Annotated in this window: 101 protein-coding genes and 1 pseudogene (1 of these 102 running past the window's edge); 47 read left to right on the forward strand and 55 right to left on the reverse strand. The window is 68.1% G+C overall.

The genetic code is table 11. The features are described 5' to 3' along the window. A pseudogene (locus DIZ26_RS37300) lies at positions 1–212 on the reverse strand (hypothetical protein); the annotation flags it as partial. Between the two features lie 102 nt (positions 213–314). Between DIZ26_RS37300 and DIZ26_RS02400 the strand changes: the two are divergent. Genes DIZ26_RS02400 through DIZ26_RS02415 form a run of 4 tightly spaced genes read left to right on the forward strand, consistent with a single transcriptional unit; the run spans position 315 to position 3,932 of the window. Beyond that, positions 315–1,082 carry a nitroreductase family protein gene (locus DIZ26_RS02400; RefSeq protein ID WP_269815367.1) on the forward strand — a complete coding sequence of 256 codons (768 nt, stop codon included), beginning with the start codon at positions 315–317 and terminating at the stop codon, positions 1,080–1,082. Between the two features lie 2 nt (positions 1,083–1,084). After that, on the forward strand, positions 1,085–1,576 hold the full coding sequence (locus DIZ26_RS02405; RefSeq protein ID WP_112237233.1) for a hypothetical protein: 492 nt from the start codon (positions 1,085–1,087) through the stop codon (positions 1,574–1,576). Further along, positions 1,573–2,952, forward strand: coding sequence for an MBL fold metallo-hydrolase RNA specificity domain-containing protein (locus DIZ26_RS02410; RefSeq protein WP_112237235.1), 1,380 nt, complete (start codon positions 1,573–1,575; stop codon positions 2,950–2,952). Before DIZ26_RS02405 ends, DIZ26_RS02410 begins: the two co-directional genes overlap by 4 nt. Then, positions 2,946–3,932, forward strand: coding sequence for an Acg family FMN-binding oxidoreductase (locus DIZ26_RS02415; RefSeq protein ID WP_112237237.1), 987 nt, complete (start codon positions 2,946–2,948; stop codon positions 3,930–3,932). Before DIZ26_RS02410 ends, DIZ26_RS02415 begins: the two co-directional genes overlap by 7 nt. Positions 3,933–3,989: 57 nt before the next feature. Here DIZ26_RS02415 and DIZ26_RS02420 read toward each other — a convergent pair whose 3' ends face one another. Beyond that, positions 3,990–4,601, reverse strand: a complete 612-nt coding sequence (locus DIZ26_RS02420) for an Rv1733c family protein (protein WP_157979548.1) — start codon at positions 4,599–4,601, stop codon at positions 3,990–3,992. Between the two features lie 265 nt (positions 4,602–4,866). Here DIZ26_RS02420 and DIZ26_RS37730 point away from each other — a divergent pair, with 265 nt between their 5' ends. The 4 genes from DIZ26_RS37730 (at position 4,867) to DIZ26_RS37305 (ending at position 9,355) form a co-directional block, all read left to right on the forward strand. Next, complete coding sequence (locus DIZ26_RS37730; protein ID WP_198675849.1) at positions 4,867–5,625, forward strand: HAD family hydrolase; 759 nt, start codon at positions 4,867–4,869, stop codon at positions 5,623–5,625. After that, on the forward strand, positions 5,622–8,015 hold the full coding sequence (locus DIZ26_RS02425; RefSeq protein ID WP_198675850.1) for a glycoside hydrolase family 65 protein: 2,394 nt from the start codon (positions 5,622–5,624) through the stop codon (positions 8,013–8,015). The genes DIZ26_RS37730 and DIZ26_RS02425 overlap by 4 nt, the downstream gene beginning before the upstream one ends. Positions 8,016–8,102: 87 nt before the next feature. Beyond that, positions 8,103–8,978 carry a universal stress protein gene (locus tag DIZ26_RS02430; RefSeq protein ID WP_112237241.1) on the forward strand — a complete coding sequence of 292 codons (876 nt, stop codon included), beginning with the start codon at positions 8,103–8,105 and terminating at the stop codon, positions 8,976–8,978. Between the two features lie 74 nt (positions 8,979–9,052). Continuing rightward, positions 9,053–9,355, forward strand: coding sequence for a hypothetical protein (locus DIZ26_RS37305; RefSeq protein WP_157979549.1), 303 nt, complete (start codon positions 9,053–9,055; stop codon positions 9,353–9,355). Here the strand turns inward: DIZ26_RS37305 and DIZ26_RS02440 are convergent. Beyond that, a complete protein-coding gene (locus DIZ26_RS02440) occupies positions 9,345–10,406 on the reverse strand; it encodes an alcohol dehydrogenase catalytic domain-containing protein (protein ID WP_112237245.1) in 1,062 nt (353 codons plus the stop codon). The two genes, DIZ26_RS37305 and DIZ26_RS02440, sit on opposite strands and share 11 nt — an antisense overlap. A gap of 195 nt (positions 10,407–10,601) precedes the next feature. Between DIZ26_RS02440 and DIZ26_RS02445 the strand changes: the two genes are divergently transcribed. From DIZ26_RS02445 to DIZ26_RS02470, 6 genes are all read left to right on the forward strand, one after another. Then, on the forward strand, positions 10,602–11,474 hold the full coding sequence (locus DIZ26_RS02445; protein WP_112237246.1) for a universal stress protein: 873 nt from the start codon (positions 10,602–10,604) through the stop codon (positions 11,472–11,474). Further along, entirely contained in the window at positions 11,471–13,999 is a 2,529-nt protein-coding gene (locus DIZ26_RS02450; RefSeq protein WP_112237248.1) for a cation-translocating P-type ATPase, read from the forward strand. Before DIZ26_RS02445 ends, DIZ26_RS02450 begins: the two co-directional genes overlap by 4 nt. A gap of 237 nt (positions 14,000–14,236) precedes the next feature. After that, positions 14,237–15,127 carry an ABC transporter ATP-binding protein gene (locus DIZ26_RS02455; RefSeq protein WP_112237250.1) on the forward strand — a complete coding sequence of 297 codons (891 nt, stop codon included), beginning with the start codon at positions 14,237–14,239 and terminating at the stop codon, positions 15,125–15,127. Between the two features lie 5 nt (positions 15,128–15,132). Further along, positions 15,133–15,930, forward strand: a complete 798-nt coding sequence (locus DIZ26_RS02460) for an ABC transporter permease (protein WP_112237252.1) — start codon at positions 15,133–15,135, stop codon at positions 15,928–15,930. Between the two features lie 15 nt (positions 15,931–15,945). Continuing rightward, complete coding sequence (locus DIZ26_RS02465; protein ID WP_112237254.1) at positions 15,946–16,482, forward strand: DUF1579 family protein; 537 nt, start codon at positions 15,946–15,948, stop codon at positions 16,480–16,482. Between the two features lie 119 nt (positions 16,483–16,601). Further along, complete coding sequence (locus DIZ26_RS02470) at positions 16,602–17,624, forward strand: CHASE3 domain-containing protein (RefSeq protein WP_157979550.1); 1,023 nt, start codon at positions 16,602–16,604, stop codon at positions 17,622–17,624. A gap of 65 nt (positions 17,625–17,689) precedes the next feature. On the opposite strand, the gene DIZ26_RS02475 is transcribed toward DIZ26_RS02470, so the two are convergent. Both DIZ26_RS02475 and DIZ26_RS02480 read right to left on the reverse strand, forming a co-directional pair. Next, positions 17,690–18,409 (reverse strand): VIT1/CCC1 transporter family protein, encoded by a 720-nt coding sequence (locus tag DIZ26_RS02475; RefSeq protein ID WP_112237258.1) that lies wholly within the window; start codon positions 18,407–18,409, stop codon positions 17,690–17,692. 23 nt (positions 18,410–18,432) lie between these two features. Continuing rightward, a complete protein-coding gene (locus DIZ26_RS02480) occupies positions 18,433–21,144 on the reverse strand; it encodes a cation-translocating P-type ATPase (protein ID WP_112237260.1) in 2,712 nt (903 codons plus the stop codon). A gap of 252 nt (positions 21,145–21,396) precedes the next feature. Here DIZ26_RS02480 and DIZ26_RS02485 point away from each other — a divergent pair, with 252 nt between their 5' ends. The 8 genes from DIZ26_RS02485 to DIZ26_RS02520 all read left to right on the forward strand — a co-directional run bounded on the left by DIZ26_RS02485 (position 21,397) and on the right by DIZ26_RS02520 (position 27,445). Further along, complete coding sequence (locus DIZ26_RS02485) at positions 21,397–22,272, forward strand: universal stress protein (protein WP_112237262.1); 876 nt, start codon at positions 21,397–21,399, stop codon at positions 22,270–22,272. 86 nt (positions 22,273–22,358) lie between these two features. Continuing rightward, complete coding sequence (locus DIZ26_RS02490) at positions 22,359–23,186, forward strand: universal stress protein (RefSeq protein WP_112237264.1); 828 nt, start codon at positions 22,359–22,361, stop codon at positions 23,184–23,186. A 5-nt stretch (positions 23,187–23,191) separates the two neighbouring features. Then, positions 23,192–23,617 carry a hypothetical protein gene (locus DIZ26_RS02495; protein WP_157979551.1) on the forward strand — a complete coding sequence of 142 codons (426 nt, stop codon included), beginning with the start codon at positions 23,192–23,194 and terminating at the stop codon, positions 23,615–23,617. Continuing rightward, entirely contained in the window at positions 23,614–24,453 is an 840-nt protein-coding gene (locus tag DIZ26_RS02500) for a 2-oxo acid dehydrogenase subunit E2 (RefSeq protein WP_112237268.1), read from the forward strand. The genes DIZ26_RS02495 and DIZ26_RS02500 overlap by 4 nt, the downstream gene beginning before the upstream one ends. 16 nt (positions 24,454–24,469) lie before the next feature. Further along, positions 24,470–24,658 carry a hypothetical protein gene (locus DIZ26_RS02505; RefSeq protein WP_112237270.1) on the forward strand — a complete coding sequence of 63 codons (189 nt, stop codon included), beginning with the start codon at positions 24,470–24,472 and terminating at the stop codon, positions 24,656–24,658. A 252-nt stretch (positions 24,659–24,910) separates the two neighbouring features. Then, positions 24,911–25,534 carry a CBS domain-containing protein gene (locus DIZ26_RS02510; RefSeq protein WP_112237272.1) on the forward strand — a complete coding sequence of 208 codons (624 nt, stop codon included), beginning with the start codon at positions 24,911–24,913 and terminating at the stop codon, positions 25,532–25,534. A 14-nt stretch (positions 25,535–25,548) separates the two neighbouring features. Beyond that, positions 25,549–26,388 carry a slipin family protein gene (locus tag DIZ26_RS02515; RefSeq protein ID WP_112237274.1) on the forward strand — a complete coding sequence of 280 codons (840 nt, stop codon included), beginning with the start codon at positions 25,549–25,551 and terminating at the stop codon, positions 26,386–26,388. A gap of 1 nt (position 26,389) precedes the next feature. After that, entirely contained in the window at positions 26,390–27,445 is a 1,056-nt protein-coding gene (locus DIZ26_RS02520; protein WP_157979552.1) for a lysylphosphatidylglycerol synthase transmembrane domain-containing protein, read from the forward strand. Positions 27,446–27,454: 9 nt separating this feature from the next. Here the strand turns inward: DIZ26_RS02520 and DIZ26_RS02525 are convergent, their stop codons facing one another. From DIZ26_RS02525 to DIZ26_RS37310, 8 genes are all read right to left on the reverse strand, one after another. Next, complete coding sequence (locus DIZ26_RS02525; RefSeq protein ID WP_198675851.1) at positions 27,455–28,330, reverse strand: universal stress protein; 876 nt, start codon at positions 28,328–28,330, stop codon at positions 27,455–27,457. Positions 28,331–28,380: 50 nt separating this feature from the next. Then, positions 28,381–29,274: a class I fructose-bisphosphate aldolase gene (locus DIZ26_RS02530; protein WP_112237280.1), complete on the reverse strand. Its 894-nt coding sequence runs from the start codon at positions 29,272–29,274 to the stop codon at positions 28,381–28,383. Positions 29,275–29,319: 45 nt separating this feature from the next. After that, a complete protein-coding gene (locus DIZ26_RS02535) occupies positions 29,320–29,835 on the reverse strand; it encodes a DsrE/DsrF/DrsH-like family protein (RefSeq protein ID WP_112237282.1) in 516 nt (171 codons plus the stop codon). A gap of 13 nt (positions 29,836–29,848) precedes the next feature. Then, on the reverse strand, positions 29,849–30,163 hold the full coding sequence (locus tag DIZ26_RS02540) for a TusE/DsrC/DsvC family sulfur relay protein (protein WP_112237284.1): 315 nt from the start codon (positions 30,161–30,163) through the stop codon (positions 29,849–29,851). Between the two features lie 2 nt (positions 30,164–30,165). Then, positions 30,166–31,410, reverse strand: a complete 1,245-nt coding sequence (sqr, locus tag DIZ26_RS02545; RefSeq protein WP_112237286.1) for a type III sulfide quinone reductase, selenoprotein subtype — start codon at positions 31,408–31,410, stop codon at positions 30,166–30,168. Between the two features lie 224 nt (positions 31,411–31,634). Next, a complete protein-coding gene (locus DIZ26_RS02550; RefSeq protein ID WP_112237288.1) occupies positions 31,635–32,165 on the reverse strand; it encodes a PEP/pyruvate-binding domain-containing protein in 531 nt (176 codons plus the stop codon). Between the two features lie 20 nt (positions 32,166–32,185). Further along, positions 32,186–33,193: a type I glyceraldehyde-3-phosphate dehydrogenase gene (gene gap, locus DIZ26_RS02555; protein ID WP_112237290.1), complete on the reverse strand. Its 1,008-nt coding sequence runs from the start codon at positions 33,191–33,193 to the stop codon at positions 32,186–32,188. A gap of 108 nt (positions 33,194–33,301) precedes the next feature. After that, entirely contained in the window at positions 33,302–33,913 is a 612-nt protein-coding gene (locus tag DIZ26_RS37310) for an Rv1733c family protein (protein ID WP_157979553.1), read from the reverse strand. Positions 33,914–34,223: 310 nt separating this feature from the next. On the opposite strand from DIZ26_RS37310, the gene DIZ26_RS02565 reads away from it, so the two are divergent. The 4 genes from DIZ26_RS02565 to DIZ26_RS02580 all read left to right on the forward strand — a co-directional run bounded on the left by DIZ26_RS02565 (position 34,224) and on the right by DIZ26_RS02580 (position 39,006). After that, positions 34,224–35,750, forward strand: a complete 1,527-nt coding sequence (locus DIZ26_RS02565) for a DUF4389 domain-containing protein (RefSeq protein ID WP_232828100.1) — start codon at positions 34,224–34,226, stop codon at positions 35,748–35,750. Between the two features lies 1 nt (position 35,751). Further along, complete coding sequence (locus DIZ26_RS02570; RefSeq protein ID WP_198675852.1) at positions 35,752–35,973, forward strand: flavodoxin domain-containing protein; 222 nt, start codon at positions 35,752–35,754, stop codon at positions 35,971–35,973. Between the two features lie 109 nt (positions 35,974–36,082). After that, entirely contained in the window at positions 36,083–37,612 is a 1,530-nt protein-coding gene (locus tag DIZ26_RS02575) for a long-chain-fatty-acid--CoA ligase (protein WP_112237292.1), read from the forward strand. Continuing rightward, positions 37,600–39,006: a WS/DGAT/MGAT family O-acyltransferase gene (locus DIZ26_RS02580; protein WP_112237294.1), complete on the forward strand. Its 1,407-nt coding sequence runs from the start codon at positions 37,600–37,602 to the stop codon at positions 39,004–39,006. The genes DIZ26_RS02575 and DIZ26_RS02580 overlap by 13 nt, the downstream gene beginning before the upstream one ends. Here DIZ26_RS02580 and DIZ26_RS02585 read toward each other — a convergent pair. Genes DIZ26_RS02585 through DIZ26_RS02600 form a run of 4 tightly spaced genes read right to left on the reverse strand, consistent with a single transcriptional unit; the run spans position 38,999 to position 41,639 of the window. After that, positions 38,999–39,790 carry an esterase/lipase family protein gene (locus DIZ26_RS02585; RefSeq protein WP_198675853.1) on the reverse strand — a complete coding sequence of 264 codons (792 nt, stop codon included), beginning with the start codon at positions 39,788–39,790 and terminating at the stop codon, positions 38,999–39,001. The genes DIZ26_RS02580 and DIZ26_RS02585 overlap by 8 nt on opposite strands. 41 nt (positions 39,791–39,831) lie before the next feature. Continuing rightward, on the reverse strand, positions 39,832–40,815 hold the full coding sequence (locus DIZ26_RS02590; protein ID WP_112237296.1) for an alpha/beta fold hydrolase: 984 nt from the start codon (positions 40,813–40,815) through the stop codon (positions 39,832–39,834). A 12-nt stretch (positions 40,816–40,827) separates the two neighbouring features. Next, positions 40,828–41,067 (reverse strand): SHOCT domain-containing protein, encoded by a 240-nt coding sequence (locus tag DIZ26_RS02595; protein WP_157979554.1) that lies wholly within the window; start codon positions 41,065–41,067, stop codon positions 40,828–40,830. After that, entirely contained in the window at positions 41,064–41,639 is a 576-nt protein-coding gene (locus DIZ26_RS02600) for a flavodoxin family protein (protein ID WP_198675854.1), read from the reverse strand. The genes DIZ26_RS02595 and DIZ26_RS02600 overlap by 4 nt, the downstream gene beginning before the upstream one ends. A 219-nt stretch (positions 41,640–41,858) precedes the next feature. On the opposite strand from DIZ26_RS02600, the gene ppdK reads away from it, so the two are divergent. The 9 genes from ppdK (at position 41,859) to DIZ26_RS02645 (ending at position 51,627) form a co-directional block, all read left to right on the forward strand. Then, entirely contained in the window at positions 41,859–44,567 is a 2,709-nt protein-coding gene (gene ppdK, locus DIZ26_RS02605) for a pyruvate, phosphate dikinase (protein ID WP_112237573.1), read from the forward strand. 115 nt (positions 44,568–44,682) lie between these two features. After that, on the forward strand, positions 44,683–45,390 hold the full coding sequence (locus DIZ26_RS02610; RefSeq protein WP_198675855.1) for an FAD:protein FMN transferase: 708 nt from the start codon (positions 44,683–44,685) through the stop codon (positions 45,388–45,390). Beyond that, positions 45,387–46,046 (forward strand): response regulator transcription factor, encoded by a 660-nt coding sequence (locus tag DIZ26_RS02615; RefSeq protein WP_198675856.1) that lies wholly within the window; start codon positions 45,387–45,389, stop codon positions 46,044–46,046. The genes DIZ26_RS02610 and DIZ26_RS02615 overlap by 4 nt, the downstream gene beginning before the upstream one ends. Beyond that, positions 46,043–47,293 (forward strand): sensor histidine kinase, encoded by a 1,251-nt coding sequence (locus DIZ26_RS02620; RefSeq protein WP_112237300.1) that lies wholly within the window; start codon positions 46,043–46,045, stop codon positions 47,291–47,293. Before DIZ26_RS02615 ends, DIZ26_RS02620 begins: the two co-directional genes overlap by 4 nt. A gap of 50 nt (positions 47,294–47,343) precedes the next feature. Next, positions 47,344–48,756 carry a ferredoxin reductase family protein gene (locus DIZ26_RS02625; protein ID WP_112237302.1) on the forward strand — a complete coding sequence of 471 codons (1,413 nt, stop codon included), beginning with the start codon at positions 47,344–47,346 and terminating at the stop codon, positions 48,754–48,756. 16 nt (positions 48,757–48,772) lie between these two features. Beyond that, positions 48,773–49,312 (forward strand): FMN-binding protein, encoded by a 540-nt coding sequence (locus tag DIZ26_RS38090; protein ID WP_112237304.1) that lies wholly within the window; start codon positions 48,773–48,775, stop codon positions 49,310–49,312. Beyond that, positions 49,309–49,767: an FMN-binding protein gene (locus DIZ26_RS38095; RefSeq protein WP_112237306.1), complete on the forward strand. Its 459-nt coding sequence runs from the start codon at positions 49,309–49,311 to the stop codon at positions 49,765–49,767. The genes DIZ26_RS38090 and DIZ26_RS38095 overlap by 4 nt, the downstream gene beginning before the upstream one ends. A 110-nt stretch (positions 49,768–49,877) precedes the next feature. After that, the gene (locus DIZ26_RS02640) at positions 49,878–50,543 is read left to right on the forward strand and encodes a response regulator transcription factor (RefSeq protein ID WP_112237308.1); all 666 of its coding nucleotides are present in this window, start codon (positions 49,878–49,880) and stop codon (positions 50,541–50,543) included. A 73-nt stretch (positions 50,544–50,616) separates the two neighbouring features. Beyond that, positions 50,617–51,627, forward strand: coding sequence for a sensor histidine kinase (locus DIZ26_RS02645; protein WP_198675857.1), 1,011 nt, complete (start codon positions 50,617–50,619; stop codon positions 51,625–51,627). On the opposite strand, the gene DIZ26_RS02650 is transcribed toward DIZ26_RS02645, so the two are convergent. From DIZ26_RS02650 to DIZ26_RS02710, 12 genes are all read right to left on the reverse strand, one after another. Next, entirely contained in the window at positions 51,617–53,437 is a 1,821-nt protein-coding gene (locus DIZ26_RS02650; protein WP_112237312.1) for a copper resistance CopC/CopD family protein, read from the reverse strand. The genes DIZ26_RS02645 and DIZ26_RS02650 overlap by 11 nt on opposite strands. Then, complete coding sequence (locus tag DIZ26_RS02655) at positions 53,437–53,913, reverse strand: hypothetical protein (protein ID WP_112237314.1); 477 nt, start codon at positions 53,911–53,913, stop codon at positions 53,437–53,439. The genes DIZ26_RS02650 and DIZ26_RS02655 overlap by 1 nt, the downstream gene beginning before the upstream one ends. Positions 53,914–53,977: 64 nt before the next feature. Next, positions 53,978–57,028, reverse strand: a complete 3,051-nt coding sequence (locus tag DIZ26_RS02660; protein WP_198675858.1) for a multicopper oxidase domain-containing protein — start codon at positions 57,026–57,028, stop codon at positions 53,978–53,980. 11 nt (positions 57,029–57,039) lie between these two features. Further along, positions 57,040–58,332 carry a multicopper oxidase domain-containing protein gene (locus tag DIZ26_RS02665; protein ID WP_112237318.1) on the reverse strand — a complete coding sequence of 431 codons (1,293 nt, stop codon included), beginning with the start codon at positions 58,330–58,332 and terminating at the stop codon, positions 57,040–57,042. 16 nt (positions 58,333–58,348) lie between these two features. After that, positions 58,349–59,602 carry a multicopper oxidase domain-containing protein gene (locus DIZ26_RS02670; protein WP_112237320.1) on the reverse strand — a complete coding sequence of 418 codons (1,254 nt, stop codon included), beginning with the start codon at positions 59,600–59,602 and terminating at the stop codon, positions 58,349–58,351. Positions 59,603–59,687: 85 nt separating this feature from the next. Further along, on the reverse strand, positions 59,688–65,108 hold the full coding sequence (locus tag DIZ26_RS02675) for a hypothetical protein (protein WP_112237322.1): 5,421 nt from the start codon (positions 65,106–65,108) through the stop codon (positions 59,688–59,690). A gap of 269 nt (positions 65,109–65,377) precedes the next feature. Further along, on the reverse strand, positions 65,378–65,872 hold the full coding sequence (locus DIZ26_RS02680) for a DUF2231 domain-containing protein (RefSeq protein ID WP_112237324.1): 495 nt from the start codon (positions 65,870–65,872) through the stop codon (positions 65,378–65,380). Positions 65,873–66,648: 776 nt separating this feature from the next. After that, entirely contained in the window at positions 66,649–67,461 is an 813-nt protein-coding gene (locus DIZ26_RS02690; RefSeq protein ID WP_232828101.1) for an alpha/beta fold hydrolase, read from the reverse strand. A 48-nt stretch (positions 67,462–67,509) separates the two neighbouring features. Next, positions 67,510–67,932 (reverse strand): DoxX family protein, encoded by a 423-nt coding sequence (locus tag DIZ26_RS02695; protein WP_112237328.1) that lies wholly within the window; start codon positions 67,930–67,932, stop codon positions 67,510–67,512. A gap of 103 nt (positions 67,933–68,035) precedes the next feature. Beyond that, positions 68,036–68,881, reverse strand: a complete 846-nt coding sequence (locus DIZ26_RS02700; protein WP_112237330.1) for an ABC transporter permease — start codon at positions 68,879–68,881, stop codon at positions 68,036–68,038. Next, a complete protein-coding gene (locus tag DIZ26_RS02705) occupies positions 68,878–69,831 on the reverse strand; it encodes an ATP-binding cassette domain-containing protein (protein ID WP_112237332.1) in 954 nt (317 codons plus the stop codon). The genes DIZ26_RS02700 and DIZ26_RS02705 overlap by 4 nt, the downstream gene beginning before the upstream one ends. 102 nt (positions 69,832–69,933) lie before the next feature. Continuing rightward, on the reverse strand, positions 69,934–70,527 hold the full coding sequence (locus DIZ26_RS02710; RefSeq protein WP_112237334.1) for a PadR family transcriptional regulator: 594 nt from the start codon (positions 70,525–70,527) through the stop codon (positions 69,934–69,936). Between the two features lie 827 nt (positions 70,528–71,354). Here DIZ26_RS02710 and DIZ26_RS37315 point away from each other — a divergent pair. Further along, on the forward strand, positions 71,355–71,753 hold the full coding sequence (locus tag DIZ26_RS37315) for a hypothetical protein (RefSeq protein ID WP_157979555.1): 399 nt from the start codon (positions 71,355–71,357) through the stop codon (positions 71,751–71,753). A gap of 584 nt (positions 71,754–72,337) precedes the next feature. Here DIZ26_RS37315 and DIZ26_RS02725 read toward each other — a convergent pair. From DIZ26_RS02725 to DIZ26_RS38515, 3 genes are all read right to left on the reverse strand, one after another. Further along, complete coding sequence (locus tag DIZ26_RS02725) at positions 72,338–73,552, reverse strand: acyl-CoA dehydrogenase family protein (RefSeq protein ID WP_112237338.1); 1,215 nt, start codon at positions 73,550–73,552, stop codon at positions 72,338–72,340. Continuing rightward, on the reverse strand, positions 73,552–74,904 hold the full coding sequence (locus DIZ26_RS02730; protein ID WP_232828102.1) for an acyl-CoA dehydrogenase family protein: 1,353 nt from the start codon (positions 74,902–74,904) through the stop codon (positions 73,552–73,554). Before DIZ26_RS02730 ends, DIZ26_RS02725 begins: the two co-directional genes overlap by 1 nt. Positions 74,905–74,969: 65 nt before the next feature. Next, entirely contained in the window at positions 74,970–76,193 is a 1,224-nt protein-coding gene (locus DIZ26_RS38515) for an alpha/beta hydrolase fold domain-containing protein (protein ID WP_112237581.1), read from the reverse strand. 120 nt (positions 76,194–76,313) lie between these two features. On the opposite strand from DIZ26_RS38515, the gene DIZ26_RS02740 reads away from it, so the two are divergent. Beyond that, positions 76,314–76,820 (forward strand): alpha/beta hydrolase fold domain-containing protein, encoded by a 507-nt coding sequence (locus DIZ26_RS02740; RefSeq protein WP_112237340.1) that lies wholly within the window; start codon positions 76,314–76,316, stop codon positions 76,818–76,820. Beyond that, positions 76,817–78,241: an MFS transporter gene (locus DIZ26_RS02745; protein ID WP_112237342.1), complete on the forward strand. Its 1,425-nt coding sequence runs from the start codon at positions 76,817–76,819 to the stop codon at positions 78,239–78,241. Before DIZ26_RS02740 ends, DIZ26_RS02745 begins: the two co-directional genes overlap by 4 nt. Before the next feature lie 27 nt (positions 78,242–78,268). Here the strand turns inward: DIZ26_RS02745 and DIZ26_RS02750 are convergent, their stop codons facing one another. The 15 genes from DIZ26_RS02750 to DIZ26_RS02820 form a co-directional block, all read right to left on the reverse strand. Beyond that, positions 78,269–79,510: an RNA polymerase sigma factor gene (locus DIZ26_RS02750; RefSeq protein ID WP_112237344.1), complete on the reverse strand. Its 1,242-nt coding sequence runs from the start codon at positions 79,508–79,510 to the stop codon at positions 78,269–78,271. Between the two features lie 54 nt (positions 79,511–79,564). Next, entirely contained in the window at positions 79,565–81,151 is a 1,587-nt protein-coding gene (locus tag DIZ26_RS02755; protein WP_112237346.1) for a phytoene desaturase family protein, read from the reverse strand. A 47-nt stretch (positions 81,152–81,198) separates the two neighbouring features. Further along, positions 81,199–82,017, reverse strand: coding sequence for an HpcH/HpaI aldolase/citrate lyase family protein (locus DIZ26_RS02760; protein WP_112237348.1), 819 nt, complete (start codon positions 82,015–82,017; stop codon positions 81,199–81,201). After that, complete coding sequence (locus tag DIZ26_RS02765; RefSeq protein WP_112237350.1) at positions 82,018–83,205, reverse strand: CaiB/BaiF CoA transferase family protein; 1,188 nt, start codon at positions 83,203–83,205, stop codon at positions 82,018–82,020. It lies immediately after the preceding gene. Positions 83,206–83,281: 76 nt separating this feature from the next. Then, positions 83,282–85,288 carry an SUMF1/EgtB/PvdO family nonheme iron enzyme gene (locus tag DIZ26_RS38110; protein WP_232828103.1) on the reverse strand — a complete coding sequence of 669 codons (2,007 nt, stop codon included), beginning with the start codon at positions 85,286–85,288 and terminating at the stop codon, positions 83,282–83,284. Continuing rightward, positions 85,266–86,162 carry a ribokinase gene (locus tag DIZ26_RS02775; RefSeq protein ID WP_112237352.1) on the reverse strand — a complete coding sequence of 299 codons (897 nt, stop codon included), beginning with the start codon at positions 86,160–86,162 and terminating at the stop codon, positions 85,266–85,268. The genes DIZ26_RS38110 and DIZ26_RS02775 overlap by 23 nt, the downstream gene beginning before the upstream one ends. Beyond that, positions 86,155–87,564, reverse strand: a complete 1,410-nt coding sequence (locus tag DIZ26_RS02780) for an ADP-ribosylglycohydrolase family protein (protein WP_112237354.1) — start codon at positions 87,562–87,564, stop codon at positions 86,155–86,157. The genes DIZ26_RS02775 and DIZ26_RS02780 overlap by 8 nt, the downstream gene beginning before the upstream one ends. After that, entirely contained in the window at positions 87,561–88,715 is a 1,155-nt protein-coding gene (locus DIZ26_RS02785; protein ID WP_112237356.1) for an ADP-ribosylglycohydrolase family protein, read from the reverse strand. The genes DIZ26_RS02780 and DIZ26_RS02785 overlap by 4 nt, the downstream gene beginning before the upstream one ends. Continuing rightward, positions 88,715–89,995 (reverse strand): ABC transporter substrate-binding protein, encoded by a 1,281-nt coding sequence (locus tag DIZ26_RS02790; RefSeq protein ID WP_112237358.1) that lies wholly within the window; start codon positions 89,993–89,995, stop codon positions 88,715–88,717. The genes DIZ26_RS02785 and DIZ26_RS02790 overlap by 1 nt, the downstream gene beginning before the upstream one ends. A 21-nt stretch (positions 89,996–90,016) precedes the next feature. Beyond that, positions 90,017–90,865: a carbohydrate ABC transporter permease gene (locus DIZ26_RS02795; RefSeq protein WP_232828104.1), complete on the reverse strand. Its 849-nt coding sequence runs from the start codon at positions 90,863–90,865 to the stop codon at positions 90,017–90,019. Continuing rightward, positions 90,862–91,755 carry a carbohydrate ABC transporter permease gene (locus DIZ26_RS02800; protein ID WP_112237360.1) on the reverse strand — a complete coding sequence of 298 codons (894 nt, stop codon included), beginning with the start codon at positions 91,753–91,755 and terminating at the stop codon, positions 90,862–90,864. Before DIZ26_RS02800 ends, DIZ26_RS02795 begins: the two co-directional genes overlap by 4 nt. Beyond that, positions 91,752–92,831 (reverse strand): LacI family DNA-binding transcriptional regulator, encoded by a 1,080-nt coding sequence (locus tag DIZ26_RS02805; protein WP_112237362.1) that lies wholly within the window; start codon positions 92,829–92,831, stop codon positions 91,752–91,754. Before DIZ26_RS02805 ends, DIZ26_RS02800 begins: the two co-directional genes overlap by 4 nt. Before the next feature lie 429 nt (positions 92,832–93,260). Then, positions 93,261–94,211, reverse strand: a complete 951-nt coding sequence (locus DIZ26_RS02810) for a potassium channel family protein (protein WP_232828105.1) — start codon at positions 94,209–94,211, stop codon at positions 93,261–93,263. Further along, on the reverse strand, positions 94,183–95,298 hold the full coding sequence (locus DIZ26_RS02815; protein ID WP_232828106.1) for a GNAT family N-acetyltransferase: 1,116 nt from the start codon (positions 95,296–95,298) through the stop codon (positions 94,183–94,185). Before DIZ26_RS02815 ends, DIZ26_RS02810 begins: the two co-directional genes overlap by 29 nt. Before the next feature lie 104 nt (positions 95,299–95,402). Continuing rightward, entirely contained in the window at positions 95,403–95,804 is a 402-nt protein-coding gene (locus tag DIZ26_RS02820) for a hypothetical protein (protein WP_232828107.1), read from the reverse strand. A gap of 121 nt (positions 95,805–95,925) precedes the next feature. Here DIZ26_RS02820 and DIZ26_RS02825 point away from each other — a divergent pair, with 121 nt between their 5' ends. Then, positions 95,926–96,531 carry a hypothetical protein gene (locus DIZ26_RS02825; RefSeq protein ID WP_112237366.1) on the forward strand — a complete coding sequence of 202 codons (606 nt, stop codon included), beginning with the start codon at positions 95,926–95,928 and terminating at the stop codon, positions 96,529–96,531. A gap of 228 nt (positions 96,532–96,759) precedes the next feature. Here the strand turns inward: DIZ26_RS02825 and DIZ26_RS38115 are convergent, their stop codons facing one another. Continuing rightward, a complete protein-coding gene (locus tag DIZ26_RS38115) occupies positions 96,760–98,700 on the reverse strand; it encodes a glycosyl hydrolase family 8 (protein WP_112237368.1) in 1,941 nt (646 codons plus the stop codon). Between the two features lie 234 nt (positions 98,701–98,934). On the opposite strand from DIZ26_RS38115, the gene DIZ26_RS02835 reads away from it, so the two are divergent. The 4 genes from DIZ26_RS02835 (at position 98,935) to DIZ26_RS02850 (ending at position 105,157) form a co-directional block, all read left to right on the forward strand. Then, on the forward strand, positions 98,935–99,693 hold the full coding sequence (locus DIZ26_RS02835; RefSeq protein ID WP_232828108.1) for an ABC transporter ATP-binding protein: 759 nt from the start codon (positions 98,935–98,937) through the stop codon (positions 99,691–99,693). After that, positions 99,690–102,470, forward strand: a complete 2,781-nt coding sequence (locus DIZ26_RS02840) for an ABC transporter permease (RefSeq protein ID WP_112237370.1) — start codon at positions 99,690–99,692, stop codon at positions 102,468–102,470. The genes DIZ26_RS02835 and DIZ26_RS02840 overlap by 4 nt, the downstream gene beginning before the upstream one ends. A 46-nt stretch (positions 102,471–102,516) precedes the next feature. Further along, a complete protein-coding gene (locus tag DIZ26_RS02845) occupies positions 102,517–103,233 on the forward strand; it encodes a hypothetical protein (RefSeq protein ID WP_112237372.1) in 717 nt (238 codons plus the stop codon). Between the two features lie 124 nt (positions 103,234–103,357). After that, positions 103,358–105,157, forward strand: coding sequence for a glycerophosphodiester phosphodiesterase family protein (locus DIZ26_RS02850; protein ID WP_112237374.1), 1,800 nt, complete (start codon positions 103,358–103,360; stop codon positions 105,155–105,157). Here DIZ26_RS02850 and DIZ26_RS02855 read toward each other — a convergent pair. Continuing rightward, positions 105,154–105,645 carry a hypothetical protein gene (locus DIZ26_RS02855; protein ID WP_112237376.1) on the reverse strand — a complete coding sequence of 164 codons (492 nt, stop codon included), beginning with the start codon at positions 105,643–105,645 and terminating at the stop codon, positions 105,154–105,156. The genes DIZ26_RS02850 and DIZ26_RS02855 overlap by 4 nt on opposite strands. A 9-nt stretch (positions 105,646–105,654) precedes the next feature. After that, positions 105,655–106,716 carry a carboxylate-amine ligase gene (locus DIZ26_RS02860; RefSeq protein WP_232828109.1) on the reverse strand — a complete coding sequence of 354 codons (1,062 nt, stop codon included), beginning with the start codon at positions 106,714–106,716 and terminating at the stop codon, positions 105,655–105,657. 106 nt (positions 106,717–106,822) lie between these two features. Here DIZ26_RS02860 and DIZ26_RS02865 point away from each other — a divergent pair, with 106 nt between their 5' ends. Next, entirely contained in the window at positions 106,823–107,560 is a 738-nt protein-coding gene (locus DIZ26_RS02865) for a HipA family kinase (RefSeq protein ID WP_112237591.1), read from the forward strand. Further along, on the forward strand, positions 107,557–107,937 hold the full coding sequence (locus DIZ26_RS02870) for a DUF3037 domain-containing protein (RefSeq protein ID WP_112237380.1): 381 nt from the start codon (positions 107,557–107,559) through the stop codon (positions 107,935–107,937). The genes DIZ26_RS02865 and DIZ26_RS02870 overlap by 4 nt, the downstream gene beginning before the upstream one ends. On the opposite strand, the gene DIZ26_RS02875 is transcribed toward DIZ26_RS02870, so the two are convergent. Next, entirely contained in the window at positions 107,930–109,051 is a 1,122-nt protein-coding gene (locus DIZ26_RS02875; RefSeq protein ID WP_112237382.1) for an FAD-dependent oxidoreductase, read from the reverse strand. The two genes, DIZ26_RS02870 and DIZ26_RS02875, sit on opposite strands and share 8 nt — an antisense overlap. 84 nt (positions 109,052–109,135) lie before the next feature. Between DIZ26_RS02875 and DIZ26_RS02880 the strand changes: the two genes are divergently transcribed. Continuing rightward, a complete protein-coding gene (locus tag DIZ26_RS02880; protein WP_112237385.1) occupies positions 109,136–109,849 on the forward strand; it encodes a TetR/AcrR family transcriptional regulator in 714 nt (237 codons plus the stop codon). Between the two features lie 225 nt (positions 109,850–110,074). On the opposite strand, the gene pgm is transcribed toward DIZ26_RS02880, so the two are convergent. Both pgm and DIZ26_RS02890 read right to left on the reverse strand, forming a co-directional pair. Continuing rightward, positions 110,075–111,697 (reverse strand): phosphoglucomutase (alpha-D-glucose-1,6-bisphosphate-dependent), encoded by a 1,623-nt coding sequence (gene pgm, locus DIZ26_RS02885; RefSeq protein ID WP_112237593.1) that lies wholly within the window; start codon positions 111,695–111,697, stop codon positions 110,075–110,077. Between the two features lie 84 nt (positions 111,698–111,781). Then, positions 111,782–113,287 carry a fused MFS/spermidine synthase gene (locus DIZ26_RS02890; RefSeq protein ID WP_112237387.1) on the reverse strand — a complete coding sequence of 502 codons (1,506 nt, stop codon included), beginning with the start codon at positions 113,285–113,287 and terminating at the stop codon, positions 111,782–111,784. A 164-nt stretch (positions 113,288–113,451) separates the two neighbouring features. On the opposite strand from DIZ26_RS02890, the gene DIZ26_RS02895 reads away from it, so the two are divergent. Then, positions 113,452–114,711 (forward strand): hypothetical protein, encoded by a 1,260-nt coding sequence (locus DIZ26_RS02895; protein WP_112237389.1) that lies wholly within the window; start codon positions 113,452–113,454, stop codon positions 114,709–114,711. A 20-nt stretch (positions 114,712–114,731) separates the two neighbouring features. Here DIZ26_RS02895 and DIZ26_RS02900 read toward each other — a convergent pair whose 3' ends face one another. Beyond that, the gene (locus DIZ26_RS02900; protein WP_112237391.1) at positions 114,732–115,091 is read right to left on the reverse strand and encodes an MmcQ/YjbR family DNA-binding protein; all 360 of its coding nucleotides are present in this window, start codon (positions 115,089–115,091) and stop codon (positions 114,732–114,734) included. Positions 115,092–115,181: 90 nt separating this feature from the next. After that, a protein-coding gene (locus DIZ26_RS02905) for a response regulator (protein WP_112237393.1) crosses the window boundary here: on the reverse strand, positions 115,182–115,343 show its 3' end. The gene runs 504 nt beyond the window's last position; only the last 162 of its 666 coding nucleotides appear in the window; its start codon lies beyond the right edge, outside the window; its stop codon occupies positions 115,182–115,184.

A 115,343-nucleotide genomic window follows, 5' to 3' on the forward strand; every position in this document is an offset into this window, starting at 1 on the left:
GCGGTCGGGTCGCCGCCGTCGATCCAGCCCTTGCCGGACTTGGTGGCGTAGCCGAGCCCGAAGACCTTGTCGACGAACGCCCACAAGAACGTGAGCCCGTAAACGATCCGCAGTACCGCGAACGCCCGCCCGGCAGCAACCCGGGTAGCAGTGGTCGGTACAGACTCCGTGACAGCTGCGGGGATGGGCCGCCGGTGCGGTGTGGTGGTCATGATCTGTTCCTTTCGGGTTTGTTGTGACAGTTCGATCGTGGCGGTCGCGGGCGCCGGGGCGGCAGAGCACGTGGTCATGGTGGAAGGTGCCGAAGGACCCCACTGCTCGGGACCCATGCCTGCTGTGATGCCGGCCGCACGCGTCCAGGCTGGAAGTGCGGCAGCGGTTGCCGCCCGAGCAGTTCGTGGAGGCCCCTCATGTCCGAAGACCAGCTGTCGATGGAGCAGATCGACGTACTGCTCAGCGCCGCCGTCGCCGCACCCAGCATGCACAACACCCAGCCATGGCGGTTCGAAGTCGACGGCAACGTGATCGACGTCTACCTCGACGGCTCCCGCGCCCTGCCCGCCGAAGACCCCACCGGCCGCGCGATGCGCATCGCCGCCGGCGCCGCGACCTACAACCTGCGCTGCGCGGCCGCGTCGATGGGCTACAACAGCTGGTTCGGCCTGGTGCCGGATCCGGCTGAACCCGACCTGGTCGCCCGGATCGTCGTCGAGCCGACGGACACCCCCGACCGCAACCTCCAGAACCTCTACACCCAGATTCCCCGCCGGCACACCAGCAGGGAGCCGGTCCGACCGGTGCAACTGTCCACGGACACGCGGATTGCGCTGACCTCGGCGGCGATGGACGAAGGCGCCGAACTCACCTGGCTGCCGCCCGACAAGGTCCGCGCGGTCCTCGACCTGCTGGTCGACACCGATCTGCGCGAGATCGGCGACTGGCACCGCCGCGAGGAGCGATCCCACTGGATCGGCGGCGAACGCAACGCGCACATGGTCATCAGGTTCGGTCACAGCACCACCCACGGCAGCACGCCGCGGCGGGCCGTTGCCACCTTCGTCCACGCCGGTTCCGAGGAGTAATGATGAACGACGTCAGAAGTCTGCAGGCCGAGATCGCTCGCTGGGAGACAGATCTGGCCGTGCTCGAGGAAGAGTGCACGGCGGAGGGCTGGTCCGAGCCGGAGAAGTTGCTTTTCACTCTGCACCGGACGGTCGGCACCTACCGACGCCGCGTCCTGCCCCGGATCGTGGCTGACGGCGCGCTGATGCTGCCTGCCATGCCGGACAGTGAGGCACCGGCCGCACTGGCGGCCTACCACGCGATCATCACCGACGAACTCGTCCAGCTCGTCGACCGGATGGAAGAACTGCGACTCGAACTGATCAGATTCGGCCAGACCGCCCAACTCCAGCTCCAAGCGGTCGAGGTCCTGGCCGCTGTCCGCGCCCTGGGCACTGTCGTACTGCGGTTCGGTCAGGACGTCGAGATCCCCAGCCTGTCGGCGCGACTGAGCCCCGAACAGTCCGAGCAGCTCACCACTGCGGTCCACGCCTACGAGAAGGACCTGCGATGACTTCCGGCGTACTGACCTTCCTCGGCGCTGCCGGGACGGTCACGGGCAGCAAGTTCCTCTACGAGGAGGACGGGCAGCGCTATCTGGCCGACTGCGGAGTGTTCCAGGGCGAGCCTGTTTGGCGCCGGCGTAACTGGGACGACTTTTCCGTGGACCCGGCGAGCCTGCGGGCCGTCGTACTGACACATGCCCACCTCGACCACTGTGGCTACCTGCCTGCCCTTGTGCGGCAGGGGTTCAGCGGTCCGGTGATCTGCTCGGAGTCCACGGCGGAAGTCGCGGCGATCGTACTGCGCGATGCCGCCCACCTGCAGGAGGAAGACGCCGAGCAGGCCCGGGCCGGAAACTACTCGCGTCACGATCCGCCGCTGCCACTGTTCGACACAGCCGACGCCGAGCGCGCGATAGCGCTCTTCCAGCCGGTCGGTGATACCCAGACAAACCTTCCCGGCGGTACGGCGGTCACACTGCATCGAGCCGGTCACATCCTCGGTTCGACCTTCGCCGTCCTCGAGCGCCACGGCCATCGCCTGCTGGTCAGTGGAGACCTCGGCAGGCAATCACACCCACTGCTCCGGCCCCCGGCCCCTCCCCCGGCCGTCGACGCGATCGTGATCGAGTCGACGTACGGCAACCGCAAACACACTCCGATGGATCGCGAGCGGCTGGGCAGACTGATCACGGCGACAGCCCACCGCGGCGGCGCCACGTTGATCCCGGCCTTCGCGGTCGACCGTACGGCGATCGTCCTGCACACCTTGGCCGGGCTGGCCCGCGACGGCCTGATTCCGCACCTGCCCGTGTACGTCGACAGCCCGATGGCGCTGTCCGCCCTGAACGCCTACCGGACCGCTATCGAGGAGAAGGCACCCGAACTGCGGGACGACCTGATCGGTCCGAACGACCCGTTCGATCCTGGTGATCTCCGGCTGGTCCACAGCGCCGAGGAATCGCAGCGGCTGAACAACCCCGGCCATCCCTGCATCATCGTGTCCGCCTCCGGTATGGCGACCGGTGGCCGCGTTCTGCACCACTTGCGCTACCAGTTGCCCGATCGGCGCAACACGGTGCTGCTGACAGGCTTCCAGGTCCCAGGCACTCGTGGCCGCAGCCTGCTGGAGGGCGCCACCTCCGTGAAGATCCACGGCCGGTACGTACCGGTCCGCGCCCAGGTCGCCGATTTCCCGGAGTTCTCCGCGCACGCGGACTCCGACGAGCTGATCGCGTGGCTGGCCGCGGCTGCGGAACCACCGCAGACCGTCTATGTCGTCCACGGCGAGCCGGACGCCCGGCAGGCCCTGGTCGATCGCATCAGCAAGGAGCTCGGCTGGCTCGCAGTCGCGCCACAGCACCTGGAAAGGGTCAGATTATGGTGATCCAGCACGACAACCCGCTGCTCAGTCACGACGAGGTCGGCATCCTCCTCAGCGCGGCCGGCGCAGCTCCGTCTATGCACAACACCCAGCCTTGGCGCTTCGAGGTGACCGGTTCGGTGATCGACGTCCTGCTTGACGAGGACCGCACCTTGCCCGCCGAGGATCCGTCCGGGCGGATGACCAGGATCGGCCTCGGTGCGGCTGCTTTCAACCTGCGGGTGGCTGCCGCGACGCTGGGTTACGAGACCACCCTGGCGATCGATCCGGACCCGGACCGCCCCGACATCGCGGTCCGCATCTTTCTCGGTGCCCGGCATCCGTCGCGCAACTCACCCATCGGTGCTCTGTACAGCCAACTGCACCGCCGCCGGACCTATCGCGGCCCGCTGGTGACCACCCAGATCCCCGCCACGGTGCTCGACCAGATCACCGCCGCGGCACGCTGCGAGGGTGGCGAGCTCCGCTGGCTCGACGCAGCGGCCCGGTACAAGTTGGGTAGCACCTTGCAGGCGGCCGACGACCTCGAGCTGCACAACGAGGACCGGTTGACAGAACGCAGCCGCTGGATCGGCGGCGATCGCGCCCACGAGGGCGTCCCGTCCGCCGCACTCGGCCCACTGCCCACCCAGCCCGCCGCGGTTCGTGATCTGTCCGCCGGGTACGACGATCCCGCCCGCGACTCGTCGGCGTTCGAGACGGACCCGCTGATCGCGATCCTCACCACTGGCGCCGACGACCAGGTCGGCTGGACGCGGGCAGGCATGGCACTGCAGCATTCGTTGCTGACAGCAACCTCTTACGACGTGGCGGTCTCGTTCCTCAATCAGGCCATCGAGTACGCCGTCCTGCGGTCCCAGGTCCACGAGCTGGTCGGTCATGGCGCCTGGCCGCAACTGATCCTCCGAGCCGGCTACCCGGCCGGGTCCGCCGCCGAGACCCCCAGGCGTTCCTGGCACGACACGCTGGACATCTGGCAGTAGCAGAAAGTGGAAAGGCCCGGTCCGTCGGCGGACCGGGCCTTCTGTCCACCGGACAGCTCAGGGGTCGCGGCGGGTCCAGTCGGTGGCTACCTGCTCCCACTCGGCCGCCCAGTTCGCCAGTCGTCGCCGGTCCAGCTGACGACGTGCCACGAGCAGGAACAACCACAGGGCAAGCCAGGAGCAGCCGACGATCCCGAACCCGGCCGCCGTGCCGATCGCGGCGCTGTCGCCGGCCGGCCGTGGCGGCTTGGCGACGGCGCCGGATCCGTCGATCCACACGGTCGTCTCGGTGCCGGCCTTCGTGCCCAGTACGACGTCTGTCCGGCCGCGGTGGTCAAGGCCGGTCTCGTCCTGCCAGACCACGGTGACCGGCCAGGTGACCAGGCCGATCTCCTGCCCCGTCAGAGCTGGGGCCTCTTCGACCGTCCGGGCCTGGACCTCGTGCAGCAGCAGGCGCTGCTCGGCGGCTCCGGTCTGGCTCGCATCGCGGACCGACGTACCGGATGCGGCTCCAACGGGAACGACCAGCAGACCGGTCAGCAGGACGATCCAAGTGAGCACGGCCTCGAACCGGTCGGACGGGCGGCGCAGCGGATTGCGGCCGAGACCCAGTCGCCGGGTCTGCATCGCGACCCATGTCTCAGCAGGTCGCGGTCGGTCGGTGCTCATCGCGTCCCCTCGGGGCTTGTGGAGGGGACCCGCCGGCTTCCCGGATCCGGGGGCCGTCCTGATGACGGCGGATCTCGTGGCCTCGGCCACCGCTGTGTGTCCCCGGTCCGGCGAGCCGGTCGGCTCCCCTGTTCCTTCAGCATCGCCGCATCGCCTGGTCGGCGGCAGGGACCAAGGTCCCGAGCTGGAGGGACGGTGGACCGGCCCGGTCGAAGGTGACCTTGGGCCCTGGGAAAGGTCCGCGGAGCAGGCCCAGAGTGTTCTTATGACACCTCTTCCGACCGTTGGTCAGGCAGTCATCGACGCCGCGAGGTACGACGCTGTCGTGTTCGATCTGGACGGCGTGGTGACCGACACCGCGTCGGTGCACTCTCGAGCCTGGCGAAGGCTGTTCGACGAGTTCCTCACAGGCCGCGCCGCGACTGCTGGTGAGGACCACACGGCCTTCACCGACGAGGACTACCTGCGCTACGTCGACGGACGGTCCCGCTACGACGGCGTACGGACGTTCCTGGCCGCCCGCGGCATCGAGGTGGACGAGACCACGGTGCGCGACCTCGGCGACCGTAAGGACCACTACTTCCTTGCCAGCCTCGAACAAGACGGTGCCCAGGCCTTCCCCGGAACGCTGGCGTTGATCGCACAGTTGGCCGGAGCAGGCCTGTCGTACGCCGTCATCTCGGCCAGCCGGAATTGTGCCGACGTGCTCGCCGCCGCCGGGCTGCCCGACGTCTTCGACGTCCGCGTTGACGGGGTGGCAGCCCGCGAGCTGGGGCTCGCCGGCAAACCCGATCCGGCCGTCTTCCTGGTGGCTGCTCACCGGCTCGGCGTGATGCCGTCCCGGACCGTCGTCGTCGAGGACGCCCTGGCCGGTGTGGAGGCCGGCCGGGCCGGTGGTTTCGGCCTGGTGATCGGTGTGGATCGCGACGACCATGCCGCCGAGTTGTCCGCGCACGGAGCCGATCTGGTCGTCGCCGACCTGTCCGAGGTCAGCGTCGTCCCCGAGTACGAGCCGGCCCGATGAACGAGTGGATGCTGCGCTTCGACACCTACGACCCGTCCGACGAGCGTCGCCGCGAGGCACTCTGCACCGTCGGCAACGGGTACTTCGCGACTCGCGGCGCGTGGGCCGGCTCGTCCTCCGGCGGCCGGCACTACCCGGGGACGTATGTCGCCGGCCTCTACAACCGGCTGACGGACGAGATCGAGGGCCGCACGGTCGAGAACGAGAGCCTGGTCAACCTGCCCGACTGGTTGCCGCTGTGCTTCGCGATCGGCGACGGCGACTGGATCGGCCCCGACGACGCCGAGCTGCTGGAACACCAGCAGGAACTCGATCTCCGCCGCGGCATCCTGACCCGCCGGTTCCGCCTTCAAGTTGCCGATGGCAACATCATCTCGGGCACCGAACGCCGCTTCGTCAGCATGGCCGAGACCCACCTGGCCGCCCAGACCCTGGTCATCACGGCCGAGAACTTCTCCGGCGTACTGCGTTTGCGGTCCGGTGTCGACGGCAGCGTGACCAACAGCGGCGTGGATCGCTACCAGAAACTGTCCGGTCAGCACCTCGTCGACCTCGAGCCGAGTCTGCCCGACGACGCCACCGCGCTCGTCGTCGCCCGGACCAGCCAGTCGCAGCTGCGATTGGCGGTGGCGACCCGGACGACGGTGCGCCACAACGGCCTCCCGACCGACGAGCCGAGTTCTGTCGTCGACTCCAGTTCCGCTTACCAGGACTATGTGATCGCGGTTCGGCCCGGCGACGTGGTCCGCGCCGACAAGGCCGCCACCGTCTACACGTCGCGCGACCTCGCCATCTCCGAGCCGGTACTGGCCGCCCTTTCGGCACTGCCCGACCGGCCGGTGTTCGACGAACTGGCGGAACCGCACGCGCTGGCGTGGTCGCAGCTGTGGCAGCAGTTCGCTGTCGAGCTCGAGGAACCCGCCGACGGCACGCCCGCCGCGGTACGGCTGAATCTGTTCCATCTGCTGCAGTCGGTCTCACCGCACAGCTCGGACGCCGATGCCGGGGTACCGGCACGCGGTCTGCACGGCGAGGCGTACCGCGGTCACATCTTCTGGGACGAGTTGTTCGTCTTTCCTGTTCTGACGTTGCGGATGCCGGCCCTCACCCGCACCCTCCTGCACTACCGGCACCGGCGCCTTCCGGCCGCCCGCCGGGCCGCCGCCGAGATCGGCTGCCGCGGCGCGATGTACCCGTGGCAGTCCGGCAGCGACGGCCGCGAGGAAAGTCAGCGCCTGCATCTGAATCCGTTGTCCGGCCGATGGAATCCCGATGCCACCTACCGGCAACGGCACGTCGGTCTGGCCGTGGCCTACACGATGTGGCAATACGTCGAGGCGACCGGCGACGAGGAGTTCCTGGCGGATCATGCCGCCGAGGTGATCGTGGAGGTGGCCAGATTCTTCGCGGACCTGGCCCGGTACGACGAAACCCGCGACCGGTACGTGATCGAGGGCGTGGTCGGTCCGGACGAGTTCCACACCGGCTACCCCGGCCGTCCTGACGCAGGCATCGACAACAACGCCTATACGAACGTGATGGCCGTCTGGCTGTTCCACCGCGCCACTGAAGCACTCAACCGGCTGCCGCACTGGCGACGGGTGGAACTCACCGACAAGATCGGCCTGCGCCCACAGGAGGTGAGCCACTGGGAGGAGTTGACCAGACGGATGTACGTGCCGTTCCACGACGGCGTGATCAGTCAGTTCGAGGGGTACGCCGACCTGGCCGAGCTCGACTGGGACCAGTACCGCCGGCAGTACGGCGACATCCGCCGGCTGGACCGGATCCTGGAGGCCGAGGGGCACCAGGTCTCGGCGTACCAGGTGTCCAAGCAGGCGGACGTCCTGATGCTGCTCTACCTGCTTCCGCGGCACGAGCTGGACAGCCTGCTGGAGCGGCTGGGCTACCCGATCAACACCCAGCTGATCCGTCGCACCGTCCGCTACTACCTCGCTCGCACCTGCCATGGCTCGTCGTTGAGTGCGGTCGTGCACGCGTGGGGGCTGGCGTCGCTCGACCCGGACCAGGCTTTGATGTTCCTGTCGCAGGCGCTGCGTTCCGATTCGGGTGATCCCGCTCAGACCGGCACCACTGCCGAAGGCATCCACCTGGCCGCCATGGCGGGCAGCGTCGACGTGGTCCAGCGGTGTTTCACCGGGCTCACCATGTCCGGCGACGTGCTGCGCTTCGAGCCGCAGTGGCCGACCGGGCTCGGCCGGATGCGGATGACCCTTCGGTACCGCGGTCACCGGCTGACCGTCGAGACCGGGGCGGACGGCCTCCGGGTCGCGGCCGACCAGGGCACCGCGCAGCCGATCAAGGTCCGCTGCCACGGTACGACGCAGTCGCTCGCCGCGGGCGAGACCGTGCAATGGCCTGGGGCCTGAGGGCCCGGCAGGACAGGACCAAGAGCCCTGCCCCACAGGCCCCCGGACGGCGAGAGTCGGAGTAGAGACCAACTCCGAGGAGGAACCATGTCGTCACAGACCGCCCCGGTCGTCGTGGGATACGACGGCTCGCAGGCGAGCAGCGCAGCCATCACCTGGGCCACGACCGAAGCCATGCGCGAGCACACGCCCCTGCGGATCGTCGAGGTGTTCGAACTGGTCGTCGTGGATCGGCCGTCGCCCGGCAAGGTGGTACCGCTGGCCGCACTGCGGGCAGTCCGCGAACGGGGACTCGAGGCGCTGGCCGAATCCGTACGGCTGCGTCACCCTGATCTGCACGTGGAGACCTTGCTGCTCGAAGGCTCGCCGTCGCCGGCGTTGATCGAGGAGACGGCGCAGGCCCGCATGCTCGTCCTCGGCAGCCGCGGCCTCGGCGGCTTCACCGGCATGATCCTCGGCTCGGTCGCAGTACAGGTCAGTGCGCACGCGCACTGCCCGGTCGTCGTCGTTCCGCCCGACACCCTGCCCACCCTGCACAACCGGCGTCGTGTGGTCGTCGGTGTGGACGGCTCCAAGCTGTCGGCCAAGGCCATCGACTTCGCTTTCGAGCAGGCCGAGGCGATCGGCGCCCGCGTGGTCGCCGTACACGCCTGGAACAGTCCCTTCTCGACCTACGAGAACGGGCGCGGCGAGCTGTTGTTCGACAACGAGCAGGTCCGCAAGGCGTCGGAGGTCCTCGTGGCCGAGGCACTGTCCGGACCGCGCGCCGACCACCCCGACATCGAGGTGGACATCGACCTCATCCCGGGCCAGCCGGCTCGCGCCCTGCTGCACGCCGGCGAGGCGGCAGACCTGATGGTCGTCGGATCACGGGGCCGTGGAGGTTTCACCGGACTGCTACTCGGGTCGACCAGCCAGCAGGTCCTGCACCACGCCCGCTGCCCGGTCGCCGTCGTCCGCTGACCGACGCACCGTACGGGTCCGTACTCACTGGGGGCGACTCACCCCATCCGTGCAGCAGCCAGCGCAGGTTTGTCGTGCTCGATCGCCTGGTTGAGCACGAGGTGGCGAGCCCGGCAGCCGTTGCCTCTAGCAACAGTCGTTCCATCGCCTGGCCGGCTCGCCGCCATTCCGCCGGTCCGTCCTGCCTGGTGGCCAGGATGGTCAGTTGGCGGGAGCGCTCGAAGGCCGCCGACGGCCGGGCGGCGTCCATCGGAGTGGCTGCCCTGTCCCGCACCGGCGCCACCGGTCGGTCAGGGCGGGGCCCCAGCGCGCTGGTGGGTTCGACCAGCGCGCTGGTGGGTTCGACCGGTGGGTTCGAGCATCGGCTCAGCCCTTGAGATCCTTGGACTCGTCGCTGAACAGCGCCACCTTCAACGCGCCGGTCTCGCCGGCCCGCGAGAACACGTCGTACGCATCCTGCATCTCGTCCAGGCCGAACCGGTGCGTGATCAGACCCGGCATCGACAACCGGCCCGCGGCCAGCATCGACAACAACCGCGGCGTGGTCCAGGTGTCGACCAGACCCGTGGTGATCGTCACGTCCTTGATCCACAGCTCTTCCAGATGCAGCGTCGCCGGAGCACCGTGAACACCGACGTTCGCGACCCGGCCGCCCGGCCGGATCACCTGCGTGCACAACTCGAACGTCGCCGGTACACCGACCGCCTCGATCGCGACGTCTGCACCGAGACCACCGGTCAGCTCCCTGATCGCCTCGACCACGTCGTCCTCCGGCCCGAACGCCAGGTCGGCGCCGTGATCCAACGCGGCCTTCTGGCGCGCCGGCGCGGAATCGATCACGATCACCCTCGACGGGCTGTACAGCTTGCTGGTGGTCACGGCCGCCAGTCCGATCGGCCCGGCCCCGACGATGACGACGGTGTCACCAGGAGTGACCTGCCCGGCCAACGTGCCGACCTCGTACGACGTGGGCAGGATGTCGGCCAGCAGCAGCGCCGACTCGTTACTGACGTTGTCCGGCAGCTTGTACACCGACCGGTCCGCGAACGGAACCCGGACCATCTCGGCCTGCGTGCCGTCGATCAGATGGCCCAGGATCCAGCCGCCACCACCCAGACACTGCCCGTACCGGCCCTTACGGCAGTACTCACAACGCCCGCAAGAACTGATGCACGAGATCAGCACCCGATCCCCCACCACGACACCGCGAACACCGTCACCGACAGACAAGATCGTCCCGACCGCCTCGTGCCCCAGAATCCGGCCACGCTCGACGGTCGGAACGTCACCCTTCAAGATGTGCAGATCGGTGCCACAAATCGTGACGGCATCCACCCGTACGATCGCATCCTCAGGGTCCTGGATCACCGGGTCCGGCACCTCGTGCCAACTGCGTTGCCCAGGTCCGTTGTAAACAAGAGCCTTCATGGTCGGTCGACCTCCACGGTCCGAGGATTTGTCTGTCGACCCGACCCTCCCGCGCCCGCGAGCGCGCGGGCAGGGTCCAAACACACCATTCGGACGGGACCTTCGTCGCCTCCGGACAGGTCGTTGCCCTCTGTGCCGCCGGCTCGTCCAGCGGCTGAACTGGCATCAAGTAGTGCCGAGGGAGAGGTGGCCCCCATGTCCGCTCAAGCAAGCCCCGCAGTCGTCGTCGGTCTCGACGGCTCCGCCGACGGGCTCCTAGCTCTCAACTGGGCGGTCGAACTTGCCGCCCGTCGTGGCTGGACCGTCCGCGCCCTGCACATCGTGGACGAGGACCGGCCGGCCCAGCCGTTGACCGCCGCGCCCGCTCGCGACGACGGGACCGACGTACTGGACGACGCCGCCGACGAACTGGAGCGGCTCGGCTTCGCCGACGCCGTCCTCGAGCTCGGCTACGGGCACCCGGCCCAGGCACTGCTGAAAGCCGCCGACGGCGCCGCGGCCCTGGTGATCGGTCGCCGGGGCGCCGGCGGCTTCGCCGAGCTCGTCCTCGGCTCCACCTCCCAGGTCTGCGCGGCGCTGGCCCGTACGACGCTCGTCGTCGTACCGGACACCTGGCAGCCGGCGCTCCCCGCAAGTGGTCAGATCGTCGTCGGCGTGGACGGCTCGAACTCCTGCCAGGCCGCACTCGGGTTCGCCTTCGAGTTCGCGGCCGAACGGGGAGCAGAGCTGACCCTCGTCCACGCGCCGGACGTGCCCGAGGCCTTCCCCGAGCCGGAGCTCTGGCTCGATCCCGAGGATGCTCCCTGGCACCGCGACGCCCGCGCGCTGGTCGCCGAGGCACTCGCCGGCTGGCCGGCGAAGTACCCGGACGTCGTCTTCCGGACCAGGTATCCGGCCGGCCACCCGGTGCAGGTGCTCGCCAAGGAGTCCCAGTACGCCGACCTGGTCGTCGTGGGCGGACGCGGCCGCACCGAGTTCACCGAACTCCGCCTCGGCTCGGTGTCCCGTGGCCTGTTGCACCACGCTCAGTGCCCGGTAGCCATCGTGCACAGCGAGGTGACCGGGTGACCGTCTCGAGCACCTTGCCGTCCGGCCTCTCCGACCAGGACGCGCTTCAAGCTCTGCGGGAGCACGGGCCGAACGCGATCGCCGAGGTACCTCCGCCCAGCCTCCGCAGCCGGGTACTGGCGCAGCTGCGGGACCCGATGATCCTGCTGCTGCTCGGGGCGTCCGTCCTGACGGCCACCCTGCACGACTTCACCGATCTCACCGTGATCATGGTCGTGGTGGTCCTGAACACCACTGTCGGGGTGATCCAGGAGTTGCGGGCCGAACGTGCGCTCGCGGCTCTGCGCCGGCTGGCCGCACCGCAGGCGCGGGTCGTCCGCTCGGGACGGACCCGGCTGATCGCGGCGGCCGAGCTGGTGCCGGGCGACCTGGTCCTGGTCGAGGCCGGTGACATCGTGCCGGCCGACCTCGAACTGACGGAGGCCTTCCGGCTCCAGGCCGACGAGGCAGCATTGACCGGCGAGTCGGTTCCGGTGGAGAAGGACTGGCCCGGCGAGTTGTCGGCCGGAACCGTGATCACTCGCGGCCGTGGCAAGGCCTGCGTCACCAGGACGGGCGCGGACAGCGCGTTGGGCCAGATCGCAACCCTGCTGTCCGGCCAGCGCCCGCGACCGACCCCTCTGCAGCGGCGCCTCGGCTCGTTGAGCAGGGTTCTCAGCATCACGGCCGTGGTTCTTTCTGTGGTCGTTGCCGTTGCCGGGCTGATCCGTGGACTGCCCCTGCCCGACATGCTGGTGACGGCGGTCAGCCTGACCGTCGCGGCCGTCCCCGAATCGTTGCCCGCAGTGGTGACCTTGGCCCTCGCCATCGGGGCGCACCGGATGGCCCGCCGGTCGGCCGTGGTCCGGCAACTGCCGGCCGTCGAGACCCTCGGTGCGGTCACGGTCGTCGCCGCGGACAAGACGGGCACGCTCACCGAGGGAGTCATGCTGGCCGAGCGGATCTGGACCGAGTCCGGCGAATATGTTGCCTCAGGCAATGGCTATGCGCCGGAGGGGATCCTGGCCGGCGGGACTGCCGAAGGTCGCGCGGACCTGCACCGGCTGCTCCGCGACGTCGTGCTCTGCAACGACGCCGACCTGCTCCCACCTGACGCCGACCACGCCGGCTGGCGACCACTCGGAGATCCGACCGAGGCGGCCCTGATCACCTTGGCCTACCGGGCGGAACTGTCTCCCGACGACTTGCGGGCCGCCTGTCCGCGGACCGCAGAGGCTCCCTTCGACAGCCTGCGCAAACGGATGACCACTCTTCACCGGATGCCGGGCACCGAGGAGGTCCTCGTTGTCTGCAAGGGTGCGCCGGAGTTGCTCCTGGATGAAAGCATCACGCCGTACGGCGCCGTCGCCCGTGCCCGCGAGGCGGCTTCGCTGCTGGCTCACCAGGGCTACCGGGTGCTGGCCGTGGCAGATCGCACTCTGCCTGGTGGCGGCAACACAGCTCACACGGAAGCCGGGTTGCGGTTGGCCGGGCTGGTGGCGATCACCGATCCCGTCCGGCACAACGCCTCCGAGGTCGCTACCTCGTTCGCCGACGCGGGCGTCGAACTGTTGCTGATCACCGGCGACGCACCGGGAACCGCCAGAGCGGTCGCAGACCGGATCGGACTGGACAGCGACGAGGTGATCACGGGCGCGGACATCGACGCGGGGCGTGATCCGGCCGACGGTTCCCGGGTGCGGGTCTTCGCGCGGATCAGGCCGGAACAGAAGCTGGACATCGTCCGGGCCTGGCAGGCCGGCGGCCATGTGGTCGCGATGACCGGCGACGGCGTCAACGACGGGCCGGCTCTGCGCCGCGCGGACATCGGCGTGGCGATGGGACGGGACGGAACCGAGGTGGCCCGGCAGGCGGCCGACCTGATCCTCACCGACGACGACCTGGCCACTGTCGTGGCCGCCATCGAGGAAGGCCGGCGGATCTACTCCAACGTCCGGACCTTCCTCCGGTACGCCCTCAGCGGCGGACTCGCCGAGGTCCTGGTGATGCTGCTCGGGCCGTTCGCCGGGCTGACGCTACCGTTGCTTCCGGCCCAGATTCTCTGGATCAACATGCTCACGCACGGCCTGCCCGGCGTCGCGCTCGGCGCCGAACCCGCTGATCCGCAAGCGATGCGGCGCGGTCCCCGCCCGACAACCGAGCACGTCCTGGGTGCGGGCCTGTGGCAACGAATCGGCTGGACCGGCTCGCTGATCGCGGCCGTCACCCTGGCGGCGAGCCTGCTGGTCAGACACTCGGGCGGACCCTGGCAGACGGCGACGTACCTGACCCTGGGCCTTTCCCAGCTCGGGGTCGCCGCGGCGCTGCGCCGCCCGCGAGGTGCCGGTGGGCGAGCGCTGCGGTTCCTCGACGTAGCCATCGCCGGAGCGGTCGTGGCCCAGGTCCTGCCGCTGGTGTTCAGCCCGTTGCGCGACCTGCTGGGCCTGGAGGCAGTGACCGTCGGCCAGCTCGCGCTGGCGATTGCGTTCGGCTGCATCCCGGGAGCAGTGGTGGCGCTGCTTCGCCTTCGTCATCGCAAGTCCTGATCACACCGGCAAGAGCCGACAGCCACCGGCCGGACCTGCTTCGGTGCCGTCGCGTCCTCACGTTCGGATGGTCATCTGCTGGGCTCCTGTTTGGCGATGCTCCAGTTCACCTCGCGGAGGGCCCGCGCAAGCAGGGCCGGAGGGACTCCATCACTGCGGACCTTGGGCCCTGTCCGCGGTAAGGGCTGCCTTCGTACGGTCGAAGTATCGAGCGGTAGCCGAACGAAGGAGCCAGTCATGGACACCGCGATCAGGACCCGGGAGCTGTCGAAGCAGTTCCGGTCGCACGCAGCGCTGCGACGGCTCAACCTGGAGGTTCCGCGCGGTTCTGTCTTCGGGTACCTGGGTCCCAATGGCGCCGGCAAGACCACGACGATCCGGATCTTGGCCGGCCTGATCAGCCCGACCACGGGCGGTGCCGAGGTGCTCGGCTTCGACGTGGTCGATCGCTGCGAGGAGGTTCAGCGACGGATTGGCTACCTGCCCGGCGAGTTCGCCGCCTACCCCGACCTGTCCGGCGCCCAGTACCTGCGGTACATGGCCTATCTGCGGGGTGGCGTCGACTGGTCCGAGGTGGAGCGGCTGGCCAAGCGGTTCGACCTCGACCTGGCCAAGCGGTTCAAGACCTTGTCCCATGGCAACAAGCAGAAGATCGGCATCATCCAGGCTTTCATGCACCGGCCCGACCTGCTCATCCTCGACGAGCCGACTTCCGGTCTCGACCCGCTGATGCAGCGCGAATTCCTGGCGCTGCTGCGGGAGACCAGGGACGACGGCAGGACCGTCTTCCTGTCCTCGCACATCCTGTCCGACGTGGAAGCGGTCGCCGACACCGTCGCCATCCTGCGCAGCGGTGAGCTCGTGGTGACGAAGTCGGTCGACGAACTCCGCGAGCGCGCGCTGCGGCGCCTGGAGCTCACCTTCGCCGGGCCCGCGCCGATCGAGGTGCTGCGCCAGGCGGACGGCGTACAGGAGATCACCGTCGACGGCGACACCGCTCACGTGGAGGTCGCCGGATCGACCGCGAGCCTGCTGCAGGCAGCCGCACCGCACCAGATCGTCAACGTCGTCAGCCACGAGGTCGACCTCGAAGCCATCTTCCTCGACTACTACACCGCAAGGAGCTGAGCCCCGTGTTCCGCAACGTGTACTGGAAGACTTTGTACGACCAGCGCCGCGGCCTGGGCGCGTGGTCGATCGCGATCTTCGTTCTGGTCGGCCTCGAGTCCGCGCTGTGGCCGTCGATCCGGAACATGCCGGACCTGAAGGACCTCTACGCCAAGATGCCCGAAGAGCTCGGGAAGCTCTTCGACCTGGACGCCATGTCGACCGGCCCCGGCTTCCTGAACGCCGAGCTGTTCACGCTCATGCTGCCTGTGCTGTTCCTCGTCTACGGCATCGGGCACGGCGCCCGCTCGCTGGCCGGCGAAGAAGAGGACGGCACCCTCGATCTGCTGCTGGTGATGCCGATCACCGGTGCGCGGATCGTTCTGCAGAAGGCACTGGCTCTGTTGACCTGTGTGGTCACCCTCGGCGTTACCCTGTTCGTCGCGACGACGACGATGAGTCTGATCTTCGACGTGGGGATCAGCGCCGGCCAAGCCGCCAGCGGATCCTTGGCGATGGTGCTGCTCGGCTCGGAGTACGGCGCCCTGGCGCTCGCCGCCGGTGCCGTCCTCGGCCGTCGTTCACTCGCCACCGGGATCGCCTCGGCCGCTGCGGCGGGCGCCTACGTCCTGTACGCCGCGGGCCTGATGATCGAGTCCGTCGAACCCTGGCGGCCGCTGTCGCCGTTCGACCAGGCCCTCACCGGCGGTCCACTCGGCGCGGGTCTCCCGGCCGCCTACCTGTGGCTGGTCGGCGGCGCCGTCCTCCTCACCCTGATCGCGATGCCCGCCCTGGACGGCCGCGACATCGCCGCCCACAACTGACCTCGGAGGGTCTTCATGACCACCATCAGTGACACCGTGCCCGCGCCGATCACGCCCGGGCCCGAAATGCAGGCACTTGCCCGGTTCCATCGAGACGTGAGCTGGGACGGCGTGATCCAGGCGGACGGGATGGGACCGGGCACACCGCGGATGACGGCGACCGGAACCGGCCTTCACCACGTCATCCAGGACGGCCGCTGGATCGTCGGCGACTACGAGCAGGACCAGTACCTCCTCGACGGGACCTTCGTCCTGCGCTGGCAGTTGCACTGGGTGGCGGGCTGGGACCCGACCGCGCAGGAGTACCGCGCCACGATCGCGGACTGCTACGGGCACACCGACGTACTGCGCGGCCGGATCGACGGCGACCTGCTGACCTTCCAGACCATGGACGAGCACGCGCCGGTCCGGATCCGGCTCTACTGGCACCTCGAAGCCGCCGACCGAATCATCTGGCGCAACGAACTGTCCCTGAACGGCGGCCCGTTCGAACTGGTCGAGCGCTACGTCTGCCGGCCCCGGGACCTGTCCGCGATGGCCGGGCTGCCCTAGAGTTGCGTTGTGTGACCCCAGCGGTGGAACGGCTTCGTTCCGCGGTGCGAAGATTGGTTCCCGCTCGAAATTCCGACCGGCCACGAGCGGCGGGTACCGTCGCGTTCCTGGTCCAGTCGGTGGTGATTCTGCTCCTTGTCCTACTGGTGATCAGCGCCGGCGGGAGCGCGATCAGCCGGTTCCGGGTCGCCGGGGCTCAACGCGACCTCGAGACCCGCCTGATCCCCGTGCAGACAGCCACCGATGAGCTGGCCAAGGCCTTCGTGGATCAGGAGACCGGCCAGCGTGGCTACCTGCTGACCGGCTCGGCCGACTTCCTCCAGCCGTACTACGCCGGGGTGACCGCCGCGAACGTCGCCCTGACTCAGATCCGCCGCATGCTGGCCGGCGAGGACCAGGCCCTGCGGGCCTTGACGGCGGTCGAAGAAGCAGGGCAGGACTGGCGGCTGAAGGCAGCCGAACCGGAGATCTCGGCACGGCGGGCCGGGGCCATCCCGGCGAGCCGGCTGGACGCCATCGCCGCCGACGGCAAGGCCAGGTTCGACCTGTTGCGTACCCGGCTGAACAAGCTGACCGCCGAGGTGACCGGTCTGGTCACCCGCCAACTGGACCGGATCGCCGCATCTCAGCTCGTCGCGAACGTCGTCAATGCCGCCGCGGTGCTGCTGGCCCTGATCGTCAGCCTGCTGTCGATCCCGCTCGCGCGCAGGCACATCACGCTGCCGCTCGAACTGCTCGTCCTCCAGGTCCAAGCGGTCGCCGACGGCTCACGGGACAGCCCGATCACCCCCGGCGGGCCGACCGAGTTCAACGAGCTCGCGCGGGCGGTGGAGAAGATGCGGGCAAGTCTGCTGGACAGCTCCGAGGAGTTGATGCGAGCCCAGCAGACGATCGCGGTGAACGACGAACGCGCCCGGATGGCCGTCGACCTCCAGGAGCAGACGATCCAGCAGGTCTTCGCGCTGGGCCTGATGCTCAGTTCGGCGGCCGCCCGCGACCCGCACCGGGCGCAGACCTTCCTGCCGTTCATCGAGGAGACCGACCGGATCATCCGCGAGGTCCGTTCGCTCATCTTCGACCTGGGCGGACCGCGCGCCGGAAACTCTCGCGAGCAGTTGGACCGTCCGATCCAGGACACCTGAGCCTGACGTCGATGCCTCGCCGGGGGCTCCGCGCCCTCGAGCAGCTGCTCGCTCCTGCACCCGGCTCAGAAACCGGAGGCGCCGAAGAGTGCGCCGATACCGAAGGTCACGGCCATCGCGAGTGCACCACCGCCCACGAGCCTGAGCACAGCGGGCACCCATCGAGTCCCACCCAGCCGTGCGCTCAGCCGACCGGTGCCGGCGAGCGCCACCAGGACTGCCGCGAAGGTGACCGGCACCCGTGCTCCCGCGGGCGGCAACAGGATGGCGATCAGCGGTAGGAGCGCGCCTACGGTGAAGGCCAGGGCGGAAGCGCCGGCCGCGTGCCAGGGGTTGGTGAGTTGCTCAGGGTCGATCCCGAGTTCGGCGTCGGCGTGGGCGGCGAAGGCATCTCGTTCGGTGAGCTCGATGGCGACCTGCTGGGCGGTCTCGGCGCTCAGTCCCTTCGCCCGGTAGAGGCCCGCCAGTTCGGCCAGCTCGGCCTCCGGCGATTCCAGCAACTCGGCGCGCTCCTTCTGCAGGAGGGCGCGTTCGGTGTCGCGTTGGCTGCTCACCGACACGTACTCCCCCAGCGCCATCGACACAGCACCAGCGGTCAGCCCCGCCACGCCGGCCGTCAGGATGGTCCCGGCCGAGGTCGTCGCACCCGCCACGCCGACCACCAGACCGGCGGTCGACACGATGCCGTCGTTGGCCCCGAGCACACCGGCCCGCAACCAGTTGAGTCGTCCCGCCACTCCACCTCGATGGGGTTCGCCGGGGTGGAGCGGCTGTTCCACGGACATGATTGTTTCTCCTCGTTTCGGTGTCAGTGGCCGGCGTTGCGCTGGTGGAGGCGCCAGAGTTCGTCGGCGCCCCAGACGATGAGGGGGAAGGTCGCGAGTACCGCGAGTTGTGGCGCGGGGGGAAGCGCCGTACCGAAGATCGACTGCAGGAACGGGACGGTCACGACGGCGGCGGCGAAGACGACCTCGAAGGCGATGCCCCAGAGCAGGAGGCGGTTGCTGAAGACACCGATCGAGCGGAGGGAGGCGAACTGCGTGCGGGAGGCGAACGCCGTACCGAGTTGGCAGGCGACGATGCCGAGGAAGGTCATCGTGGTGGCCTGGATCCACAGGTGGTGCAGCGGTGTGCCGGCACCGGTCGCGGCACCGGGGTGCCAGCCGCCGGAGAGCAGCGTCCAGAAGAAGACTCCGAGGACCAGTACTGCGGACAGTCCACCCAAGAGGCCCCAGGCGCGGCCGAGCATCTTCGTGTCGATCACGTTGTCGCCTCGTTTGCGGGGCGGACGATCCATCAGTCCCGGCTCGGCGGGTTCGCGGCCGAGCGCCAAAGCCGGCAGCGTCTCTGTGCCCAGGTCGATCGCGAGGATCTGCAGAACGGTCAACGGGAGCGGGACACGGCCGCCGGACAGCGCGAAGACCAGGAACGGGATCATCTCCGGCATCGCGTGCGCGAAGATGTAGACGATGAACTTCCGCACGTTGTCGTAGACCCGGCGGCCCGCCTCGACCGCGGTCACGATGCTGGCGAAGTTGTCATCGGTCAGCACCATCGTCGCGGCCTCGCGGGCCACATCGGTCCCGGCCAGTCCCATCGCGACGCCGATGTCGGCCCGCCGCAGCGCAGGTGCGTCGTTGACGCCGTCGCCGGTCATCGCGACGACATGGCCCTGCGCCCGGAGTGCATCCGCGATCCGCAGCTTCGCCTCCGGCGAGCTGCGGGCGAAGATGATTTCCTGGCCCTCCGCCAGCAGCGAATCCAGCGCTGCCTCACTCATCGCCTCGAGTTCCGTGCCGGTCACGACCTGCGCGCCGCGCCGGCCGATGCCGACCCGCCGCGCGATCTCCGCCGCCGTCAACCCGTTGTCGCCGGTCACCACCAGCAGCCGGATCCCGGCGGTGTGACACCGGGCGACCGCGTCCGCGACCTCCGGCCGGGGCGGGTCGAACATCGCCAGCAGACCGAGGAAGACGAGGTTGTGCTCGGCCTCGTCACGATGCTCCGGGACGCCCTCCGCGGGGACCAGATCCCGGCGGGCGACCGCAATCACCCGGAGCCCCTGGCCGGCGTACCGGCAGAAGACGTCGGTGAGCTCGGCCCGGTCCGCCCTGGTCAGCAGCCGGATGTTGCCATCGGCATCGACCAGGCGGGACGACTGGGCCAGCACTTCCTCCGGTGCGCCCTTGGTGTTGACCTCGAGGTCACCGTCCGCGGTCCGGTCGATGGTGGACATCCGGCGAAGGTTCGGATCGAAGTGGAACTGCCTGACCTGGTTGGCCGTACGACGAACAGCCGAGACGTCCGCCCCGAGTCCGGCCGCGGCCAGCAGGAGCGCGATCTCGGTCGGATCGCCGGTCGATTCGCCCGGCCGGGCCGGGTCCACGGTGGCGTTGCTGCAAGCCGCCAGTGCGACCGCAAGGGACTGGGCCGACCGGCCGCCAGGCTTTGCCTCGATGACGCCGGCCGGTGTCCAGATGTCCGTGACCTGCATGCGGTTCTGCGTCAGGGTGCCGGTCTTGTCCGTACAGATCACCGTGGTCGAACCGAGTGTCTCCACTGCGGACAACCGCTTCACCACAGCCCCGCCCCGCGCCAGGACCCGTACGCCGACCGCCAGGGCCAGCGTGATCGTCGGCAGCAGACCTTCGGGCACGTTGGCCACCAGCAGCCCGATCCCGAAGTTGACGGCATCGGCCAGCGGCAGTCCTGCCACGAAGACGCCGATCAACAGGAAAAGCACCCCTGCGCCGACCGCCACTCCCGCGATCAGCCAGGCCACCCGCTTGATCTGCCGCTCCAACGGGCTCTCATCCTGCTCGACTCGCTGCGACAGCGCCGCGATACGGCCGAGTTCGGTCCGCATCCCGGTCGCGAAGATCACCGCCGTGGCGTCTCCGCCGGTGCAATTGGTACCGCTGAACAGAAGATCAGGCGCATCCAGCAGCGAACCACCGACGCCGTCTTGATCAGCCGACCGGTAGGCCGGCAGCGATTCGCCGGTCAACGTCGAGAGATCGACCTCGACGCCACCTTCGAGCAACCGGGCATCAGCTGACACCCGGTCGCCTTCCGCGATCAGCAGGATGTCTCCCGGCACCAGCGTCCGCGCCTCCACAGACTGGCGGACACCGTCACGCAGTACCACGGCGTGGGCCGGCAGGTAGGCGGCGAGAGCCTCGACCGCTCGCTCCGCCTGCTGTTCCTGAACGAACGCCAACGCGGCATTCAGCACGATGACCGCAACGATGGCTATCGCGAGCACCGTCGTACCGGAAACAGCCGCCAGCCCCGCCGCGAGCCACAGCAGCAGGGCGAGCGGGTGGGTCAACTGCTTCAGCAACTGCTTCGGCCAGGTCCTGCCGGTACGGCGAGTGAGCTCGTTCGGCCCGTGTACTTCGAGCCGCCGGGCAGCCTCACGATCGGTGAGCCCCTCCGAGCGTGTTCGCAGGTCGCGGAGCAAGCGGTCCACCGGCTCCTGCGGATCGCTGGTGAGCGGTGGCATCTCGTCGACAGTCATACATCGAGCATCGCCACCGGCGGACCGCCGGACCTAGGGCCGAACGACTCGACCGCACGATCCATAGGACCCCGGCCGCCGACTTGTGGCCCCTACCCGGCGGACCTTCGGCCCTGGGAGCCATCCGGGTCGCTCGACGAGGCTGAAGACAGCGGCAAACCAGGGAGCACGACGGAACGTACCGCGCGACGAGCCCGGCATGAACCACGTCTTCCGCAACTGGCGCCGGCCCCTCGAGGAAGGAACCATGGCATGACCACCATCGCGCGAACGGCCGTCGTCGTCGGCTACGACGGGTCGCCGGCCAGCGAGACCGCGGCGTTCTGGGCCGCCACCGAGGCAGCGCGGCTGGGCGCGAAGCTGCGACTCGTCCACGTCCTCGCTCTGCCGATCCTCAGCAGCCCGGTCGGGATCGCGGTGACGGTGGAGTTCGAACCGCTCCATCACGCGGCCCATCAGTTGCTGGACAAGGTCAGCCGGCGGATCCGGGCCGAACACCGTCAGCTCGTGATCGAGGTCGTGGTCGAGTTCGGCGCCGCCGCCGCAGCTTTGTTGCAGGAGGCAACGGAAGCGCGGCTGGTCGTGCTCGGCTCACGCGGCCTCGGCGAGTTTCGCGACCTGACCGCGGGCTCGGTGTCCGCGCATGTCGCCACTCACGCCACCTGTCCGGTTGTCGTCGTCCCGCCGGACCGGCCGTCGGAGGACACCGACGGCGTGGTCGTCGGTGTCGACGGCTCCGAGCTGTCGATCGACGCGGTCGACTTCGCCTTCGAGCAGGCGCAGGCGCGGAACACGACGCTCACCGCTGTGATGGCCTGGCACGACCCGGTACGAACCGGCCCCGGCGACCTGCTGCCGCTCGTCTACGACCTCGACGCACTCCAGCAGGAGTCGGCCGCCCTGCTCGCCGAGTCGGTGGCCGGGCACGCGGAGAAGTACCCCGACGTCGTCGTACGGCAGGAACTCGTCCGCGGATATCCGGACGACGTGTTGATCGACGCCAGCCGCTCCGCGGAGCTGCTGGTGGTCGGATCACGAGGCCGAGGGGCTTTCCGCGGCCTCCTGCTCGGCTCGACCAGCCGGGCGCTGGTGCACTACGCGCCCTGTCCGATCGCCGTCGTTCGCTGACGGCCCGAAGACCGCCGGGTCCGGGACCTTCGGCCCTGTGGCCGGCTCCCGGGCCGGCGGATCGTGAAAGTGAGGAGGAGGCCGCGATGACGCGAGCACGAGTGGTGGTAGCCGGCATCGACGGATCGACCGCCGCCGAGACGGCCATCAGGTGGGCCGCGGACGAGGCCGTCTCCCGGCAGGCGTCCCTGCGGTTGGTGCACGCCTTCGTCTGGCCCGAGTTCAAGGTCCCGTTGGGATCGACCGAACTGGCGCCCGGGCTACGGGCCGGCGCCGACAAGGTCGTCGAGGAGTCGGTCCAGCTGGCCCGCAAGCTCGAACCCGGCCTGGAGATCGAAGGGACCCGCTACGACGGCTTCCCCGCACCGATCCTGCTCAAGCAGTCCAAGCAGGCCGAACTGCTGGTGATCGGCAGCCGCGGCCTGAGCGTGACCCTGGGCGCCCTGATCGGTTCGACCGGGCTCGACCTGGCCGCCAACGCCCATTGCCCGGTGGTGATCGTCCGTCCGGACCAGGTCCTCGACGCCGGTGACCATGTGGTGATCGGGTACGACGGCTCGTCGGCCAGCGAGGTCGCCCTCGACTTCGGTCTGGACTACGCGCGCCGGCACGACCTGCGGGTCCGGGTGGTCGCCGCGAAACCGTTGTACAGCGCGGACGGCCAGATCCACCACCTCGACCTGGAGACCGAGCTTCGCGGCCGTCCGGGCCGGCCCGAGCTGGAACTCGTCGAGGTCAGCGGCCATCCCGCGGAGCAACTGCTGCACCAGTCCGCGGACGCCCGGCTGATCGTGGTCGGCTCGCGGGGCCGCGGCGGCTTCTCCGGGATGCTGCTCGGCTCGGTCAGTCAGACCGTCCTGCACCACGCGCTCTGTCCGGTGGCGGTCATCCCGGCCGCCGCGATCGGAGGATGATCGAGATGACAACCCTGCAGAACAAGGCGGTTCGGCCGGATCCGATCCGGGTCCGCTCTGTCATCCTGGCCGGCTTCGTGCTGATGTTCGGTCTGGGATCGTTCGTCCACGTCGGGCTGGCGATCACCAACCCCACGACGTACCGGCCGTTCGCCGACGCCGCGCTCTTCGGCTGGGTGCGCGAAGGGTGGGAGGACATCTTCATGTCCGATCCGAGGCTCTGCGCGCTGCTGCTCGGTGCCGGTGAGCTACTGGTCGCCGTACTGCTGATCATCGCCCGGCGCCTCGGCTACACGGCCGTGATCCTGTTCCACCTGGCTCTCATGCTGTTCGGCTGGGGCTTCTGGCTCTGGTGCATCCCGGCGCTGGCGTTCGCCGTACCGGCTGCGCTCTTCGAGTTCCGTACGGTGAATCGTCGGGTGACGCCGTGAAGCGGCAGGCCAAACAAGTCGTCGCTGTCCCGTGGGTGCGGCGGTTGGTCGTCGACACCGGACGTGCTTCGCGGCGCCGGCACTCGGTCCATGGACTCTTCGAGGTTGACGTCACGAAGGCCAGGCAGGCCTTGCGGGCGCATCGGCGTGACACGGGTGAGGCCCTGTCCTTCACCGCGTTCGTCGTTTCCTGTGTCGCGCGTGCTGTCGCGGCCGACCCCGCTGTCCAGGCGTATCGAGATCTCCGCGGCCGCGAGGTGATCTTCCCCGAGGTCGACGTGGGTCTGCCGATCGAGGTCGAGCTGGACGGGGTGCCCTTCGCTTTCACCCACGTACTGCGCGACGCCGGCCGGCGTACGGTCCGCGAGCTCCATGACGAGATCCGCGCGGTCCGTGCCGATCCCGCCCTGAGTCCATCGGTGCGCAAACAGAGGTGGGCCCGGGCCTACCTCCTGGTCCCCGCCGTGCTGCGAACCGGGTTGCTCGGCGCGCTACACCGGTTCCCCGGCCGGCAGCGAGCGATCGCCGGCACGGTCGGCGTCACCGCGGTCGGCATGTTCGCCGGTGGCGGCGGCTGGGGCATCGCCTTCCAGGTGCACACCCTGAGCATCGTCGTCGGCGGCATCACCGTCCGGCCCGCTCTTTGCGCCGGGCAACTGGTCGACCGGGAATGGCTGCAGCTGACTGTCAGCGTCGACCACGACGTCGTGGACGGCGCGCCGGCCGCGAGATTCGTCAACCGGCTCCGCTCCCTGCTCACCACCGCCGACGGCCTGGATGAGCTCCGGACGCCTGACACCGAGCTTCCCGATCCACTGGGGAGCGCCTGGAACTGACAAGGAGGGCAGAACCATGGGTGAGATCGACAACGCCCGCCAGCAGCGGGAAGCCCTGCGCAAGTCCAAGGGCCGGCCGACCGACAGCGGCCGCCGCGCCTCCACCGGCATCTTGCGCTACCTCGGCGTGAACCTCTACCGCGAACGCAACCGCGCCACCGCCGAGAAACCCGACGCCGACGGCAAGGCGGGTTCCGATGATTGAGCGGCTGATTTCGACTCACCCCTTCGCGGTGCCACACCGCGTGGACCGGCCTCCGACGCGCTGCGCAGATCGAGCGCGTACTGCGGCAAGCAGCGCCACTTTCCTCGGCGGACCAAGCGATGGTGACCAAGCGGAAGACCATCTGCTGAAGCCGGATGACCTCCTGCGGAGTGGAGGGGGTCCTTCGACCCTGATGGCTGGGACCGGTTCGTCGCAAGGTGGAGGAAAGACCTGAAGAACGAGGTGAGAGCGATGTTGATCCGCGAGTTGATGACCAGCCCCGCGGTCACGGTGACCGGGCAGACTCCGATCGGGGCCGCCCTGCGGCTGATGGACGAACGGAAGATCACCTCACTCCCGGTCGTCGACCAGCACGGCGGGCTGACCGGGATCGTGAGTGAGGCCGACCTCGTCTCCGACGGAGACCTGCTGGACGACCGGTTCCCGATCGCCGCCGTCCGCGCCAAGGCGCCCACACCGACCCGCCGCGTGGCCGAGGTGATGACGCACCTGGTCGTCTCCGCACGCAGCGACGACGAGCTCGAGGTGGCGATCGACCTGATGCGGTCGACGATGATGAAGAGCCTGCCGGTGATCGAGAACGGCCGCGTCGTCGGGATGATCAGCCGCAGTGACGTGATCCACCTCCTCGCCGGCCGCGACCACCGGATCCGCACCGAGGTGGTCGAGTTGCTGAACGCCGAGTCGCCGGGCTGGGAGGTCCAGGTGCAGGACGGCGTCGTCACGGTCACCGGCCCGGCCGACCCACATGAGCGCCGGCTCGCGGAACTCCTGAGCGGCACGGTCCGCGGCGTCGTCGCCGTACAGATCACCCGGCTCAGCGAATCCCAGCCGAACGCCACGTCCGGCCGCTGACGAAAGGAACAGTCATGACTGTCGTATGGATCGCGCTCGCGGTCATCGTGGTGCTGGCATTGTCCTGCATCCGCATTGTCACGCAGTACGAGAAGGGAGTGCTGTTCCGGCTCGGACGGATGAAGGCGGTCCGGGAGCCGGGGCTTCGGATCATCATTCCGCTGGTCGACGTACTGCGGAAGGTCTCGCTGCGGATCGTGACGCGGCCGATCCAGTCGCAGGGCATCATCACCAAGGACAACGTCAGCGTCGACATCTCCGCCGTCGCGTACTACAAGGTGGTCGACGCGGCGAAGTCGGTGCTGTCGATCGAGAACGTCGCCGCCGCCATCGACCAGATCGCGCAGACCACCCTTCGCGGGGTCGTCGGCCGGCACACGCTCGACGAGACACTGTCGGAGACCGAGGTGATCAACGCCAACATCCGCGAGATCCTCGACGAGACGACCACCGAGTGGGGCGTGCTGGTCACCCTGGTGCAGCTGAAGGACATCCAGCTGCCGGACACGATGAAGCGCGCCATGGCCCGCCAGGCCGAGGCCGAGCGGGAGAAGCGCGCCAAGATCATCGCCGCCGAAGGAGAGGCGATGGCCGCCGCGTCGCTCGGCGATGCCTCCGACACGATGATGGCGCACCCGCTCGCACTGCAGTTGCGCAATCTGCAGACCCTGGTGGAGATCGGCGTCGACAAGAACTCGACCGTCGTCTTCCCGGCTCCGCTGATGAGCACGATCGGCGAGCTCGGCACCTTCCTCACCCGCGAGACCGCCGCTGCCGGCAGTCACCGTCCGGTGCCGCCGGCTACCGACCTGGAAACCCCCACCAATGGTCAACCAGTTGCCCTCAGCAAGTGACGTGGAGCGACCTGCGCCCCAGCCCCCGAGGCGCAGGTCGTCGACTGTTCTCGGCTGGCTGCGCAGTGCCGTCGGTCTGCTGGTCCTCATCGCTCTGGTGGACTATCTGGTCCTCCCCCAGATGGCCGGCACCGATCAGTCGTTACGTCTGCTCCGCGAGGTCAGACCCTGGTGGGTGATTGCCGGGATCACCCTGGAGGCGCTCAGTCTGACCTGCTACTCCCTGATCACCCGGAGCGTCCTGAGGCAGAGTCCGCCCCGCTTCAACTGGCTGCTCCGCAGCGACCTGACCGGTTACGGACTGGGCCGGGTAGTACCGGGCGGCGGTGCCACCGCAACAGCGCTTCGCTACCGGCTACTGGTCTCCGGTGGTGCCGCGCCGGCCGACGTCACCGCTGCCATCGCCGCCCAAGGTATCGGTTGCGCGGTCGCACTCGCGGCGATCCTCTGGATCACGTTGATTCCCACGCTCCTGCTGTTCGGACCGACCGCGCCGTACCTCGTCACCTGGCTGATCGGAGCCCTCCTCACGGCCTGCGGACTCCTTGTTGTCCACCAGCGGTCACGCCTCGCGGCTCCTGCGATGCGCATCCTCGACTTCGCCCTGCACCGGTTCCCGCGCCGCTGGCAGCCGCGTATCAAACGCGTTGCCATCCAGCTTCACCAACTGCTGACAACGCGCGAAGTCCGGCGTTCCTTCGCCCTCTGGGCGGTCTCGAACTGGCTCCTGGACGCTGCCGCGTTATGGGTCTTCCTCGCCGCCTACGGCCATCTGATGAACCCGGTTCTGCTCCTGCTGGCCTACAGCATCGCCAATCTACTGGCCGTCCTGCCCATCACACCTGGTGGGCTGGGCATCATCGAGGGCGTGCTGATCCCGGGTCTGATCGGATACGGCGTACCGGGCGGCATCGCCGTACTGGCTGTTGTCTCCTGGCGGCTGTTCCAGTTCTGGCTACCGGTACCGGTGGCCGGCCTGTGCTATTTATCGCTCAGGACACCGGGATGGCGCGAAAGAGTCGCCGCCACGCCCGGTGGGCATGACGGCGACTCGTGAGCAGACGGCTCACTTCTGTCGAGGTACTTCGTGCACGACGGCGACCGGGCACGGCGCGTGGTGCAGGACACCGCGAGCAGTGGAGCCGAGCAGCATCGTGGTGATCCGGCGGTGGTTGCGCCCGCCGAGCACCAGCAGATCGGCCTTGTTCTCCTCGGCCGCCGAGATGAGGCCGGCCACCGGGTGCCCGCGCCGGGTCTCGGTCCGGATCTCCAGCTCCGGGAACTTCACCCGCCACTGGTCCGCCATCGCCTGCAGAGCCTTGTCGCTCTCCTCGAGCCAGCCGTCGTACTGGTTCGTCACGGCCGCGGCGTCCCAGGTGTACATGGCCGGCAGGTCCCAGACCCGGACCATCCGCAACGGCACCTTCCGCTCCGTCGCGGCGGCGATCGCGAAGGCGATGGCCGCGTCGTCCTGGTCCGACTCGTCCACTCCGACGACGACCGGCGCCCCGGGGTGGTAAGGCTGCCAGCGATCCGGGACGACGACCACCGGTACGTCGGCCAGATGGGTGACGGCCTCGGCGGTCGACCCGATCAGGAGCCGCGACAGCAGCCCGGTCCCCCGCCGTCCGACGACGAGCATGGCCGCACCGGAAGCAGCCTTGGCCAGCTTGCTCGCCGGCGGGCCGGTCAGTACGTCGGTCGTGTACTCGGCGCCGTCGTCGTGACCGGCCAGGTAGTCGCCGACATCCGCGATCAGCTGCTTGGCGGCAGCGTCGACGCCGGGCGCAGCGAAGTACGGGCCTGCCGGGAGCTTCTCCTCGACCACGTGGACGGCGCGCACCGGAAGGTCGCGAAGATGGGCCTCCCGCAGCGCCCAGTCGAGCGCCCCGCTGTTCTGCCACGCAGCATCGACCCCGACGAAAATACTGGACTTGTTCATGGTGCTCTCTCTCCTCGATCTCATGGACCGGTGGCCTGACGCCACTCCGGTCACTTGCTGGGGTGGGTGGCGAGGATCTCCTGCAGGGATTCCACGAAGCGGAGGGACTCGTCCCAGGGCCGTTGCCAGACGTTGCGGCCGAAGATCAGGCCGAGGCCGCCGGCGTCCATCGCCTGCTGGGCCTTGCGCAGCATCGCCTCGTCGCCGGCCTTCTCGCCGCCCGAGACCAGCACCAGCGTGTGGTTGGCCGACCGGACGACCTGGTCGATCGCCTGCTGGGAGCTGAACTCCGACTGGTACGCCGGCTTCACGCCGCTCGTCTTCTCCGGGTGCGGGAAGTTGACCTTCACCACGTCGGCACCGAGCTCGCTGGCCACCCTGGCCGCGTAATCGACCGCGTAGAAGGAATCGTTGCCGCCCTTGGCCGCGATCGCGGCACCGCGCGGGTACGCCCACACGATCAGCGGCATCCCGAACCGGTGCGCGTCCTCGCGGACCTTGCGGTACTGCGCGAAGTCGGCCTCCTGCGCCGGCGATCCGACGTACAGGGTGTAGCCGACCGCGTCGGCACCCAGGCGCACCGCGTCCTCGACGCTCGCGTGCAGCGGCGACAGCGCCTCGGCGTCGGACGGGATGTCGGTCTTACCGTTCAGCTTGAGGATCAGCGGGACCTCACCGGCGTAGTCCCAGTAGAACTTCTCCGCCAGCCCGATCTGCAGAGCGATGCCGTTGAACCCGCCGGTGACCGCCAGCTTGACGATGTACGCCGGGTCGGACGCCTGCGGGTTGGCGAAGAAATCGCGCGGGCCGTGTTCGAGGCCCTGGTCGTAGGGCAGGAAGAACGCCGTGCCGTTGCGCAGTCCGTGCTGGAACAGGATCCGGTGCAGACGTGCCTTCTTGCCGCTGTTCAGGCCGAGCTCGCGCAGCGATGGCCTGGTCTCCATGGTGCTCACCTCCAGGGTGTGGACGCGGTCGTCGCGCCCGATGGGTCAGATGAAGAGAAGTTGGGCGCCGTCGGTCTTCTCGATGAAGTCCGCGGCGCTGATGATCGCCTCGACGTCGTCGTACAGGTCGGTCTCGTCGAGCTGCATCATGTCGGCCGACATCCGGCAGGCCCACAGATGACCGCCGGAGGCGACGATCTGCGCCAGGAACTCCGGTACGTCGGGGACGCCGACCTCCTGGATCTGCTTCTTCATCTGGTGGGTCGCCATCGCCGTCATCCCGGGCAGCCCGCCCAGGCCCTGCGGCAGGTGGGTCGCGGTGTTGCCGAGCATGGTGAACTTCAGGTCGTGCATCCGGGACTTGGTAATCATGTCGAAACCCCAGAAGGTGAAGAACAGATGCGTCTCCACACCTTCACCCAAGGCGGCGTTCGCCAGGATCAGCCCGGGGTAGGCCATGTCGAGGTTGCCTTTGGAGCAGATGATCGCCAGCTTGCGGCCGGTCGGTACGTCGTCGCCGAAGTCCGGGACCAGGTCGAATGCGTTGTCGGTGGTGGTCATGTCGAGCCTTCTCTCACACGCAGCCGCGGGGCTTGGGCAGACCGGCGACGTAGGCCATCTTCTTGGCCGGCTTGCCGGGGAACAGGACGAACAGCTGCTTGATCGGGATGCCGGCCAGGGTCGACACCCGCCGCAGCGTGGCGGTCTCACCATGGGTCGGGTAGTCGGCCCGCAGGAAGCTGATCGCCTTCCAGTGCTCGTCGGTCAGCTCGATCCCGATCCGGGCCGCCAGCTGCCGGGCGAGTTCTTCGTTCCACTCGTCGTACTGCGTCAGGAAACCTTCGGCGTCGACGTGAACGGTCGCCGGTCCCACCGTGACGACAGGCATGATCAGTTCTCCTTGTCCGGTTGGTGTTTGCCGGCCATCGACATCCGGGCCGGCAACGGGAGCCGGCGGCCGGGCAGCAGCAGGTGCCAATAGATCCACCGGAAGGCCAACTTGCCCCAGTGGTTGCGGCTGTTCTCCGTCAACAGCGACAGCGGGCCGAGTTTCGCGATCGGGAACTCGCCCGGCAGCGGCTCGGTGTCGTAGTTGAAGTCGATCAGCAGCGCCTTGCCGTCGCCGGACTCCACGAAGCAGTTCGCGTGCCCGTCGAAGGCCCGGGTCATCGGGCGTCCTTCGATGTGGTCGCAGAAGTTGTCCACGAAGATCTCGGTCGAGAAGTGCGCGACCGACCCGGCCTTCGAGGTCGGGATGTCGTTCGCGTCGCCGATCGCGAAGATCGCCGGGTGCTCCTTGGACTGGAAGGTGTGCTTGTCTACGGGAACGTAGTTCAGTTCGTCACCGAGACCGGATCGCGCGATGAAGTCCGCGCCCATGTTCAGCGGCACGGTGACGAGCAGGTCGAAGCCGATCTCGCGTTCGTCGTACGACACCAGCACCTTGCGTTCGCTGTCGATGTGCTCGACCAGGAAGTCCGGTTCGACGGTGATCTTCCGCTCGTCGAGCATGCCGCCCAGCTGCGCGGATGCGATCGGCTTGGTGAAAGCGCCTGACAGCGGGGTCGCGTAGACGAGCTCGACCTGGTCACGCATGCCGCGCTGCCGGAAGTACGACTCGGCCAGGAAGGTGAACTCCAGTGGCGCGACCGGGCACTTGATCGGCTGGTCGACGATGTGTACGACCAGCCGGCCGCCGCGGAAGTCTCGGAGCGCGCCGGCCAGGGCGACGGATCCGTCGTAGCTGTAGAAGTCGAAGATGCTCTTGCGCCATTCGGGCCCGAGCATGCCGGGGGTCTGGTCGGGACGCGGACTGGTGCCGGTGGCAACGATCAGGTAGTCGTAGGAGATCACCCGCCCGTCGTCGAGGGCGACCGTCTGCCGGGCCGGATCGATCCGGTCGATCTCGCCGAGCTCGAGCCGGATGCCGGCGCCGAGGAAGCGCCGCCGCGGCTTGCGCACCTCGTCCGGCCGGTAGGTGCCGAACGGGATGAACAGCAACCCCGGCTGGTAGAGGTGGATGTCGTCCCGGTCCACGACCGTGAATTGCCACTCGTCCATCGGCAACCGCCGCCGCAACTTGTTCGCCACCATCGTGCCGGCAGTGCCGGCCCCGAGAATCACCAGCCGCTTCATCAGCGTCCTTTCGTCGGACTTCTCTACTCCGACGCTATGACTCGTCGACAGTGCTGATCAGGGCCCTTTGACCTGACTTGGTCAGGCCACATGTACTCCGCTCTCACCGCAGTAGCAGTGCGCAACGGCGATGGCACCCGCGCCTTGTCGACCGGCCGGCTGACGCCATGCAGACCCACGTCCCGGATCGCGCCTCGGCCATCCGGGAAACCTGAGCCGGCCGGTCAGCCGACCGATGTGTCCTGCAGGTCGGCTTCAGCTGTGCGACTGGTGGAGGTCGTTGCCATCGGCTCGATCCGCACCGCCAGGTCCACGGCCAGGTGGTCGATGTCGCGAACCTCGCGATAGATGATCGCCCTGTCGTTGAACAGCGAACCCCAGCACCGTTTGACCGCGGCCTGCAAGGCGCGCTGTCCGCTCACCCCGACGAAGATCTCGTGCGGGCCGGTGAGGAACTCGTCCAGCTGATCATCCGCAACGACGCTGCCGACGACCAGCTCCGCGTCAGGTCCACCCAGGTCCGCACAGGCCTCTTCGAGCGCTGCCGCGACGTCGTCGGGCACCTGCGCATCGAAGTACGCAGTACGGATGAAAGCGCCGACAGCAACCACATCCGCCCCTTCACGAAGACGCCTCAGCTGGGCCGCGATCACCGGCCGCAGCCGGGCGGCCCGGACGAACTCCCGGTACGCCGCCTCCGTCGTCACGAGTCCGGATCGCTGATCGTCCCAGACCACGAACGAGTTGTCCTTCATGGCATTCTCACCTCCGGGTCTCACAGTGACCGGGCGACGAGCTCGGTCAGGTCGAGGAGCCGGCTGGTGTAGCCCCACTCGTTGTCGTACCAGCCGAAGACCTTGACGATGGTTCCGTTCGCCTGCGTGAGCGGCGCGTCGAAGATGCACGACGAGGGGTCGCCGATGATGTCGTGCGACACGATCGGGTCCTCGTTGTAGCGCAGCAGGTTCTTCAGATGCCCCGAGGCCGCGTCGGCGAAGGCCTGATTGACCTGTTCAACGGTGACCGGCTCGGCCAGCTGGACCACGAGGTCGGTGAGCGAGCCGTCCTCGACGGGGACGCGAACGGCGACACCGTCGATCTTGCCGGCCAGTTCTGGGATGACCTCGCCGACGGCCTTGGCCGCGCCGGTACTGGTCGGGATGAGGTTGACCGCACCCGAGCGGCCGCGGCGCAGATCCTTGTGCGGCGAATCCAGGATCACCTGGTCGTTGGTGTAGCTGTGGATCGTGGTCATCAGGCCGTGCTGGATACCGAAGGCCTGGTGCAGCACCGACACCATCGGCGCCACGCAGTTCGTCGTACAGGATGCGTTCGAGATGATGTGGTGTTCGGCCGGATCGTAGGTCTCGTCGTTGACCCCGAGAACCAGGGTCGCGTCGACGCCCTTGCCCGGCGAGGACAACAGCACCTTGCGCGCGCCCGCGGCCAGGTGCGCGGCGGCGGCCTCACGGGTACGGAAGCGGCCGGTCGACTCGATCACGATGTCGACGCCGATCGATCCCCAGTCCAACGCGGCCGGGTCGCGCTCCGCGGTCACCCGGAGCCGCTTGCCACCGATCGTCAAACTGTCGTCGGTGTAGCCGACCCGCTCCTTCAGTACGCCGTACGTCGAGTCGTACTGCAGCAGGTTCGCCAGTGTCGCGGGGCCGGTGATGTCGTTAACGGCCACCACCTCGACCGCGTCGTTACCGCGCTCCAGTGCGGCGCGCAGGAAGTCCCGCCCGATCCGGCCGAACCCGTTGATCCCCACTCTGACAGTCATCTCTGGTCTCCTCCATGGCGATGTGCTTGGTCTCATTCCATGCCCCGGCGCGGTCGCGGATCAGTGCCGAAGGTCCCTTGTGACACAGGTATTGGGCCTGACGGCCGGTTAGTTCTGGTTGCTCTTCCAGCGCGGTGACACCTCTGCCCACTCGCGCTCCCACGCCAGCGCCCGCCGCCGGTCCAGCGGCACGCGCGCCAGCCGGGACAACGCCGCCAGCAGCAGCCAGCCGAGCATCACGGTGATGATCCCGACCAGGCCGCCCAGGGCCGAGCTGTCCGTGCTCTGCCGCGGCGGCTTGGCGATCGCACCGTTGCGGTCGAGCCAGATGGTCACGGCGCTACCGGCTTTGGTGCCATTGGCAACTATCGTCCGGCCCTCCTGCGGCCAGCCCGTCTCGTCCTGCCAACCCACCCGCACCCGGACCCCAGCCTGGCCCGGTGTCGCCGGAAAGATCGGGCCACCGTCCTCGAGGGCGTGCGCCTCCACCTGACGGAGCTGGCTGCGCTGGTGGACCGCGGCGCGTTCACTCGCCGCGCTGACCGACGTACCGAGAGCCGCCGCAGCCGGAACCAGCAGCAGAGCCAGCAGCAGTGCGCACCAGAACAACGCCGCCTCGATCCGGTCGAAGCCGCGGCGCAACGGATTACGCCCGAAGCCGAGCCGGCGGGCCTGCATCAGCACCCACTGCTCGCTGCGGCCTTGGTGGACGGTGTTCATCACGACCTCCCGGGGTCGACGCTGCCGAAGTGTTGGCATCGAGCCTGCGCCGGCCCACGCCGCTCCGGTCAGAGCCGAAGGTCCTCAGCACCAGGGCCGGTGAGCCCGTCACGACCAGCTCGAACGGCCCGGCCGGCACTCAGGCGGCGCGGCCCGTCGATCGGCCCGCAGAACTGAGGACCTTCGCCCCTGCTCACCCCGCCCGGTACGGCGTGTGCTGGTGCTGGAGCACACCGGAGGTAGGCCTGCGGATCGCAGTGTCCGCGACCAGCCGGCCTTCGCCCGGCTCGACGTACTACAGGAGGGCATGATGAGGAATTATCCGGTCCGGATCGTCGGAACTCCCGATCCGGCGGTCAGTCGTGGTTTGTGGCTGGTGAAATGGCTGCTGGCCATCCCGCACTACATCGTCCTGGCGTTCCTGTGGCTCGCCTTCGCGGTGCTCACGGTGGTGGCCTTCTTCGCCGTTCTCTTCACCGGCCGGTACCCGCAGTCGATCTTCACCTTCAACACCGGCGTACTGCGATGGACGTGGCGCGTCGGCTTCTACGCCTACAGCGCACTCGGCACAGATCGCTATCCCCCGTTCACACTGAACGATGTCCCCGACTACCCGGCCCGGTTGGTCGTCGATCACCCGCCGCGGTTGTCCCGTGGCCTGGTGCTGGTGAAGTGGGTGCTGGCGATCCCCCACCTGATGGTGCTCGCCCTGCTGCTCGGCGGTGCGCCCTACCTCGCCGACCGTGCTTCCGACTCCACGCCGTACCTGGCTGGCGGCGGGCTGATCGGCCTGCTGGTACTGATCGCCGGCGTCGTCCTGCTGTTCACCGGCCGCTACCCACGCGACCTCTTCGACCTGATCATGGGTCTGAACCGCTGGACCTACCGGGTGGCCGGCTACGTCTTCCTGCTCACCGACGAGTACCCGCCGTTCCGCCTCGACCCCGGTCCGGGCGACCAGGCTGACATCGCGCCCGATCCCCGTGCCCCTGGTCTCGGCGCCCCTGGGTTCGGCGCCCCTGGTCTCGGCGGCTCAGATCTCGCGGCCCCTGGTGTCGCTGCTTCCGGTCGGCCCGCGCCCGATCTCCGCGCTGCCACAGCGCCGGTCCCGGCTGCCAGGCCGGGCGCGACCGCTCAGCGCTGGACGACACGCCGAGTGATCAGTGTCATCGCGGGTGCGTTGCTGGTCACCATCGCTTTCGGCGTGATCCCGGCCGGTGCCGCCGGCCTCCTGCTCGACCGATCCGGCCGTGACGCCGGCGGCTACGTCGCCACCGACCTCAGGCCGTTCTCCAGCCCCGGCTATGCGCTCAGCACGTCCCCTGGTGCCTTGCACTTCGGTCCGAAGTGGCTGATGAACCGCGTTCTGGGTGACGTTCGCGTGACCGGCACAAGTGCGACGGCGGTCCCGCTCTTCATCGGAATCGCGCCCGCACGCGACGCCTCGGCGTACCTCGACGGCGTCGAGCACAGCGTCGTCGCCCGCCTGGACGGCAACCATGCCGATCCCGTCTATCAGTACCAGCCCGGCACTGCTCCGGCGGCGGCTCCGGACACCCAGAAGTTCTGGGTGGCCAGCACCTCCGGTACCGGCCGGCAGAGCATCACCTGGCAACCGCGGGCAGGCGACTGGACGATCGTCGTCCTCAATGCCGACGGCAGCCGTGCGGTCCAGGCCGACCTCGGGGTCGGTGCCACCGTGCCCTGGCTGGACGACCTGTCCTTCTCGCTGATCGGTATCGGTCTGCTCCTCCTTCTCGGCGGTGCGGTCCTGATCGCGCTACCGCTTCGCAACCGGCCGACGCCGGCCACCGACCACATCACCGCAGGAGTCTGAGATGTCCCGAAAGGTGCTGGTGGCCTACGCCACCAGGATGGGTGCAACCGCCGGAATCGCCGAGGCCATCGGCGCGGAGCTCGAACGCGACGGCCACCAGGTCGACGTTCGCGAGGTCGGCAAAGTGGCCTCGATCGAGGAGTACGACGCGGTCGTCCTCGGCAGCGCCCTGGGCGGATGGCTCGCTCCGACATCGCCGGCGATTCCCGCGACTGGGAGATGATCCGGGCCTGGGCCGCCGACGTCAGCGCCGCCATCCACGCCATCGAAGCGGCTCCCTGGAACCGCCACCTTTCCTGAAGAACTCCGCAGTACCGGCTCTTGGAGTCACCATGGGTTTCAACCTCGCCACCGTCCTGTGCGAGTCCGCCCGCAGCCATCCCGGCAAGGTCGCCGTGATCAGTGCTGATCACCGGATCACCTATGCGGAGCTGGACCAATTGTCCGACCGTTTCGCCACCAACCTGCAAGCTCGCGGTATCCGGCCGGGCGACGCGGTCGGGCTGCAGCTGCCCAACCTGCCACAGTTCGTCATCGCGTACTTCGGCCTGCTCAAGGCCGGCGCCGTCGTCGTACCGATGAACGTGCTCTACAAGGCCGACGAGGTCGGCTACATCTTGCGGGACTCCGAGACCCGCCTGCTCATCACCTGGGCCGGCGTCGCCGAGGAGGCGGCCAAGGGAGCCGCTCAGGCGGGGGTGTCCGACCTCGTCACGGTCACCACACCGGGGACGACGGCACCACCGGGCAGTGTCGCTTTCGAGAGTCTGCTGGCCGAACAGCCAGGGCCGCCGCCGTTCCACCAGTCCGACCCCGGCGACACCGCGGTGATCGTCTACACGTCCGGCACGACAGGACGTCCGAAAGGCGCGGAGCTGACGCATTTCCAGCTGTTCATGAACGCCGACACTCCCGGCCGCCTGTTCGGCGTCCGCGACGACGACGTCATCTTGGTGGTGCTGCCGTTGTTCCACATCTTCGCCTTGTCGAGCATCCTCGACGTCTGTGCCCGCTTCGCCGCGACTATGACGCTGGTCCCCCGCTTCGACCCGGCCACGGTACTGGCCACCATCGAGCGCGATCACGTCACCGTCTTCGAGGGCGTTCCGACGATGTACATCGCACTGCTCAACCACCCTGACCTCGACCGGTACGACGTGTCGTCGCTGCGGGTCGGCGTCTCGGGGGGCGCACCGATTCCCGCCGAGGTGATCGACGCCTTCGAACGCCGCTTCGGCATCGTCATCCTCGAGGGCTACGGGCTGTCCGAGACGGCGTCGACGACGACCTTCAACGTCAGCGCCGAGGACCGCCGCGTCTACAGCGTCGGCCGGCCGATCTGGGGTGTGCAGGTCGAGGTCTGGGACGAACGGGGCGCCGTTCTGCCGCCCGGTCGTGACCACATCGGCGAGCTGATGGTCCGAGGCGTGAACGTCATGCGCCGGTACCGCGGTAACCCGCAGGCCACGGCCGAGGCGTTCACCCGGGGCTGGTTCCACACCGGCGATCTGGGCTATGTCGACGAGGACGGCTACTTCTTCGTCGTCGACCGCAAGAAGGAACTGATCATCCGTGGCGGCTACAACGTCTACCCGCGCGAGGTCGAGGACGCGTTGTACACCCATCGCGCGGTCGCACAGGCGGCGGTGGTCGGCGTACCGGACGACCTGCTGGGCCAGGAGGTCAAGGCTTTTGTGGCCCTGCATCCTGGGCAGGCCGTCCGGCCGGAGGAGCTCGTCGAGCACGTGAAGTCCCGGATCGCGCCGTACAAGTACCCCCGGTTCGTAGAGATCCGCTCGCACCTGCCGATGACGTCCGCGGGCAAGATCTTGAAGCGGGAGCTCCAGCCATGGACCGGATGACACCACTCGACGCCGCCTTCTTGGAGATCGAGGACGAAGAACCCGGCGTCTCGATGGCGATCTCCTCGATCGCGGTGTTCGAGGGACCGGCCCCGGCGGCCCAGGAATTCGCGGACCTGATGACCAGCCGGCTGCCGCTGATCCCCCGCTATCGCCAGAAGGCCCGGCAACTCCCGTTCGATCTGGGACCGCCGGTCTGGTTCGACGACGAGAACTTCGACCTCGGCTTCCACCTGCGCCGTACGGCCCTGCCCGCTCCTGGCGGCGACGAGGAACTCGCGGCGCTGATGGGCCGGATCATGTCCGCCCGCCTCGACCGCGACCACCCGCTCTGGGAGTACTGGCTGGTCGAAGGTCTGCCCGAGGATCGCTGGGCGCTCATCTCCAAGGTGCACCACTGCATGGTCGACGGCGTGGCGGGAACCGACCTGTACGGCGTCGTGCTCGACGACTCGCCGACACCCAGAGCCGGCGTCGCAGACGACTGGAGTCCGCAAGCCACACCCAGCACGACCTCGCTGATGGCCTCGGCTCTCGGCGAGCTACTCGTCACCCCGGCCCGTCAGTTCCGGCTCGCCACCCTGGCGATCCGGCAGCCGAAACTGCTCGCCTATCGCGTGTGGAGCATCGGCCGGGGCCTGTGGGCGTTGTCCGAGGCGGTCCGGCCCGCGAAACGGTCGTCGCTGACCGGATCCCTGTCGGCCGGCCGCCGGTTCGCCTTGACGCGCACGACCGTGCGCGAGGTGAAGGCCATCCGCCACCAGCTCGGCGGCACGTTCAACGACGTCGTACTGGCGGCCGTCACCGGTGGGTTCCGCGCACTGATGCTGGCCCGGGGCGAGACGCCGATGAGGCATTCCGTCCGGACCCTTGTCCCGGTCAACGTCCGGGCCCCCGGTGAGGAGGGCATTCTGGACAACCGGGTGTCGATGATGCTGGCGCAGTTGCCGGTGCACCTGGAGGATCCGGTCGAGCGGCTGGCCGCAGTACGGGCCGAACTGGACAAGCTGAAGTCGCATCACGAGATCGACTCGGTGATGCTGCTGACCGAGCTCGCCAAGCGCGAACCGTTCCCGCTGATCGCACCGGCGTACCGGCTGGCCGCGCACGTTCCGCAGCGGTCCGTCGTCACTGTCGTGACCAACGTGCCCGGTCCACGCCGGGCTCTCTACGCGCTCGGCCGGAAGCTGGTCGAGATCATCCCGTACGTGCCGATCGGCTCGACACTGCGCACCGGGGTCTCGATTCTCAGCTACTGCGACTCCGTTGCCTTCGGCATCACCGGTGACTACGGCGGGGCCGACATCGGCGTACTGGCCAAGGGCATCGAGACGAGCCTCGCCGAACTGGCCGCCGCGGCGAGGCGAACCGCCCGTCGTCGCCGGGTCAGCTGAGCCGGTGGGAGATGTCGCTGGGATAGCGGCGCGCGAGCCCGGCCGGCGGGCTGAAAGGGCGCCACTCCCCTTCGGGTTGGGCCAGTCGATCTGCCGCGAGCCAGAGCACGGCCGGGTTGTGTCCGTAGCCGAGATGGCTGCCGGTCACCGCCACGTTCTGCCTGCCGTACCCGGGTTCTTCCACGCAGCTCTGCCAGGACACGATGCCGTCGTGTTCGGAGTAGACGGAGGTGGCGGGCATCGCCAGCGGTGGCCGGGTGTGGTGCGGTGGCGGCAGTTCGGACTCGGGGACGTGCAGGTGCGAGAGCATGCTGAAGACGCGATGGGCGCGTGTCTCGGTCGGTGCGGTCAGGCGATACGGGCTGCCGAGCGTCATCACGTCCCGGACGTGTTGTGGATGCTCGCGCGCCAGCTCCCGTGCGTAGATCCCGCCGAGGCTCCAGCCGATCAGGCTGACCGTCCGGCCGTGACCGTCGGCCACCTCGGTCAAGCGGTTCCGGATCCCTTCCACCGCGGCGCGGGTCGGGCCGATGTTGCGCCCGAGGTTCCAGCCGTACGCCCGGTAGCCGAGGCGGTTGAGGAACCATCGCAACGAAGTCGTCGAGGCGTCCGAGGCGAGCAGGCCGGGCAGCACCAGGACCGGGTGGCCGTCGCCGCGCGGCGCGGTACGGAGTACGGATCGGGCGGTGGCCAGCTGGCCGAAGTCCACCACCGCGCGGCTGGGTTCGGTGAGATACCAGAGCAGAGCGGGCGACTTGGCTGCTTGGGCATGCGAGGCGTGCATCCGGGCCTCCTCACGGCCGGGCGAGCAACGCCTACTGCGCGTTACTCAGGAGTACTCCCTTCAGGGTAAGGCGATCGGCCAAATCTTCCACCCGCTTCAGCGTGCCGCGCCGCCGCTGCTCCAGGACCGTCCAGCCAGGCCTCGATCCTCGCCGCGGTGAGTTCTGGTACCTCGAGTTGCGGAACGTGACCGACGTCGGGGATCAGTTCGACGGTCCAGGCCGGGTAGCGCGCCGCGGCCGCCCGGGCCGAGCCGACCGGCACCAGGCGATCCTTCGTTCCGTGCAGCAACAAAACGGGCTGTTGTACTGCGTCGAGCATCGCCCAGGCCTGGCTTGGTCTCGCATTCAGGACCAGCAGGGATCGCGCGGCCGCCAGGAAGGCAGCGTCGAGACCGTTCACCCTCGAGCGTTGTTCCACCAGCTCCACCGAAGCTTCGACCAGTTCATCGGGGACCTTGGAGGGATCGACACAGCACAGGGCGAGCAATTGCCGTACCTGGTCCCGCGCCGACAGCTTCCGGCGGGCCTTGGCCAGCGCATAGCGACCTACGAAGGGCACCGCGAAGCGCGCGAAGACCGCCGCCACGGCGGCATCGGGCCGTACTCCGCGAGCCAGTGGCAGCGCCGGATCGATCAGGATCAGGCCGGCCACGGCGTCCGGCCGGCGGACGGCGAGCAGGATCGACACCAGGGCACCCATCGAGTTGCCCACCAGGATGACGGGACCACCGGCAACATCGTCGACGAAACGACCCACCAGCTTGGCGTTGGCCTGCACGGTGGTCGCCCTTCCGCGCGGATGACTGAGTCCGAAGCCGAGCAGATCGACGGCGAACACCCGCGCTCTGGCCGCCAGCCGAGGTGCCAGCAGACTCCAGTTCAGATGCGACCCGCCGAGACCGTGGACCATCAGCAACCGTGGCCCAGTGCGTGGACCGCCGAAGTCGACGTAGTGGACCGGGCCGCCGAGATCTACGAACCGGCCGGCTCCTCCCCGACGTCCCGTCGATGGATGGTCGCTCATCCGGCCAAGGTCTCAGCGGTCGAGCTCGTGCTCGCGGAGGCGGGCACGAGCTTCGTCGAAAGCGTCCTGGGTGATCTTGCCTGCGGCGTACCGCCGTTCCAGCAGGTCGAGCGGCGACGGCAGCGTCGGCGGCCGGGGCTGCGGCCGATGAACGATCCGCATCCCGGCCCAGACCGCACCGCCGACGGTGGCGGCCCAAAGAGTCAGCGCCGCGAGCAACAGACCGATGTCAGCACCCTGCCCGTGCATCATGCCGACCGCCCCCAGGGACGCCGGCGTACCGGTCCGACGAACGGCTGCAGCTGCTGACCGAGCTCCTTGCCCCATTGACGGGCGCGTTCGAGCTCAGCCGCGGCGATCGGGCCGGTCGAGTCCTCGACATAGAAACTCATCGGGTCCGTCAACGGCGTGAAACCGAGCCGGCGCAAGGCTTTCGCGGCGCCCTTCGCCGCCGACCCCGGCAGCTTGCGGACTTTGGTGACCCGGGTGTCGAAGGTCGCGATCACCGTGGTGGTGGTCCGCGAACCCACCGCGTCGATCCACTCCCGGATGCCTATCGAGGTCGGCATCACGACGTCGCCCTGTTTGGTCGCGTCGGACCGGGTACTCACCCGGCTCATGCCGAACGCGTGGGTCGGTCCTCCGAGGACCACCAGCCGAACATCGTCCGGTACGACGGTCGGCGCACGGTCGACCCGGATCAGATCGGTGTCGACGGTGGCCTCCAAGCCGTCGCGGATCGCCTGGGCCACCTTCTCGGTGTTTCCGAACATCGACTCGTACACGACGAGTGCACGCAGATTCGCGGACATCTGGCTGTTCATGATGAGCCTCCATCTTTCGCATCCAGCGTCACGCCGCCGGTGCGGCACCGGCAGAGCCGCGCGGCCTCCTTCGCCCGGGCCGGACGGCGGGTTCCGCGGGACCTTGGTCCTCGACACCTGCGGGGGCCGCAACGCACGACAAGAGGTTCTCGCGGTCGGGACTTTAGGCCCTGCTGCGTGCGGTCGATCGCCGGGAGAGTTGAGCTGGAGGTGGCTTTGATGACCACGACACAGCACCGGACGTCCTTTGTCTTCGACTTCGCCGAGGGAAGCAGAGAGCAGAGCGATCTACTGGGTGGCAAGGGCGCGAACCTTGCCGAGATGACCCGGCTCGGTCTGCCGGTTCCCCCGGGTTTCACCATCACAACCACGGCTTGCCGTTCCTACCTGACCACTGGTGAGGTTCCGCCCGGACTGGCTGACGAGGTAGCGGCGCACCTGGGCCGGCTCGAGCAGGAGCTGGGCCGGGAACTCGGCGACGCCGACGATCCCTTGCTGGTGTCGGTCCGCTCGGGCGCGAAGTTCTCGATGCCGGGCATGATGGAGACGATCCTCGACATCGGCCTGAACGACCGTTCGGTCCACGGACTGGCCAAGCACTCCGGCGACGAGCACTTCGCCTGGGACTCCTACCGCAGGCTGCTGCAGATGTACGCACGCACCGTGCTCGACGTGCCGGACGAACTGCTGCACGCGGCGATGGCGCCGCAGTACGGCGTCCATGGCGTTGCCACCCCCGAAGAGCTTCCCACGGCAGCGATCCAGTCGGTGTGCGCCGCATTGAAAGCCGTGATCGCGCACCACTCGGGCCGGGAGTTCCCTCAGGATCCGCGCGAACAGCTGGAGCTCGCGATCAACGCGGTGTTCCGGTCCTGGTCGACGCCGCGGGCCCAGCTGTACCGCCGGCAGGAGAACATCCCCGACGACCTCGGCACCGCGGTCAACGTGATGGCGATGGTCTTCGGCAACCGGGGGCCGGACAGCGGTACCGGAGTGGCCTTCACCCGCGACCCGGCCTCCGGAGAGCCCGGCGTGTACGGCGACTACCTGCAGAACGCTCAGGGTGAGGACGTGGTCGCGGGTGTGCGCAACACGATTCCACTCATCCAGTTGCAAGGCATCGACGCCGACAGCTACGAGAAGCTGATGGCGGCGATGAACAAGCTGGAGCTGCATTACCGGGACCTCTGTGACATCGAGTTCACCATCGAGCGCGGACGACTCTGGATTCTGCAGACCCGCGTCGGCAAGCGCACTGCCGCAGCCGCCTTCCGGATCGCCGTCCAACTGGTCGACGAAGGTCTGATCACGATGGACGAAGCGTTGGCCAGGGTCAGCGGCACCCAGCTGTCTCAGCTGATGTTCCCTCGCTTCGACAGCAGCCATGACACTGCGGTCCTGGCGCGCGGGGTGGCCGCGTCACCGGGTGCGGCAGTCGGCGTCGCCGCTTTCGACTCGGCGACCGCTCAACGGTTCGCGGCCGAAGGACAGCCCGTGATCCTCGTCCGTCGCGAGACCACACCGGACGACCTGCCCGGTATGGTCGCCGCCGAGGGCATCGTCACCACCCGTGGTGGCAAGACCTCCCACGCAGCGGTCGTTGCCCGCGGCATGGGTAAGACCTGTGTCTGCGGAGTCGCCACCCTCACGGTGGATCCGGAGGCCCGTCGCGCGGTCACTCCTGACGGCGAAGAGATCGCCGAAGGGGACCTGCTGTCAGTCGACGGACTGGCCGGCACCGTCTACCGCGGCCGGGTCGCCGTCGTACCGTCGCCCGTGGTCGCCTTCTTCGAGAAAGGTGCTGAGAGCAACGATGCCGACGAGCTGGTGACCGCGGTCGACCGGATCCTGCGTCACGCCGATCAGGTCCGGACGCTCGGTGTGCACGCCAACGCCGACACTCCGGCAGACGCCCGCCGCTCACGGAGGTTCGGGGCCGAGGGCATCGGCCTGTGCCGGACCGAGCACATGTTCCTGGGGGAGCGCCGGCAGTTCGTCGAAGAGCTCATTCTGGCCGAAGGGCCCGCCGAGCAGCAGGCCGCGCTCGATCGGCTGCTGCCGCTCCAGCGCGCCGATTTCACCGAGATCTTCACCGCCATGGACGGGCTGCCTGTCACGGTGCGTCTGATCGATCCTCCGCTGCACGAGTTCCTCCCCGACCTGACCGACCTGTCGGTGCGGGTCGCCGTCGATCACGTGCAAGGACGGATCGATCCCGAGAACGACCGATTGCTGGCCGCCGTCCGCCGGATGCACGAGGCGAACCCGATGCTCGGTCTGCGTGGCGTCCGGCTCGGGATCGTCATCCCTGGCTTGTTCGCCCTCCAGACCCGAGCCATCGCCGAAGCGGCCGCAGCGGTGGCCGCAGCCGGTGGCGACGTCCGGCCGGAGATCATGGTGCCTTTGGTGGCGAGCGAACAGGAGATGCGGCTGGTCCGGTCCGAGATCGAAGAGGTGATCGCGACCGTGGCCGCCGAGACCGGGCAGCAGGTCGCGACCCGGATCGGGACCATGATCGAGGTACCGCGGGCCGCGCTCTGCGCCGGCTCCATTGCACGGTCCGCCGACTTCTTCTCGTTCGGCACCAACGACCTGACCCAGCTCACCTGGGCCTTCAGCCGCGACGACGTCGAGGCGACGATCTTCCCCCGGTACCTGGAGAACCGCGTCTTCGCCGTGTCCCCGTTCGAGACCATCGACCCCAACGGAGTCGGACGGCTCGTCCGGATCGCCCTTGCCGAGGGCCGCGCCGCCAACCCCGACCTGGTGGTGGGCGTCTGCGGCGAGCACGGCGGCGATCCCCGCTCGATCGAGTTCTTCGCCGCCGCCGGACTCGACTACGTGTCTTGTTCGCCCTTCCGGGTCCCAGTCGCCCGCCTGGAAGCAGGTCGGGCAACGGTGACCGCTTCGTCCTCCGACACCCGCTGAGAAGAAGGGGCGGATCAAAGGCAGCTCTCAGCTGGTACTCAGCAACGACGAGCCAAACTGGACGGGTGGGATTGCCGTAGTGGACAGACGGAGCTGGGTCGAGCAGGTGATGGGTATGCCCGTCAGTGTGCTGGCTCGTGGCGCGACGGCCGGTTCGCCGGCCGCCGACGAGGCAGTGCGGGCTGTGTTTGCCGAACTCCGGGAGGTCGACCGCGTCTTCTCGCCGTACCGCGATGACAGCGAGGTCAGCAGGCTCGGCCGCGGTGAACTCGCCTGGAGTGAAGCCACCCCTGTGGTTCGTGAGGTGGCCACGCGCTGTCTTCGGGCAGCCGAGCTGACCGGAGGCCTTTTCGATGCCACCAGGCCGGACGGCTACTGGGATCCCTCCGGCCTGGTCAAAGGCTGGGCGACCGAGCGCGCGGCGAGACTGCTCACTGCTGTTGGTGGGCTGGACTGGTGTCTCAACGCCGGCGGCGATGTGGTGGTGAGCTGTCCGAGCGGCGAGCCGTTCGTCGTGGGCATCCAGGACCCTTTGGATCCGCGGGCAGTGAGTACGTCGGTGCGCTGCCTGTCCGGAGCCGTCGCGACCAGCGGGACGGCCGCCCGTGGCGCCCACCTGTATGACCCGAGAACAGGCCGGCCGACGGCGAGCGGCTGGTTGTCTGTCAGCGTGATCGGACCGTCGCTCGAAACCGCGGACGTGCTGGCCACGGCAGCCTTCGTGGCAGGCAGCCTCGAGATCGTCGACCACACCGACCGGTACTGCGCCCTGGCGATCACGGCGGACTCGAGTCGGGCGACGACCGTAGGCTGGCCTCGATGATTCCACTGCTGCTCGTCGAGGACGACCAGGACCTGGCGTCGTTGCTGCAGCGGGTTCTGGCCGGCGAGGGCTACCAGGTCACCATCGCCTTGGACGGTCAGCGCGGCCTGCACCTCGCGCTGACCCAGTCGTTCGAGGTGATGGTGCTGGATCGTGGGCTGCCGGCGATCGAGGGACTCGACCTGATCGCCCGGCTGCGCGGCCAGGGCGTCACGACCCCGATGCTGGTGCTGTCCGCCCGCGGTACGACTCAGGACCGCGTCGACGGGCTGGACGCGGGGGCCGAGGACTACTTGCCGAAACCGTTCGAGATCAGCGAACTGCTCGCCCGCCTCCGCGCCCTGCTGCGACGGCACCCGGACCGGGCCCACACGTTGCCGGTGCCCGGCGGCTCGCTCGACCTGGCGAGCCGGACCGTACGGCGATCGCGCGGCGACGAGGTCGAGCTGTCCGAACGTGAGACCGCGCTACTCGGTCTGCTCGCCGCCCGGCCGGAGGTCGTCTTCAGCCGGGCAGACCTGCTCGACCGGGTGTTCGACGACGCCGAATCCGAGACCGTCGTCGACACCTACGTGCACTACTGCCGCAAGAAGCTCGGCCACGCCGTCATCAGTACGGTGCGCGGACTCGGCTACCGGCTGGGCCCGCTCTCGTGAGCCGCGGCAGACCCATCGGCGACGAGATCCTGGTCCGCGCGGCCTCCCGTCGCCTGGCGGCACAGGCTGCCGGGCTCGTCGCGGCGGCCATGCTGCTGCTGGTGCTGCTGGTGACGGTCGTCATCGTCCGCGGCCAGTCCGCGTCAGCGGACAACCTGCTGCGCTCCACTGCACGCACCGCGGACGATGTCGGCGATCCGCCGCCGGGCGCCTGGCTGGTGATGGTCGATCGCGGTGTAGTCAGCTCCTCCCCCGGCCTGCCCGAGGAACTTGACCCCGAGCTGGCCGCGCTCCGGGCCGAGGCGAAACCTCAAGCAGTGCTGACGAATCTGCGCGAGAGCAGCGACGACGACAGCTTCCGGGTCGCGACCCTGCACCGTGGCGGCCGGATCATCCAGGTCGTGCTCGACCTCACTTCCGCCCACCAGGAGCGCGCCAGACTGCTGAAAGCGATGGGCTTCGCGTCGGCGATCGGGCTGCTGTTCGCCGTCCTCCTGGGTGTGTCGCTAGGACGGCGCGCAGTGCGCCCACTGGCGCAGGCGCTCACGTTGCAACGGGCTTTCATCGCGGATGCGGGTCACGAGCTCCGTACTCCGCTGACCTTGCTGAGCACGAGGGCGCAATTGCTCGATCAGGCCGTTCAGGCAGGCGATCTCGGCGCGCAGACCAAGAACGATTCCCGCGGCGTTGTCGTCGACACACAGCGCCTCGGTGAGGTGGTCGAGGATCTGCTGGCGGCTGCCGATCCGCGGGGTGAACAGACCCGCGAACCGGTCGACCTCGGCGTGCTGGTGGAGGGCGTGACCGACAGCGCCCGCGCCCATGCCGCGGACCGAGGCGTCGAGTTGACCTTCGACAGCGGCGCTCCGCGCTGCTGGGTCTCGGGATCTCCCGCGGCATTGCGCCGAGCCGTGCTGTCTTTGGTCGACAACGCCGTCGATCACACGCCCCGGGGTGGCCAGGTGCGGATCAACCTGCGCACGGATCGGCGAACCGCGGTGATCGCGGTCAGCGACACCGGCCCCGGCATCGCGCCGGATGCGGCCCAGCACGTACTGCGGCGGTTCCACTCCGGCGGTCAACGGGCCGGTCGCACCCACTACGGTCTCGGACTTGCGCTCAGCCACGACGTCGCCAATCGCCATGGTGGTCAACTGCGCCTCGTCGACAGCGGACGCGGTGCCACCTTCGAACTCTCACTGCCGCTGCTCGGCGACGACAGGCCGCGGCCTCCAAGGAATCCCTAAGATTCCCGCGGCATCGTCGTCATCAGCCGACCAGACGCCGGAGCCGCTCGATGACCACCGTCAGGACCACCCGACCGACCCGGTCCGCGCACGTCCGGCTGCGTCCACGCCGTACGCCGGCCTGGTGGCGCGACGCGGTGGCGATCAGCTGCTGGGGCAGTGCTCTGACCGTGATCCTGCTGTGGTTGTCCGGTCGCGGCGTCCAACTGCTGGCCTCCGGCCCGGCCGACCTGCTCATCTCGACGGGCCGGCTGACCGGGCTGGTCGCGGCGGATCTCCTGCTCGTCCAGGTGTTCTTGATGGCCCGCGTGCCGATGATCGAACGAAGCTACGGGCAGGACGAGTTGGCTCGACGGCACCGGCTCGTCGGCTTCTACTCCTTCAACCTGCTGCTGGCCCACATCGTCCTCATCACGGTCGGCTACACCCTCCGCGACCACAGCAGCCTGCTTCGCGAGACGTGGACCGTCGTCACGACGTACGGCGGGATGCTGCTGGCCGTGGCAGCCACGATCGCGCTGACTCTGGTGGTCTTCACCTCGGTGCGGTTGGCTCGGCGAGCGCTGCGGTACGAGTCGTGGCATCTGCTGCACCTCTACGCCTACGTCGGAGTCGGGTTGTCGATCCCGCACGAGATCTGGACCGGCCAGGACTTCTCCACCTCACGGCTCGCGCAGGTCTACTGGTGGTCCGCGTACGCCGTGGCGGCCGCGGCGATCGTCTTCTATCGTGCCGGTCTGCCGATCTGGCGGACCCTGCGGCACGGGATCACCGTGATCTCGGTCGTCCGGGAGAGCGCGGACGTCGTCAGCGTCCAACTGGCCGGTCGCGGCCTGCACCGGCTCGGTGTCCAAGCCGGTCAGTTCCTGGTCTTCCGCTTCCTCGACGGCCCCGGCTGGTCGCGCGGCAACCCGTACTCGCTGTCGGCACCGCCGCGGCACAACCGGCTGCGGATCACGGCCAAGGACGCGGGCGACGGCAGCAGCCGGCTGGCCGGGCTGCGGCCGGGAACCAAGGTCTTGATCGAAGGCCCGTACGGGCGGCTCACGGGTGAGCGCCGGGTCGGCCGGCGCGTCGCGATGCTTGCCTGCGGCATCGGTATCACTCCACTGCGCGCATTGCTGGAGGATTTGCCCTACTCCCCTGGCGACGCCGTCTTGGTCTATCGGGCCCGAAGCGCGCCCGATCTGGTGTTCCGCGAGGAGCTGGACGACCTTGCCCGGCAACGAGGCATCACGGTCCACTACCTGCTCGGCCGCCGCATCCCTGACCGCAATTCCTGGTTGCCGCAGGAGGCAGCCGAGTGGGACGACGCTGCCGCCCTCGAGGCGCTGGTCCCGAACCTGACGTCGTACGACGTCTTCGTCTGCGGACCCGACTCGTGGATGGACGCAGTGGCAGCCGCGGCTCTGAAGGCGGGCCTGCCTGCGGACCAGCTTCACCAAGAAAGGTTCACCTGGTGACCACGCGGAGGCTCGGATGAGACGCGGTACCACCCTGGCGATGTCGGCGATCAGCCTGGCAGTTGTGGCGCTCGGGCTGCGAGTGAGCACGAAGCCGGCCGAGCACCAGAGCAGCGCCTCTGTGCTGCCCAGCCGGCCGCCCCGCCCCGTCGTACCGTCCCGATCCGGGACGCTGCCCCGATCGCCGAAGCCCACATCCGATCCCAGTGCTGCTCCACGGCGCAGCCGAACGCCGACTCCCCGAACCACGTCGGCGGCTGCGCCGACCCGACTCACCATCAACGGCACCCTGGTCGACACGCCGTACGGGCCGGTGCAGGTGCAGTTACGGATCCGGACAGGCCGGATCGTGGCTGCCAAGGCAGCTGTCAGACCGCAAGGCGACAGTCAGACCGACAGCATCAACAGCCGGGCAGTTCCGCAACTGAACCAGGAAGTGATCCAGGCCCAGAACGGGCGAATCGACACAGTCTCCGGCGCGACGTACACCTCCGCGGGGTACAAGACATCGCTGCAGGCCGCACTCGACTCAGCGCATCAAGCGGGTGCGCTATGAGACCCGCACCGATCAGCCGGACCCGCCGGAACCTTGTGGTTCTCGGCGGTACGGCGGCGCTGTTGGGCCTGCTGTTCCTCTATCCGACCAGCACGAACTCCAAGAACGGGACAACCTCGTCGGCGGCACCACCAGGCGTCGTCCGTACGGCGCCCGGCGCGGCTGCGGGCAGCACCGTGGTGAACGGCACCTCTGTCCCGACCAGATACGGCCCTGTACAGGTGCGGCTGACGATCCGGAACGGACGGATCATCACCGCGACCGCCATCGACTACCCGTCGTCGGGCGGCCGGGACCGCGAAATCAACAGCTACGCCATCCCGCTGCTGCAACGCGAAACCATTGCGGCCCAGAGCGCGCACATCGACACCGTATCCGGCGCGACGTACACATCAGACGGCTATCGGGGATCGTTACAGGCCGCCATCGACACCGCACATCTGAAAGGAAAGTGAGCCACGGCCCTTCCGCCTGGAGTCACGGAGAGCCACAATGACCTAGGGGTAGGAAAAAAGTGCGGTTCGGGGCGGGCGGATCCGGCGGCAGCCGGTTCTGAGGGGGCTGGATGACGAAGATTCTTGTTGTCGACGACGAGCCGGATCTGGTCCGTTTCGTACGTCGGGCGCTGGAGGCCGACGGCTATCAGGTGCTGACGGCAACTGAAGGGGCGCAGGGCTTGCTCCTGGCGCTCACCGAGGAGCCGGACATGACCGTCCTCGACCTGCGGATGCCAGGCGTGGACGGTCAGGCCGTCCTGGCCGGCGTACTGGCGACCAAACCCGGCGCCCGGGTGCTGGTGCTCTCGGCCGCCGCCGACATCGAGGCCCGAATCGACTGCCTCGAACGGGGTGCGGTCGACTTCCTGGCCAAACCGTTCGCGATCCGCGAACTGCTTGCCCGGGTGCGGTCGCGACTGCAGAACCCTGGCGACAGCACCGGTGGTTTCGTCCTCCAGGTCGGGCGGATCGCGCTGGACGTCCGGGCCCGCCGCCTGCGTGTCGACGGACGCGAGACGACCTTGTCCGAGCGGGAGTTCCTGCTGATGCAGCATTTCATGCGCAATCCGGACGCCGTCTGCTCACGCAGCGAACTGCTGTCGGCGGTGTGGGGCTACGACTTCGACCCGGCGACCAACGTGGTCGATGTGTACGTCGCGCGCCTGCGCGCCAAGCTTCGCCGAGACGTCATCCAGACGGTGCGCAATGTCGGCTATCAGCTTCAGAGCGCCTGACCGCGGGCTCACCGGGCCACTCGCCCGGTGGGAGCGGCTACGGCGGGGATTGCGGCACAACCGGCTGACAGACGTGGCACTGGCGATCTTCGCGGTCGCGATGCTGTTGGCGATGAACGCCATGGTCGAGCGGGAGGTCGTGCCGTACCACCTGCTCTTCCTCGGTTTGACCCTGGTCTACGGCTTCCGGGTCTGGCCGCTCGGGCAGACCCTGGTCGTCACCTTGCTGATCACCGCGCTGACGGGCTGGATCCTGGTCGCTCATCAACTCGCTGACGGCAGCAACCGGGCAGAGTGGGCCGAGATTCCGTTGATGCCGTTGCTGTTCCTCGCGATGGTCTGGCACGCCCGCCGACGGGTCGCGGCGCAGCGCGAGGTGGAGGTGATGGCCGAGCAGCGACGGGCCGCGCTGATCCGGGAGCGTGAGTTCTTCCGGGACGCCTCGCACGCGATCCGTACGCCGGTGACGATCGCGCGTGGTCATCTCGAACTGCTCGACGCGGGCCGCACCGATCCGATCGCCCGCGAGGATCTGGCGATCGCCTTGCGCCAGCTGGATCGGATGACCGCCTTGTCCAACCGGTTGCTCGCGCTGGCCAGACTGGACTCCGGCAACGCTGTCCGGCCCCAACGGCTCGACCTCGCACATTTCCTCGAGGAGATCGTCCGGAACTGGCGCAGCAGTGCCGATCGGGTTCTCCAGCTCGATCCGCTACCGGTGATGCCCGCCGCGATCGACCCCGAATGGCTGGAGCTGGCAATCGACGCAGTGATCGAGAACGCGGCCCACTTCACCGGTCCGGGCGACCGGATCCAGCTGTCCTGCCGGGCCGAAGCGGGCTGGTTCGTGATCGGGATCGGTGACTCCGGACCAGGGATCGCGGCCGACGACGTGCCGCATGTGTTCGAACGGTTCTGGCACCGACGTCCACCGAGCGGCTCGATGGGCAGCGGACTCGGCCTGCCGATGGCCCAGGCGGTCGCCCAAGCGCATGGCGGCCAGGTCACTGCGGGAGTCAGCCCGTTGGGCGGCGCCCTGTTCGAGATCACGGTGCCGGCCGGCGATCAGCTGGTCATCGACTGACCGTTCCGGCCCGTTCCATCACTTCTTCGTCCTCAGCTCTTCCGGGCGCGACCCCCGGTTCGCGGGTCGCCTCGGAACCGCCACCGATCCTGGACACCCCGGAGATCCACCATCCGGTACCGATCACGATCGTGACCGCCAACCACAGCAGCAGCAGCCAGTTCCGGAGTGGTCTGGTGGACACGAGTGCGGTCCGGGCGGTCGCTGGGTCCCCTGACACCACCCACCGGTAGGTGTGAACGGCTGCCGGCAAACCGGTCCGCTGGACCGAGACCACGAGGTGCGCCGACCCGCTGCCGGCCAGGACGACGGGAGCCGACCATCGGCCGTCCGAGAGTCGTTGCGCAGCCACCGGCGGCTCGGCGATGCCGTCCGCATCGACCAGCCGTACCGTCACCCCGCGGACGGGCGCCGGTGCAGGACGCCTGGTGTCGAAGACCTCGACCATCACCAGATTGCGGCCCGGCGTGTTCGGGCGAACGGCGAGCGTCTGCTGCAGATCGGCGACCCGGGCATCCTGCAGCGGCACCGCCACGGCCGCCGGGTCCCGGACCAGCTGTGGCTCCAACGCAGGCTGGCCGCTGGTGATCAGCCCGGACAGCCCAAGCACCGCGACGGCCAGGGCTGCTTCTACCAGGATCGTGCCGCGCCGAAGCGACGCGGTACGCCGGAGCCGCCGATGGTTGACCAGACCGAGTACTCCGATCACGGCGACCACGCCGACCTTGAGCAGGAAGGTCCGGCCGTACCAGGTGACCAGCGCTGCGTCCACCGAGCCGATCACGCCGCTGCTCAAGTAGATGCCGGTACTGATGACCACGCTGATGCAGAACGCGGCCGGTAGCCCGAAGGCCCGCAGTACGGTCATTGCCATTGGCAACTTGTCCCGGTGCCGGGTGGCGGCCATGACGCAGACGAGGACGATCACCAGCGCGCCGGCCCAGGTCGAGGCCGCCAGCAGATGAAGGGTATCGGCAACGACTCTGGTGTACGACGGTGGCGAACTCGCGCCGGAGTGACCGAGCAGAGCCGTACCGCAGCCGACCAGGACAGCACCCAGGACCAGAGCCGACGTCCGGATCCGCGACACACTCAGCACGGAGGCCACCAGCAGCAGGCCGAATCCTGCCTCCCGCAGTCCCCATCGAACGCCGTACTGGCCGGCCAGAAGACTCGTGCTCGCGCCACCGCGAAGCTGGAATCCCAGCAAGAGAAGGCTTCCCAGCAGCCCTCCGGCCGCGCCGGCGGTCTGGCTGCGGCGCGCCAGGTGCAGCCATTCGGGGGTTGTGGGTCCGGCGGGACCGGTGAGCAATCGACTCAGCAGCGCACCGCCCAAGCTGAGGGCCAAGGCGAGGAAGACCAGCCAGCGCAGCCCGGATTCACCTGCAGCCGGCTTCGGTTCCATGAGGCCGGCCGAGTCGACCTGACGGCCGATACCGAAGACGAGTACGCCGGCGGTCCGATGCAGGTCGTCTGCCGACAACGTCTGCCAGGACAGCCGGTAAGCTCCCTTCGGCAGGACCGGCAGGGTGGCCAGCAACCGCGCAGGTTCCTCGCCACCTTCACCCTCGATCCGCAGCCCGGACACCGGGTAACGCTGCCCGTCCTCGCTGACGAGGTCGAGCTGCGTCGCCGCCAGCACCACCGTCTCGCTGAAGTCCAGCCGCAGCTGACGAGGCGCGGTCGCCAGGGAGCTGCCGTCGGCCGGACTGCTCGAGGTGAGGAAAGCATGCGCGCTGGCAGTCTGCGGCGACCAGATCGCCAGTAACGCGATCAGGAAGACCACCAGAGCGATCCGGCGCCTGTGCATCACAACACCGGCGCGTGCTGCAGGCTCAGGGATCCGACCAGGATGGTCGCCTTCGCCGAGTGCTGCAGGGCACCCTTGGTGTTCTGGTAGACCAGGTAGTAGGTCTGGCCCGCGCGCAGGGTGTGGCCCTGTTTCATCACCGACACCCGCTTGGTCCCACCGTCGCGCTTCTCACTCCGGAGCTCCGGCGGATGCTGGACGTCGGACTGGAACCGGGTGGCCCTCTCGCTGTCCAGCACGACATAGGTGAGCGTGACGAGGCCGCCGTCGCCGACCACGGCGATCCGGCTGAACCGTACGCCGTACTGCGCCTCGATGGCCGCGCTCTGCGGGAACTCGGTGCTACCCGACGATCCCTTCGCGATGGCGTAGCCGCCGGCCGCCAGCCCGACGACCAGCACGGTCGCCACGATGACGATCCGCCGGGCCCACCGGCCAGGAACCTTCCGGATCTTGCTGATTGCTGAAGCGAACATGTCCTTCCCCTCCCAAGGGACAGCGCCGGGACCCTGAGCGCCCAGGGTCCCGGCTGTTCGTCGACTACGGCATCGTGAACCGGGTCGAGGCGAAACTGTCGAAGTACGCCCGGCCGGTCGAACTGCTGCTCAGGCCGGCGGACACCCCCAGCCAGGCCGTCTCGATCCGCAGCGTGCTGGTGTTACCGGTCTGCAGCGACCGGCTCACCCCGTCGACCAGGAGCCGCAGCGATCCCGCGTTGGTTCCGGTCGCCGGACCCGAGACCCAGTCGACCTGCAGGGTGTGCGTCCCTGCCGTCAACGTGACCCAGGCGCCGGTGAGCGCACCCGCCCCACTCCTGTCGAGCACCGTCCGGACCTGCGCGGAGCCGGCGTTGAACCGGTACTCCAACGCGTAGACCTGACCGTTTGCCCCGGTCCGGCCCTGCAACAAGGCCAGCGCCGTGTTCGCATTGGTCCCGGAGGTGAGCGTGTTCCGGTTGAACACGAACCTCGCGTGGTACGTCGTCTCTGCCGTCGGAGTCGTGTCGGTCAGGTAGCCGTTGCCCGGCAGGGTCACCTGCAGGCCCCGGACACTTGCCGGCTCGATCGCGGACGGCAACGCCGCGGTGGTGGTGTTGGCCACTCCGCCCGTGCTCGAGCTCCAGAACCCGAAGCCACCCGACTCGAACGTGTCGGCGAAGATCCGGTTCGGCCTTTGCACCGACACCGTCGTACTGACCGGCTTGCTCCAGTTGCCGGCGAGGTCCTGCACCCGCAGGTTGAAGACCTGGTTGCCCGGTGTCACCGTCGCAAGCGGGATCGTCACCTGGACCTTCCCGGCCACCACACTCACCGGCACCGAGATGCCCTTGCCGACGCCCGGATCCGTCGTACCGAGCCAGTACTCCGCTTTCGCGATCAGCGACGCGTCGGTGACCGGCGCGGTCAGGGTCAGCGTGTCCGCCCCGTTGGTCGGGTTCGGCGTCGCCGTCAGGGCACCCAGAACCGGAGCCGTCTTGTCGACGACGAGATTCACCGCGAACAACGGACCCCAGTTACCGGCCGCGTCCTGACCACGGACGTAGACGTGATGCGTGCCGTCGGCAAGTGCTTTCACCTGGGTCAAGGGGATGAGACCGTAGAAGGCCTCGCCGTTGGAGTCCAGCTTGCCGTCGACCGGCAACAACTGCAGCCCGGTGCCACCGGCCGGGTTCGGTGCCGGATCGAGGAACGCCTCGGCGTCGGTGAGCAGGCTCTGCGCCGCGCCGCCTGCGTCCTTGTCGGTGATCTGCGCCGAGACCAGCAGGTTGCCCGGGTGACTCTTGTCGCCGAGTACGGCGTTGGTCGGGTTGGGCCCGACGCCGGCCGCGTCGACGGCGGGACCGGTGAGGTCGATCGGCAACTCGATGTCGAGCGGCGGCCCCCACAGGCCCAGCGAGTCCTTGCTGTGCACGAAGACGTGGTGCAGTCCCTCGGGCAGGCCCGCCAGTACGGCGGGAGCGAGGTCGGCGTCCTCCGACACGACCGTGGCGCTGCGGTTCAGCGTCATCGGCGTACCGGATCCGTCCGCGGTCACCGTGTCGAGGAAGTACTCGGCGTTGGTGATCACGCCACCGGCCTCGGTGTCGTCGCCGGTCGCCGAGACGCTGACCGTGGTACCGCCGTTCGACGGGACGTCGGCGATCGAGCCGTTGGTCGTCTGCGGTCCGGTCTTCGGCAGGTTCAGGATGACCGAGCCCACGACGCCCCAGTTGCCGGCCGCGTCCAGCGCCCGGACGAAGACCGTGTGCCGGCCCGCGTCGAGCGCGTCCAGGACCGCCGTGGTGACCGTGCCGGTGGCACCGGTGATGGTGACACCGCTACCCGGCAGGCTCATCGGCGTACCGAAGCCGACTCCGGTGGCGACCGCGTCGTCGATCACGAACTCCGCCTGGGTGACCGCCGATCCCCCCGTGGTCGCATCGCTGAGATCGGCGGTCACCGTCACGTCCGCCAGTCCGTTGGACGGATTGGGGGCCGCCTTGAGGTGGGTCGACACGGGACCGACGCCGTCGGCGCTGGGCGGCGGCGCGTTCGTGTCCAGGAAGGTCAGCATGCCGCCGAACGCCGCCTGCAACGGATCGGCCGTGTGCTGTCCGTTGTTGTTGAGGTGCCGTGACGAGTCATAGACCGCCAGCTTCGCCTCGGGTCCAGTCGGCATGGTGACGAGCGCGTCCAGCGTCTGCCCTGGGTCGATGCTCTCCGCGGCGACGGTGGTGGCGTAGTGCGCCGGATGACCGCCCTGGGCGATTTCGACCTGCTCGCCGCCGAGCACGTTCATCGGATGTGTCTGCGCACCCACGTTGACGTAGCGCAGCAGGACCTTGTGTCCCTGGTCGGTGGCCACCGGGTCCGTCGCCGGGAACGGTTTGCCATTGACAAGCCGGTACTTCGGAGCGAAGTCGCGCAGGTCGAAGGCATCCGGGTTCGCATTCAGCGCAGGGTCGATCTCGCTCAGGACGAGCACTGCGTCGTCGTCGTACGCCGTCGCGGGGAATCCGGCCGGCTGACTGCCGTACGCGGTGCCGTCGGACGGCAGCACGATGAACGCGCCGGCCAGGCCCATCGCGACCTGACGGGCTCCGTTGGCCGTGTGCCCGGCCTCGTAGAGGAAGGTACCGGCCCGGCCGGCGGTGAAGGTGTACGTCCGGGTGCCGGAGCCGATGCCGGTGGTGTCCTCACCACCGGAGGGAAGTGGCTGGCCGGGGAAGGCCAGCGAGATGTTCTGCCCCGCCAGCTGATTGTGCAGGGTCACACTGACCTGGTCGCCCTGATGAACCACCAGGACCGGCCCAGGAGCCTTGGCTGTGCCGGCGGCACCGGTCGGGGAGAATCCCCAGATCGGCACCGGGTTGCCCAGCACGGTCGCCGTACCGGCCATCGCATACAGGTCGCAGGCGGCCGTACCGGCGGCGAAGGCGCAGCCGCTCGGAGTGAGCTTGCCTACGGCAACAGAAGCAGCGGCCGGCCGGAGCGACGGCCGGGCAGCCTGCTGCGCCTGCGTCGCTCCCGCGGCCGGACCGGTCATCGACCAGGTGAGCGCGGCGACCGCGACGACCGTCGCCGTGCCACGGAATCTCTTCGGCATCGTCATCGTCGGGCCCCTCACTGGCTCGCGCAACCGGCGGGCGGATCGATGCGGAAGACCGTCATCATGCCGCCGAAGGCTGCCCCGTAGTTGGTCGCTTGTTCCAGCGCGTGGCTGTGCGCGATGTGGTAGTACTCGCCACATTCGTTGTTCTGCGTCAGGTTCGCCGGCACGCTGTTCTTCGTGCCCAGGTAGCCGCTCTCGGAGAACCAGGTGTCCGATCCGACCAGCAACTGGTCCGTGATCGCCGGGATCTGGGTCGGGATCGGGTTGGTGGTTGCGTTCCACTGTTCGGTGTCACGCCAGTCCATCAGCACGTCGAGGGTCTGGCCGGGACCGACGTCCAGGTCGTACTTCTGGTACGACAGGTCCTGTCCGGCCGGGCCCTGGAGCGGATGACCGTCCCTGTTGATGACGCGCTCGTCACTTCCGTGTGGATGGAACGGATAGTTCACGCTGCCGGCATTGAGGTACCGGATGGTCGCCGGCAGCGGGTTCGTCGCCGCGTCGTACGGCTTGATGTGGACCAGTGCGCCGTACGGCTGGGAAGGCAGCCACGGGGCGTTGTTCGGCGCCAGGGTGTCCGGCATGCTGCGGCCGTTGATCATGAAGTAGCGCGCCGTCGAGGCCGCCCAGTTGACCGGCTGGTTGCGCTCCACCGCGAGGTGGACGTCGGGATCGATCTCGGACAGCAGGTAGACGTACTCCTTGCCGGCCGTGAAAGCCGAGTCGGCCCGGTCGTTCACCTGGTTCGGATGTCCGGCGGGCCGGACCACCAGCGCGCCGTACATGCCCATCTGGAGCTGCTTGTCGACGTCGGTGCCGGTCTCGTACAGGTAGGTGCCGGGACTGCCGGCGGTGAAGGTGTAGGTGACCGAGCCGTCGTTCGCGGCGGCCGGCTGGACCAGTGAGGTCAACGAGCCGCCCGAATCGAACTGCGGCTGCGCCGGGTTGCCGTTCGCCTTCACCGACTTCTGGCCGGGGAACACGATCGAGGTTGCCTCCGGCAACGTGTTGTGCAGCACGATGGTCACCGGCCGGCCGGATTCCACGCACAGCGTGGCGCCTGGCAGCTGGAAGCTCCGCTTGCTGTTGCCGTAGCTCCACATGTAGATGGAGTTGCCGTCCGGTGTGGACACGTAGCCGTCCTCAGCCGTCAGCGAGAAGGTCTGGTTCGGGTCGGTGTCGCACAGCAGGCCTTCGGACATCGCCACCGAGGCGGCGGCCTGCGACCAGATCAGCGCCGAGGCGCCGATCATCGCCGCGGCGGACAGGAGTGCGAGCGGCCGTCGGATCGTCAGTCGTTTCATCGGATCATCACCCCAGTCACGCGTTCGCCGCGGTCTGTGCCGGATAGGTGCCCGGGGCGCCGACGACGATCTTCGTCATCATGCCGCCGTAGCCGGGACCGCCGCCGTTGTCGAGGTAGGAGTACTTGCGGTCGTACAGCAGGTACTCCCCCGGTGCCGGCGCGACGAAGATCGCGTCGCGACTCTCCCCCGGGCCGACCTCGACCATGTTGGTGGTCAGATAGTTCGTGGTGCCGTCGCGCCCCTTCAGCAAGCTGGCGTCCTTGGCGACCACCGTGAGGTCCAGGTTGTCCACGGTCATCGCGTGGTTCTGATAACCGAGGTTCGACATCCGCAGCAGCACCCGGTCGCCGGTGTTACATCTGATCAGCGACGAGATCGGCTGGTACTGCAGGCGTCCTGCCGCCGTACTGAGCGGATCGCCGTTGGCCGCCGTCGTGTCCGGGTAGGCCCGGCCGTTCAGCAACCAGAAGCTCGGGTCGTAGTCGGTCCAGTCGTTCACCTGGATGTGTGCGTCCCGGTAGTGCGCGGCCGACCAGAGCTCGGTCAGCATGAAGGCGAACTCCCGGTCGTACGCCGTCGAGCCGTCGCCGTCGTTGTAGGCATATCGCTCCCCGGGGTGCAGCGGCGTCCGGTTCTGCTTCGGCCGGACGAACACCATCCCGGTCATCCCCATCTGAACGTGTTCCACGTCCTCGAAATGGCAGTGGTACATGTAGGTCCCGGCGTCGTGCGGCCGGTAGAAGTAGGTCAGGTCCCGGCCGATCGGTACCGCGAGCGACAACTCCGGGACGCCGTCGAACAACGGGATCGCGTTGACGAAGCCGTGCCAGTGCAACGTGTGCCCGTCGAACAGGTCGGGCCGCTGCGCCAGGCCGAGGTTGGTCAGCGTGAGATAGATGTCGTCCTCTTCGTCGAAGGCCATCATCGGCGCGCTGATCTGCGCCTTGCCCCGTTGGGCTGCCACCTGGTTGGAGGCCATCCCGGTCACGTCGCGGAAGCCGAACACGTAGGTGTTGAACGGGCTCGGTGCCAGCGGGTCGGGGAAGAAGGGCGGGTCCGGCGGCGCGTCGCCCGGCATCGCCACCCAGCCGTCGGTGCCGGCCAGGTGGACCTGCTTCATCGGGTGGACCGCGGTCGCGGAAGTGGCCAGGCCGGGTGCCGCGCTCGCGGTCAGCAGCCGGCCGCTGAGCAGCGCGCCGCCGACGACACCCGCGCCGCCGAGGAAGGAACGCCGCGAGACGCCGCGTCGTACGGGAATATCGGTCACTGGGATCTCCTGAAGTCGGTGGAACTGGTCAACTGGCGGCGAAGGGGGCGGCCTGCCCGGAGGAGGGCCGGGCAGGCCACCTTCATCACGGCGTCATCTGGTCCGAGCCGGCGTCGTACCGGCGTTGCAGGAGCGGGAAGACACCGGTGACGGTCGGCCGGGGTTGACCGTCGATATCAGGCGAAGGTGCCGGAACCGTGTAGCTGAAGCCCGTGGTCGGCGTACCCCACCGGACGACCGCACTGGCCGCGCCGAGCCCTCGCGCCGGGGTGGTCGGCGTACCGGTCGCGACATGGAAGTCGCCCATCAGCGAGGGCGGCAGCAGTTGCGCCACGATCGCCGCCTGCCGGAAGGCGGGGTAGGACCGGACCGCGAGCACGTTCACGGTCACCTCGTACGGCGAGACGAACCGCGGGTCGGCCGTGGAGTTCGACGGATCCGGGGCGGATCCCGTCTCGTCCTGCAGCACCGAGTGGGTGGGTGTCAACAGCGCGCCGGGTACATCGGCGACACCCATGTCCCAGTTGTTCACGGAGTTGGCCGTGCCATCGGGTAGCTGACCGCCGATGCCGTAGACCCAGCCGCCGCTGAAGGAGCCGGCCCGGTTGTCCCAGAAGACGTCGTTGAGCAACGTCGGCTTGCTGTACGTCGTGTTACCGAGCGCCTGGGAGCCGGGGAACAACGTCGTGTTCCGCAGCCTTGCCTGCAACGGATCGCTGTTCGCCGCGGTGGACAGGCCGGCCGGAGCCGGGTCACCGTTGCTCGTCACAGCGGTCGCGGTGGTCAGATTCTTCGTCACGGTGTTGTTGACGACGTTGACGAACGGCGCGTCGTCCATCGCCAGTCCGCCACCTTCGTGCGCGGAGACGTTGTCGGCGATGGTGTTGTCGGTGATGTCGATCGGCTGCGGGTCGTTCCGGGTGATGTGCGAGCCGCCGACCTGCAGCAGCCGGATCCCGCCGCCGTCGTCGTTGGCCAAGTTGGTCTGGATCGTGTTCCGGTCGATCTTGACCGGGCCGCTGCCGGGTGACAGCGCCGTCGGCGTGGCCGGGAGTTCACCGGCGACCATGATGCCGCCGCCCTCGTCGTAGGAGGAGTTGAACCAGATCCGGTTGGCAGTGATGCTTCCACCGTTGCTGCCGCCGGCATTCGCCATGTAGCCGAAGGCGGAGATGCCGCCGCCGTACTCCGCGGAGAAGTTGCCGCAGATCGCGTTGGCGTCGATCTGGTATCCGTCGCTGCCGGTGAACAGCCCGATTCCGCCGGCCAGGTTGGTCCCACCGTTGTCGCGGATCTGGTTCCGGGCGATCACCGGGTCGTAGTTCCGGTTGTCGCCGACGTACGGCGTACCGATCCGGATGCCGCCGCCGTACGAGCCCCCGTTGCCGACGATCACGTTGTCGGTCACCCGCAGGTTGCGGACATTCGCGTGGGCATAGACGCCGCCGCCCTGGGTCACCAGCGCACCTGCCGCGCCGTACGGCGTCTTGATGCCGCCGGTGAGCACGTTGACGTTGCCGGGGATGTCGGCCTGAGCACCACCGGTGATCGTGAAGCCGTCGAGCGTGACCGGCCAGCTGGCCGGAGTGACACCTGCCAGTGCCGGATCGTCGAGGGCTGTGACGACGGCGGAGTCGGGAACCGCAGGGTCACCGGAGTACGTCAGGCCGCTGATCCGGGTGACCCAGTCGATCCCGTTCTGGTTGTCCAGGTTGAAGCCCGAGCCGTCCAGGATCGAGCCCGGGATCCAGGTCTTCGCCGCGTCGAAGCCGCCGGGGCCGACGCCCTGGATCTTCACCTGGTGATGGACGATGACGTTCTCGTTGTAGTCACCGCGTGGGTTGGCGGCGGTCTGGGTGTTCGGCCAGACCACGACCAGGTGGTACGGCTTGGCCGGCACGATGATCTGACCGGCGTTGTTGCGCACGGCCCTGGACGGCCGGGCGGCCTCCAGCCCTGCTTGCACGGTCTTGTAGGTCTTGGTCGGGCCGACCTCCGTCAGCTGCGGGTTGTTCGGATCGGTACCGGGGATCGACGCATTCGTTGCCGACAGCACCTGGATGGTGATGCCGTTGACGCTGTGCTGCCCGTTGTGGCCGGTGATCGCCAGTTCTGCCGCACCGAACGCGAACAGGTTCGGCACCGTGAAGGTGATGCTCTTGTCGGTCCAGCTGGTCACCGTCATCGCGGTGCCGTTCAGCGTGATCCGATCGGGACCTCCGGCATCACCGAAGCCCAGGCCGCTGACCGTGATCGAACGGTTCGGATCACCACGCCGGATGTACGGACGGCTGACCGCCAGGATTTGCGGCGTACTGGCACCCAGGTCGCAGAAGGTCGGGTTGACCGTCGTCGTGTCCGGTGCGAGCACGGTCGACGCAACCTGGGTCGGCGCCTCGTCCGTCACGGTGTAGAGGCCCGGCCAACCCTGGAAGTTGGTCGCGATCGTGCGGAACCGTGGGTTGTAGTCGGAATTGAGAGCTCCTGGCTGACCCGGATCGTTGCCGACGAAGCGGTACATGTTCGGGCAGGGCCCGGCCGGCACCGGACAGTTGTAGGTCCCGGTCGACGGCTCCAGCCCCTCGTACATGCCGTTGAAGTCGGTGTGGACGGTGTCCATCAGCCGACCGGACCAGTCGTACAGCCCGACCGGGACGAAGGGCAGCCCCTGCGCCTCGCCGTAGTTGACGCTGCGCTTGTCCAGCGTGAGCCCGAGGTCGTTCAGCGTGAGACCCCAGAAGTGCGTCGGGATCGGCACGTCGGTGAACAGGCTGAAGTTGGGCGCGGTCGCCTGGTTGGCGCGCAGCCCCACCAGCTTGTCGACGCACGAGGGCCGCTCGTAGCCCTGGTACGGGCTGCCGCCACCGGCGTTGAAGTTCGCGTTGGTGACATCGACGGTGTGCAACGGACCGGCACACGGCGAGATGATGCCTGCCTGCTGCGACGGCGGTTGGGCCGGCGGAGTCGGCGTGGCGTCAGGTGGTCCGGCAGGGTCGTTCGCCGCGGCCGGAGTGGCCGGCGGGTAGTTCTCCTGCGGCAGGTAGGTGTCGCCGTCGAAGACGTTGACATCTTCTTCCTTCGTGGCCTGGTACATCGGCTTGCCGTCGACCGGGTCGTTCGGAATGTCGACCGACACGATGTAGTCGCGAGCAGGCAGATCCTGCTCGGTCCCAGCCGGCAACGGCGCGTACATCGCCAGCCCGTCCGGGTTGTGCACCGTGTCCGTGGGCGGGTAGAGGTTGATCTTCGAGGTTGCGAACCCGTAGTTGCCGTTGACCGTCTGGCTGCCGCCGGCGCTGTCGCTGGCTCCCACCGCGAGCCCCATCATCGGCGCCTCGACGCACATCGCGTTCGCAGCCGGCCCGAAGGCGGGCAACGCCTGCTGGTCGGTGAGCGGCGTGTTGTTGTACTGACGTGCGGTGCACCCTCGTGGCGGCTGCCACTTCTCCGAGGTGTAGGAGTCCTGCACCTCCGGTCCCTTGACGAACGCCCCGTACTGCGGGTTGTCAGTCATGCCGCCGTTGCCGTCCGGGATCTGTTTCGGCTCGGTCTGGTACCCCTGCCGGCAGAGCTCGGCCGGCGTGGCGTCGGTGCAGGCCAGCGGCACGTAGAGCTTCACCGGTACGTCGGGGATGCCGGGCTGGTACGGCTCGGTCGCCGCCATCGCCGGGTCGAGCTCGTTGCGGGTGGTGTCGTAGGTGACCGTACCGACGATGCCGCCGTTCGTACCGGGGTCGTAGGGCTGCACACCCCAGTCGATCTGGCCGCTGAGGCCGATGATCGGCAGGAAGTCGAGGTCGACCAGGCTGCCCAGCTGGGTCGTCGCCTTGGTCTCGTTGGCGCCCTTGTAGGTGATGCCGGTGGTCTTGTAACGGGTGTTGAAGGCTTCCAGCACCAGCCACTTGCCGAGCGGATAGGTTTCCCTGATGTCGTAGTTGCCGTTGACATCGGTTGTGGCCGTGTTCGTGTACTGGTCCATCAGTGAGTTGTCGCGTTCGCGGACGGTCAGTGCGAAGCTGGGCACGGCCCGCTCGCCGGTGTCCTGCTTACCGTTGCCGTTGGCATCGATGAAGACCTTGCCGTGCAGGTGGCTGAACCAGCCGACCAGCATCTCGTTGCCGACATCGGTCACGTCGCCGTTGTGCACCTCGACGTTGAAGCTCCATAGGATGTAGTCCTGGTCGTCGTCCCACAAGGTCAGCTGATAGGTGCCGTCCGGGACGTTCTTGATGTCGAAGCTGCCGTCCGCCGCGCCTCGTCCGACGAACACGGCCGCATCGCCGGCGTCGAGATCGGACAGGGCGACCCACGGATTGGCGATCGGGCCGTCGGACTTGGCGCCGGCGAAACCTGTCTCCGGTACGACCTGGCCGTTCTGACCGCCGATGTAGGGCAGGCCGGCGATCACGACGCCCTTGATCTCACCCGTCGGCAGGGGGGCGGGCCGCGGCGGGAGTCCCCGGGTCCGGACGAAGCCGAACTGGACCGACGGCACCAGTTCGGCGCCACGCGTCTGCTCGGTGTCGTAGCCGGTCTCGCCTTCCTGCTGCCAGATGTCGTGGTCGTGGCCGCCTTCGAGGGTGGTGGTCTGCACCCACTGGTAGGTCTGGCCGGGGGCCGGCGCCGGTGGCGTGACCGTCGCGGCGTACCGGTTCGGGCCCATGTTCGGGATGACGATCTGGCCGGTCGAGTTGCTGGTGCACTTACCGGTCGAGCGGGCCGTGTCGACGATCGGCTTGTTGTTCGCGTCGAACAGCATCGGCCCGGTGCCATTGGCGTTCTGGTGCCGGTAGACCGTGCAGAGCGCGTTGCCGTAGTAGTCCGTGCTGACCAGACCGAGCACATCGGTGAGGCTGGCACTGAATCCCGCCAGCCCTTGCTCAGCGTCCATCTCGTAGGTTCCGTCGACCGGAAGATTGTCGTTGAAGACCTGGATCCGCAGCGTGGTGAGCGGCAGCGGGGTCGGGTTCATCCGGACCACCGTGTGGGTGGTCGCACCGGAGGTGACGGTGAAGTGCTGGCCGTCGATCTTGAAGCCGTCGGCGGTCACCGAGATCAGGTACTTGCCGGCCGGCAGGTTGTCCAGCGCCTTGGTGTCGTTCAGATCCGCCTCGGTGCCCTGGGCAACGATCGGCGCGAAGCCAGAGGTGTTCCGGGTGGACGGCCAGGGACAGGTGTCGGCGTAGTCCGGATCGCTGGACCCGCCGGGCGCGGTGCTCGGCAGACAGCGGTCGGTGAGCTGGTTGGCCGCCGTACCGGGATCGCCCGTGTCATCGACGTTGATCAGCCATTTGTACTGCGTGACCGGATCGTTCTCGTGAACGAAGCCCGGTCCTGAGTTCACCGACCGCGCGCTGGCCACATGCAGCGTGAGACTGCCCGGACCAGCCGCGGCGGCGGGTCTCGCGGTACCGGCCAGCTGTGCTGCCGACAGGACTGCCGCCAGCAGGCTGACGACGACCAGCGCCCGCAGCGAACGCCCTCTGGATGTCAAGTGATGAGTCACGACCCCTCCCCCTCTTACCCCGACTCGCGTGCGTCACCCCACGCGACGGTTGTCGACCGCAACACTGCGGCTGGCAAGAGGGTCAGAGGACCTTCATGAAGGCACTGTCATTTATCTGTCATCCAGCGCCCGGCCAGCGGGCGCCGATGCGGCTGTACGCAGGTCGCCGGCTGGCGGGCTCGGCAGACACTGGATTCGCGAACCGGCGCCGCACGCCTTGCCGGACCATCCGCACCACAGGGGAGCCATGGCGGATTTGCGGTCCGCAGCTACTGTGACCGCTGAGCCCAGTCGCTCCAGCTGGCCTTCGCGCCGGAATCGCCGATTCTGATGATGTCGTAGACAGCCGCACCGGAGACGATGATCGCGACCAGGCCCACGGCAGCGGTCACGCGGCCCGAGGTGGGAGCCAGATACGTGCGCTTCGTTGGTGTATTGCCGTTGGCTTCTCTTTGCCGCCACCAGACGATCAGCGCCAGGGCAGCAACTGCGATCGCGGCGTAGATCGCGGTGTCGCCGAGCTCAGCGTGGCGATGGATCAGTGCGTTGGGCGCGAGGCGATGCTCGAGCCACTCCCCCGCGCTGGTCGTGATCGGGACCAGTATTACGACCAGCACCCCCAGGAACGCGTTGGGCCCTGCCAGCCGGCGCCGCACTGCCGGCCAGAATGCGGTCAGCACCAGAAGTGCAGCCGACAAGGGCAGGAGCACGACGATCGCGTGGACCAGGAGCACATGGGCAGGGAGACCATTGACTGTCTGCATCAAATTCCTTCGACTCTTGATCCGGAGTCGCCACGCTCGCAGACGGTTCTTGGAGCTTTCTTGGAGGGCTCTTCAACCCCGCCCGTTGGCAACGTCCGGATCGGGCTCCAGCGGGGTACGAACGCATCGCTCGCTGGACGCGATCACCCGACGTCGCGAACCCGAACCCCCGCCTCTGCAAGTGATCCGTCAGCAACGACCAACCATCAGGCGCATAACCAACCTTCCACCCAAACCCAGGCATAGCGACCTTCTCCAACCCCCGCTCCCGAAGAAACTCCACCGGCCAACCATCCGTTGCCCGCAGCAACTCCCGCCGGAAGAACTGGCCAGCCTCAACATTGGCCCGCACCAACCGCTCCCGCTCTTCCTTCGAGACCTCAAACCCCGGATCAACAACCTCACCCACAGCAACCTCCACCCGCAACCATGGACGTTGCGTCGAAGATCACCGCCAAACCTCATCACCAGAACCCGGTTCTCCAGTTCACGGACCTCACTTGCCGTGCTCCACGCCGGCCAGACGGGAGGAATCGAAAGCCAAGCGCAGGGCCGCGCCTTCACTGTGACGATTCGACATCCCACACTGGGAGGGGAGGCACCCGTTTGCCTCTGCAAACAGTGCGCTCCGGCCATCAAGTTGAGACTGTTGGTCGGTTCATCGAGGAGCAGGACGTCCCCTCCCTGGAGCAGCTGGGGCCGCCAGAACAAGTGGGATGACCTGGATCTGCTTGCGCGGTGCCTAATCGGTCTTCCCGCACCACCTCGCGGGCCTCTCAGTGTTCGCTGCTGAAGAACCGTAGCAACAGTGGGCCGATGGTCTGTGGGTCGACGACGTGATCCGGCCCGTCGAGGGTCTCCCGTTGAGCGTGGGGTAGTAGGTCTGCAAGCTGGTCGGCTGCGCGGTCGAAAAAGTCCGAGGGCAGGCCTGCCATGTAGGGGACCGTGATCGGTCCTCCGGTGGTGACCAGGACCGGTTGGGTGACCGTTGCCAGTCGATCGGTCGGCAATTGGTAGCGGTTGTGGAAGACGCTGTCGTGGACCAGCGTGGGCGCGAGGGCGACCGAATCCGCCCAATGCGACGTCTGCTTGCCTGCCGCTTTCCTGGCCGCGATGTTGTCGTCGGAAGCGCCGGACAGGCGCATGAACAGTTCGAGAACCTCCTCGTCTCGCCCGGCGTCGAAGGCGCGTCGGGTGTCCGCGATGTACTCCTCGAATCGCGCGCGTATGTCGTCCCCGACCGCGTAGGGCACCTCCCACACGGCGATCGTGTCGATGGCTGACCCGGCCGCGGCGGCTTCCAGCGCCAGCGCGCCACCAGAGGACGCCCCGAACAGGTGTGCCGAGCCACCCGCCTCCGCGATCAACGCATCCAGGTCCTCGATCTCTCTTTCCACGGCGTAGGGCTCGGTGAAGCCGCTCGCGCCGCGTCCCCGACGGGCATAGTTGTAGACCGTGAAGTGCTCGACGAGAGCAGGTACCAAGGCAGCGTTCTCCGCTCCGTCGTCCAGCGCGCCGCCTACCAGGACGACAGCCGGGCCACTTCCCTTCCGGTCGTAGGCGATCGTGGTGCCATCGTTTGATGTCACGCGAAAGTCCATCTCGTTCATCTCACATCTCCGTTCGAGAGGTTTGTCTCAGCGCCTGAGCAGCGTGCCGATGACGGCCTCGGTGCGCGACCACCGCGCCCTTGCGATCACGGCCGCCACGACGAGACAGGCGAGCGGCAGCCAAGGGCTCTGCTCGAGCACGAACAGATCGGTGATGACAGCACCGGTCAGCAATGCCGCCAACCCGAGACTGGCCAGGCCCGCCAGAGCCGGGATCAGGAGTCCAACCCCTCCCGCGACCTCCAGCGCTCCGACCAGGTACCGGAGCCACTGGCCAGCCCCGATGTCGGCGAACATGTCCACCATGACCGGATCGCCGGCGAGCTTCGAGATTCCGCCGCCGGCGATGATCGCCGCCAGCACGACTTGCAGAATCCAGACCCCGATGCTGCTCGCCCGCCCGGGCGTGTGCGCAACGGTTTCCGAGTTGTTCTTGGGGATGGTGCTCATTCGGCTCTCCTTGTCGTGTCCGGGCCTGGTACCGGTGATGGCGTTGGCCGATTGGGCCGGGTTGTCGGAGCTGATTTCGACCAAGTGCTCGCGGTAGCGGCATCTACTTCTTGTTGCGGTAGAGGACCATGGTGATGGGACCGAAGACCGCGACGAGAAGTACGGACGAGACGAGCACCCAGCCGATTTCCCCGGCGGGCACCGAGCCGTCCATCAGGCCGCGTACCACGGTCGCCAGGTGGCTGATCGGGTTGACCTCGACGACCGCCTGCATCCACCTGGGCATCGTCTTCGGGTCCACGAAGATGTTGCTCACGAACGTCAGCGGGAACATCACCATCATGCTGACCCCCGCCACCGAGTTCGGCGTGCGCAGGATCAGGCTGAGCATCGTCCACAGCCACGACAGGCAGAACGAGAACACCAGCAGGAGCGCGACCGACAGCACCACGCCGACGGCGCCACCCTCCGGCCGGAACCCCAGGACCAGTCCGAGCGTGATCACGATCGCCGACCCGATCGAGTAGCGCATCACATCGCCGAGCAGGGCGCCGACCAGCGGCGACGGTCGCCACACCGGAAGTGACCTGAACCTGTCGAACACCCCCTTCTGGATGTCGGTGTTCAGCGTTATGCCGGTGTTCATGGTGATCATGACGTTCGCCTGCACCAGGATGCCCGGCAGCAGGAACTGCAGGTACTCCTGAGTCGACCCGGCGAGCGCGCCACCGAACAGGTAGGTGAACATCAGCGTGAACATGATCGGGAACATGGTCACGTCGACGAGCTGCTCGGGCACGTGTTTGATCTTCAGCAAAGCGCGCCAGCCGAACGTCAGCGAGGTGAGCACCGGGCCGGGGCGCGACGGCCGCTCGCCGGCCAACAGCACACTGCGCAGCGCGTCCTCGGTGACCGGCGCCGACGCCTGTTCCGCGGTCGTGGCATTCATGCGGCATCCTCCTCGGCGGCGTGTCCGGTCAGGGTGAGGAACACCTCGTCCAGGCTCGGCTGACCGAGCGCGAACTCGGTGACGTCGATGCCGCTGCGGGACAGCTCGGCCAGGGCGCGGGCGACCCGCTCGGGGTCGGAGATCCGCGCGGACAGCGCGGCCGGGTCAGCGGACGGCTCGGCCGGCACCTCGAGGACGCCGGCGAGGACCCGCTCTGCCTCGGCCCGCTGCTCGGGCGCACGTAGCCGTACGTGCAGCGAGCCGGCACCGACCGATGCCTTGAGCTCGCCACTCGAGCCCTCGGCGATCACCTTCCCGTGGTCGATCACCGCGATCCGGTCGGCCAGCTGGTCGGCCTCGTCGAGGTACTGCGTGGTCAGCAACACGGTGGCGCCCTCGGCGACCATGCCCCTGACGATCTCCCAGACCTGGTTCCTGCTGCGCGGGTCGAGCCCGGTCGTGGGCTCGTCGAGGAAGATCAGTTCGGGGGTGACGACCAGGCTCGCCGCGATGTCGATGCGCCTGCGCATCCCGCCGGAGTACTTCTTCACCTGCCGGTCGGCCGCCTCGGCAAGACCGAACGCGTCGAGCAGGTCGGCCGCCCGCTCCCTGCCTCGGCGGCGTGAGTAGCCGAGCAACCTGGCGAGCAGCAACAGGTTCTCCACCCCGGTGAGGTCCTCGTCGACCGACGCGAACTGCCCGGTCAGGCCCACCCTGCTCTGCACCGCCCGGGCGTCACGCACGACGTCGTAGCCGAGCACTTGCGCCTCTCCGGCATCGGGGCGCAGGAGCGTGGCCAGCATGCGAATCGTGGTGGTCTTGCCCGCCCCGTTCGGACCGAGCACGCCGTACACGCCCCCGGCGCTCACGGCCAGGTCCACACCGGCGACCGCGTGGGTCGTGCCGAAGCTCTTCTTCAACCCGCTCGTCTCGATCGCGAGCTTTCCCATGGGTTCGAGTCCTTCTCTCGGTGTCGCGAACGGATTGAGTTCGCTAGTCAAATTTGATTACTTGACCAGAGTGCATGAGGAGGAAGGACTAGTCAAGTTTGTCTAGAAGCGCATCTTGAGGGGATCGGGGACCGTTCGCCACGAACCCGGATCATCGGCCATGGTGTAGGCGCCCTCAGACAGTCGTTTGCTCAAGCTCTTCGCCCACTCCAGTTCGGTGCGTGCGTGTCCCGCCCACAGTTCGGCCTGATCGCGGACGTGTTCGGGAATGTCGGGGTTCGGGTTCTCCCGCCACTTGGCCTGCTCTACGAGCTCCGCTTCCAGGCGCACGACCCGCTCGTTAACGTGCGCGATGGCATCCGCCCTGGTCAGCATGGGCAACATGGCGATGGCCGCGTTGAGCATGTCCGGGTCGTGGGTGCGCCGCAGACCGACGCGGACCAGTTCGACTATCTCGTCACGTCCCCGAGCTGTCACGCGGTACAGAACGCGCTCCGGCCCGAAGTTGCCCGGCTCGGCGTGTTCGGTGAGGAGGTCATCAGCCGCCGCCTTCTTCAGCGCGTGATAAATCGAGCCGGGCTTGATCTTGGCCCAAATCTCCGCACGCCAGCTCTGCAGTTCGGACCGCACCTGGTATCCATGCGCGCCGCCGGAGAGGTGCACGATACCGAGCACCAGGAGCTTCGTCGCCGACATGCGCCCCCTCCGCTCAATCTGCTCGGACTCGCTCCGCTTGCGCGCCCGCCAGGGTGGTGTCAACTCCCACCAATACTAGGTGCCCTCCTGGTCCGGGTGGTGTCAGCACTGACCTACAAACGGTGCTGGTGGAGACCTCCAAAGCCACGCCCCTGCTCGACGGCAGCTCAACCGATGCGATCCCCAGAAGTTCAGTCAGAGCGTGGGCAGCCGAGCCTCAGCAAAAATACCCAACGCCGAGGATTCACTCTCCTCTACACCCGCGCCGTCCTCGTATAGCACCCTGATTGCCCTGGCCCAACGGTGCACGGCCCGCTGGTTGGACGCACATCTGAGGCCGTTTGCCAATCTGGTCGAGGCAGCCGACTGGCTCCAAACGCAGGCGGACACCAAGACCGACGAGCGGATCGACGCTTGAGGCCGCAGCTCGCCAGAACGCATTGAGTGAAGCGTGAGACCGCTCTGGATCGCCCGGTAACTGCAGATCCGTGACCCTCGCCAGAGTGGGCGCTGGTCCTCGATCAGCCCGTGGGCCTGGTTAGCCCTCGCGGCACCTCAATCCGCGCGAGAGAGGATCAGCGATGAGAACCAGTGCGCATCCACAGCGCGGATTCCCTTGCGGAAAACGGCTTTGAGGCATGAGAGATAACCAGCGAGCCCTTCAACTGAAAATCACCAGTTTCATGGTTCGACGGTCACGGCGAGGTCCGGCCTGTCGATCGGAGTAAGCGTCATCGATCGACTCAGTCACTCGCAGTTGCGAGGGCAGAAGTCTTGAGGCCCCAAACGTCGAGCTCGGTCTGTGTTTGCGGGCCGAGGAGGCGACGGTGGCGTTCGCCAAGGATAAGTGGACGAAGGGTGTCACGCAGTCCGATGGGAAGGTGACGCGCGAGCGAGACGAGAAGCGGTGGGGGCGGGGGAAGCGGTGGCTGGCGGTTTGGACTGACCCGCAAGGAAAGGAGAGGTCCCGGACTATCGATCCTGCGAGCGAGATTCAGTACGAGTCGAAGTGGCGGCTGCATGTGGCGCCGGTGTTCGGGCGGCGTCCGGTCAAGAGCATCCTGCCGTCGGAGGTCGCTGTTTGGCTGACAGATCTCATGGGCGCCTGGACCGTCGACGGCCAGAAGCGCGTTCTTGGTGCTCAACGGGTGTCTCGAACTCGCGGTCGCCGACGAGCTGATCAAACGCAATCCGGGGCAGTCGAAGATCGTCAAGAAGCCGAGTAGACGGTTCTCGAACGTCGTTGCTTGGTCGGACGAGACCGTGGAACGCATCGTCGAGGCACACACCCTGGGCGGTTCCGGCTACTTCCGACGATCGGATCAGCGGCCGGCCTGCGTCAGGGTGAGATGTTCGGGCTCTCGATCGACGACTTCGACTCGTCTTCGCGCTCCCTAAGAATGACAAGGGCCAGCTGAAGATCAGTTCATGCTCCCGGAACTCCTTCCCAAGCCTCTTCACCTGGTGAGCGATTCGGAGCGACCACCGTCTCGCCGCACGGGTGCCATCGGCACGAAGCGCTCCCAGACGGCCGACACCTTACGGCGCGTCTGTATGACTAGCTGGTGTGGAAGCCTGCGCTTGCGGCGGCCGGCGTGATCCCGCCGCCCTACAAGGACAGCCGTGGTGGCCGACGCTACAAAACCGATCGTACGACCGGGCTGCATGCGTTACGCCACTACTTTGCCGGCATCACTCTGGCGGACGGGGTCAACATCAAAGAGCTCTCCGAGTACCTCGGGCATCAAGACCCAGGCCCAGGCCTGCTCTAGCTGGGATCCAGGAATGGCGGAAGCCCGTGCAATCAAGGCTATTTCAGTTCCGCCGACGTCTTCCCCAACAATCGCCGCGCCACGATGAGCTGTTGGATTTGTTGGGTGCCTTCGAAGATGTCGAGGATTTTGGAGTCTCGGGCCCATTTTTCGAGGAGGTGGTGTTCGCTGTAGCCGAGGCTGCCGGTGAGTTCTACGCAGCGGAGGGTGATGTCGTTGCCGACGCGGCCGGCTTTGGCCTTGGCCATCGAGGCCTGCAGGGAATTGGGCTGGGAGTTGTCGGCCAGCCAGGCGGCCTGCAGGGTCAGCAGGTACGCCGCCTCCCAGTCCGCCTCCATCTGCAGGTAGGAGGCGGCCGCCGCGCTTTGCAGGTGGACCGGCCGGTCGTAGTCGATCTCGACACCCGCGTCGGCGAGCAGCTCGCGGGTGAGCTCCAGGGAGGCCCGGGCGCAGCCGACCGCCATCGCGGCGACCAACGGCCGGGTGTTGTCGAAGGTCTGCATCACGCCCGCAAACCCTTTGTCGGCGTCGATCTGAGCCGAACCGAGCAGATTCTCGGCGGGCACCCGGCAGTTCTCGAAGCGGATCGTCGCGGTGTCCGACGAACGGATCCCGAGCTTGTGTTCGAGCCGCTCGACGGTCATCCCCGGCGTGTCCTTGAAGACCACGAACGACTTGATCGCGGCCCGGCCGAGAGACTTGTCCAGCGTCGCCCAGACCACCACAGCGTCGCAGCGACCGCCGGCCGTGACGAAGATCTTCTCGCCGTCGATCACGTAGTGGTCGCCGTCCAGCCGAGCCGTGGTCTGGATGCCCGCCGAATCCGAACCGCAGCCCGGTTCGGTGATCGCCATCCCGGCCCATACGCCCTCGAACCTCTTCAGCTGTTCGTCGGACGCCACCGAGGCGATCGCCGAGTTGCCCAGCCCCTGCCGCGGCATCGACAACAGCAGCCCGACATCACCCCAGCACATCTCCATGATCGACAGCACCGACGACAAGTTGGACCCGTTCTTCACCTTGCCGTCGTCATCAGTGCCCTCAGTACGCCGTACGCCGCTCGCTCCGGCGCCCGAGCCGGTCCCGGACGCGCCGAGCCCGTCGACCATCGCCGCGAGCATGTCGAGCTCTTTCGGATAGGCGTGTTCGGCCAGGTCGTACTGCCGGGAGTTCGGCCGCAACATCTCCGCCGCGACCTGGTGGGCCTGGTTCACGAACGCGCGGAACTTCCGCGGTGTCTCGAGGTTGATCATCAGACCAGCACCGCACCTTCCATCACGCCGACGGCCCGCAGATCGCGGTACCACCGCTCCACCGGATGTTCCTTGACGAAGCCGTGCCCACCGAGCAGCTGTACACCGTCGGTGCCGATCTGCATGCCTTTCTCCGTGCACAGCCGACGAGCCAGCGCCACTTCGCGCGCGAACGGAAGCCCTTGTTCAGCACGCGATCCGGCCCGGTACGTCACGAGCCGCATGCCCTCGAGTTCGATCCCGATGTTCGCGACCATGAACGCGACCGACTGCCGGTGGCTGATCGGCTCACCGAAGGCGGTCCGCTCGTTCACGTACGGCGTGACGTAGTCGAGCACCGCCTTCGCAGTACCGAGGGAGAGCGCGCACCAGCCGAGTCGGGACAGGCGAACGCAGTCGGCGTAGTCGTCGAGGGTGCCGAGTTGCACGGCGGGGACGTCCTGCAAGATCACCCGGCTGAGCGAAGCTGCCCGCAGTCCCATCGACGGCTCAGCCTCGATCGTCACGCCTGCGTGGCCTGACTCGATCAGGAACAACGCCGGTCCCTGGTCCTCCAACTGTGCCGCGATGACGAAGACCTCGGCCTCGGCGCCTCGCGGCACCAAGGACTTCACTCCGTTGAGCAGATAGCCGGTTCGTTGCCTCGTCGCGCGAGTCTTCAGTGTGAACGGGTCGAAGAGTGGACGGGGCTCGACGACCGCGAGCGCCGCGGGTGGCACAGACTCACCGGTGAAGGCCGGCAGGTACGTCGCCTGCTGGTCCGAGTCGCCCCACAACGAAATCGCCGTACTGACCGCGGCCGGTGCCAGACATGCGACGGCTTGGCCCATGTCGCCGTGGGCCATCGCCTCGGCGACCAGGACGCCGGTCATCGTAGAGCGCTCTCTGACGATCCCGCCGAGTTCTTCAGGGACCTCGATCAAGCTCAGCCCCAGCTCCGAACTCTGCTGGAGCACCTTGGCATCCGTGGTACCGGCGGTATCGGCGGCGGACGCGGCAGGACGCAGTACTTCGGCGGCGAACTCGGTCACCACCCCGACGACCATCTGCTGATCCTCGGTCGGAGTCAGATCGAACCGGCCGGTGCCCTTCGCGGCCGGCAACCGGGACGGCTTGGCCAGCTTCGTCGCAGCGGTGAAGGTCCTGGTGAGCGCTCCCGCGGTGCGGAAACCGGTCTTGGTCGCCTCGAAGACCACCCGCTCGGTCTGCTTGCGCAACCCCAACCGGTCGATCGCCCGCGACTTCGCCAGCCGATTCAGCAGCGCGACGCCCATCCCGATCGGGTCCCGCTTGACCCGGCTCGACGCCGGCCCGACCGGATGCGGCGTCGCCCTGCGAGGTGAAGTGACCATGCGGTAACTGTAAACCGAAGTTACAACTCAAGTCACGCGACCCGGCTCACACCGGCGTAAGAAGATCAGGCGTCGGCAGTACGACGTACTCCGTCGCCCCGCACCCGAGCAGCGAACTCGCCGACCTTGGCGAGCGCCTGCCGGGCTTCGGGCAAGAACGACCAGAACAACTGGAAGATGTGGGTGTCGACCGGGTACAGCTCCATGGTCACCTCGACGCCGTACTCCTCGGCCCGCGCGGCCAGCAGCCGGGCGTCGTGAGCGATCGGGTCGCCGGTACCCGCCTGGATCAGCATCGGCGGCAGGCCGTGCAGATCAGCCCCGAGCGGACTGATCAGCGGGTCGTCGGCGGGATGATCACCGATGTACCAGCGGCTGACTTTCGCCAGCATCTCGCCATTGCTCTCGTCGAGAAGTGGTGACGAGCCGTCCAGCAAGCCGGCGAAGTCGAGGCCGGGACAGAGCATCACTACCCCGGCCGGAAGTGGAATGCCGAGCTCACGAAGCTGGACCATCAGCGAAAGGGCCAGTCCGCCACCGCCGGAGTCGCCGCTGACGATCAGCTCCGACGGCGGGACACCTTGATCGAGCAGCCACAGGTAGGCGTTTCGCGCATCGTCGATCGCTGCCGGGAAAGGATGCTCGGGCGCCAGCCGGTAGTCGGGCAGGAGTACGCCGGAGCCGACGCTGTCCGCCACCGCACCGGCCAAGGCGCGGTAGCCGTACGCCGAGCCGAGCACGAGCCCGCCACCATGCAGATGCAGTACGCCGGGCACCGTCTCCCCATCGCCGGACACCTGCAAGGCCGGCACCCCGCCGGCAGTGAGCGGCAGAACGGTCAACTCGTCCGGCATCACCGCCTGCGCGAGCATCCGCTCGTACGCCGCCCGCATCCGGCCCAGCTCTGCCGTTCCCTGCAGGATTTCCTCGATCAGCGGCGCCCACAGCCGATTGACCCGGCCGATCAGTTCACCGCCGACCGAGCGGGTGGCGGCAAGCGCAGCGTCCAGGTCGGCAAGCAGCACCTTCGCTCGATCCAGCAGGGCCTCGCCGGCCAGCGTGAGCTCTACGCGATGTGTCGATCGACGCAGCAGATCGCACCCGACCAGTCGCTCCAGAGCACGGATCTGGCGGCTCAGCGCGGGCTGGGACAGGTAGAGACGGCCGGCAGCCCGGCCGAAGTTGAGCTCCTCGGCCACCGCGATGAACGCGCGCAGGTGGCGCAGTTCGATCGCGTCCGGCGTCTGCCGCAGTGTCACGACGTCGGCGGTCTGACTCTCTTCGCTCATGCCGACCATTGTGGACCGGTCCGGTTCCCGATGGGGTCCGGCGGTGATGCAAATGGCGTACGACGGCCATGTCCACTCGGCCTTTCCCTTCGTCCCCGCGGTTCTGCCAGCGTCTTGGTCATGAACCCGACCCCGAACACCGCGGCCGTCCAGCTCCGCGGACCGACTGGTCCGATCTGGGCGCGGCTGTACTCGCCGCCGCCCGGCGAAGACCCTCAGCCACCGCTCCTGGTGGTGCTTTCCGGCGACTACGAACCCGAGGAGCTGGCCCGCCGCTGCGAGCAGCTCTGCCTGCGCGGTCGGCTGGTAGTCCTCGCCTGCCCGACTCCCCCGCTCCCCGAAACCTCTCCGCCAACCGGTACTACGCCGTACGCGAGCGCCGAGCCCGGGGCGTACCAGGGCGCCGGCGACGAGCCCACGGCGTACGACGCCGTGGTGGCCGAGGCGAAGGCGATCGTCGGCTGGGCGGCCGACCACGCGGGCGAACTCGACGCGGATCCCGCCCGCCTCCTGTTGGCAGGCAGCGGTACCGGCGCCGCACTTGCCGCCGAGGTGGCCCGGCTGGCCGCGGCCGAGGGCTGGCCCGACCTCACCCTGTACGACCTCTTGGAAGGAACTCCACGATGACTGAAACCTCGCTCGCGACCCGCCGCGAGTGGCTCGCGCTCGGCGTTCTCGCCCTACCCACCCTTCTGCTCTCCCTCGACGTCGGTGTCCTTTACCTCGCGCTCCCCCGGCTCAGCGCGGACCTCGGCGCGAGCAGCACCGAGCAGCTGTGGATCGTCGACATCTACTCCTTCCTGCTGGCCGGCTTCCTGGTCACGATGGGCACGCTCGGCGACCGCATCGGCCGGCGCCGGCTGCTGCTGTTCGGAGCGGCCGCCTTCGGCCTCGCCTCGGTGGCCGCCGCCTTCTCCACCTCACCCGGCCAGCTGATCGCGAGCCGCGCCGTTCTCGGCGTCGCCGGAGCGACCCTGATGCCTTCGACGATGGCGCTGATCCGCAACCTGTTCCCGGATCCGGCCGAGCTGGGGCGGGCGATCGGCGTCTGGTTCAGCTGCTTCCTCGGCGGCGTGCTCCTCGGCCCGGTGATCGGCGGGGTGCTGCTGGACCACTTCTGGTGGGGCTCGGTGTTCCTGCTCGGCGTACCGGTGATGGTCCTGCTGCTGATCGTCGGGCCGGTCCTGCTGCCGGAGTACCGCGACAGCTCGGCCGGCCGGGTCGACCTGGCCAGCGTTCTGTTGTCGCTGGCAACGATCTTGCCGGTCGTCTGGGGACTCAAGGAGCTGGCCCGGTCGGGCTGGGCAGTCGTACCGGGCGTCGCCATCGTGGCGGGCCTGGCCGTTGGCATCGCCTTCGTCCGGAGGCAGCAGCGACTGACTCACCCGCTGCTCGACCTGGGACTTTTCCGGCTACCGAGATTCACTCCCGCACTCACCATCCAACTGCTGGCCGGTGTCGTGATGGCCGGGATCTCGTTCGAGGCCGCGCTCTACCTGCAGGTGGTCGAAGGCCTGGACCCCTTGCACGCCGGGTTCTGGCTGGTACCGCAGAACGTCGCGATGATCATCGGCCTCAACGTCGCCCCGCGAGCGGCCCGTCGGCTGGGCACCTCGACGGCGATGGCGATCGGCTTCGCGGTCGGCGGCATCGGACTGGCACTGCTGACCCAGACCGACAGCGTCGCCTCGCTCGCCCTCGGGCTCACCGTGACCTGTCTCGGACTGGGAGTTCCGATGGCATTGGCGATGAACCTCCTGCTTGCGGCTGCCCCGCCCGAGCGGGCCGGCTCGGTCGCGTCGCTGTCCGAGACCGGTACGGAGGCAGGAATCGCGCTCGGGGTCGCGATGCTCGGCAGCCTCGGCACGATCGTTGCCCGCCACCACGTCCACGCCGGTCCGAACGGCGCGTTCACGGCCGGGCTGCACGTCGTCGCCGGGGTCGGAGCGGCAGCCTTCCTGCTCTGCGCGCTCATCACCGCGGTTCTCCTACGCACCAAGGCGGAACCGGCGGCCGCCACCGAGGAGGAGTTGGCTGCGGTCAGCTGATCACGTCAACCGAACCTGACCGCCAAGTCACTGGTCCGCGATCGCGGCAGCCTTGGCGGTCAGGTAGCGCTGCTCCGGAAGGCTGGTCGTACGGCGGGCTGCCGCAAGGTAGTGCTCCCGGGCTTCCGCCGGCCGGCCGGCTCGTTCGAGCAGATGCGCCCGGACGGCGTCGAGTCGATGGCTCTCGGTGATGAGCCGGTCGTCTTCGATCGTGGCAAGCAATTCGAGACCGGCGTCCGGGCCTTTCACCTGGGAGAGCGCGATCGCGCGGTTCAGGGTGACCATCGGGTTCGGCGCAACCTTCTCCAGCAACTGATAGAGGGCGAGGATCTGCGGCCAGTCGGTCTCTTCCGCACTCGGCGCTTCGGCATGCACAGCAGCGATCGCGGCCTGCAGTTGGTACGGCCCGACCTCGCCGTGCGCCAGCGTCCGCAGGATCAGCGCGGTCCCTTCGTCGATCGGCTCCCGCAGCCAGAGACTGCGGTCCTGCTCGTCGATCGGAACCAGGCTGCCGTCGGCACGAGTGCGCGCGGCGCGACGGGCGTCGGTCAGCAACATCAACGCCAGCAGGCCGGCGACCTCACCGTCGTCCGGCAGCAACTGGTAGAGCAATCGAGTCAGCCGGATCGCCTCGGCCGTCAACTCCACCCGCTGCAGCTCCGGACCGGAACTCGCCGTGTATCCCTCGTTGAAGATCAGATACAGCACCTGCAGTACTACGCGCAGCCGCTCGGCGCGCTCCTCCGCCGGCGGCAGCACGAATCGGCTGCCGGCTTGTTTGATGCTTTTCTTCGCCCTACTGATCCGCGGCGCCATCGTTGCCTCCGGCACCATGAATGCCTTCGCGATCTCGGCGGTGGTGAGACCACCGACCGCCCGCAGGGTCAGCGCGACCTGCGATGCCGGCGTCACCGCCGGGTGGCAGCAGAGGAACAACAGCGTCAGGGTGTCGTCGGACTCCGGCGGCTGGTCGGCATCGGCGCCGGGGGCAACGAATTCTTCCGGTCCGGCCATCGCCGCGAGATTGTCCTCGCGTTTACGGCGAGCGCTCTCACTGCGGAACTGATCAGTCAGCTTGCGCGTCGCGACCGTGATCAGCCAGCCGCGCGGGTTCGCCGGTACGCCGTCGGCCGGCCACTGCGTCGCAGCCGCGAGCAAAGCCTCCTGTACCGCGTCCTCGCACAGGTCGAACTGCCCGTGCCGCCGCGCCAGAAACCCCAGGACCTGCGGCGCCAACTCCCGCAGAAGGTCCTCGACCCGCTCGCCCACACCCGCTCCTCCCACTCACCGCGAGCCTACTTGCCCCGAGGCTCGCGACCTGAGTCAGCGTTGGAGATGCCGGAGGGCGGCGGTGGCCGGCGTACGGGTCAGTGCTCCCAAAGCAGACGCGTCGCGGAGGGCTGTGCGGGCCGCCAGGTGGCCGCAGGCACCGTGCACGCCAGGACCCGGGTGGATGGCGGAGCTGCCGAGGTACAGGCCTGAGACGACCGTTCGCGGACTGCCGAGCCCGATCGTCGGCCGGAAGATGAGCTGCTGGTGAAGCTGAGTGGTCCCGCCACCGAGTGCGCCCAGGCTCAGCGATGCATTGGCGGCCGTCAGCTCGCTCGGCCGCTGCAGATCGCGCTCCACGACCAGGTCCAGGAACCCGGGCGCATACCGCTCGATCACCCGATCCATCCGGCCGGCGAGTTTCTCGGCCGCGGCGTCTTCGGCGATGCCGCGCGGGAGATGCGAGTACGCCCACACGGCCTCGCTGCCGGCCGGAGACCGCGACGGATCCGCCTTGGTCGTCTGGCCGATGAGCAGGAACGGCTCCGTCGGCACCCGACCGGTCTCGAGGTCCGCCGAGGTGTGCACCAACTCGTCCGCAGTACCGCCGAGGTGTACGACGCCGGCCGATCGCGCCGCCTCCGCCTGCCACGGGATCGGCCCGCTCAGCCGGTAGTTCAGCTTCACCGTCGGGTAGTCCCACTCGAAGTTCTCCAGATCCCGCCGCAACCCCGACGGAACACTTGCCTCCGGCAACAATTCGCCGTACAACATCGGCGCGGACACGTCGGCGATCACGGCCCGGCGTACGGCGATGCGCTCGCCCGATGCGGTCCGTACTCCGGTGACCTTGCCCGCCGAGACGTCGATCCCCTCGACCGGCGAACCGGAGACCAGCAGCACGCCGGCCCGCTCGCCACGGCGTACCAGGGCGGTCGACAGCGCGCTGGAACCACCAACGGCCACAGGGAATCCGACGTCCTGGGCCAGCATCGCGAGCAACCAGCCCATCGTGCCGCTGACACTGCCGGTCAACGGCGCGTCCGCGTGAAACGCGTTCCCGGCGAGGAGAGCGCGACCTCGCGGGCCTGCGAACAGTTCCTGGCCCATCCGGTGCATCGGCATCGCCATGAAGCGCGCGAACCTGGCCAGCTCCCCCGCCGACCCGAGCCGCCGGGTCAGCCGCAAGCCGGCCGTGACCGGCGGCCACGACGTCAACAGGGCATCCAGGAACGGCTCGCGGATCTTCACGTACTGCGAATAGAGCCGGAGCCAGGCTTCTCCGTCTGCCGGGTGCTCCACCGCAAGGGAGGCAGCCGTCGCGTTCGGGTCCTCGTGGATCGTGGCCGCCGTCTCGAGATCCAGCAAGTGGGTCAACGGCGCCGGCGCGTGGCCCCAGCGCAGCCCGAACTTGTCGAGCTCGAGCGCTCGCAGTACCGGTGACGCGACGCCGAGTGGATAGCTGGAGCTGAACCGGTCGCTGATCCAGCCGTCCTGCTCGACCGAATGCACCGCGCCGCCGAACCGGTCGGCGGCCTCCAGCACCAGCACGTCCCAGCCTTTGTCGGCAAGCGTGATCGCGCTCACCAGCCCGTTCGGGCCCGAGCCGATCACCACAGCATCAACCACACGCGGCAGCATGGAATCGACCCTAGCTTGTCCCATCACGACCGCACCGCAGGGTGCCCTCAGTTCTCGAGCTGCTCCATCAGGTCGAGGATTTCGCGGGCGCGGCCGAGCATTGCCGGATCGACCATCCGCCCGTCGGGCAGCACGATCACGCCGCCCTCCGCGACCCCTGCCTTGTCCACCGCGGCCAGTAGCGCGGCCGCGTCGGCCACCTGGGTCGCCGACGGGGTAAAGCTCTCGATGATCGGCGCCAACTGCCGCGGATGGATCGCGGTCCGCCCGACGAAGCCGAGCGCCCGACCCTCCAGACAGGTCCGGCGCAAACCCTCCTCGTCGTTCACGTGTGGATACACCGACAGCATCGGCGCCCCCAGCCCGGCCGCTCGCGACGCGGACACCAGCCGGCCGCGCGCCCACGCAAGCCCTTCCGGCCCGTCGACGCCGAGCGAGCTGGCCAGATCCGCCTCTCCCAGTGCGATCGCGACCACCCGCGGATCCGCGGTCGCGATCTCGAAAGCGCGTTCCAGCCCGAGCGGCGACTCGATCAGCGCGGTGATCCTTGCCGTCGGCACCTGATCCAGCACCCGGCGTACGTCGGCAGCGCTCTCCACCTTCGGCAACCGGATCCGCGCCGCCGGTACCGCGGCCAGCGCCGCCAGGTCGTCCTCGATCCACGGCGTTCCGGCCGCGTTCACCCGCACTTCGAAGGATCCACCCGAACGCGCCGCCACCCAGGCCACAGCCCAGCTCCGCGCATCGGCCTTGTCGTCAACAGGTACTGCGTCCTCGAGGTCGAACACCACGAGATCGGGGCCTGCGGCAACAGCTTTCGCAAACCGGTCGGGTCTGTTCGCGGGAACGTAGAGAGCGGTGAGCATTCAGATCACGCCGCGTTCTCGAAGGGCCGCGAGTTGGTCCGGGGTGACGCCGATCTCTGCCAGCACGTCGTCGGTGTCGGCGCCGTGCGGGCGGCCGGCCCAGCGGATCGAGCCGGGAGATTCGGAGAGCCGGAAGAGCACGTTCTGCATCTGCACCGGGCCGCCGAGCTCGGGGTCGTCCACCTCGACGATCGTGTTCAGGGCGGCGTACTGCGGATCGCTCATGATCCCGCGGATGTCGTGCACCGGCCCAACAGCCGCCTCGGCCTTCTCGAAGGCGAGCATGACCTCGTCCAGAGAGCGCTCCCCGATCCAGGAACCGACAGCCTCGTCCAACTCGTCGGCGTGCTCGGCGCGTTCCCGCCCGGTGCCGAACCAAGGCTGCGCGACCAGATCGGCCCGCCCGACCAGCGTCACCACCCGCTCGGCGATGCTCTGCGAACTCGTCGAGACCGCGACCCACCGCCCGTCGCCGGTCCGGTAGACGTTGCGTGGCGCGTTGTTCGACGAGCGGTTCCCCAGCCTGGGCTGGACGTACCCGGTCTGCTGGTACGCCGTGATGCCGCCACCCAGCATCATCAGGATCGGCTCGATGATCGCCATGTCGATCACCTGACCGGCACCGGACCGATCCCGCTCGCGGAGCGCCACGAGTACGGCGTACGCGGTGGCGAGGGCGGTGATCCCGTCGGCGAGACCGAACGGCGGCAGCGTCGGCGGTCCGTCGGGCTCACCCGTGACGGCCGCGAAGCCGCTCATCGCTTCGGCCAGCGAGCCGAAGCCCGGCCGCCTCGACCACGGACCGACCTGACCGAACGCGGTGACCCGCGCGATCACCAGCCGCGGGTTGGCTTCGAGCAGTACGTCGGGACCGAGCCCCCAGCGCTCGAGCGTGCCGGGACGGAAGTTCTCCACCAGCACGTCGTTCGCGCGCACCAGGTCGAGGAAGACCTCGCGGCCCTGGGAGAGATCCAGCGTCGCCAGCCGCTTGTTCCGGCCCAGCGTCTTGAACCACAGGCCGATCCCGTTCTTGCTGGTGCCGTGCCCGCGCGCCGCGTCCGGCTTGGCCGGATGCTCGATCTTGGTCACGTCCGCACCGAAATCGCCGAGAAAGGTCGCCGCCAGCGGACCCGCGAACAGCGTCGCCGCCTCCAGCACCTTGACCCCTTGCAAAGGCGCAGGTCTCATCGCAACCGGCTCATCCCGTACATCCTCGTCCCCGCCCTCATCGCAACCTCGTCCCCGAATTGTCGTTCCGGCCTGCTCAGCCGGCGCAGCGGAAGCCGATCGTCTCCGAACGGTCCAGGCCGCCACCGGTCAGTACCAACTTGAAGCTCACTTCCGGTTCCTGCGGGCCACCGTCGGCGTACCAGTCGGAGCCCTCGGCAACGAACCAGGAACCACCCTTGAGGATGCAGAACCGGCTGCGTCCGTCGCTGTGCTCGCTCTCGGTCAGGTTCCAGACCAGCGGCTCCGCGCGGGTGAACCCGTCCATCCCGGCGGCCACCTGCCACTCGTCCTCGGTCGGCAACCGCCCACCACGCCACTCGGCGTACGCGCGCGCATCCGGCAGCTCCACGTAGGTCACCGGATGGTCCTCGGTCCCCGGCGCGGGAGCACCGTCCACCCAGTGCGCCAGGAACCGGTTGGCCACCAACGGGCGGTATCCGGTCGCGGCCAGGAATTCGGCGTACTGCGCGTTGGTCACTTCCCGGATCGCGACAGAGATCCGAGAGAGCGCGATCTCACGCGTCTCGCTGCGCTGGTCGTGCAGCCGTGGCGGCAGTGGCTTCCACTCCTCCACGTACGGCGCCTGGTCGTAGATCCCCGTCTCGCGGCGGCGGTACCGGATCGGCAGAGAGCGCTCCCCGGCCGGCACCTCGACGACCGGGCCGATCTCCGCCTTGCCGGACACCTCGGGAACAGCGGTCCGCACCGCCGGAGCCATCGGGAACGCCGAGTCCTTGACATGCGGCCGCTCCATCGTCCCGAGCCGCCGGGCGGTCGCGCGACAGGTCGCTCCCGCGGTCGCACCGATCCGGACGATTCCGGTCACCCCGCGGCCCGGCACGACAAGGTGCACACCGTCGTCGTCCGCGGTGATCGGCACGCCCGAGGTCACGTCGTACCAGTCGCCGACCTGATCCTCCGACCGCAGGACGATGCCCTCGAAGTCTTCGTCGTCGCGGTTGATCAAGGTCCAGAAGGTGACGTCGGCCAGTTCGAACCGGGAGCCGAACACGCCGTGCTCCCGGGCCTTGTCCGGGATCTCCGGTGTCAACGGGATCCAGTCGCCGTTGATCAGGATCGGAGCGAACGCTCTCTGCGCGGCCACCATCCGGCGCAGGGTGGCCCGGTCGCGCGCGTTCCAGCCGACCCAGGCCGAGAACACCGACTCCCAGACCAGCATGCCGACGCCGTTCACCCAGGCCGACTGCAACTCGTCGCTGTGATCGCGGTTCCACCGGCGGGTGTGGTGCATCATGTGCCGGCGCTCGAACAGGTGCGCCCGCAGGACGCCGGGCGCCCGGGTGTCGGCGAACCACTGCGCCCAGGACAGCGCATGGTCACCGATCCTTGCCATCGGCAACCGTGACTCGCCCTCGAAGGCGATCGCCGGCTTCGCCTTCTGCAGTGCGCGGGTGAAGGCCGGATCGCCTTCCTTCAAGGTGTCCAGGAAGACGCCGTCGGCATCGAGTTCGGCGACCAGCGCAGCGAACTCGTCCGCGTCGGACCGGCTCATCCGGCGCGTCCCGACATCCCACGGGTTGTAGTCGAGGAAGACCTTGAGCCCGAGCCGGTGCAGGTCGGCCACCAGGTCCGCCAGCCCCGGCGCGTCCCGGTAGAAGTCGAACTGATTGCGCGAGTCGATCCCGATCACCGGGTAGGCGTGCCAGAGCACGACCGCGTCGTAACCGCCGAAGTCGTCGATCCCGCACTGGACGAACTTCTCCGGGGTGAACCGGCCCGTGCGGACGTCGTACAGCTGCTCGTCCCAGAGCCAGACCAGCGCCACGGAGTACGCCGTCTGGGTCCACTCGCGGCCGGGGACCTCGTAGTGCGACCCGTCGTACGGGGTCCGGTCGTAGGCTCCGATCAGCCACTCGGCCAGCTTGCCGCGCCAGCGGGGCAGATCCGTGGGGTCCTCGGGCGCGCCGATGATCTTGGCGTCGTCGAGCAAGGCGAGATCCGCTCGCAGGCCGAGATCGACCTTGGCCGGCGGTCGATCGGCCGGGGCACGAGGGGGTTCACAGGTATACCTCCGCAGCACGCGCGTCGATGGTTTCCCCGTGTGGCACCGAAGGGATCGCTCCCGCGGTTTTAACGCTCAATGAAGCAGCAACGTTAGCGCGTCGGACCGCATTCGTCAGGTCGCCCACCGTAACTGAACCGGTATTTGCCGAACTGGTTGACGCAGCAGCCAATGTTGCGGCCAGAACACCGCAAAAGGTGTCCCCCGCGGCCGTCGTGTCGACCACCTCGACCGGTACGCCGGGGACCCGGATCTCCGCCGCGCCGCGAGTCAGGATCACCGCACCCTCGGCCCCGAGCGTGATCACCGCGGCGGGCACGCGATCGAGCAACGATCCGCCGACCGCCTCGGCCTCGGTCTCGTTCACCACCAGCAGGTCGACCTGGGCGAGCAGCTCGTCAGGCAGCTCGGCCGCCGGCGCCGCGTTGAGCACGAAGTACGAACTCGCCTCGGCCGCGGCCTGGACGGTCGCGAACGGGATCTCCAGCTGGGCCAGCACGATCTTCGCCGATCGGATCGCGCTGAGGGCTTCGGCGGAGAGCGCGAGCTCGGCGTTCGCGGACGGCGCGACGACGATCGAGTTCTCGCCATCGGCCGCGACGGTGATGATCGCCGTACCGGTCGGCGTACTGGTTGTCGATACCAGCGACAGGTCGACACCCGACTCGGTCAGGGCCGTCCGCAACAACTCGCCGGACTCGTCGGCTCCGAGCGAGGCAACGAAAGCGGTCGACGCTCCGGCGCGAGCCGCGGCCACGGCCTGGTTCGCGCCCTTGCCGCCGGGACCGCGGGACAGGCCGCTCGCGAGAACGGTCTCGCCCGGTCGGGGAATCCGCTGGACCGGCAGCACCAGGTCAACGTTCGCGCTTCCCACGACGACGACGTCAGCCACGCTCGCCCACCATCGATGCCGCCTCCACAGTCCGTGCTGCCAGCTCGCTGATCGCGACCTGGTTCATCCCCGGCAGGCTCGTGGCCAGCCGGTCGTCCAACGGTCCGGCCCACTCTGCCGGAACCCCGAGCACCGCGCCAAGCACCGCACCCGTGGTCGCACCGGCCGAGTCCGTGTCCCACCCTCCCATCACCGCCCGGCCGATCCCGGTGGCGAAATCCGGGGCCGTCAGCGCGTACGCCGTGAGGGCACTGTTGTTGACCGCGTGCACCCAGTGCAGATGCCCGTACTCCGCGTGCAGGCGGTCCAATGCGTCGTCCAGTGGATCATCGGCGAGGGCCAAGCCGAAGCGCACCGCCCGCGCGATCTCACCATCCGGATCGATCGCCTCCAGCCCGGCCAGCGCGACCTCGCGTGGATCGTCGAGCACCAGCGCGGCAGCCGACATCGCAGCCACCCAGATGGCTCCGTCGACCCCTGCGCCGGTGTGACTCAACCGAGCGTCGGTCAGCGCCAATCGCGCCGCGGCGGTCCGGTCGCCTGGGTGCACCCACCCGTACACATCGGTCCGGATCTGCGCACCGATCCACTCCCGGAACGGGTTCCTGACCACAGCAGCTCGCTCGGGCTCCACACCCTCGAGAAGATTGCGGTAGGCCACCCGCTCGGCCGTGAAAACTCGCCCGGCCGGCAAGTCGTTCAGCCAAGCCGTCGCGACATCTTCCGTGGTCAGCCCGTCCCCGTGCCGCTCGACCAGCTGCAGAGCAAGGATCGCGAAGTTGAGATCGTCGTCCTCCGGCATCCCGTCGATCACCTCACGCAAACTGGTCGGCTTCGACCGCCGATTCCACGGCCACCTCTCCTGTACCTCGTCCGGTACCCCGACCGCAGTCACGTACCGCGCCAACGGCCACTGCCCCGAACTCTGAAGAATCTCCCTGATCCCCTCCCGAGGAATCTTCTCCACCGGCTTCCCCAGCAAATTCCCCGCAGCCCGCCCCACCCACGCGTTCAACACCCGCCCCTCCAACCCAGGCGAGCGAAGCGAACCCGACCCCGGCGACGCGGTCGCCTCCGACGAGTCGGCACCGCGACCCAGCGCTTTCCCCCCTGCCCAGCCGGCCCGCGTAGCGGAGGCGGCGTCGCCGAGCAGTGGTAGCTGTGGGATCCGAGGTGGGGTCCACTCGGGAGTGCGGGCGTCGAGCTCGTCGAGAAGGTCGCGGGCGAGCGCACGTAGTACCGGGGTCGCGGGTTTGTCCGACGCACCCGAGACCGGAGCCTCCGTCGTACCGCCTGCGGCTTGCCAGCGGGATTCGAGGTCGGTGACGTCGGCGCCTTCCGCGCGGGACTGGACCAGCTGGTGAGGCAGCAGGTCCTCCGGCTGCACCCAGGTCAGTCTCATCGCCTCAGTCTCTCCAACGATTCACTCCGACGCGACCAGCGGCGCGCGTCGGACTCGTGCAGTTCGGCCGCGACCGACGCCATCACCCGCCCCGGCAGTTCCAGATCCGTCCGGCTCGCCTCCGCGACCTCCGAAGCCCACTCCCCCGGTACGCAGGACGCTCCGCCCAGCGCACCCGTGATCGCCCCCGCCATCGACGCGATCGAGTCGGCATCGCGCCCGTAGTTGGTCCCGCCGAGCACCGCCTGCCGTACGTCGCCACCCGACACGAGCACGAACCCGAGCGCGACCGGCAACTCCTCGATCGCCTTCGTCCGGCTCGGCCGCCGGGCGTCGAGCGACTGGTCGCGATAGTCCGGCCCGACCGTGTCGAACGGCTCGACCGCGCGGCGCAGTACAGGAATCGCCTGCTCCCAGTCGTCGAGCCCGTCCGCGGCTGACACGACCGCCTCAACTGCCGCCCGCGTCCCGTCCTTGGCCAGGGCGAGCGCCTCCGCAACCGCCGACGAAGCCGTTGCCTCAGGCATCATTGCGGCCGCAACCGCCGCCGCGAACACCCCGGCAGCCTCACGTCCGTAGCTCGACTGATGCGCGCCGGCCAGATCGATCGCCTCGGCATAGGCCCCGGCGGGATCACCGGCGTTGGCGATCCCGACCGGCGCTACGTACATCGCCGCACCACAGTTCACGATGTTGCCGACCCCGGCCTCGCGCGGATCGTTGTGCCCGTAGTGCAACCGGGCCACCAGCCACTTCTCGGCCAGAAACACCCGCTGCAACAAGAGCGCGTCGGTCTCCAACTCCGGAACCCACCGCTTCCCGATCAGCAGCTTCGGCACCAGCGACTCGGCGATGGCGTACGCATCGAGGTGCTGACGGCGTTCGTCGTACACCTCGACCAGCGCGTGCGTCATCAAGGTGTCGTCGGTGATGTGCCCGTCGCCCTTGTGGTACGGCGCGATCGGCCGCGCGTTGCGCCAGTCGTCGTACCACGGGCCGACGATGCCGCGCACCCAACCGCCGTGCCGTTCCCGGATCGCCTCGGGGGTCCAGCCCTCGACGGCACCACCGATCGCGTCACCGACCGCCGAACCGACGAGGGCACCTACCGCCTTGTCTTCGAGCAGGGTTGTGCTGGCTTTCTCAGGCATCAGCCGTTGACCTGTCCCCACCCGTCGCTCAGCTTCTTGCCCAGCGTGGCGAGGTCGATCTTGTTCGCGAGGAACTGCTGCAGCGCCGGAGTCGCGATCTGGTCCTTCCACTTCGGGTAGTTCTCCACGCTCTGGAACGGCGCCTTGGTCAGCTCGGCACCACTGGCCAGCGTCTGGGTCCAGCCGTTCTTGCCACCGGTCGCCTTGGCGATCGCGTCGCGCGCCGCCTGCGTGGTCGGAATCAGCCAGTCACCCTGGCCGACCGCGGCGAGGTTGTCGGCCTTCATGAAGTAGTCGATGAACTGCGCGGCCTGCTTCACGTGCTTGCCCTCGGCCGGCACCGACAGCGTCTGCGGGTTCGCGGCCTGCTTCTCGGACGTCCCCTTCAGCGGCGGCAACACGTCCCACTGGAAGCCCTTCGGTCCTTGCTCGACGATCTGCTGGGCCGCATAGTTGCCGCCGACAATCATCGCGTACTTGCCACCGAAGAACCCGGGCAGTACGTCGGAACCGCTCTGCGTCAGCGACGTCGGGTCGATCGACTTGTCGGTATAGGCCATCTCGTGGATCCGCTTCGGCACCTCGAGCTCCGGGTCGCCGATCTTCGCCTTGGCGTCGCGACCGGTGCCGTCGAAGAAGGTGGCGTCGAAGTTCATGCCGAGGTTCAGCACGGTCGCGGTCGGGCTCTTCAGCCCCCAGCCGAGTCCGTACTTGCCACCGGTGGTGAGCTTCTTGGCGTCCGCCCGCAGGTCGTCCCAGCTGAGCGAGTCGCCGGTGGTCGAGATCCCGGCCTGCTGGAGCAGCTTGGTGTTGCCGAACACGACGTACGACTGGAGCAGGGTCGGCGCGGCGAACACCTTGCCGTCGCTCGAGACGGTGTCCCAGACACCCTTGGAAACGGCGTCCTTCGTCTCCTGACTCAGGTACGGCGAGAGGTCGGCGAGGTACCCCTGGTTCGCGAAGCCGGTGATGTCGGCCGACTCGTCCTGGATGACGTCCGGCGCGGTGCCGCCCTGGAACTGGGTGACGAGTTGGTCGTGCACCGAGTCCCAGCTGCCCTGGACGTATTCGACCTGGGTGTTCGGGTTGGCCGCGTTCCAGTCCGCGACGATCTTCTTGGTCGCGGCGACCGTGGTCTTCTGGAAGGCGAGGCTCTGGAACTTCAGCGTCACCTTCTCGCCTGCGTCGCCGGAGCCCGAACCGGACCCCTTGTCGTCACCGCACGCGGCAAGCGTCACCAAGGCGCTTGCCGCCAGCAACGAGATCAGTACCTTTTTCATTGCATCTCCTCAGGGGATTCTCTAACCCTTGACAGCGCCACTGAGCAAACCGGACGTCAACCGGCGCTGCAGGAAGGCGAAGAAAACAAGGCTGGGAACAGTGGCAAGGACGGACGCTGCCGCGAGGGGCCCGAACTGGACCTGGCCCTCCGCGCCGACGAAGCGGGCGAGTACCAGCGGCAACGTCTTCAGTTGTGGGTCCTGCAGCAGGACCAGGGCGAAGAAGAACTCGTTCCACGCCGAGATGAAGGTGAACATCGCGGTCGCGATCAGCCCCGGCCTGAGCAGGGGCATCACGATCGACACGATGGTGCGAACCCGGCTCGCGCCGTCGACGGACGCGGCCTCTTCGAGCTCCCGCGGTACGGCGGCGACGTACCCCTGCAGCATCCACAGGGCGAACGGCATCGACCAGACCGTGTAGACGATCACCACGCCGGGGATCGTGTTGGTCAGGTGCAACGGCCGCAGGATCATGAACAGCGGGATCACGATCAGGATCACCGGGAACACTTGGCTGACCAGGATCCAGCCGTTCGTGATCGGCCGCAACCGGCTGCGGAACCTGGCCAGCGCATACGCCACGGGCAGCGAGACGATCAGCACGAGCACGGTCGACGCGACCGAGATCTGCAGGGAGTTGAGCATCGACCGGACCAGGCCTTGCTCCTCCAGCGCATCCGTGAAGTTCGAGAAGTCCGGATGCTTGGGCAGGAAGGACGGATCGATGCTCGCGAACTCCTGCGGCGACTTCAGCGAGGTGGAGATCAGCCAGACCAGTGGGAACCCGAGGAAGATCAGGTAACAGACCACCGCGACGTACTGCGCGGCGCGGGTGGCCGGCCTCGTCCCCAAGCGTTGGCGACTCATGCCTGGCTCCTCAACCGGTTGCGGAGGTAGAAGGCGAGGAACACGATGATGATCACGACCATCACGTCACCCATCGCGGCCGCCATCCCGAAGTTGCCGTACCGGAACGCCTCGTTGTAGGCGAACAGCATCGGCAGCATCGTCTTGCCGCCCGGGCCGCCCGCGGTTAGCACGTAGACCAGGCCGAACGAATTGAAGTTCCAGATCATGTCCAGGCTGGTGATCGCCACGATCACGGTCCGCAGTTGCGGCAGGGTGATGTTCCAGAACTGGTGCCACCCGCCCGCGCCGTCCACGGCCGCCGCTTCGTACAGGGACCGGTCGATGCCCTGCAGACCGGCGAGCAGAGTCACCGTGGTCATCGGCATGCCGACCCAGATCCCGACCACGATCACCGCCGGCAACGCCGTACTGAAGTTGCCGAGAAAGTTGATCGGATGGTCGGTCAGGTGCAGGTTCTGCAGGATCTCGTTGACCGGGCCGTTGGTCGGGTGCAGCAGCAACCGCCACATGATCGCGACCACCACCGGCGGCATCGCCCACGGGATCAGCGCGAGCGTCCGGGCGACGCCACGGAAGCGGATGTTCGTGTTGAGCAACAGGGCAAGGCCGAGCGCCGCCACGAACTGGAGGATCGTGACCGACAACGTCCAGATCAAGCCGATCTTGAACGACGACCAGAACAGGTCGTTGTGCAGCAGCTTGCCGAAGTTGCCGAAGCCGATGAAGTTGGTCTGGACGTGCAGGCCTGCCCGGGCATCGGTGAAGCCGAGAGCCAGGCCGCGGAGCAACGGATAGACGCTGAACAACAGGATCGGCAGCAGCGCGGGCAGGAACAGGTAGATCGCTTCCCGGTTCTGCTTCGGCCTGCCTGCGGTGACGGTGCTCACGGGGTCGACCTCCGCACACTGAGGGTCGGCTGTACGACGATGCGCCGCGGCGTCCGGGTGTCGTCGTCGATCCTTGCCAGCAGCAACTCGGCGGCCCGCCGCCCCCGTTCGGCGGAACCGAGGTTCACACTCGTCAGCGGCGGGAACGACTGCTCAGCAAGCTCGCTGTCGTCCATCCCGACCACAGCAACATCCTTCGGTACTTCGAGCCCTACGGCGGCAAGCTCGTGCATCAACCCGACCGCGAGCAGATCGTTCGCCGCGATCACCGCATCGGGGACCTGCTTGCGCCCCTTCGTACCGCGGCCACCAGCTCCGGCGCGGCCGCCCGCCGCCGCACCTCGACCGTCGGCGCGGTTCGGGCCGGCAGTCAGTCCCGACAGCAACTCGCGGCCGGCCTCGCGTCCCGCCGCGAAGGTGAAGTCGGCCGCCTCGACCTCGGCCACCGGCCGCAGCCCGTTCGCCTTCATCGCCTCGGCGAACCCCTTCGCGCGCGCCGTACCGGGAACGGTGTCGCGCGGTCCGTTCAGGAAGGCGATCCGGCGGCGCCCCTTCTGCAGCAGGTGTTCGACCGCGAGCAGCATCCCCTTAGGCGAGTTCGCGCGGATCGTGTCGACGCCGGCGCTGGCCGGCACGTTGCCTGCGACAACCACCGGCACATCGCATTCGCGGATCGACTTGATCAGATCGTCGTCGACGCGGAGCGGGCTGATCACCAGCCCATCGGCGTACCCACGAGCCATCCCCCGCACCAGCGCGACCTCGTCCACGACATCCGGCCCGGTCGTCGTCACGACCAGCCGATAACCGGCGGCGGACACGACCTCCTCCACGGCGCGCATCATCGTCACGTACACCGGGTTACCGACATCGGCGACAGCGAGCGTGAGCTGGAACGTCCGCCCCACCTTCAATGACCGCGCCCGCGCGTCCGGCACGTAGCCAAGCTCCTCGACGGCCCGCTGAACCCGCTCGACCATCTCCTCGGTGGCCGGCAACCCGTTCAGCACGCGCGACACCGAAGCCACCGAAACCCCAGCAGCCCGAGCCACACCCGCAACCGTCGGACGACTCACGCGCCCTCCTGTAATCGTTCTTGTAATCGTTTACAACCGACACCATAAAACCCCGCCGCCAGACCAGTCAACGCCGTGGTCCGAAGATCGCTGAGCGTATCCACACCACCTCAGGGAGATCCCACGCCGCCGCCTACGGGCGCTCCTACGTCGCGCCCTCCGACGTCTGGCTCCCACCCACCCCATCCGGCGCTCCTCCGTCGCGTCCTCCGGCGTCTGGCTCCCACCCACCGGACCGGCCACCTGCGCGGGGATCACCTCTCTTCGAGGGGTTGCCCCATTGCTAGAACGATGGGGTAACCCCTCGACCAGGAGTTGACCCGCCTCTTCGATGCATCGAAGGGGTTGTGTAGCCGGTCAGGGTGGAGACGGCGTGGTGCGGCGTCGGCGCACAGCGCCTGTGGCGACGGCGTGGGGAACGCGCGGGGCTTATTCTTCCTGGTCATCTGCGCCTGGGCGTTCGGCCCAGGGGGTTTCCTTGGCGGGGCGGACGACGATGAGTTTGTCGCCGGCGGCCAGGACCGAGACGGACGAGTCGTAGTAGCGGTGGACCTTGCCGTCGCGGACGACGGAGACGACGCGGTCCGGCACCGAGGACGGGGCTTTGCCGACCTCGCGGCCGAGGACGGGGCGTTCGGCGACCTCGAGGCCTTCGCCGTACGTGAGGAGGTCTTCCATCACCTCGCCGAGGTTCGGGCTGACCGCGGACAGGCCGAGCAGCCGGCCGACGGCCTCCGAGGAGGTGACCACGGCGTCCGCACCGCTCTGGCGCAGCAGCGGCACGTTGTCCTCTTCGCGAACGGCGACGACGATGTGCGCCTTCGGGTTCAACTGCCGGACGGCCAGCGTGACGAGCACCGCGGAGTCGTCGCGGTCCGTGGTCACGATCACCTCGCGAGCGGCGACCACCTCGGCCCGGCGCAGTACGGTCCGGTTGGTCGCGTCGCCGTGGAAGGCGGCGATCTGATCGTTGCCCGCGTCACCGATCGCGGTCGCGCGCGGGTCGATCACCACGATCTTCTCGCGCTTCACGCCGTTGCTGAGCAGCGTCTGCACGGCCGACCGGCCCTTGGTGCCGTAGCCGACGACGACCACATGGTCCTTCATGCGCTTCCTCCATCGTGTGTCGCGCATGACGCGGCGACCTTCGTTCGCCAAGACTTCCAGGGTGGTGCCGACCAGGACCACCAGGAACGAGATCCGCAGTGGAGTGACGATGAAGGCGTTGACCAGCCGGGCAGTGGGCGTCACCGGAGTGATGTCGCCGTACCCGGTCGTGGTCAGCGTGACGGTCGCGTAGTAGATGCTGTCGATGAAACCGACGCGGCCGTCGTAGGTGTCCTTGTAGCCGTCACGGTCGACCAGAACGATGAGCACCATCAAGATCAACAGCCCCAGCGCGATCAGCAGTCGCCGCGACAGCTCCACCACCGGCGAGCGAGTGCTCGCGGGCAGGTTGACCAAGAGACCGTGCGGATTGCGACCGGTGGGCAGGGATGGCACGCGTCTGACGATAGGGCACCGGCGGCCGATCCACCGCATGCGACAGGCTCTGATCGGACAGTGCAACGGTGACCATCAGATGACCGCTATCCTGCACCACCCTGGTCCGCATCCGCAGTCCCTCGACAGTGCGCAGCATGGCCACGTTCTCGGGTTGCACCATGCAGACGGCCCGGTCCGCACCCAGCTCCCGGGCCTCCTGGATCACCCGCCGCAGCAACTGACTGCCCAGGCCCTGGTTCTGCCAGCCGTCCTCGACCAGTACGGCCATCTCCATCGCAGCACTGCCCAGCTCGTCCCAGGGAGCCGCAGTTGCCATGCCGACGATCGCGCCACCCACAGAGGCGACCACAGAGATGCCACCGGCGGGCGCGGACAGGTGCCGCGCAGTACGGGTGGTGAGCTTCGGCATGGGAACGTGGTAGCGACGCGTGCGGCTCTCGTACGAACAGCGCTCGTGCATCGCCACTACAGCCTCGGCGTCCTCCACAGTGGCACGCCGGAGCTCCGGTACGCCACTGCCTGGTCGCGGGCCGTCCTGTACGACGCCCTCGTCGCGCTCCGCCAGTCGCCCGGCGATCTCCACGAGGACGTCCGCCCTGGCCCACTCGGCCGGGGTGTACTCGTCGAAACCCTGTAGCTTCTCCAGTTCCTCGTCGACCGACATGGGATCGTCGAGCAGCCGCAGTACGGCACGGAGGTATCTGGTCGGGCCGTCGCTCAGGACGTCAGCCTGGCACGGGCGGACCGTAGTACGGACGCAGCCTGCTTCTGCGACCAGTGTGGTGAGCGTCTCTGCGGTCCAGCCGACGCCGGTGGACACGACCAGTTCGTCCACAGCGCCGGACTCGGCGGTGAAGACCTCCAGGCTGAGGATGTTGATCTCGTCGGCACCACACCGTGCTGCGAGTTCGGCCAGTGCGCCCGGCCGGTCGGCGAGTTCGGTCCTGATCTTCCAGAGCATGGGTACGCCCTCCCTCGTGGAACACCCGTCCGAAACGGAGACGGGGATCAGTCCACTGTGCGCGGGAGGTGTTGCCTCACCGGGTCCGGGATGTTACGCCTGCGTCAACCCTTGCGCGTGCGGCCGGGAACCCGGGGCAACCGGTCGGCGAGTTTCGGCCGGCGGGCGGCCAGCTCGGCGGCACTCTCCCGCCGGTCGAGGTCGGCATGGCGCAGCAGTTCCGGGTACGACGACTGCGGCACCGGCGGGTAGGTCGTCACGATCGCGTCGCCGCTGAAGACGAAGAAGACCGCCTGACCCTCCTTGATCACCTTCAGCAGAGAGCCGTCGCGAACGGTCAGCGCGTGCTCGAGCGCCTTCTTCCGGGCGGAGCGCTTCGCCAGCGCGGCCTGGAGTGCCTGCTGGGCAGGTTCACGGCCGTGCTTGACGGCCTCGAACGCCATCGGCCCGTACCGCACGCCGTACTTGACCATGTTCTTCGCCAGCCGACTCCGCCCACCTGCCATACCTCGACTGTACTGACCGAGCGGGGCGCCGGGCCGGGAAACGCAACTCGGGCGAGCGACGCGATGGGCTAACACAGCGGTCGGCATGCGTCGTTGCGAGGCGTCGGGCACCATTGAGCAAGTGACGGTACCTACTCCGCGCCGGCCGATCCTGCCGGGTAACAAGCTGTTCGACTCGCTGCCGGGCGCCTCCGACCCGGCGGCGGTCGCCGAGGTCGCGCACCGCACCGCGGAGCTGCTGGTCCGTGGCGCGCGATCCTCCGAGGACGCGGACGTGATCGCGCGGGTGGTGAAGCTCGCCGACGACTACGGTCTCGACGAACTGGCCGACCTGTGGTCCGACAGCCCGTCCGACTCCCTACCAGGAGCCCTCTGGCGCTTGTACCTGCTGCGTTCCTGGGTGCACTCACACGCCGAAGAGGTGTCCCGCGAGTACGCGACCGGCCGCCAGTACGCCGAGGTGCACGCCGTGGTCGCCGGCGTCGCCGACCCACCCGGCCCGACCGAAGTACGGCAGATGGTCGACGCCGTACTACGGGGTGTCGCGGCCGGCGATTTCGCGACCACCCTCGACCGGGCCGCGGCGTTCGCGCGGATCGTGGCGACCGGGCGAGCCCATCTCGCCGGTGACGGCCACGGACAGGTGCTTTCGGCGTCGAAACTGCTCGAGATGGCCGACCAGTTGCAGACCGCCGCACGAACCGAACGAGCGGGCCAGCTCTGGTGATCAGGGCGCGCTGTCTTGCATCTGGCAGGTCCGGGTGCTATGTGGCGAAAAGCCAACAGGACAAGGCGTTTGCGGACCCGTTATACTGATCGAGGTGTCGGGCCGCGGTAGCCCCGGGTCCCAAATTAAGCCGCTTCGAGCGGCCACGCGCCGTGAGGCGCTTCCCGGTCCGACGCCCCAAAACCTTCTTCCCCGCGCGACCGGACGGTCGCGCGGGGAATTCGGTGTCTAGGGGACCCAGTGGTTGTGGGTCGCGGTGATCATCACCTGGAGCTGGATGCTCGCGGCGTAGTAGCTGCTGGTGTCGACCGGGGTGTTCAGCATCTTGGCCCAGATCGCGTCGAGCCAGGCCTGGCTGCCGGAATCCGTCATCGCCGTGACGGCGAACGGAGCGAAGAAGGCCGCGTCGCTACTGGAGTCGATCGCCGTTCCGTTCAGCTTGTAGCCGGTGGCGATGCTGCTCGCGTTGCCGCCTGTCTTGGACTTGATCCAGCTGTTCAGTTTGCGGGCGGCGGCGAGTGAGGCGCTGTCGCCGCTGGTGACCGCATCGGCTCCGATCCGCCACGGGTCGCGGCAGGCGTTCCACCAGTACGCGCCGTCGTTGGGGTCCTCCAGGACCTGTCCGGTCGCGGGCTTCGGGGTGGTGTTGGTGTTGATCACGAAGTCGGGCAGCAGGCCAGTGCTGGACGCGTAGTTCGCCTGCAGCGAGGCGATCACGCTCTGGTGCTTGGCGCGGATGGTGTCCCAGGCCGAGTTGCCGGTGGCCGCCTTGAAGGCCCGGAAGTGGTCGATCATCCAGTCCGACGTACGGGACATGTTGTAGGTGGCGTCGCCGGAGCTGCTCCAGTCGCCGAAGGTGAGCAGGTTGGTGTTCGGGTTGATCTCGCTCGCCTTGATCGCGTTGATGTGCTTGATCGCCAGCTGCTTGTAGTTGTAGGTACCTGCACTCCCCCACTGCTTGTCGGCCAGCAAGAGGCCGTAGGCAACGTCCATGTCGCCGTCTGTCGCGCTGTCCGAGCCGTTCACGCTCTTGCAGGAGGTGTCCTGCTCGGCGGCCAGCAGGTCGGCGTTGTTCACCGAGGGGTGGGCCAGCATGTACTTCACCAGGCCGTCGAAGATCGTCTTCGCGGCGGGGTCGGCGCCTGCCATGGTCGCCGTGACGACCATGCCGTAGCCCTGAGCTTCAGCGACGTAAGGGTGATCGGCATCCGGCGAGATGATCTGGTACCAGCCGTTGCCGCAGCTCTGCTTGACGAAGGCCGCCTTCCACTGCTGGTAGTAGTCGACCACCTTCTGGTCAAGCGTGGCCTGGCTGCCCGACGGCGTGAGCATGCCGGCGGCGTACTGGAACTGGTGACTGCCGAAGGGGACGGCCGGTCCACTACCGCCGGCCTGTGTGGTCGCAGTGACCGCGTTGCTCGCGCCGGACACGTTGCCGGCGGCGTCGCGCGCCTTGACGGTGTAGGTGTAGCTGGTCGAGGCAGTGCGACCCGTGTCCGTGTACGTCGTGCCGGTGCCGCTCGTGGTGGCGACCTCGGTGCCGTTGCGTGAGATCACGTAGCCGGTGACTCCGACGTTGTCCGTGGACGCGTTCCACGCCAGCGACACGCTGCTCGAGGTAGTCGCGGTCGCCGCGAGATTCCCCGGCGTACTGGGCGGTGTGGTGTCGCCCGTGCCGCCACCGGTCGTGCCGTAGACCTCGAGATCCCAGAGCGAGTAGCCGTACGACGTACCGCGGGCGGTGCCGTAGACGCGAACGTAGCGGCCGCTGCCCGAGAGAGTCAGATCGTCGAGTGCACCGTTGCCGGTCGTGGTCGAGAAGGCGTCGGTCCAGGCCGAGCCATCGGCGGAGGTCTGGATCTTGTAGGACTTCGCGTAGGCCGCCTCCCAGTTGAGCTTGACCCGCGTGATGGTCGCGGTGGCGCCGAGGTCGACCCTGATCCACTCCGGGTCATGGCCTTCGACGCTGGCCCAGCGGGTGGCGGAATTGCCGTCGACGGCCTTGCCGGCCTCGAAGCCGCTACCTTCGATCGACGATGCCGTGGCGGGCTTTCCCTGCGAGAGCAGAGTGTCGGCGGCCTGTGAGGCCGACGGCGCCAGGACTGGTTGGGCGAACAGGGCTGCGGTAACGACCGCGGTAGCGGTCAGCCCTCGAAGTAGGTACGACATCAGCGGATCCTCCGGGCGGTGGGGCGGGAAAGGCGCTGCAGCTGCCTCTGCTGTTAGGAAACTTTCCTAACGATTAGCTGAAGGTAAAGCCACGGTCTGAGGAGTGCAAGACCTCGACCCAGATCGGGCCCGCGGTCCCGGTCGAACGGCTCAGGGTCCAGTCAGGGCTAAATACCCTTTCGCTGGTCCGTGAACCCGAGGAGACTCGGCACATCTGATCGGCCGGGGAGGGCGATGATCGGCATGGTGGGGAACACAGACGGACAAGCTTCGGTGGTCGTCGCGACCGGCCTGGAGCGAACGTACGGCGAGGGCGACACGGCGGTGCACGCGCTGCGGGGAGTCAGCGTGCAGGTCGCCGCAGGCCAGTTGACCGCGGTGATGGGGCCGTCGGGGTCGGGCAAGTCGACTCTGATGCACATTCTGGCCGGGCTGGACAAGCCGACCTCGGGGTCGGTGCTGATCGCCGGGACCGAGATCACCACGCTCGGCGACGACGCACTGACCAAGCTGCGCCGCGAGCACATCGGCTTCATCTTCCAGTTCTTCAACCTGCTGCCGATGCTGACCGCACGCGAGAACGTCGTCCTGCCGCTGACCATCGCCGGCGAGAAGCCGGACCCGGCGTACTTCGACGAGCTGATCGCCAGGGTCGGCCTCACGGACCGGCTCACCCACCGCCCGGCGGAACTGTCCGGCGGCCAGCAGCAACGCGTCGCGATCGCCCGCGCCCTGGTCTCGCGGCCGACGGTGATCTTCGCGGACGAGCCGACCGGCAACCTGGACTCCCGGACCAGTAACGAGATCCTGCACCTGATGCGCAGCTCGGTCGACGACTACGGCCAGACCACGGTGATGGTCACCCACGACGCCCGCGCGGCCGCGATGGCCGACCGGGTGCTCTTCCTGGCCGACGGGGAGATCGTGAAGGAGACCGGCCGGACCAGCCAGGGCGAGATCCTGCAGATCATCGACTCGCTGGACCTGCAATGATCCGGTTCGCGTTGCGCGGGCTGCTCGGCCGGAAACTGCGGACCGCGCTGACCGCGATCGGGGTCGTCCTCGGCGTGGCACTGGTGTCGGGCACCTTCGTGCTGACCGACTCGATCTCGTCCGCCTTCGACTCGATCTTCACGGAGAACTACAAGAACACCGACGCCGCGATCACCGGCAAGGCCGCGTTCGAACTGTCGGGGGACAGCGCCGGCACGGCCCCGCCGTTCGACCAGGGACTGCTCGCCAAGGTCGCCGAACTTCCCGAGGTCGGTGCGGCCGGCGGGGCGGTCGGTGGACAGGCACAGCTGATCGGCCGTGACGGCAAGGCGGTCGCCTTCGGCGGCGCGCCCAACCTCGGCTTCAGCGTCGACCCGGCCCGGCCCGAGTTCAATACGCTGACGCTGGTCAAAGGTGCCTGGCCGACCGCGGGCCAGGTGGTGATCGACACGAAGACGGCGGAGGCGAAGAAGTTCGCGACCGGCGACACCATCGGCGTACAGGCTCGTGGCGCCGTGCAGCGGATGCAGATCTCGGGGCTGGTCGAGTTCGGCGCCGTCTCGTCGATCGGTGGGGCCACGCTGGCCGGCTTCGATCTGCCGACCGCGCAGCAACTCTTCGACAAACCCGGCAAGCTCGACCAGATCCTGCTCGCGGCCAAGGACGGCGTCTCCACCCAGCAACTCGTCGACGCGGTCCAGAAGATCCTGCCCGCCGGTACGCAGGTCCGCAGTGCCGACGACCAGGCGGCCGAGGATGCCAAGGGCACCTCGAGCTTCCTGACCTTCTTCCGGACCTTCCTGCTCGTGTTCGGCGGGATCGCGTTGTTCGTCGGCTCGTTCGTGATCGCGAACTCGTTGTCGATCACGATCGCCCAGCGCACCCGCGAGTTCGCCACGCTGCGGACGTTGGGTGCGTCCCGTCGCCAGGTCCTCAACTCGGTGGTTCTCGAGGCGCTTCTGACCGGACTGGTGTCGGCGGTGGCCGGCTTGTTCCTCGGGCTCGGGATCGCCACCGGGCTGTTCAAGATCTTCGACGCTGCCGGGTTGACGCTGCCCAACAACGGGCTCGTGTTCCGCACCAGGACCGTCGTCGTCGCCTTGGCGGTCGGGGTCGTGGTCACTCTGCTGGCCAGCCTGCGGCCTGCGTGGCGAGCGACCCGGGTGCCGCCGATCGCGGCCGTTCGAGAAGGCGCCACCTTGCCGCCCGGCAGGCTGCACCGCTTCCGTCCGCTGGGAGCCGCGCTACTCGCGGTCGCAGGGGTCGCCTTGGTGGTGAGCGGATTGTTCGTCGACGGCCTCTCCACTGGTTCGTTGCTGAGCTTGCTGGCGATCGGCGTACTGCTGATCTTCATCGGGATCGCCTTGTTCTCGGCGAGGTTGGTACGCCCGCTCGCTGCGGCGTCGGATCCGGTCGCCCGGTGGTCGGTGCTCGTCTTGTCGATCGTTGCCTGGCCCCTGTTCTCACTGCCGTACTGGCTTCTCAGGCGAGGTTTCTGGGGTTCCGGATCGACGGCGAGCCGCGTTGGCGGGTTGCTGCTGGGCGCTGTGCTGAACCCTGTCCTGCTGGTGATCGTGGCCTTGATGGCCGTACGCCGTGCCGTCAGCTCCTGGCAGCCGGAGTGGCCCGCGGAGTTCCCCGGCGTACTGAGTGACCGGCCGGCCGTCGGGATCGGCGGCCAGAACAGTCGGCGCGATCCGCATCGGACCGCTTCGACCGCGGCCGCGTTGATGATCGGGCTGGCGCTGGTCACGTTGGTGGCAACGCTCGGCGCCGGGATCATCAAGCCGTTCGAGGATGCTGTCGACAAGATCTTCAGCGGGGACTACGCGATCACCGCGCAGAACAACTTCAGCCCGTTGCCGCCGACCGTTGCCGCGGCCGTCGCCAAGGTGCCCGGTGTCGATGCGCTCTCGAGTGTGCGCGGCGGCCAGGGGCGGGCGTTCGGCGAGACGATCCAGATCACCGGTGTCGACAAGCAGGCGCCGGACGTGCTCAGGTTCGACTGGAAGTCCGGTTCGCAGGCGACGCTCGGCGAGCTCGGAGCCGACGGCGCTGTTGTGGACGCTGACTATGCGGACAAGCACGGGCTCGCGGTCGGCTCGGCGCTGCCACTGGAGACTGTGGCCGGCAAGACGCTCCCGTTGCAGGTGCGCGGGATCTTCAAGCCACCGGCCGGCGGTTCGCCGTTCGGCAGCGTGACGATCTCGACCAGCGCCTTCGACGCGACCAACCCGCAGCCGCTCGACCTGTATACGTTCGTCAGCCTTCGCGGCGGGGTCACCGCCGCGAACACAGCGGCGCTGCAACAGGCGTTGAGCACCTTCCCGAACGCGAAGGCGCTGACCCGCGAGCAGTTCAAGAAGGTCCAATCGGACAGCATCAAGAGCCTGCTCAACGTCTTGTACGTACTGCTCGCGCTGTCGGTGCTGGTGAGCCTGTTCGGCATCGTGAACACGCTGGTCCTGACCGTGTTCGAGCGAACCCGCGAGCTCGGCATGCTGCGAGCGATCGGCCTGACCCGGCGCCAGGTGAAGCGGATGATCCGGCACGAAAGCGTGATCACCGCACTCATCGGCGCCGTGATCGGAATCCTGCTCGGCCTCGGTCTGGCCCTGCTGCTTGCCGCCCGCCTGGACGAGATCAGCTTCGCCGTCCCGACCGGCCAACTCCTCCTCTTCGCCGTCGTCTCGGTCGTGGTGGGCATCTTCGCCGCCATCTGGCCGGCCCGCCGCGCCGCCCGCCTGGACCCCTTGGAGGCCCTGCAGTACGAATGAGCCGCCCCGGTGCTAGCTTTCCGGCCCTGCCGTTGTTGGAGGTCCGATGCGCCTGCTCGCAGTACTGCTCGTCACTGCCCTGGTCGTGACGGGCTGCTCCACTGTCGACTCCGCTGACATCCGGACCAGTGGCATGACCGCTGACCTGCTGGTCGAACTGCCCGAGAGCGGTCAAGCGGCCGAGGTCACCGCGTCCTTCCGCGTCGGCACGCTGACCTACGTCGAGCTGGGCAGTGGGGAGAAGGTGACGGTCTCGGCGCAGGGTCTGACGGAGGAGTTGCGCCGCGGTAAGTTCGCGGGCGCGACCAGATACACCGGGCAACTGGAGGCCACAGAGCCTGGCACGGAGTTCACGCTCGACCTTGAACGCGATGGCGACAACACCTCTGCGCCTCGCTCGACAGTGGTCCTCCCTGAGTCAGTGCATTTGGTAGCGCCTGTTGCCGGAGCGAGGCTGTCCCGGCGTACGGCGGTTCAGGTCAGGTTCGCCAGCGGTCCTCCGCAACGGCTCACCTGGACGGGGCAGTGTGTCCAGAGCGGCGACCTGGAGATCGAGGCGGGACGCTCCGCTGCAACGATCGCCGCCGGCCTGATCCGGGCCATCCCCTCGACTTCGGCCAGTCCTCGGTCGGGGGGCAGCGATTCCTGCCAACTGACGCTCACGCTGACCCGCCGTACGACGGGGAAGCTGGACGCGGCCTTCAAGGACGGGACGGTCGTCGCCGAGGCCGAGTCGGTTCGCCAGGTGGTTTCGGAGCCTTGAGTCAGCGCCTGGTGCTTACCAGGCGGCCTTATGTTGGTTACCTTCTTGATAGCCGATCGCCCCGTCAACGGATAACGATCGGCCTCGGATCGCACGCCCCGCCTCCGACGAAGGGACCATCCACATGCGCCGCCTCCCCCGCGCGCTGCTTCCGCTTGCCCTCTCCGCCGGCCTGCTCGCGCAGAGCCTGGTCGCCGTGCCCGCCTCCGCCTCGACCGCTGCCGGCCGCCGTGATTTCGACATCCAAGGTCATCGTGGCGGCCTCGGCCTGACCGTCGAGAGCACGATCGCGTCGTTCAGCCGCGGCCTCGAACTCGGCGTCAGCACGCTCGAACTGGACGTCCAGATCACCCAGGACGGCCGTGCCGTGGTCACCCACGACCGCAAGGTCAGCGGCGCCAAGTGCAAGGACACCGCGCCGTACACGCCGGAAGACCCCGAATACCCGTACGTCGGTAAGTTCATCAACACCCTCACGCTCGCCCAGGTGCGACAACTCGACTGCGGCTCGCTACCGCAACCGGAGTTCCCCGGCCAGACCCCCGACCCCGGCGCCCGGATGCCGGAACTGCGGGACGTGTTCGATCTCGTCCACCGCTTCCACGCCAACACTGTGAAGCTGAACGTCGAGACCAAGGTCGAGGCGGGAGCGCCGAGCGAGACCGCGCCGCGCGAGCAGTTCGTTCAGGTGGTCGCGGCCGAGATTCGCAAGGCACACATCGCTCGCCAGGTGACGATCCAGAGCTTCGACTGGGGCTCGTTGATGCGGATGCGCCAGGTCGCTCCCGAACTGCCGCTGGTCGCGCTGACGAACTACGACTTCCTCGAGACCGGCAAGCCCGGCAAGTCGCCCTGGCTCGGCGGGATCGACATCGACGACTTCGGCGGCGACCTGGTGAAGGCGGCGAAGTCGTTCGGCGCCGCCGCGATCTCGCCCGTGCACGGGTTCCCGCAGGGCGGCAAGGTGACCGACCCGGGGTACCGGCCGTATGTCACCGCCGACATGGTGCGCTCGGCTCATCAGGCCGGGATGAAGGTCGTGCCGTGGACCGTGGACGACCCCGCGACCATGCAGTGGCTGATCGGCCTCGGCGTCGACGGTCTCATCTCCGACTACCCGGACCGCGTGCGTACGGTCGCTGCAGAGGCGGGCTTCCGGCTACCGCGTGCGTACGACGCTCCTGCGGTCCAGGCGCTGCCTACAGCGCACGCACACAACGACTACGAGCACCGGCGACCCCTACTCGACGCACTCGACCGCGGCTTCAACAGCGTCGAGGCCGACGTCTGGCTGGTCGACGGCGAGCTGCGCATCGCCCATGAACTCGCCGATGCCGTACCCGGCCGGAACTTGGAGAACCTGTACCTCGAACCGCTCGCCCAGCGGGTCCGGGCCAACCACGGTCAGGTCTATCGTCACGGTCGCGACTTCCAGCTGCTCATTGACATCAAGAGCGACGGCCCCACGACGTACGCGGCGGTCGACAAGGCACTGCAGAAGTACCGCGGCATCAGCACCGTCTACGCCAACGGCCGCGTGCACCAGGGCGCCGTGACGTCGGTGATCAGCGGCAACCGGCCCCTGGACATCCTGCAGGCACAGAAGATCCGGTACGCCGGGTACGACGGCCGGCTGTCTGACCTGAACTCCGGGTTGCCGCCGTCCGTGATGCCGCTGGTGAGCGACAACTGGTCGAAGAACTTCACCTGGCGAGGCATCGGCGAGTTCCCGGCCGCCGAGCGCGCAAAGCTGCAGGAGATCGTGACGACGGCCCACCGCGCCGGCTACAAGGTGCGGTTCTGGGAGACCCCTGACGTACGCGGCGCTGCCCGGGACGCTGTCTGGACCGAGCTGACCGCTGCAGGCGTCGACAACCTCAACACCGACGACCTGCACGGCCTGGAAGACTTCCTGCGGGGTTAGCCCTTCACCTCGAAGATGCGGGCGGACGGCTCAACCAGTACGGCGAGCCGTGCGCCCACCTCGTAGTGCCGGGCGTACTTCCAACCGAACGTCGTCTCGAACGTCTCGAACCCGTGCCCGGAGATCCGCAACCGCAGTTCGACACCGTCCATCTCGCCCCAGCTCTTGCTCTCGACGGACAGGATCTCCGCAGTAGCCGGGTAGCCCAACGCATCCAGTCGCTTGGTGTCCAGCCGGCCTTGGCGCGTGCCGCGCCACCAAAGGACGCTTGTCACGCCGAACAGAACAGTCAAGACCAGTGCGATCGCCCTCGTCAGCCAGCGGTGATCGCCCGAGTAAAGGAACGACAGCACGAGTCCCGCGGGCCCGATGACGAACACCGTCAGACAGATCAGGCTGAAGAAGAAGTAGCCGACCGCGCTGACCCTCGGCGGGCTGGTCGCGCCGTCCCCAGGTTGACGCCACTGCAGCGCCTCACTCGTTGACATCGCAGCATCCTAGGGTGCCGCGGATACCTCAACCAGGTCGATGACATCGCCACCTGTCCGGAACGCCTTGCGCTGTCTGATCGCACCGTTGCCGTCGGTGATCAGCCGCTGCACGGTCTCCCGCACCCGGTCGAGTTCGCCCAGCTCTTCCAAGGCGTCCTTGGCGTGGTCGATCAACAGACCCACGACCTCGGGCATGGGTAGCGGCTTGGCGTGCAACACGTCGAGGCCGTCGCCGTCGAGCCCGTCGCGAGCAGCAAGCCAGTACGCGGCACGCAGTACCTCCGGCTCCAGCTTCGGTCCCAGACCGCCGTCGGCTGTCGCTGTCATCACGAGTGCACGGATCAGCGTGGCCAGCAGCACCGTCTCGTCGACCGTGAGCGGCACGTCGCTGACGCGCACCTCCACGGTCGGAAGGTGAGTCGACGGACGGACATCCCAATAGACCATCCGCTCGTCCATGATGCTGCCCGACGCGAGCTGCATCGCGACCAGCGCATCGTAGTGCTCGGCCGATTCGAAGTACGGCGGTTGGCCGGAGCAGGGCCAGCGTGACCACATGATCGACCGCCAGCTCGAGAATCCGGTGTCCGCGCCCAGATAGATCGGCGAGTTGGCCGTCAGCGCGAGGAGCACCGGCAACCAGGGACGCAGATGATTGCTGACCCGGATCGCTACCTCTTTGTCGGGTACGTCGATGTGCACATGGCAGCCGCAGACCGCCTGCTCCCTGGCAAGCAACCCGTACCGCGCTTCCATCTGCTGATACCGCGCCTTCTTCGTCACCAACTGCGCGGCCCGGCCACTCGGCGGTACGGCGATGGCGCACAGCCGGCCGCCTTGCTCGGCGGCGGCCGCGGCAAGCTTCGAACGCATCCGCACCAGCTGCTCGTGCAGTTCGTCCGCGGTCTCGCAGACCGGCGCGTTGATCTCGACCTGGGCCCTGGTCAGTTCGAGTTCCACGTCGATGTCGGCGGCCTCGGCGGCGACGGCCTTGCTCTGCGGCAACGGCTCGCCGTCGGCGGACACCAGCAACAACTCTTCCTCGACGCCCATGGACGGAAGGCTCAAGTGACTCTCTCCTCGGGTCAGGTCCGCCCCCGGTACCCGGCCGTATCGGCGCGGAAACCGTGCCCGCACCGCCGGGCGCCGGGCGCAAACGCATATGCTCTACGGCGTGAGTCTGCCGATCGTCACCGCTACCCGGTACGTGTTGCCGCTCCGCGAAGGCGGTTCGCTGCCGGGTGTTGTCGAAGGCAACGATCTCGGCACCTACGTGCTCAAGTTCCACGGCGCGGGCCAGGGCCCGAAGGCGCTGGTGGCCGAGGTCGTCGTCGGCGAGCTGTTCCGACGGCTCGGCCTGCGGGTGCCCGAGCTGAAGCTGATGGAACTCGACCCGGCGATCGGCAAGTCCGAGCCCGACGAGGAGATCCAGGAACTGCTGATCCGCAGCGCCGGACTCAACCTCGCGGTCGACTTCCTGCCCGGCTCCTTCGGGTACGACGGTTCCAGCGGCAAGCCCGACGACGCGACCCAGGCCCGGATCCTGTGGCTCGACGCGTTCGTGGCGAACGTGGACCGCTCCTGGCGCAACCCGAACCTGCTCGTCTGGCACAAGAATCTCTGGCTGATCGACCACGGAGCCGCGTTGTACTTCCACCATTCCTGGATGTCCGCGGAGAAGTTCACCGGGCTCCCGTACGACGCCGCCGACCACGTCTTCCGCGATGTCGCCCCGGCCGTACCGGACATCGACTCGCAACTGGCCGCCGAGATCACGCCGGACCTGTTGACCGAGGTGATCGACCTCGTGCCCGACGAGTGGATCGCACCTGGCGACCGTGAGCGGTACCTCGGCCATCTGACCGCCCGGCTGGCCGATCGGTCCGCCTGGCTGCCGGGTGGTGCACGGTGAACCTTGTCCCGTTCGACTACGTCATCCTCCGGGCCGCCCCGCGGATCCAGCGAGGCGAATTCGTCAACGTCGGCGCTGTGCTCTACTGCCGGGCGCTGGACTTCCTCGGCGCCGCCTGGGACGTCGATCCCGCCCGTTTGAAGGCCCTCGATCCAGCGGTCGACGTCGACGTGGTGTGTGCGTCGCTGGAGCACATCCGCGCGATCTGCGCCGGCGACCCCGACGGCGGCCCCGCGGCGACGACGCGGATCGGCGAACGCTTCCGCTGGCTCGCGGCACCCCGCAGTACGGTCGTGCATCCCAGCCCCATCCACAGCGGCCTCACCAGCGACCCCACGGCCGACCTCGACCGCCTGGTCGACGCCTTCGTCAGGTAGCCCGGCTCGGACTGAAGAACTCCAGCACGGCTTGGGCGCCGGACTCGAGGAGCTTCCGCATATCGGCGGACAACTGCGCGGCAACAGCGCTCCGCTCGAACATGGCAGCCTCATAAGTCCGTACTGCGTTCGCCGGGTCCGCCGCCAGCGCCAAGGCCAATTCAGCGGCATCGAGCATTGCCAGATTGGCTCCTTGTCCGGCCGGCGGCATCAGGTGAGCCGCGTCGCCGATCAGGGTGACACCGGGCACCGGTGACCAGGTCAGTCCGATCGGCAATGCGCGGGGGGCCCGGGGAACGATCGTTTCGTCGCAAGCCTCGATCAGCTCGGTGAACTTCGGATGCCAGTCGCTGAAGAGTTCCACCAGCGCGGCCCGAGCCCGGGCCGGATCCTCGAACGGGATCCCGCAGGTCGTCAGCCAGTCCTCCGGGCCGTAGAACGACAGGTACACGCGGACCCGGCCGCTGCCGTTCCGCTGGGCTGCCAGGGTCTGCCCATCCCCGATCGCCCAGTAGTTGCCGCGGCCGATCCTGGCCGCCAACTCGGGATAGGTGTGATCGATGTCGGGTATGCCGAGTTCCACCGAGTTGACGCCGAAGTGGGCCGGACGAGCGTCGGTGAGGAGCGGACGGACGACGGAGTTCGCGCCGTCGGCGCCGACCAGGAGATCGCAGTCGGCGGTGGCGCCGTTCCGGAACCGGAGCAGGTGACCGCCTTTCTGGTCCGGCACGGCCTCCTGCAAGGCGTGGCCCCACTTGATGGCGTGCTCGGGGAGGGAATCGAGCAGCAGGTCGCGGAGGTCACTGCGATCGACCTCCGGGCGTGCCATCGGCGCGTCGTCGGGGGTGTCTTCCTGAAGCAGGATCGTGCCGGACGGATCGAGCAGGCGCATGTCCTGACCTTCACGTCGCGCGATGGCCAGGAACCCGCTCTCCAGCCCCGCTTCCCGCAGCGCCCGCTGACCGGTTTCGGTGTGGAGGTCGAGCATGCCGCCCTGGGTCCGGGCCGAGCGAGAAGCTTCGCGCTCGTAGACGACTGCGTCGATTCCGTGCACGGCGAGCACGCGGGCTAGCGTCAAGCCCCCGACTCCCCCGCCGATGATGGCGATCTTCATGACTGCACCTCACTCTGTACGGCGTACTGTGTCGATACACTGTATCGAACGATACGATGTCTGGTATCGAGTGTGAGGAGCAGCATGGATGAGCCCGCGGTGATCTGGGACCGGCCCGAGCCCACCAGGCGGCCGGCGCCGAGTCCGCTGAGCAGGGAATCGATCGTGCAGGCGGCGATCCGGCTGGCCGACGCCGAGGGACTCGAAGCGGTGTCGGTCCGCAAAGTCGCCGCGGAGTTGGATGCCGGCCCGATGCGGCTCTACGGCTACCTGTCGACCAAGGACGATCTGCTCGACCTGATGGTCGACGCGGCGTACGGGGAGATCCCACTGCCGGAAGCAACCGGTCAGGACTGGCGTACGACCTTGCGAGAACTCGGGCACGGCATCAGGCAGGTCGCATTGCGACACGAATGGTTCGCCGATCTCCTCGGGCGCCGTCCACATCTGGGCCCGCAGGCTCTCGCCTATTTGGAAGCCTCGTTGGCAGCGCTCGACCGAGCTGACGAATTCGCCACCATCGACGAGGTCAGCCGGGCAATCCGCACGCTCCACGCCTACCTGATCGGAGCCCTCAGAACCGAGGTCGCCGAACGCCGAGCCGAACGATCAACCGGCCTCGACAAAGACTCCTGGCGTCGCAAAGCCGCTCCCTACCTCACCCGCGCTCTGTCGTCAGGCAACTACCCCACCGTCGCCAATTTCGTCCACAACGCCACCCGGCAAACCCCGGACACCGCCTTCGACACCGGCCTGAACCACCTCCTCGCCGGCATCACCCCACCCAAACCCAACTGACCGACGCTCGGGGGCTGAGATGCGGATCTCGGTGGCCAGCCCGAACTCGGCCGGCCCACCCCGTGGGCTGGCCAGCGCGACCTCGGCCGGCCCACCCCGTGGGCTGGCCAGCGCGAACCCCGGGTGGCCAGCGCGAACCCCGGGTGGCCAGCGCGACCACGGCGGCCAGCGGAACCTCGGTGGCCGGACCAACCCAACGGTCGGCCCGGGCGTTCGGCGTACGGGTCAGGCGAGGGCTTGGGAGACGACCTCGCGGGCTTCGGCGAAGACCTCGGCGAGGTGGTCCTCACCTTTGAAGGACTCGCCGTAAATCTTGTAGAGGTCCTCGGTACCGGACGGACGCGCCGCGAACCAGGCCGACTCGGTCGTCACCTTCAGCCCACCGATGGCCGCCCCGTTGCCGGGCGCACTCGTCATCCTGTCCAGGATCGGCTCACCGGCCAACTCGGTCGCCGTGACCGCATCGGCCGACAGCGCGGCGAGCTTCGCCTTCTCTTCGCGAGTGGCAGGCGCATCGACCCGCGAGTACGCCGAGGCGCCGAACTTCTCCACCAGTTTCGCGTGCGCCTGCGACGGCGTCTCGCCCGTCACCGCAGTGATCTCGCTGGCCAGCAGCGCGAGCAGGATGCCGTCCTTGTCCGTGGTCCACACCGTGCCGTCGAAGCGCAGGAAGCTCGCCCCTGCAGACTCCTCACCGCCAAAGCCGACCGACCCGTCGATCAGCCCCGGCACGAACCACTTGAACCCGACCGGCACCTCCCAGAGCCGCCGGCCGAGATCGCCGACGACCCGATCGATGAGCGAGGACGACACCAGCGTCTTGCCGACCGCCACGTCCGGACCCCACTGCCTGTTCCCGAACAGGTAGGAGATCGCGGCGGCCAGGTAGTGGTTCGGGTTCATCAGGCCGGCGTCCGGCGTCACGATGCCGTGCCGGTCCGAGTCGGCGTCGTTGCCCGTGGCCACGTCGTACCGGTCCTTCTGGGCGACCAGCGACGCCATCGCGTACGGCGACGAGCAGTCCATCCGGATCTTGCCGTCGTGGTCGAGCGTCATGAACGACCAGGCTGGGTCGATCCGCGGGTTCACCACGGTCAGGTCAAGGCGGTGCCGCTCGGCGATCGCGGCCCAGTAGTCGACACTCGCGCCGCCGAGCGGGTCGGCGCCGATCCGGACTCCCGCGCTTCGGATCGCGTCGAGGTTTAGTACGGACGGCAGGTCGTCGACATAGTGACCGAGGAAGTCGTACTCCCCTGCCTGCGCCCGGGCGGCCTCGAACGGCGTACGGCGTACTTCGCGGTTGCCGCCCGCGATCAGCTCGTTGGCCCGGTTCGCGATCCAGCCGGTCGCGTCCGAGTCGGCCGGACCGCCATGCGGCGGGTTGTACTTGATGCCACCGTCGCGCGGCGGGTTGTGGCTCGGCGTGATGACGATGCCGTCCGCACCCGCTCCCGCTCCGCGGTTGAGCCGCAGGATGGCATGTGACACGGCTGGCGTCGGCGTCAGACCGTCGGCGCTGTCGACGAGCGTCTGGACGTTGTTGCCCGCCAGCACCTCGAGCACGGTCCGCCAGGCCGGCTCGGACAAGCCGTGGCTGTCGCGGCCGACCAGCAGCGGCCCGGACGTCCCCTCACCTGCCCGGTACTCACAGATGGCCTGGGTAATGGCCAGGATGTGCGCCTCGTTGAAGGCACCGTCGAGGCTCGAGCCGCGATGGCCCGACGTACCGAAGACGACCTTCTGAGCGGGGTTCTCGACGTCCGGCGTGATCCCGTCGTAGGCGGCGAGCAGCGCGTCGACGTCGACGAGGTCCTCGGGCTGAGCGGGCTGGCCTGCGCGTGGGTGCATGTGCTCATGCAACAAGCCTTCGGCCATGATCACAACTCCATCCGGGTGGCGTGCACAACTTCTCCGCGGTTCGACGGCCGTTTTTCAGCTCGGGTACGGCGTGAGGAGCTGGTCGACCGGCGCGTAGTCGTCGGTCAGCAGCGGCGCGTCACCGATGAACTCCCGTACCGCGGCCGGATCGTCCAGCAACTCGGCCCGCTGTTTCAGCCGCGACCGGATCGCCGCCGAGGGCAACGACTGCTGGGACGCCACCAGGACGAAGTTGCCGCCGGCCTCGCCGGTCAACTCGTCCGGGTCCGCAATCACCCCGACATGCGCGAACTCGGCCGCGACCGTCCGCATCTCCGCCTTGAGGAACGCCTGCGAGCCATAGTCGATGACGTTCACCAGATAGATACCGTCGGTCCTGAGCACCCGGCGGATGTCGGCGATGATCTCGCGCGTGGTCAGATGCCACGGCACCGCGATCCCGCCGAACGCGTCCATGATCACCAGATCGCGACTGCCGTCCGGCTCCGACCGTACGCCGAGCCGTCCGTCCCGGATCCGCACGTCGAGGTCGGGGCCGGTCCTCGCGCCCAGCTCCGACTTGTCGACCTCGATCACGCCCGGATCGATCTCGTACACCTTGTTGCGGCTGCCCGGCCGGGTGGCCGCCAAGTACCGCGGCATGGTGAGACCGCCGCCGCCGATGTGCAGCGCGTCGACCGGTTGCCGGGCCGGCCATTTGCTCTCGATCACGTCGGCGAAGTTCTTGATGTAGAGGAATTCCAGGTACGTCGGGTCCGCGAGGTCAACGTACGAATGCCTCAGCTGGTCCAGATACAACGTGCGCCCGCTGGGCCGATCCGGGTCGGCAACGACTCGGGCGCAGTGGTACGCCGTCTCGACCTCGCACGGCCGGGGTGCGACGAGGGTCAGTCCGGCACCGATCAGCGCTAGCGCGAGTGGCCGTGCGGCGGCCTTCAATCCGCGGAAGTAGATCGTGAGCGCCGCGCCGCCCGCAACCAGGAAGCCGCCAAGGCACAGCACGATCACGCTCGTCGGCACCTTCGCCACGAACACGAACCCGGTCAACACAGTGCCCGCGATCGCGCCCACCGTCGCGTACGCCGACAGCCGTCCGACGACCGTGCCGGTTTGGGTGAGCGTCTGGAGTCTGAGTTTCGTCACCATCGGCGTCACGGCGGCCAGCAGCGCCGCCGGTATGAACAGCGCGATCGTCACCGCCAGGAACACGACATTGCTGTCGCCGCCACGAACCGCCTCACCCGTCCAGCGCACGATCGGCAGGATCAACAGCACCATCGCGCCGCCGAAGAGAATGAGCGGACCCAGCGACCGGGTCGGTGGCACGGCATCGGCGAACTTCCCACCGAATGCCGCCCCCGTCGCGATCGCGGCCAGCGCGACCCCGATGACGGCTGTGTTGGTCTCCAACGTCAGCCCCAGATAGGGCGCGATCAGTCGCAGTGACACCAGTTCCAGCACCATCACCGACGCAGAGCTGAGCAACGACAAGGCAATCGCCAGCCTGTCGCCGATCCCTCTCGCCACGCCCTCAGCCGCGGCCACCGTCGTCTCGCTCATCGCGCCACCCTACCTACGCAACGCCCACGCCCGCTCGGCCCTCGCCGGCTTCTGTGGACAACCTTCGCTGCAACCTTTTCGGAATCGGTGGACCGGGACAGTTTGCTCGAATTGCCTTGTGGACAACGGCGATCGAAGGGCCGAACACTCGTACTTTCCCTGGCATGAGCAAACGAATCGTCATCTTCTGTTCCGACCTCATCAACGCCGCCGGCCCACTGACCCCTGACGAGCTCGGCCAGCAGGTTCTCGCCGCCGGCCTGACCAAATCGGTGCACCCGGTCACTGCCATCCGTACCGCCCTGCGCCAGTCACCGGTGATGGTGCAACTCCCCGACGGTCGCTTCGACTCCGCCCGCCGGATGCTCGACGGCGTCTCCCTCACCCATCGGGTCCGCTTCGCCACCCAGGGAAGACAGGTCCTGTACGCCGGCCCCGAGCTGGCCATCCTCGATCAGATTCTCGTGCACGAAGGATCCCTGGCGCTGACGTCGGGTGGCGCCATCACGTCGTCGCTCGGCGAGTTCGGCGGCTGGTGCGGTCCACCGGACTGGCTTCCGGACGTGCCCGCCGACTCGCTCCTGGCCTTCCGGTTCCGCAACGGAAGGCTCGCGGTGGAACCGGTCGTCCACGAGCCGTCCTTCAAGAGCGCCGAAGTAGAGCGCCTCCGCGTCGTGCTCCGAAGATTCCTGATGACCTCGGACAATCTGGATCCTTGGAAAAGCCATCACACACTGGGCAAAGTCATGCTCCGCGCTCTCGCGGAAGTCCCGGATCTACTCCGGGAGCCGTTGCCACCGTTGGACGAGATCCTCCGCCTGGGCAACGAGCGGTGGGCCAGAGACTGGCCGGTCGAATCCGTCGAGGACGTTCGCGACGGCCAGCGGATCCTGCTCGATGACGTACCGAGCGCACTGGTCGCAGCCCTCCGCCGCGACGCCGACCGCCTCGGCGTCACCACCGGCGAACTGACCGTCCTGCTGTTGTCCGCAGCGACCTACCGCACAGCCTTACCCTGCCGCCACGACGCCCAAGCCGCCTACCTCAACCCACCCGCCTACTTCGACGAACCTGATCATCTGGCCTACCCCGACGAAGCTGCGGCCTACCGCGACGACGCTGCGGTTCCTGCCTACCCCGACGAGCCGGAGGTTCCGACATACCCGGACGAAGCCGCGGTTCCTTCCCATCCAGACCGACCTGCTGATCCTGCTCATCCCGACGGACCTGCTGATCCTGCTCATCCCGACGGACCTCGAGGTCCTGCCCATCCCGACGGACCTGGTGACCCTGCCGACCACAACGGCGTCGACCATGCCGCGAAGGCCGGCGCCGACGACTGTGAAGCCTCCGACGACTTCGAGGAAGTCTGGATAGACGACCTGCCAGACGCCGTACTCGCCCTGAGGCGCCCACCCGAATGACCAGTCGAGTCAGCGACCGGTCAGCTCTGATCGAGTCGAGCGATCAGTGTCTTCGGCGCGACCTGGCGATAGGCGTCCTCGACGATGTCCTCGAGCTGCTCCCAGTTCACGCCGTCCACGTCGAGATACACCCCGAGCCAGCCCCGATGCCCGACGTACGGCGGCCGGAAGAAATGTTCGGGATCCGCCGAGATCAACGCCTGTTGCGCACCCTCGGGCGCCGCACACCAGAAACCGGTCCGATCGTCATGATGCTGATCAGCGAACATCACGAACGTCTTCTTGTCCCGGACGAACCAGGTCGGCTCGCCGTGGCTCAGCCGCTCGGTCGTCTCCGGCAACCGCAAGCAGATCTCCCGCAACCGCTCCAACCCGTCCATCACCGACCTCCTTCACCCCTTCAAGCCGTCCACAACGACAGTCGTTCTCAGCAAGCAGGATCACCGTCGCGACCACCGGCCGCTTCCGTCTCAGCGACGCGGTCCCGGGGCGACCACGCCTGCCTCGTACGCGTACACCACAGCCTGCGCCCGATCTCTCAGGTCCAGCTTGGTCAAGATCCGGCTCACGTGAGTCTTCACGGTCTGCTCGGCGAGCACCAGCGTGGCCGCGATTTCCCGATTCGACTGTCC

Origin of the sequence: Kribbella monticola (genome assembly GCF_003261635.1) — a bacterium.
GTDB lineage: Bacteria > Actinomycetota > Actinomycetes > Propionibacteriales > Kribbellaceae > Kribbella > Kribbella monticola.

Coding starts and splice junctions, on each gene's coding strand:
- DIZ26_RS02515 (WP_112237274.1), top strand. CDS start 25,549: ATGACTGTCGTATGGATCGCGCTCGCGGTCATCGTGGTGCTGGCATTG.
- DIZ26_RS02695 (WP_112237328.1), bottom strand. CDS start 67,932: ATGAGCACCATCCCCAAGAACAACTCGGAAACCGTTGCGCACACGCCC.
- DIZ26_RS02495 (WP_157979551.1), top strand. CDS start 23,192: ATGACAACCCTGCAGAACAAGGCGGTTCGGCCGGATCCGATCCGGGTC.
- DIZ26_RS02655 (WP_112237314.1), bottom strand. CDS start 53,913: ATGTTCGCTTCAGCAATCAGCAAGATCCGGAAGGTTCCTGGCCGGTGG.
- DIZ26_RS02440 (WP_112237245.1), bottom strand. CDS start 10,406: ATGAAGGCTCTTGTTTACAACGGACCTGGGCAACGCAGTTGGCACGAG.
- sqr (WP_112237286.1), bottom strand. CDS start 31,410: ATGAAGCGGCTGGTGATTCTCGGGGCCGGCACTGCCGGCACGATGGTG.
- DIZ26_RS02845 (WP_112237372.1), top strand. CDS start 102,517: ATGCGCCTGCTCGCAGTACTGCTCGTCACTGCCCTGGTCGTGACGGGC.
- DIZ26_RS02795 (WP_232828104.1), bottom strand. CDS start 90,865: ATGAGTCGCCAACGCTTGGGGACGAGGCCGGCCACCCGCGCCGCGCAG.
- DIZ26_RS02505 (WP_112237270.1), top strand. CDS start 24,470: ATGGGTGAGATCGACAACGCCCGCCAGCAGCGGGAAGCCCTGCGCAAG.
- gap (WP_112237290.1), bottom strand. CDS start 33,193: ATGACTGTCAGAGTGGGGATCAACGGGTTCGGCCGGATCGGGCGGGAC.
- DIZ26_RS02880 (WP_112237385.1), top strand. CDS start 109,136: ATGGATGAGCCCGCGGTGATCTGGGACCGGCCCGAGCCCACCAGGCGG.
- DIZ26_RS02550 (WP_112237288.1), bottom strand. CDS start 32,165: ATGAAGGACAACTCGTTCGTGGTCTGGGACGATCAGCGATCCGGACTC.
- DIZ26_RS02570 (WP_198675852.1), top strand. CDS start 35,752: ATGTCCCGAAAGGTGCTGGTGGCCTACGCCACCAGGATGGGTGCAACC.
- DIZ26_RS02665 (WP_112237318.1), bottom strand. CDS start 58,332: ATGAAACGACTGACGATCCGACGGCCGCTCGCACTCCTGTCCGCCGCG.
- DIZ26_RS02820 (WP_232828107.1), bottom strand. CDS start 95,804: ATGGCAGGTGGGCGGAGTCGGCTGGCGAAGAACATGGTCAAGTACGGC.
- pgm (WP_112237593.1), bottom strand. CDS start 111,697: ATGCACCCACGCGCAGGCCAGCCCGCTCAGCCCGAGGACCTCGTCGAC.
- DIZ26_RS02595 (WP_157979554.1), bottom strand. CDS start 41,067: ATGATGCACGGGCAGGGTGCTGACATCGGTCTGTTGCTCGCGGCGCTG.
- DIZ26_RS02575 (WP_112237292.1), top strand. CDS start 36,083: ATGGGTTTCAACCTCGCCACCGTCCTGTGCGAGTCCGCCCGCAGCCAT.
- DIZ26_RS02410 (WP_112237235.1), top strand. CDS start 1,573: ATGACTTCCGGCGTACTGACCTTCCTCGGCGCTGCCGGGACGGTCACG.
- DIZ26_RS02465 (WP_112237254.1), top strand. CDS start 15,946: ATGACCACCATCAGTGACACCGTGCCCGCGCCGATCACGCCCGGGCCC.
- ppdK (WP_112237573.1), top strand. CDS start 41,859: ATGACCACGACACAGCACCGGACGTCCTTTGTCTTCGACTTCGCCGAG.
- DIZ26_RS02790 (WP_112237358.1), bottom strand. CDS start 89,995: ATGAAAAAGGTACTGATCTCGTTGCTGGCGGCAAGCGCCTTGGTGACG.
- DIZ26_RS02855 (WP_112237376.1), bottom strand. CDS start 105,645: ATGTCAACGAGTGAGGCGCTGCAGTGGCGTCAACCTGGGGACGGCGCG.
- DIZ26_RS02525 (WP_198675851.1), bottom strand. CDS start 28,330: ATGAACAAGTCCAGTATTTTCGTCGGGGTCGATGCTGCGTGGCAGAAC.
- DIZ26_RS02420 (WP_157979548.1), bottom strand. CDS start 4,601: ATGAGCACCGACCGACCGCGACCTGCTGAGACATGGGTCGCGATGCAG.
- DIZ26_RS02580 (WP_112237294.1), top strand. CDS start 37,600: ATGGACCGGATGACACCACTCGACGCCGCCTTCTTGGAGATCGAGGAC.
- DIZ26_RS02835 (WP_232828108.1), top strand. CDS start 98,935: ATGATCGGCATGGTGGGGAACACAGACGGACAAGCTTCGGTGGTCGTC.
- DIZ26_RS02565 (WP_232828100.1), top strand. CDS start 34,224: ATGAGGAATTATCCGGTCCGGATCGTCGGAACTCCCGATCCGGCGGTC.
- DIZ26_RS02705 (WP_112237332.1), bottom strand. CDS start 69,831: ATGGGAAAGCTCGCGATCGAGACGAGCGGGTTGAAGAAGAGCTTCGGC.
- DIZ26_RS02475 (WP_112237258.1), bottom strand. CDS start 18,409: ATGTCCGTGGAACAGCCGCTCCACCCCGGCGAACCCCATCGAGGTGGA.
- DIZ26_RS02840 (WP_112237370.1), top strand. CDS start 99,690: ATGATCCGGTTCGCGTTGCGCGGGCTGCTCGGCCGGAAACTGCGGACC.
- DIZ26_RS38515 (WP_112237581.1), bottom strand. CDS start 76,193: ATGAGCGAAGAGAGTCAGACCGCCGACGTCGTGACACTGCGGCAGACG.
- DIZ26_RS02625 (WP_112237302.1), top strand. CDS start 47,344: ATGACCACCGTCAGGACCACCCGACCGACCCGGTCCGCGCACGTCCGG.
- DIZ26_RS02510 (WP_112237272.1), top strand. CDS start 24,911: ATGTTGATCCGCGAGTTGATGACCAGCCCCGCGGTCACGGTGACCGGG.
- DIZ26_RS02895 (WP_112237389.1), top strand. CDS start 113,452: ATGAGCAAACGAATCGTCATCTTCTGTTCCGACCTCATCAACGCCGCC.
- DIZ26_RS02785 (WP_112237356.1), bottom strand. CDS start 88,715: ATGCCTGAGAAAGCCAGCACAACCCTGCTCGAAGACAAGGCGGTAGGT.
- DIZ26_RS02445 (WP_112237246.1), top strand. CDS start 10,602: ATGTCCGCTCAAGCAAGCCCCGCAGTCGTCGTCGGTCTCGACGGCTCC.
- DIZ26_RS02900 (WP_112237391.1), bottom strand. CDS start 115,091: ATGGACGGGTTGGAGCGGTTGCGGGAGATCTGCTTGCGGTTGCCGGAG.
- DIZ26_RS37310 (WP_157979553.1), bottom strand. CDS start 33,913: ATGAACACCGTCCACCAAGGCCGCAGCGAGCAGTGGGTGCTGATGCAG.
- DIZ26_RS38095 (WP_112237306.1), top strand. CDS start 49,309: ATGAGACCCGCACCGATCAGCCGGACCCGCCGGAACCTTGTGGTTCTC.
- DIZ26_RS02745 (WP_112237342.1), top strand. CDS start 76,817: ATGACTGAAACCTCGCTCGCGACCCGCCGCGAGTGGCTCGCGCTCGGC.
- DIZ26_RS37730 (WP_198675849.1), top strand. CDS start 4,867: ATGACACCTCTTCCGACCGTTGGTCAGGCAGTCATCGACGCCGCGAGG.
- DIZ26_RS02415 (WP_112237237.1), top strand. CDS start 2,946: ATGGTGATCCAGCACGACAACCCGCTGCTCAGTCACGACGAGGTCGGC.
- DIZ26_RS02850 (WP_112237374.1), top strand. CDS start 103,358: ATGCGCCGCCTCCCCCGCGCGCTGCTTCCGCTTGCCCTCTCCGCCGGC.
- DIZ26_RS02430 (WP_112237241.1), top strand. CDS start 8,103: ATGTCGTCACAGACCGCCCCGGTCGTCGTGGGATACGACGGCTCGCAG.
- DIZ26_RS02490 (WP_112237264.1), top strand. CDS start 22,359: ATGACGCGAGCACGAGTGGTGGTAGCCGGCATCGACGGATCGACCGCC.
- DIZ26_RS02700 (WP_112237330.1), bottom strand. CDS start 68,881: ATGAATGCCACGACCGCGGAACAGGCGTCGGCGCCGGTCACCGAGGAC.
- DIZ26_RS02405 (WP_112237233.1), top strand. CDS start 1,085: ATGAACGACGTCAGAAGTCTGCAGGCCGAGATCGCTCGCTGGGAGACA.
- DIZ26_RS02680 (WP_112237324.1), bottom strand. CDS start 65,872: ATGCAGACAGTCAATGGTCTCCCTGCCCATGTGCTCCTGGTCCACGCG.
- DIZ26_RS02780 (WP_112237354.1), bottom strand. CDS start 87,564: ATGAGACTGACCTGGGTGCAGCCGGAGGACCTGCTGCCTCACCAGCTG.
- DIZ26_RS02530 (WP_112237280.1), bottom strand. CDS start 29,274: ATGGAGACCAGGCCATCGCTGCGCGAGCTCGGCCTGAACAGCGGCAAG.
- DIZ26_RS02890 (WP_112237387.1), bottom strand. CDS start 113,287: ATGAGCGAGACGACGGTGGCCGCGGCTGAGGGCGTGGCGAGAGGGATC.
- DIZ26_RS02535 (WP_112237282.1), bottom strand. CDS start 29,835: ATGACCACCACCGACAACGCATTCGACCTGGTCCCGGACTTCGGCGAC.
- DIZ26_RS02875 (WP_112237382.1), bottom strand. CDS start 109,051: ATGAAGATCGCCATCATCGGCGGGGGAGTCGGGGGCTTGACGCTAGCC.
- DIZ26_RS02710 (WP_112237334.1), bottom strand. CDS start 70,527: ATGTCGGCGACGAAGCTCCTGGTGCTCGGTATCGTGCACCTCTCCGGC.
- DIZ26_RS02760 (WP_112237348.1), bottom strand. CDS start 82,017: ATGCTCACCGCTCTCTACGTTCCCGCGAACAGACCCGACCGGTTTGCG.
- DIZ26_RS02610 (WP_198675855.1), top strand. CDS start 44,683: ATGCCCGTCAGTGTGCTGGCTCGTGGCGCGACGGCCGGTTCGCCGGCC.
- DIZ26_RS02730 (WP_232828102.1), bottom strand. CDS start 74,904: ATGGTCACTTCACCTCGCAGGGCGACGCCGCATCCGGTCGGGCCGGCG.
- DIZ26_RS02585 (WP_198675853.1), bottom strand. CDS start 39,790: ATGCACGCCTCGCATGCCCAAGCAGCCAAGTCGCCCGCTCTGCTCTGG.
- DIZ26_RS02590 (WP_112237296.1), bottom strand. CDS start 40,815: ATGAGCGACCATCCATCGACGGGACGTCGGGGAGGAGCCGGCCGGTTC.
- DIZ26_RS02660 (WP_198675858.1), bottom strand. CDS start 57,028: ATGACGATGCCGAAGAGATTCCGTGGCACGGCGACGGTCGTCGCGGTC.
- DIZ26_RS02765 (WP_112237350.1), bottom strand. CDS start 83,205: ATGAGACCTGCGCCTTTGCAAGGGGTCAAGGTGCTGGAGGCGGCGACG.
- DIZ26_RS02725 (WP_112237338.1), bottom strand. CDS start 73,552: ATGATCAACCTCGAGACACCGCGGAAGTTCCGCGCGTTCGTGAACCAG.
- DIZ26_RS02815 (WP_232828106.1), bottom strand. CDS start 95,298: ATGCTCTGGAAGATCAGGACCGAACTCGCCGACCGGCCGGGCGCACTG.
- DIZ26_RS02485 (WP_112237262.1), top strand. CDS start 21,397: ATGACCACCATCGCGCGAACGGCCGTCGTCGTCGGCTACGACGGGTCG.
- DIZ26_RS02640 (WP_112237308.1), top strand. CDS start 49,878: ATGACGAAGATTCTTGTTGTCGACGACGAGCCGGATCTGGTCCGTTTC.
- DIZ26_RS02755 (WP_112237346.1), bottom strand. CDS start 81,151: ATGCTGCCGCGTGTGGTTGATGCTGTGGTGATCGGCTCGGGCCCGAAC.
- DIZ26_RS02615 (WP_198675856.1), top strand. CDS start 45,387: ATGATTCCACTGCTGCTCGTCGAGGACGACCAGGACCTGGCGTCGTTG.
- DIZ26_RS02425 (WP_198675850.1), top strand. CDS start 5,622: ATGAACGAGTGGATGCTGCGCTTCGACACCTACGACCCGTCCGACGAG.
- DIZ26_RS02455 (WP_112237250.1), top strand. CDS start 14,237: ATGGACACCGCGATCAGGACCCGGGAGCTGTCGAAGCAGTTCCGGTCG.
- DIZ26_RS38090 (WP_112237304.1), top strand. CDS start 48,773: ATGAGACGCGGTACCACCCTGGCGATGTCGGCGATCAGCCTGGCAGTT.
- DIZ26_RS38115 (WP_112237368.1), bottom strand. CDS start 98,700: ATGTCGTACCTACTTCGAGGGCTGACCGCTACCGCGGTCGTTACCGCA.
- DIZ26_RS02540 (WP_112237284.1), bottom strand. CDS start 30,163: ATGCCTGTCGTCACGGTGGGACCGGCGACCGTTCACGTCGACGCCGAA.
- DIZ26_RS02480 (WP_112237260.1), bottom strand. CDS start 21,144: ATGACTGTCGACGAGATGCCACCGCTCACCAGCGATCCGCAGGAGCCG.
- DIZ26_RS02650 (WP_112237312.1), bottom strand. CDS start 53,437: ATGCACAGGCGCCGGATCGCTCTGGTGGTCTTCCTGATCGCGTTACTG.
- DIZ26_RS02740 (WP_112237340.1), top strand. CDS start 76,314: ATGAACCCGACCCCGAACACCGCGGCCGTCCAGCTCCGCGGACCGACT.
- DIZ26_RS02810 (WP_232828105.1), bottom strand. CDS start 94,211: ATGGTGCTCATCGTTCTGGTCGACCGTGACGGCTACAAGGACACCTAC.
- DIZ26_RS02600 (WP_198675854.1), bottom strand. CDS start 41,639: ATGAACAGCCAGATGTCCGCGAATCTGCGTGCACTCGTCGTGTACGAG.